The 112,872-nt window shown below is 70.9% G+C and carries 99 protein-coding genes, 1 tRNA gene and 5 pseudogenes (2 of these 105 running past the window's edge); 69 read left to right on the plus strand and 36 right to left on the minus strand.

Annotation, left to right across the window (positions count from 1 at the left end; translation table 11 throughout):
- On the minus strand, positions 1-2,680 hold the 5' portion of the coding sequence (locus ACFY30_RS16270; RefSeq protein WP_390845844.1) for an ATP-binding protein. It extends 464 nt beyond the left edge of the window; the window shows 2,680 of its 3,144 coding nt (coding positions 1-2,680); its start codon is at positions 2,678-2,680; its stop codon lies beyond the left edge, outside the window.
- Positions 2,681-2,900: 220 nt separating this feature from the next.
- Between ACFY30_RS16270 and ACFY30_RS16275 the strand changes: the two genes are divergently transcribed.
- The 3 genes from ACFY30_RS16275 to ACFY30_RS16285 all read left to right on the plus strand — a co-directional run bounded on the left by ACFY30_RS16275 (position 2,901) and on the right by ACFY30_RS16285 (position 6,196).
- Entirely contained in the window at positions 2,901-4,250 is a 1,350-nt protein-coding gene (locus ACFY30_RS16275) for a hypothetical protein (protein ID WP_390845845.1), read from the plus strand.
- 123 nt (positions 4,251-4,373) lie between these two features.
- Positions 4,374-5,090 (plus strand): RNA polymerase sigma factor, encoded by a 717-nt coding sequence (locus ACFY30_RS16280; RefSeq protein ID WP_390845846.1) that lies wholly within the window; start codon positions 4,374-4,376, stop codon positions 5,088-5,090.
- Positions 5,087-6,196 (plus strand): CU044_5270 family protein, encoded by a 1,110-nt coding sequence (locus ACFY30_RS16285; protein ID WP_390845847.1) that lies wholly within the window; start codon positions 5,087-5,089, stop codon positions 6,194-6,196. Before ACFY30_RS16280 ends, ACFY30_RS16285 begins: the two co-directional genes overlap by 4 nt.
- Positions 6,197-6,285: 89 nt before the next feature.
- Here ACFY30_RS16285 and ACFY30_RS16290 read toward each other — a convergent pair whose 3' ends face one another.
- The gene (locus tag ACFY30_RS16290) at positions 6,286-7,617 is read right to left on the minus strand and encodes a helix-turn-helix domain-containing protein (protein WP_390845848.1); all 1,332 of its coding nucleotides are present in this window, start codon (positions 7,615-7,617) and stop codon (positions 6,286-6,288) included.
- A 212-nt stretch (positions 7,618-7,829) separates the two neighbouring features.
- Between ACFY30_RS16290 and ACFY30_RS16295 the strand changes: the two genes are divergently transcribed.
- The gene (locus ACFY30_RS16295) at positions 7,830-8,564 is read left to right on the plus strand and encodes a DUF4232 domain-containing protein (RefSeq protein ID WP_390845849.1); all 735 of its coding nucleotides are present in this window, start codon (positions 7,830-7,832) and stop codon (positions 8,562-8,564) included.
- A gap of 49 nt (positions 8,565-8,613) precedes the next feature.
- On the opposite strand, the gene ACFY30_RS16300 is transcribed toward ACFY30_RS16295, so the two are convergent.
- The 5 genes from ACFY30_RS16300 to ACFY30_RS16320 all read right to left on the minus strand — a co-directional run bounded on the left by ACFY30_RS16300 (position 8,614) and on the right by ACFY30_RS16320 (position 15,265).
- Positions 8,614-9,906: an MFS transporter gene (locus ACFY30_RS16300; protein ID WP_390845850.1), complete on the minus strand. Its 1,293-nt coding sequence runs from the start codon at positions 9,904-9,906 to the stop codon at positions 8,614-8,616.
- 122 nt (positions 9,907-10,028) lie between these two features.
- Entirely contained in the window at positions 10,029-11,234 is a 1,206-nt protein-coding gene (locus ACFY30_RS16305) for an acyltransferase family protein (RefSeq protein ID WP_390845851.1), read from the minus strand.
- Between the two features lie 217 nt (positions 11,235-11,451).
- Positions 11,452-13,161, minus strand: a complete 1,710-nt coding sequence (locus tag ACFY30_RS16310; RefSeq protein ID WP_390845852.1) for an FAD-binding oxidoreductase — start codon at positions 13,159-13,161, stop codon at positions 11,452-11,454.
- A gap of 104 nt (positions 13,162-13,265) precedes the next feature.
- Complete coding sequence (locus tag ACFY30_RS16315) at positions 13,266-14,021, minus strand: hypothetical protein (RefSeq protein ID WP_390845853.1); 756 nt, start codon at positions 14,019-14,021, stop codon at positions 13,266-13,268.
- A 176-nt stretch (positions 14,022-14,197) separates the two neighbouring features.
- Positions 14,198-15,265, minus strand: a complete 1,068-nt coding sequence (locus tag ACFY30_RS16320) for a VOC family protein (protein ID WP_390845854.1) — start codon at positions 15,263-15,265, stop codon at positions 14,198-14,200.
- A gap of 424 nt (positions 15,266-15,689) precedes the next feature.
- Between ACFY30_RS16320 and ACFY30_RS16325 the strand changes: the two genes are divergently transcribed.
- The 6 genes from ACFY30_RS16325 (at position 15,690) to ACFY30_RS16350 (ending at position 20,560) form a co-directional block, all read left to right on the plus strand.
- Positions 15,690-16,133 (plus strand): MarR family winged helix-turn-helix transcriptional regulator, encoded by a 444-nt coding sequence (locus tag ACFY30_RS16325; protein WP_390659537.1) that lies wholly within the window; start codon positions 15,690-15,692, stop codon positions 16,131-16,133.
- Positions 16,134-16,570: 437 nt separating this feature from the next.
- On the plus strand, positions 16,571-17,827 hold the full coding sequence (locus ACFY30_RS16330) for a sedoheptulose 7-phosphate cyclase (RefSeq protein WP_390845855.1): 1,257 nt from the start codon (positions 16,571-16,573) through the stop codon (positions 17,825-17,827).
- A complete protein-coding gene (locus tag ACFY30_RS16335) occupies positions 17,824-18,618 on the plus strand; it encodes a cupin domain-containing protein (protein WP_390845856.1) in 795 nt (264 codons plus the stop codon). Before ACFY30_RS16330 ends, ACFY30_RS16335 begins: the two co-directional genes overlap by 4 nt.
- On the plus strand, positions 18,615-19,013 hold the full coding sequence (locus ACFY30_RS16340) for a cupin domain-containing protein (protein ID WP_390845857.1): 399 nt from the start codon (positions 18,615-18,617) through the stop codon (positions 19,011-19,013). Before ACFY30_RS16335 ends, ACFY30_RS16340 begins: the two co-directional genes overlap by 4 nt.
- 92 nt (positions 19,014-19,105) lie before the next feature.
- Positions 19,106-20,017 carry an NADP-dependent oxidoreductase gene (locus tag ACFY30_RS16345; RefSeq protein WP_390845858.1) on the plus strand — a complete coding sequence of 304 codons (912 nt, stop codon included), beginning with the start codon at positions 19,106-19,108 and terminating at the stop codon, positions 20,015-20,017.
- Between the two features lie 66 nt (positions 20,018-20,083).
- Positions 20,084-20,560 (plus strand): MarR family winged helix-turn-helix transcriptional regulator, encoded by a 477-nt coding sequence (locus tag ACFY30_RS16350; RefSeq protein WP_390845859.1) that lies wholly within the window; start codon positions 20,084-20,086, stop codon positions 20,558-20,560.
- Positions 20,561-20,979: 419 nt separating this feature from the next.
- On the opposite strand, the gene ACFY30_RS16355 is transcribed toward ACFY30_RS16350, so the two are convergent.
- On the minus strand, positions 20,980-21,588 hold the full coding sequence (locus tag ACFY30_RS16355; protein ID WP_390845860.1) for a TetR/AcrR family transcriptional regulator: 609 nt from the start codon (positions 21,586-21,588) through the stop codon (positions 20,980-20,982).
- An 86-nt stretch (positions 21,589-21,674) separates the two neighbouring features.
- On the opposite strand from ACFY30_RS16355, the gene ACFY30_RS16360 reads away from it, so the two are divergent.
- The gene (locus ACFY30_RS16360) at positions 21,675-22,442 is read left to right on the plus strand and encodes an SDR family oxidoreductase (protein ID WP_390845861.1); all 768 of its coding nucleotides are present in this window, start codon (positions 21,675-21,677) and stop codon (positions 22,440-22,442) included.
- A 96-nt stretch (positions 22,443-22,538) separates the two neighbouring features.
- Positions 22,539-22,889: a hypothetical protein gene (locus tag ACFY30_RS16365; RefSeq protein ID WP_390845862.1), complete on the plus strand. Its 351-nt coding sequence runs from the start codon at positions 22,539-22,541 to the stop codon at positions 22,887-22,889.
- Between the two features lie 124 nt (positions 22,890-23,013).
- Here ACFY30_RS16365 and ACFY30_RS16370 read toward each other — a convergent pair whose 3' ends face one another.
- The 3 genes from ACFY30_RS16370 to ACFY30_RS16380 form a co-directional block, all read right to left on the minus strand.
- The gene (locus tag ACFY30_RS16370) at positions 23,014-23,139 is read right to left on the minus strand and encodes a hypothetical protein (protein ID WP_390845863.1); all 126 of its coding nucleotides are present in this window, start codon (positions 23,137-23,139) and stop codon (positions 23,014-23,016) included.
- Between the two features lie 161 nt (positions 23,140-23,300).
- Positions 23,301-23,846, minus strand: a complete 546-nt coding sequence (locus ACFY30_RS16375) for a hypothetical protein (protein WP_390845864.1) — start codon at positions 23,844-23,846, stop codon at positions 23,301-23,303.
- Between the two features lie 397 nt (positions 23,847-24,243).
- Positions 24,244-25,569, minus strand: coding sequence for a helix-turn-helix domain-containing protein (locus ACFY30_RS16380; RefSeq protein ID WP_390845865.1), 1,326 nt, complete (start codon positions 25,567-25,569; stop codon positions 24,244-24,246).
- Positions 25,570-25,861: 292 nt separating this feature from the next.
- On the opposite strand from ACFY30_RS16380, the gene ACFY30_RS16385 reads away from it, so the two are divergent.
- Positions 25,862-26,239 carry a hypothetical protein gene (locus tag ACFY30_RS16385; protein WP_390845866.1) on the plus strand — a complete coding sequence of 126 codons (378 nt, stop codon included), beginning with the start codon at positions 25,862-25,864 and terminating at the stop codon, positions 26,237-26,239.
- 332 nt (positions 26,240-26,571) lie between these two features.
- Positions 26,572-27,096: a hypothetical protein gene (locus ACFY30_RS16390; RefSeq protein WP_390845867.1), complete on the plus strand. Its 525-nt coding sequence runs from the start codon at positions 26,572-26,574 to the stop codon at positions 27,094-27,096.
- A 635-nt stretch (positions 27,097-27,731) separates the two neighbouring features.
- Here ACFY30_RS16390 and ACFY30_RS16395 read toward each other — a convergent pair.
- Positions 27,732-27,805 (minus strand) — tRNA-Gly (locus ACFY30_RS16395).
- 505 nt (positions 27,806-28,310) lie between these two features.
- On the opposite strand from ACFY30_RS16395, the gene dcd reads away from it, so the two are divergent.
- The 4 genes and pseudogenes from dcd to ACFY30_RS16415 all read left to right on the plus strand — a co-directional run bounded on the left by dcd (position 28,311) and on the right by ACFY30_RS16415 (position 31,781).
- Positions 28,311-28,886 (plus strand): dCTP deaminase, encoded by a 576-nt coding sequence (gene dcd / locus ACFY30_RS16400; RefSeq protein WP_390845868.1) that lies wholly within the window; start codon positions 28,311-28,313, stop codon positions 28,884-28,886.
- A 10-nt stretch (positions 28,887-28,896) separates the two neighbouring features.
- A pseudogene (locus ACFY30_RS16405) lies at positions 28,897-29,094 on the plus strand (phosphoribosyltransferase); the annotation flags it as partial.
- A gap of 305 nt (positions 29,095-29,399) precedes the next feature.
- The gene (locus tag ACFY30_RS16410; RefSeq protein ID WP_390845869.1) at positions 29,400-30,287 is read left to right on the plus strand and encodes a hypothetical protein; all 888 of its coding nucleotides are present in this window, start codon (positions 29,400-29,402) and stop codon (positions 30,285-30,287) included.
- 186 nt (positions 30,288-30,473) lie between these two features.
- On the plus strand, positions 30,474-31,781 hold the full coding sequence (locus tag ACFY30_RS16415; protein ID WP_390845870.1) for a helix-turn-helix domain-containing protein: 1,308 nt from the start codon (positions 30,474-30,476) through the stop codon (positions 31,779-31,781).
- A 62-nt stretch (positions 31,782-31,843) separates the two neighbouring features.
- Here ACFY30_RS16415 and ACFY30_RS16420 read toward each other — a convergent pair whose 3' ends face one another.
- Positions 31,844-35,167 carry an AAA family ATPase gene (locus tag ACFY30_RS16420; RefSeq protein ID WP_390845871.1) on the minus strand — a complete coding sequence of 1,108 codons (3,324 nt, stop codon included), beginning with the start codon at positions 35,165-35,167 and terminating at the stop codon, positions 31,844-31,846.
- A 167-nt stretch (positions 35,168-35,334) separates the two neighbouring features.
- Positions 35,335-36,174 (minus strand): hypothetical protein, encoded by an 840-nt coding sequence (locus tag ACFY30_RS16425; protein ID WP_390845872.1) that lies wholly within the window; start codon positions 36,172-36,174, stop codon positions 35,335-35,337.
- Between the two features lie 224 nt (positions 36,175-36,398).
- Here ACFY30_RS16425 and ACFY30_RS16430 point away from each other — a divergent pair, with 224 nt between their 5' ends.
- Entirely contained in the window at positions 36,399-37,313 is a 915-nt protein-coding gene (locus tag ACFY30_RS16430; RefSeq protein WP_390845873.1) for an aminoglycoside phosphotransferase family protein, read from the plus strand.
- Between the two features lie 3 nt (positions 37,314-37,316).
- Here ACFY30_RS16430 and ACFY30_RS16435 read toward each other — a convergent pair whose 3' ends face one another.
- Complete coding sequence (locus ACFY30_RS16435) at positions 37,317-38,690, minus strand: sporulation protein (RefSeq protein ID WP_390845874.1); 1,374 nt, start codon at positions 38,688-38,690, stop codon at positions 37,317-37,319.
- 211 nt (positions 38,691-38,901) lie between these two features.
- Between ACFY30_RS16435 and ACFY30_RS16440 the strand changes: the two genes are divergently transcribed.
- Positions 38,902-39,462 (plus strand): ATP-binding protein, encoded by a 561-nt coding sequence (locus ACFY30_RS16440; RefSeq protein WP_390845875.1) that lies wholly within the window; start codon positions 38,902-38,904, stop codon positions 39,460-39,462.
- Between the two features lie 306 nt (positions 39,463-39,768).
- Complete coding sequence (locus tag ACFY30_RS16445; protein WP_390845876.1) at positions 39,769-40,074, plus strand: hypothetical protein; 306 nt, start codon at positions 39,769-39,771, stop codon at positions 40,072-40,074.
- A 410-nt stretch (positions 40,075-40,484) separates the two neighbouring features.
- Here ACFY30_RS16445 and ACFY30_RS16450 read toward each other — a convergent pair whose 3' ends face one another.
- Positions 40,485-41,264 (minus strand): GntR family transcriptional regulator, encoded by a 780-nt coding sequence (locus ACFY30_RS16450; RefSeq protein WP_390845877.1) that lies wholly within the window; start codon positions 41,262-41,264, stop codon positions 40,485-40,487.
- Between the two features lie 166 nt (positions 41,265-41,430).
- Here ACFY30_RS16450 and ACFY30_RS16455 point away from each other — a divergent pair, with 166 nt between their 5' ends.
- From ACFY30_RS16455 to ACFY30_RS16480, 6 genes are all read left to right on the plus strand, one after another.
- A complete protein-coding gene (locus tag ACFY30_RS16455) occupies positions 41,431-41,781 on the plus strand; it encodes a hypothetical protein (RefSeq protein WP_390845878.1) in 351 nt (116 codons plus the stop codon).
- On the plus strand, positions 41,781-43,082 hold the full coding sequence (locus ACFY30_RS16460) for an FtsK/SpoIIIE domain-containing protein (protein WP_390845879.1): 1,302 nt from the start codon (positions 41,781-41,783) through the stop codon (positions 43,080-43,082). The genes ACFY30_RS16455 and ACFY30_RS16460 overlap by 1 nt, the downstream gene beginning before the upstream one ends.
- A complete protein-coding gene (locus tag ACFY30_RS16465; protein ID WP_340377378.1) occupies positions 43,079-43,276 on the plus strand; it encodes a hypothetical protein in 198 nt (65 codons plus the stop codon). Before ACFY30_RS16460 ends, ACFY30_RS16465 begins: the two co-directional genes overlap by 4 nt.
- Positions 43,277-43,568: 292 nt before the next feature.
- Positions 43,569-44,924 carry a replication initiator gene (locus tag ACFY30_RS16470; protein WP_390846121.1) on the plus strand — a complete coding sequence of 452 codons (1,356 nt, stop codon included), beginning with the start codon at positions 43,569-43,571 and terminating at the stop codon, positions 44,922-44,924.
- Entirely contained in the window at positions 44,921-45,103 is a 183-nt protein-coding gene (locus ACFY30_RS16475) for a helix-turn-helix domain-containing protein (RefSeq protein ID WP_390845880.1), read from the plus strand. Before ACFY30_RS16470 ends, ACFY30_RS16475 begins: the two co-directional genes overlap by 4 nt.
- A 50-nt stretch (positions 45,104-45,153) precedes the next feature.
- Positions 45,154-46,371, plus strand: coding sequence for a tyrosine-type recombinase/integrase (locus tag ACFY30_RS16480; RefSeq protein WP_390845881.1), 1,218 nt, complete (start codon positions 45,154-45,156; stop codon positions 46,369-46,371).
- A gap of 309 nt (positions 46,372-46,680) precedes the next feature.
- Here the strand turns inward: ACFY30_RS16480 and ACFY30_RS16485 are convergent, their stop codons facing one another.
- Entirely contained in the window at positions 46,681-46,806 is a 126-nt protein-coding gene (locus ACFY30_RS16485) for a hypothetical protein (protein ID WP_390845882.1), read from the minus strand.
- A 129-nt stretch (positions 46,807-46,935) separates the two neighbouring features.
- Here ACFY30_RS16485 and ACFY30_RS16490 point away from each other — a divergent pair.
- From ACFY30_RS16490 to ACFY30_RS16505, 4 genes and pseudogenes are all read left to right on the plus strand, one after another.
- A pseudogene (locus ACFY30_RS16490) lies at positions 46,936-47,417 on the plus strand (hypothetical protein); the annotation flags it as partial.
- A gap of 131 nt (positions 47,418-47,548) precedes the next feature.
- Positions 47,549-47,878 (plus strand): annotated as a pseudogene (locus tag ACFY30_RS16495) (phosphoribosyltransferase); the annotation flags it as partial.
- Between the two features lie 332 nt (positions 47,879-48,210).
- Positions 48,211-48,390 (plus strand): hypothetical protein, encoded by a 180-nt coding sequence (locus tag ACFY30_RS16500; protein WP_390659224.1) that lies wholly within the window; start codon positions 48,211-48,213, stop codon positions 48,388-48,390.
- A gap of 14 nt (positions 48,391-48,404) precedes the next feature.
- Positions 48,405-49,259, plus strand: coding sequence for a DUF2637 domain-containing protein (locus ACFY30_RS16505; RefSeq protein WP_390845883.1), 855 nt, complete (start codon positions 48,405-48,407; stop codon positions 49,257-49,259).
- Positions 49,260-49,354: 95 nt separating this feature from the next.
- Here ACFY30_RS16505 and ACFY30_RS16510 read toward each other — a convergent pair whose 3' ends face one another.
- Together ACFY30_RS16510 and ACFY30_RS16515 are read right to left on the minus strand one after the other, a co-directional pair.
- Entirely contained in the window at positions 49,355-50,425 is a 1,071-nt protein-coding gene (locus tag ACFY30_RS16510; RefSeq protein ID WP_390845884.1) for a Yip1 family protein, read from the minus strand.
- 174 nt (positions 50,426-50,599) lie between these two features.
- A complete protein-coding gene (locus ACFY30_RS16515) occupies positions 50,600-52,879 on the minus strand; it encodes a (Fe-S)-binding protein (RefSeq protein WP_390845885.1) in 2,280 nt (759 codons plus the stop codon).
- A 219-nt stretch (positions 52,880-53,098) separates the two neighbouring features.
- On the opposite strand from ACFY30_RS16515, the gene ACFY30_RS16520 reads away from it, so the two are divergent.
- From ACFY30_RS16520 to ACFY30_RS16540, 5 genes are all read left to right on the plus strand, one after another.
- The gene (locus ACFY30_RS16520) at positions 53,099-54,316 is read left to right on the plus strand and encodes an MraY family glycosyltransferase (RefSeq protein ID WP_390845886.1); all 1,218 of its coding nucleotides are present in this window, start codon (positions 53,099-53,101) and stop codon (positions 54,314-54,316) included.
- Positions 54,317-54,411: 95 nt separating this feature from the next.
- Positions 54,412-56,250, plus strand: coding sequence for a molecular chaperone DnaK (dnaK, locus tag ACFY30_RS16525; protein ID WP_390845887.1), 1,839 nt, complete (start codon positions 54,412-54,414; stop codon positions 56,248-56,250).
- The gene (gene grpE, locus ACFY30_RS16530; RefSeq protein ID WP_390845888.1) at positions 56,247-56,915 is read left to right on the plus strand and encodes a nucleotide exchange factor GrpE; all 669 of its coding nucleotides are present in this window, start codon (positions 56,247-56,249) and stop codon (positions 56,913-56,915) included. The genes dnaK and grpE overlap by 4 nt, the downstream gene beginning before the upstream one ends.
- A 33-nt stretch (positions 56,916-56,948) precedes the next feature.
- A complete protein-coding gene (gene dnaJ / locus ACFY30_RS16535; protein WP_390659232.1) occupies positions 56,949-58,121 on the plus strand; it encodes a molecular chaperone DnaJ in 1,173 nt (390 codons plus the stop codon).
- Between the two features lie 5 nt (positions 58,122-58,126).
- On the plus strand, positions 58,127-58,588 hold the full coding sequence (locus ACFY30_RS16540) for a heat shock protein transcriptional repressor HspR (protein WP_390845889.1): 462 nt from the start codon (positions 58,127-58,129) through the stop codon (positions 58,586-58,588).
- A gap of 62 nt (positions 58,589-58,650) precedes the next feature.
- Here ACFY30_RS16540 and ACFY30_RS16545 read toward each other — a convergent pair whose 3' ends face one another.
- Positions 58,651-59,085 carry a hypothetical protein gene (locus ACFY30_RS16545; RefSeq protein ID WP_390845890.1) on the minus strand — a complete coding sequence of 145 codons (435 nt, stop codon included), beginning with the start codon at positions 59,083-59,085 and terminating at the stop codon, positions 58,651-58,653.
- A gap of 63 nt (positions 59,086-59,148) precedes the next feature.
- The gene (locus tag ACFY30_RS16550) at positions 59,149-60,852 is read right to left on the minus strand and encodes a fibronectin type III domain-containing protein (protein ID WP_390845891.1); all 1,704 of its coding nucleotides are present in this window, start codon (positions 60,850-60,852) and stop codon (positions 59,149-59,151) included.
- 319 nt (positions 60,853-61,171) lie between these two features.
- Between ACFY30_RS16550 and ACFY30_RS16555 the strand changes: the two genes are divergently transcribed.
- Complete coding sequence (locus ACFY30_RS16555; protein ID WP_390846122.1) at positions 61,172-62,281, plus strand: sugar ABC transporter substrate-binding protein; 1,110 nt, start codon at positions 61,172-61,174, stop codon at positions 62,279-62,281.
- Between the two features lie 4 nt (positions 62,282-62,285).
- Here ACFY30_RS16555 and ACFY30_RS16560 read toward each other — a convergent pair.
- Positions 62,286-62,475: pseudogene (locus ACFY30_RS16560) on the minus strand (transglutaminase family protein); the annotation flags it as partial.
- A gap of 389 nt (positions 62,476-62,864) precedes the next feature.
- Between ACFY30_RS16560 and ACFY30_RS16565 the strand changes: the two are divergent.
- Positions 62,865-63,980, plus strand: coding sequence for a LuxR C-terminal-related transcriptional regulator (locus ACFY30_RS16565; RefSeq protein ID WP_390845892.1), 1,116 nt, complete (start codon positions 62,865-62,867; stop codon positions 63,978-63,980).
- On the opposite strand, the pseudogene ACFY30_RS16570 reads toward ACFY30_RS16565, so the two are convergent.
- The 3 genes and pseudogenes from ACFY30_RS16570 to ACFY30_RS16580 all read right to left on the minus strand — a co-directional run.
- Positions 63,946-64,932: pseudogene (locus ACFY30_RS16570) on the minus strand (LuxR C-terminal-related transcriptional regulator); the annotation flags it as partial. The gene ACFY30_RS16565 and the pseudogene ACFY30_RS16570 sit on opposite strands and share 35 nt — an antisense overlap.
- Positions 64,929-65,960: a LuxR C-terminal-related transcriptional regulator gene (locus tag ACFY30_RS16575; protein WP_390845893.1), complete on the minus strand. Its 1,032-nt coding sequence runs from the start codon at positions 65,958-65,960 to the stop codon at positions 64,929-64,931. The pseudogene ACFY30_RS16570 and the gene ACFY30_RS16575, both read right to left, overlap by 4 nt.
- A 27-nt stretch (positions 65,961-65,987) precedes the next feature.
- The gene (locus ACFY30_RS16580) at positions 65,988-66,971 is read right to left on the minus strand and encodes a helix-turn-helix transcriptional regulator (protein ID WP_390845894.1); all 984 of its coding nucleotides are present in this window, start codon (positions 66,969-66,971) and stop codon (positions 65,988-65,990) included.
- Between the two features lie 113 nt (positions 66,972-67,084).
- On the opposite strand from ACFY30_RS16580, the gene ACFY30_RS16585 reads away from it, so the two are divergent.
- Positions 67,085-67,291: a hypothetical protein gene (locus tag ACFY30_RS16585; protein ID WP_390659512.1), complete on the plus strand. Its 207-nt coding sequence runs from the start codon at positions 67,085-67,087 to the stop codon at positions 67,289-67,291.
- Positions 67,292-67,293: 2 nt separating this feature from the next.
- Complete coding sequence (locus tag ACFY30_RS16590) at positions 67,294-67,632, plus strand: hypothetical protein (protein ID WP_352345525.1); 339 nt, start codon at positions 67,294-67,296, stop codon at positions 67,630-67,632.
- Between the two features lie 179 nt (positions 67,633-67,811).
- Here the strand turns inward: ACFY30_RS16590 and ACFY30_RS16595 are convergent, their stop codons facing one another.
- Positions 67,812-68,216 carry a pyridoxamine 5'-phosphate oxidase family protein gene (locus ACFY30_RS16595; RefSeq protein WP_390845895.1) on the minus strand — a complete coding sequence of 135 codons (405 nt, stop codon included), beginning with the start codon at positions 68,214-68,216 and terminating at the stop codon, positions 67,812-67,814.
- Positions 68,217-68,362: 146 nt separating this feature from the next.
- Between ACFY30_RS16595 and clpB the strand changes: the two genes are divergently transcribed.
- Positions 68,363-70,960, plus strand: coding sequence for an ATP-dependent chaperone ClpB (gene clpB / locus ACFY30_RS16600; protein WP_390845896.1), 2,598 nt, complete (start codon positions 68,363-68,365; stop codon positions 70,958-70,960).
- Between the two features lie 139 nt (positions 70,961-71,099).
- Positions 71,100-71,633, plus strand: a complete 534-nt coding sequence (locus ACFY30_RS16605) for a YbjN domain-containing protein (protein ID WP_390659243.1) — start codon at positions 71,100-71,102, stop codon at positions 71,631-71,633.
- Positions 71,634-71,722: 89 nt separating this feature from the next.
- Here ACFY30_RS16605 and ACFY30_RS16610 read toward each other — a convergent pair whose 3' ends face one another.
- Positions 71,723-72,919 carry a pyridoxal phosphate-dependent aminotransferase gene (locus ACFY30_RS16610; protein ID WP_390845897.1) on the minus strand — a complete coding sequence of 399 codons (1,197 nt, stop codon included), beginning with the start codon at positions 72,917-72,919 and terminating at the stop codon, positions 71,723-71,725.
- A 140-nt stretch (positions 72,920-73,059) separates the two neighbouring features.
- Between ACFY30_RS16610 and ACFY30_RS16615 the strand changes: the two genes are divergently transcribed.
- From ACFY30_RS16615 to ACFY30_RS16710, 20 genes are all read left to right on the plus strand, one after another.
- Positions 73,060-73,479 (plus strand): hypothetical protein, encoded by a 420-nt coding sequence (locus ACFY30_RS16615; RefSeq protein WP_390845898.1) that lies wholly within the window; start codon positions 73,060-73,062, stop codon positions 73,477-73,479.
- Positions 73,480-73,937: 458 nt separating this feature from the next.
- Positions 73,938-74,465, plus strand: coding sequence for a DUF2617 family protein (locus tag ACFY30_RS16620; protein ID WP_390659246.1), 528 nt, complete (start codon positions 73,938-73,940; stop codon positions 74,463-74,465).
- A gap of 91 nt (positions 74,466-74,556) precedes the next feature.
- Entirely contained in the window at positions 74,557-76,182 is a 1,626-nt protein-coding gene (locus ACFY30_RS16625) for a polyamine aminopropyltransferase (RefSeq protein ID WP_390845899.1), read from the plus strand.
- 94 nt (positions 76,183-76,276) lie between these two features.
- Positions 76,277-77,344, plus strand: coding sequence for an SRPBCC domain-containing protein (locus ACFY30_RS16630; RefSeq protein WP_390845900.1), 1,068 nt, complete (start codon positions 76,277-76,279; stop codon positions 77,342-77,344).
- Positions 77,345-77,401: 57 nt separating this feature from the next.
- A complete protein-coding gene (locus tag ACFY30_RS16635; protein WP_390845901.1) occupies positions 77,402-78,190 on the plus strand; it encodes an aldose 1-epimerase in 789 nt (262 codons plus the stop codon).
- Between the two features lie 10 nt (positions 78,191-78,200).
- The gene (gene pyrE / locus ACFY30_RS16640) at positions 78,201-78,755 is read left to right on the plus strand and encodes an orotate phosphoribosyltransferase (protein ID WP_390845902.1); all 555 of its coding nucleotides are present in this window, start codon (positions 78,201-78,203) and stop codon (positions 78,753-78,755) included.
- A 169-nt stretch (positions 78,756-78,924) separates the two neighbouring features.
- Complete coding sequence (fbaA, locus tag ACFY30_RS16645) at positions 78,925-79,956, plus strand: class II fructose-bisphosphate aldolase (RefSeq protein ID WP_390659251.1); 1,032 nt, start codon at positions 78,925-78,927, stop codon at positions 79,954-79,956.
- A gap of 59 nt (positions 79,957-80,015) precedes the next feature.
- Complete coding sequence (locus ACFY30_RS16650; protein WP_390845903.1) at positions 80,016-81,485, plus strand: MFS transporter; 1,470 nt, start codon at positions 80,016-80,018, stop codon at positions 81,483-81,485.
- A 323-nt stretch (positions 81,486-81,808) separates the two neighbouring features.
- Positions 81,809-82,222, plus strand: coding sequence for a DUF3151 domain-containing protein (locus ACFY30_RS16655; RefSeq protein ID WP_390845905.1), 414 nt, complete (start codon positions 81,809-81,811; stop codon positions 82,220-82,222).
- Between the two features lie 148 nt (positions 82,223-82,370).
- Positions 82,371-83,210 carry a tryptophan 2,3-dioxygenase family protein gene (locus ACFY30_RS16660; RefSeq protein ID WP_390659254.1) on the plus strand — a complete coding sequence of 280 codons (840 nt, stop codon included), beginning with the start codon at positions 82,371-82,373 and terminating at the stop codon, positions 83,208-83,210.
- On the plus strand, positions 83,203-84,387 hold the full coding sequence (gene kynU / locus ACFY30_RS16665; RefSeq protein WP_390845906.1) for a kynureninase: 1,185 nt from the start codon (positions 83,203-83,205) through the stop codon (positions 84,385-84,387). The genes ACFY30_RS16660 and kynU overlap by 8 nt, the downstream gene beginning before the upstream one ends.
- Before the next feature lie 234 nt (positions 84,388-84,621).
- The gene (locus ACFY30_RS16670; RefSeq protein ID WP_390845907.1) at positions 84,622-85,500 is read left to right on the plus strand and encodes an alpha/beta hydrolase; all 879 of its coding nucleotides are present in this window, start codon (positions 84,622-84,624) and stop codon (positions 85,498-85,500) included.
- Positions 85,501-85,779: 279 nt separating this feature from the next.
- Positions 85,780-86,814, plus strand: coding sequence for an alpha/beta hydrolase (locus ACFY30_RS16675; protein ID WP_390845908.1), 1,035 nt, complete (start codon positions 85,780-85,782; stop codon positions 86,812-86,814).
- Positions 86,807-88,066 (plus strand): acyltransferase, encoded by a 1,260-nt coding sequence (locus tag ACFY30_RS16680; protein ID WP_390845909.1) that lies wholly within the window; start codon positions 86,807-86,809, stop codon positions 88,064-88,066. The genes ACFY30_RS16675 and ACFY30_RS16680 overlap by 8 nt, the downstream gene beginning before the upstream one ends.
- 10 nt (positions 88,067-88,076) lie before the next feature.
- A complete protein-coding gene (locus ACFY30_RS16685; protein ID WP_390845910.1) occupies positions 88,077-89,531 on the plus strand; it encodes a sensor histidine kinase in 1,455 nt (484 codons plus the stop codon).
- The gene (locus ACFY30_RS16690; RefSeq protein ID WP_390845911.1) at positions 89,528-90,205 is read left to right on the plus strand and encodes a response regulator; all 678 of its coding nucleotides are present in this window, start codon (positions 89,528-89,530) and stop codon (positions 90,203-90,205) included. The genes ACFY30_RS16685 and ACFY30_RS16690 overlap by 4 nt, the downstream gene beginning before the upstream one ends.
- A 126-nt stretch (positions 90,206-90,331) precedes the next feature.
- Entirely contained in the window at positions 90,332-91,681 is a 1,350-nt protein-coding gene (locus tag ACFY30_RS16695; RefSeq protein WP_390845912.1) for a sensor histidine kinase, read from the plus strand.
- A complete protein-coding gene (locus ACFY30_RS16700) occupies positions 91,678-92,343 on the plus strand; it encodes a response regulator (RefSeq protein WP_390845913.1) in 666 nt (221 codons plus the stop codon). The genes ACFY30_RS16695 and ACFY30_RS16700 overlap by 4 nt, the downstream gene beginning before the upstream one ends.
- A 114-nt stretch (positions 92,344-92,457) precedes the next feature.
- The gene (locus ACFY30_RS16705; protein WP_390845914.1) at positions 92,458-93,666 is read left to right on the plus strand and encodes a S8 family serine peptidase; all 1,209 of its coding nucleotides are present in this window, start codon (positions 92,458-92,460) and stop codon (positions 93,664-93,666) included.
- Positions 93,667-93,733: 67 nt separating this feature from the next.
- Complete coding sequence (locus tag ACFY30_RS16710; RefSeq protein WP_390845915.1) at positions 93,734-94,951, plus strand: cytochrome P450; 1,218 nt, start codon at positions 93,734-93,736, stop codon at positions 94,949-94,951.
- A gap of 445 nt (positions 94,952-95,396) precedes the next feature.
- On the opposite strand, the gene ACFY30_RS16715 is transcribed toward ACFY30_RS16710, so the two are convergent.
- Together ACFY30_RS16715 and ACFY30_RS16720 are read right to left on the minus strand one after the other, a co-directional pair.
- Positions 95,397-96,965: an ABC transporter permease gene (locus ACFY30_RS16715; RefSeq protein WP_390845916.1), complete on the minus strand. Its 1,569-nt coding sequence runs from the start codon at positions 96,963-96,965 to the stop codon at positions 95,397-95,399.
- Positions 96,962-97,879: an ATP-binding cassette domain-containing protein gene (locus tag ACFY30_RS16720; RefSeq protein ID WP_390845917.1), complete on the minus strand. Its 918-nt coding sequence runs from the start codon at positions 97,877-97,879 to the stop codon at positions 96,962-96,964. Before ACFY30_RS16720 ends, ACFY30_RS16715 begins: the two co-directional genes overlap by 4 nt.
- A 73-nt stretch (positions 97,880-97,952) precedes the next feature.
- Here ACFY30_RS16720 and ACFY30_RS16725 point away from each other — a divergent pair, with 73 nt between their 5' ends.
- Complete coding sequence (locus tag ACFY30_RS16725; RefSeq protein WP_390845918.1) at positions 97,953-98,441, plus strand: GbsR/MarR family transcriptional regulator; 489 nt, start codon at positions 97,953-97,955, stop codon at positions 98,439-98,441.
- Here ACFY30_RS16725 and ACFY30_RS16730 read toward each other — a convergent pair.
- On the minus strand, positions 98,438-99,946 hold the full coding sequence (locus ACFY30_RS16730; RefSeq protein WP_390845919.1) for an APC family permease: 1,509 nt from the start codon (positions 99,944-99,946) through the stop codon (positions 98,438-98,440). The two genes, ACFY30_RS16725 and ACFY30_RS16730, sit on opposite strands and share 4 nt — an antisense overlap.
- A 149-nt stretch (positions 99,947-100,095) precedes the next feature.
- On the opposite strand from ACFY30_RS16730, the gene ACFY30_RS16735 reads away from it, so the two are divergent.
- Positions 100,096-101,490 (plus strand): ethanolamine ammonia-lyase subunit EutB, encoded by a 1,395-nt coding sequence (locus ACFY30_RS16735; protein WP_390845920.1) that lies wholly within the window; start codon positions 100,096-100,098, stop codon positions 101,488-101,490.
- Positions 101,487-102,248 carry an ethanolamine ammonia-lyase subunit EutC gene (eutC, locus tag ACFY30_RS16740; protein ID WP_390845921.1) on the plus strand — a complete coding sequence of 254 codons (762 nt, stop codon included), beginning with the start codon at positions 101,487-101,489 and terminating at the stop codon, positions 102,246-102,248. The genes ACFY30_RS16735 and eutC overlap by 4 nt, the downstream gene beginning before the upstream one ends.
- A gap of 259 nt (positions 102,249-102,507) precedes the next feature.
- Here the strand turns inward: eutC and ACFY30_RS16745 are convergent, their stop codons facing one another.
- Positions 102,508-103,353 carry a diacylglycerol kinase family protein gene (locus ACFY30_RS16745; protein ID WP_390845922.1) on the minus strand — a complete coding sequence of 282 codons (846 nt, stop codon included), beginning with the start codon at positions 103,351-103,353 and terminating at the stop codon, positions 102,508-102,510.
- A gap of 242 nt (positions 103,354-103,595) precedes the next feature.
- Here ACFY30_RS16745 and ACFY30_RS16750 point away from each other — a divergent pair, with 242 nt between their 5' ends.
- Positions 103,596-104,879 carry an adenylosuccinate synthase gene (locus ACFY30_RS16750; protein WP_390845923.1) on the plus strand — a complete coding sequence of 428 codons (1,284 nt, stop codon included), beginning with the start codon at positions 103,596-103,598 and terminating at the stop codon, positions 104,877-104,879.
- An 86-nt stretch (positions 104,880-104,965) separates the two neighbouring features.
- On the opposite strand, the gene ACFY30_RS16755 is transcribed toward ACFY30_RS16750, so the two are convergent.
- Positions 104,966-105,997 (minus strand): medium chain dehydrogenase/reductase family protein, encoded by a 1,032-nt coding sequence (locus ACFY30_RS16755; RefSeq protein ID WP_390845924.1) that lies wholly within the window; start codon positions 105,995-105,997, stop codon positions 104,966-104,968.
- Between the two features lie 99 nt (positions 105,998-106,096).
- Between ACFY30_RS16755 and ACFY30_RS16760 the strand changes: the two genes are divergently transcribed.
- Together ACFY30_RS16760 and ACFY30_RS16765 are read left to right on the plus strand one after the other, a co-directional pair.
- Positions 106,097-106,747, plus strand: coding sequence for a TetR/AcrR family transcriptional regulator (locus tag ACFY30_RS16760; protein WP_390845925.1), 651 nt, complete (start codon positions 106,097-106,099; stop codon positions 106,745-106,747).
- A 110-nt stretch (positions 106,748-106,857) separates the two neighbouring features.
- Positions 106,858-107,151, plus strand: a complete 294-nt coding sequence (locus tag ACFY30_RS16765) for a hypothetical protein (protein ID WP_390846123.1) — start codon at positions 106,858-106,860, stop codon at positions 107,149-107,151.
- 3 nt (positions 107,152-107,154) lie between these two features.
- On the opposite strand, the gene ACFY30_RS16770 is transcribed toward ACFY30_RS16765, so the two are convergent.
- From ACFY30_RS16770 to ACFY30_RS16785, 4 genes are all read right to left on the minus strand, one after another.
- On the minus strand, positions 107,155-107,805 hold the full coding sequence (locus ACFY30_RS16770; protein WP_390845926.1) for a hypothetical protein: 651 nt from the start codon (positions 107,803-107,805) through the stop codon (positions 107,155-107,157).
- Positions 107,806-107,865: 60 nt separating this feature from the next.
- Entirely contained in the window at positions 107,866-110,325 is a 2,460-nt protein-coding gene (locus ACFY30_RS16775; RefSeq protein WP_390845927.1) for a glycosyltransferase, read from the minus strand.
- On the minus strand, positions 110,322-111,023 hold the full coding sequence (locus ACFY30_RS16780) for a GntR family transcriptional regulator (protein WP_390845928.1): 702 nt from the start codon (positions 111,021-111,023) through the stop codon (positions 110,322-110,324). Before ACFY30_RS16780 ends, ACFY30_RS16775 begins: the two co-directional genes overlap by 4 nt.
- 147 nt (positions 111,024-111,170) lie before the next feature.
- A complete protein-coding gene (locus tag ACFY30_RS16785; protein WP_390845929.1) occupies positions 111,171-112,526 on the minus strand; it encodes an aspartate aminotransferase family protein in 1,356 nt (451 codons plus the stop codon).
- A 201-nt stretch (positions 112,527-112,727) separates the two neighbouring features.
- Here ACFY30_RS16785 and ACFY30_RS16790 point away from each other — a divergent pair, with 201 nt between their 5' ends.
- Positions 112,728-112,872: the start of a type 1 glutamine amidotransferase family protein gene (locus ACFY30_RS16790; RefSeq protein WP_390845930.1), read on the plus strand. Its footprint extends 464 nt past the window's final position; 145 of the gene's 609 nt are visible here — the first part of the coding sequence; it begins with the start codon at positions 112,728-112,730; the stop codon falls past the right edge of the window.

Consider the following 112,872-nt stretch of genomic DNA (forward strand, 5'->3'; position numbering starts at 1 on the left):
CCACCGCCTGGCGCCACAGCCCGAGCCCGACCTCGGTCAGCCCGCGGGCCAGGGCGATCTCCGCACGGGCCGGCAGATCGGTGCCGAAGGTCTCGGCGGACTCCGACTGCTCCAGGGCCGCCAGCCCCAGCCAGTACTCCGCCTCGTCGACCTCCCCGCGCTGCAGACAGGCGAGCACCAGCCCCCCGCGGACGCCGATCGTGTCCGACCAGTCGCCGACCTCGTCGAGCGCGCTCAGCGCGGCCCGCAGATGGTCGTACGCCTCCGCGCCGTGCCCGGACTTCAGACACAGCTCGCTGATCCGCCCATGCCCGATCAGCCGCATGGCCGGATTCTCGAGCGGCCCCAGCACGTCGAGCATCCGGCGGGCGCACTCCAGCGCGCCCTCCGTGTCGTGCTCGGCCTCCCACACGTAACTGGCGACGCCCGCCGCCATGCCCGCCAGCATGGGCGCGCCGGCCTCGCAGAGTTCCCGCAGCCGCGTGTACCGCGGCGGGTGGATCTCCGGGAAGGCGCACAGCACGACGGCCAGCGCCCGCGTCAGCGTGTCCGGCGGTGCGGCCGGCAGCCGGCGCAGCGTGACGAGATGGCGTACGGCGTAGGGGCCGCGGCCCATGAAGAGGCTCGCCGTGCACACCGTCGCCGCGCTGCGGGCCGTCTCGACGTCCTCGGGGTCTTCGGGGCCGGGACGGAAGTGGGACAGCGGCCCGGCGGTCTCCTCGGCGAGGGCCGCGAGCCGGGCGTAGGTGGAGCCGGTGGCCCAGAGCGAGCCCAGCGCGGCGGTGAGCGCCGCGGTGGTGGGCCCGTCGGCGCGGGCCAGCGCATGGCGCAGGGCCAGGACGAGGTTGTCCTGCTCGGCGCGGATGCGGATCCACGGGCGCTCGGGACCGCCGCTGAACAGCACGTCGTGGTGCGCCCGCCCGAAGTCCCGGGCCCAGCGCAGGAACCGGCCGGTCACCGCGTCGTCCTCGCCGGCCTCGGAGCGCCGGGCGGCACTGAACTCCCGCAGCGTCTCCAGCATGTGGAAGCGCACTCCGGAAGGGCCGTCACCCACCTTGATCAGAGACTGACCGGCCAGCTGTTCCAGCAGGGTCAGCGCGTCCGCGCCCTCGCCGAGCACGTACTGCGCGGCGTCCTCGGTGAACCCGCCGGGGAACACCGACAGCGCGCGCATCGCGGCCCGGCCGTCGGCCTCCAGGAGATTCCAGCTCCACTCGACCACGGCCTGCAGCGTGCGATGCCGCTCGGGCGCGTCGCGGGCCCCGCCGCGCAGCAGCGTGAAGCGGTCCCGGAGCCGGCGCGAGATGTCGGCCACGGAGAGCACCCGCACCCGGGCCGCGGCGAGTTCGACGGCCAGCGGCAGCCCGTCCAGGTGGCGGCAGATCTCGGCCACCTTGTCGGCGGGCAGCTCCACGCCCGGCCTGGCGGCCCGCGCCCGCTGCTCGAAGAGTGCGACCGACGTCGCCGTCGACAGCTCCGGCAGGGCGTACACCGACTCCGACGTCAGCCCCAGCGGGGCCCGGCTGGTGGCCAGGATCCGCAGCTCCTTCGACCGCGACACCAGTGCCTGTACGAGATCGGCCGCGCCCGGGATCACATGCTCGCAGTTGTCCAGCACCAGCAGCGCGGGCCCGGCGCCCAGCGCGGCGGCGATGCCGCTCACCCCGTCCCCGCCCCCGGTGAGCTGCCGGCCCTCCCCGGCACCGACGGCGGAGGCCACCTCGCCGGCGACATCGGCGTCGGCGAGGACACCGGCGAGGGTGACGAAATGCACCACGGGCTGCTCGGCCGCCCGGCTCACCGCGTGGGAGAGACGCGTCTTGCCCAGCCCGCCGGGCCCGACCACCGTGACCACCCGCGCCTCGCGCAGCAGCCTGCCCACGGCGGCGACGTCGGCGTCCCGTCCCAGCAGCGGGTTCGGCTCGTGCGGCACCCCGTGACGGACCGCCGGCGCCTCCGCCCGCACCAACTCCTGGTGCACGGCCCTGAGTCCGGGCCCCGGATCGGTCCCCAGCTCGTCCCGCAGCCCGCGGCGGTAGGCGTCGTACCGGGTCAGCGCGGCGGCCCGCCCGGCGGTCGCGGCCTCGCAGCGCAGCAGCTCGGCCAGCACCTCCTCGTCCCGGGGCAGCTCCCGGGCCAGCCCGGCCAGCGGTGCCGCGGCCTCCTCCCGCCGCCCGAGCCGGGCGAGCGCGAGCGCCCTGGAGCGGACCAGCGACCGGACGGCCCTGACCCGCTCGGCGCGCAGCGCCACCACCGGATCGTGCAGGTCCTCTCCCGCCCCGGCGCCCGCGTTCCCGTCCCACAGCGCCAAGCCGGCCTCGGCCTGCGCCAGGACACCTTCGTGGTCCCCGGCCCGCGCCCGCTCGGCACTGCCCGCCTCGTACAGCAGCAGCGCGGAACTGTCGACCTGTGACTCCTCCAGCGCCAGCCGGTACCCCGTCGGCGTGCTCACGATCAGCTCGGCCCCCAGCTGCGCCCTGAGCCTCGACACCAGGACCTGCACCGCCTTGCCCGGCCGCTCCGGCAACTCGTCCGGCCACAGCCCCTCCACCAGCCGGCCGGTGCTGCAGCCGGTGCGCAGATCCCCGGCGAGCAACGCCAACAGCCCGCGCAGCCGGGGCGCGGTGACCTCCCGCCCGCGATAGGCGACTCGCGGCAGCAGCGCCAACTCGGTTGTCATGCCTGAAGATTAGCCAGGACACCACCGAAGGCACCCCACGCACCGGAGGGGGCGCCGAGGCCCGGTCCCCCTCCCCGCCCCACCCGGGTGATCAAGAAGACGGTAGGAACCCCGCATCCCGCGCCCCTCACCTACAACCTTCCGTTTCGGCAGGCCGTCCAACTCGCGCCCGGTGCCGGTCCCTGTGCCGGGATCTCTTCTGTCCCATCTGGGGGATGTCATGAGTTCTGTCTCCGTCGGGCGTGTGCTGCGTCGCGGGGCGTGTGCCGGGGCCGTGGGGGCGTTGGCCGTCGCCGGGCTCGGCAGCGGGGTCGCCTTCGCCGACGGCGAGGCGCCGAGCGATCAGCTGTGGATCCAGGCGCCGTACGAGCAGGCGGTCACCGTCGCCCCCGACACCGGTACGGGGCAGTACCGGTCGCTGGCGCTCGGCCTGTACCACGACAACGCCGACTTCACCGTCACCGAGGGACGGCTGACCGTCGACGTCTCCGGGCTCGCCGGGATCGCCGAGGTGGCCTGGCCCGACAACTGCGCGCCGGACGACGCCGGCACCGTCGCCGTGTGCGACACCGGGACCGTGCCGACCCGCTACAGCGCGCAGGTGCAGCTGGAGGTGCGGGCCGCCGCCGGCGCCGCCGTGGGAGCGCAGGGTGCGATCGAGTACTCCGCCGGGGCCACCGGCGGACCTGACGGCACGCTCACCGCCCCGGAGGGCTCGGCTGAGACCTTCGTCACCGTCGGCTCCGGCCCGGACCTCGGTATCGGTGCCCCGCAGGACGTCTCCGGCGTCGCGCCCGGCACCGGCCTCACCGTGCCGTTCTCCGTCACCAACACCGGCAACGAGACCGCCCACGGCTTCAGCGTGCGGATGTGGGCGACGTACGGCCTCGACGTCGTCACCCGCTACCCGCAGTGCGCCTACACCGGCCCGGACGACGGCGGCGAGTACACGCCGATGACGTACGTGACCTGCTCCTTCGACACCGAGGTCGCGCCCGGCGCCACCGTGGAGCTGCCGGAGCCCCTGCGGCTCGCCGTCACCGACCACGCGCTGTACGAGCGGTTCGACTACGAGGTCCAGCCCGGCGGCGACACCACCGACCTCGACGGCTCGGACAACGGCCGCTCCTGGCACGTCGACGCCGACAACACGGCCGACTTCGCGGTGCGCGGCACCGAGGTGAGCGGCGCGGCCGGCGACACCGTCACCGCCGGTTTCCGCTTCGTCAACCGCGGCCCGGCCTGGGTCGGCAACGTCGCCTTAGGCGACCCGGTCGCCGTGATCGACTACTACCTCCCGGAGGGCACCACCGCCACCTCGGTGCCCGACACCTGCCACACCGCCTGGACGTCCGGCGACGACCCGGCCGTGGGCCACTACGCCTGCACCCTGCCGATGTGGGCCAAGCCGGACCTGAAGGTCGGCTTCCCGTTCCAGCTGCGCATCGACCGGGTCGTCCCCGACGCGACGGGCCGCGTCGTCGTCCATCCGCACGCCGACGGGTCCCGCACCTTCGACCCGAACAGCAGGAACAACACGGCCAAGGTGGTCGTCAACCCGTCCGCTTGACAGCAGTGGGGCCCGCGGGCCGGACCGCGCACGGTCCGACCCGCGGCACACCCACTCCAGTGTGACGCAGGTCACGGGAAGTCGGTGCGGGGTGCCGGACAGCTCATCGAGGTGAGCACTCATATGCGTACCCGGGTACGGGCCGGGGATCCGAGCGCGTTCGCCGAGCTCTTCGACACCTACGCCCGCGCGGTCTACAACCATGCCTTCCGGCTGACCGCCGACTGGTCGACGGCCGAGGACGTCATGGCCGCGACCTTCATGGAGGCGTGGCGGCTGCGCGACAAGGTCGACCCGGAGGGCGGTTCCCTGCGGCCCTGGCTGCTGGGCATCGCCACCAACACCGCGCGCAACCAGTACCGGAGCAACCGGCGGTACCGGGCGGCGGCACAGGCCGCCGCGGCGGCCGAACTCTCGGTCCCCGACCACGCCGAGGAAGTGGCGGACCGGCTCGACGGCCGGCAGCGCCTCGCCACGGCACTCACCGCCCTCGCCTCGCTGCGCCGCCCGGAGCGCGAGGTCATCGCGCTCTGCCTGGGGGAGGGCCTGGACTACCAGGCCGCCGCGGAGGCGCTCGGCATTCCGGCCGGCACGGTCGCCTCCCGCCTCTCCCGCGCCCGCAAGAAGCTCCGCAAACTCGCCGGGACCGACCCGGACGGCAGCCAACCAACCCTTCCTGCAAGGCAGTTGAGAGGACGAGCGGCGGCCCGTGCGACGGAGGCGGTTCCCCCAGGGAATCTCGAAGAAAGTCTCGTGAAACGGGAAGCCGGCCGGCCCGGCCGACAGACAAGAGGCGATCACGCACACGCGATCCGGCCCGCACAGGAAGGAAACCGATGAACGCGAACCCGTCCCGGCACCACGCTGCCGAGTGGGAAGAGGGCGCCCAGCTCTTCGACCGGACGACGCGCGACCTGCCGCCGGGCCGTCACCAGTTCCACAAGGAGCGCATGATGGCCCAGATTCACGAGACGCAGCAGGCCGAGCACACCGGCACGGGGACGCGGCCGGCGGCCCGGGCGACGACGCGCCGGCTCCGGCTGCCGCGTCCGGCGATCGCCCTGCCCGCGCTGGCCGCCGCCGTCGCCGCGGCGATCGTCGGCGTGGTGTCGTCCGGCGGCGGCGGGGGAGTCAGGGACGGCGGCGTCGCCACCGGACCGGCCCTGACCACGACCGTCGGCGCCGCGACCGCCAAGGGCGCACCGCAGCTGCTCGACCGGATCGCGCTGACGGCGGCCGAGGTGGAGCAGTCGGCCGTCGGGCCCGGCCAGTACATCTACATCGAGTCCAAGATGGCCGAGAGCTTCGTGAAGACCGTCAACGGCAAGAGCAGCCTGGCCAGTCACGAGCTGCACACCCGTCAGGTGTGGGAGTCCCCGGACGGCACCAAGGGCTGGCTGATCGACCCGGCCGTGAACGACAGCCCCGAGGGCGAGACCCTGAGCCTTCCCGACGAGCAGGGCAACACCCCGAAGGCATACCTGAACGCCCCGTCGTACGACTATCTGGCCAAGCTGACCACCGACCCCGACGCGCTGCTGGCCAAGATCTACAAGGAGACGGAGGGCCACGGCAACAGCCCCGACCAGGAGGCGTTCACCACCATCGGCGACCTGCTCGGCGAGAGCTACCCCCCGGCGGAGCTGTACCCGGCCCTGTTCAAGGCCGCCGCGAAGATCCCGGGTGTCGTCGTGGTCGACGACGCGGTGGACGCGGCGGGCCGGCACGGTGTGGCGGTGGCCCGCCTCGACGAGAACAGCGGCCAGCGAGAGGAGTGGATCTTCGACAGGAAGACCCACGTCTTCCTGGGCGAGCGCACGGTCCAGGTGAACGGGACGAGCGGCGAGAAGGGCCTGATCAAGCCCGGCACGGTGATCTTCACCAGCGCCGTCATGAACCGCGCCGTCGTCGACGGCATCAAGCAGACCCCGTCCCAGACCGGCTGACACATCCGCCTGCCGGTTCACCCGACGCCTCCACGAAGAGCGCCCGGTGCCTTCCGCGAACACACGGGAGGCACCGGGGCGTCGGCGTGTCAGCCGGGAACATAGGGGTCCGTCTCGTCGCGGCCCCATTCCGAGGAACCGAGCGGGTAGGTGTACGCGGGCCGGCCCACGTTCCCGCTCGTCCGGAAGGGGTTGCCGTGGTCGTCGATGCGCAGGGTGCCCTGCCGGTCGCCGCTGGACCACTCCAGTTCCAGGTACCAGCTAACGTTGTGCGCCCGCGCGTCCGCGAAGACGTAGAAGACCTCGGGGTCGGACTCGCTCACCTTGTACGGGAAGTCGCGCTGACCGGCCTCGGGGGAGAGCGCGGGCCGCCCGGCGTCGAGGTTCACCCCGAATGCCGCCGTCTCCACGCCGCCACCGCACCCGACGCCCATCGCGAAGTCGTTCCAGGCGAGCGGCGCGCTCTTCTCCACCACCCGCACATGGAGTTCCTTCAGGACCACGGTGGCCTTCCCGGTGCCCTGCACGGTCAGCGCGAGCATCTGCTGCCCGGCGGCGACCCCGCCGAGCGCGTTGACCCACCCGCGCGCGTCCGGCTCACCAGGCGGTGGAGGTACCTGCTCGGGCTTCCGGTCGACCAGGAAGTGCGGGCCGCACGGGCTTTCCCACTTGTACGGATTGACGGCGACGGCCGGCGCGGTCGCCCCCTCAGCCTCGCCGTCGCCCTGGGCCGCCCCGGCCCCACCGCTCCGTGCGGCGGAGGCGGGCCCGGAGCCGGAGGCCGTGGGACTGCCGCTGCGGGAGGCGGACGGCGAGGCCGGCCCGCCCGTCGTCCCGGCCGGCTCGGAGGCGCCGGGAGTCCCGTCGGCGGACGGGGAGGCAGCCGCCCCCACGGACCGCTTCCCGCCTCGGTCGTCCTCGCCCTCGCCGGACACGAGATGCACCACGAGGGCCGCCGACACGAGGGCGGCGGCCACGGCGGTCCCCGCGAGGACGGCGGTACGCCGCCGCGTCACGGGAGCCTCAGCCGAGGGCCGCCGCCCGTCCTCGGGAGCAACCCCGGCGGCTGCTTCGGAACCTGCCGTCCCGGCCTCCGCCGACCGGGCCTCGGCCGGCGGGGCCTCCGCCGCTCCTGTCCCGGTCCCTGTCCCGTTCCCGGTTGCCGCCCCGGCCGCCTTCTGCCCCCTCCGGGCGTCCGCGAGAACCCACCGCCGATGGAGTTCCACCAGTTCCTCGGGCGTCGCCCTGCAGACCCGCGCGAACCGTTCCACGGGCGCGTAGTCGGTCGGTACGGCGTCCCCGTTGACGTACCGGTGAAGCGTGGACGCACTCGTGTGCAGCCGCTTCCCGAGCACTCCGTAACTGAGCCCGGACCGATCCTTCAACCGGCCCAACAGCTCCGAGAATTCGTCTCCCGCCACCGTTCCGCTCTCTCCCCACGTCCCGGAACCGCATTCCAGGCAACGGTCATTCCCCCAGGTCAGACCTGTCGCAAGCGTTCCAGCGTCCCGGATGTCCCGGCAGTCGTGGCGGCCGGGACGGATCGCCGCACAGGCTTGGGCCATCCAAGCACGCCGCTCCCGGCAGCCGGTCGAGCGGCCTGGCCAACACCCGTACGCACAAGGGGGATCCCATGTCCACACGCACCCGCCGCGCCCGCCGTACCCGTGTCTTCGTCGCCGCCACGCTCGCGGCCGCCGCGCTGACGCTGACGGCGTGCAGGAGCGGAGACGGCGTCCTCGACGAGGGGGCCCCGGCAGGCTCCGCGTCCACGTCGACGCCCACGGCCTCCACCACGTCCCCGTCCAGGACGAGCGGGGGAGGCACCGCCGGGGCGGGACACAGCGACCCGGCGGGCTCGGCCGCCGCAGGCGCGACCGGCGGCGCGGCCGGTTCCGGCAGCACCTCGGGTTCAACGGGCTCGTCGGGTTCCACGGGCGCCAAGGACTCGGGGCCCACCAGGACCCCCTGCTCCAGCACCTCCACCCGGATGAGCGCCACGGAGGTCTCCCGGCCCCTGAACCACCTTCTCCTCACCGTCACCAACACCGGCTCGAAGAACTGCGACCTCGTCGGCCATCCGGCGGTCCGGTTCGGCGAGGCCCAGTCCGTCCCGCCGGCCTTCGAGGACTCCAAGCCGCAGGCGGTGGTCACGCTGGCCCCCGGCGAGTCGGGCTATGCGAGCGTCCTTCTCTCGGCCGCGGACGGCAGCGGCTCGAACGGCTACACGGCCAAGTCGCTCGAGGTCTTCCTCGACGACGGCGCGAGCGCCGCCCACCCGTCGCTCCCCGCGAAGGGGGTGTACGTCGACGACTCGATCGCCGTCTCGTACTGGCAGTCCACCATGGCCGACGCCCTCGCCTGGTGAGGCCCGGGCCCCGCCCACGCCGGAGGCCGGGCCGACGGCGCCGAGCGCACTAGGGGCGGGGCCCGGCCGTCGGTCCGGGAGCCGGGACCGGAGACGGGGTGTGCTGGGGCGGCCGTACGTCCGGGTGGGCCTCGGGACCGGAGCCGGTGGTCCGCGTGGGCGCGGGCGCCGGCTTCCGGCCCCCGCCACCACGGCCCGGGCACGCCAGGGCGAGCAGCAGGGCCGCGGCCGTCAGCGCCGCGCCCGCCGCCGCCACGGACGGCAGCGTGTGACCGCGGGCCAGCAGGAAGCCGCCGAGCCAGCTGCCGAGCGCGATCCCCACGCAGAAGGCGGAGTTGTTGATGGTCAGGGCCATCGTGGGCGACGAGGGCCCCGCGGCGGTCACGATCTGGGTGTTGAGCGCCGGGATGGTCGCGAAGTAGGCGGCTCCCAGCAGGCAGAACAGGCCGGCCACCGCCCACCGGCTGCCGGGCAGCAGGGCGAGGAGCAGCAGGGCCGCCGCGGCCGTGCCCAGCGTGGCGAGTACGGCCGCGTAGGGGGAGCGGTCGGCCGCCCGGCCGCCGGCCGTGTTGCCGACGATGCCGCCGACGCCGTAGAGCAGAAGCAGCACGGTGACGCTCCGCGGGCCGAACCCCACGGCCTGCGTGAGGTAGGGCGAGGCGTAGGTGTAGAGCGCGAACACCCCGCCCGTGCCGAGCACGATCACCAGGGCGACGAGCAGCATCGGCGCCGGGAGGGCGGACTTCCGCAGGCCGGTGCCCGCCGCCGTGCGTCGGCGCGTGGCCGCCACCGGCGGGGCCTCGGGCACCGCGCACCGCAGGAGCAGCAGGGTCGCGGCCAGGCTCAGCGCGGCGAGCGCCCAGAAGGTGGCGCGCCACCCGAAGGCGTCCCCGATGAGGGTGCCGACCGGGACGCCGGCGACGCTGGACAGCCCGATGCCGAGGGTGACCTTGGCCCCCCACGCGGCCCGGCGGTCCGCGGGAGCCATGTCCCGTGCCGTCGCCACGAAGGCGGCGATGAGCGTGGAGTGGGCCAGCGCGCTCACCACCCGGCCGGCGACCAGCCAGCCGAAGCCGGGGGCGAGCGCGGCCAGCACGTTGCCGAGGATGAACACGCCCATCATGCTCGGCATGAGGACGGTCCGGCGGAGCCCGGTCGTGGCCGCGGTGAGACACGGACCCAGGAGGACGACCGCGACGGCGTACACGGTGATCAGCATGCCGACGGCGGTGAGCGAGACGCCGATGTCCCGCGCGATGGCCGGAAGGATGCCCGCGATGACGCTCTCGGCGGTGCCGATGCAGAAGGTGCAGATCATCATCGCGAAGACGGGGAGCGGCATGGGTGGTGGTCTCCTTGGTGGTCGTCACCGCCGGGCACGGGCAGGGCAACCGTCGTAGGGGCCGCCCTGCCCGTGCCCGCGCGGCGAGCCGTGCCGCGGCGGCGGGCGGTCGGAGCGGGGGCTCAGGGAGTGCCCACGGTGACGGGCCGGTTGCTGTCGTCCCGCGGCGGACGGACGGCGTCCTGCGTCCCGGCCGTCCGCGCCGCCCGGGCCCGGCGTGCCCAGGCCCGTACGACGGGCCGCTCGACCCCGATGTACAGCAGCCACGCCAGCAGCAGGCTCACCGCGGCGACGAGCGCCGCCACGCCGACCGCCGCCGCGGGCGAGTCCGCCTCCTTGAAGCCGAGCCGTTCCTGGGTGAAGGACAGCAGGATCTGGTGGACCAGGTAGAAGGCGAAGGACACCTCGCCCAGCCACACCCACACGCGTCCGCCGACCGCGGTGCCCAGCCCCCGCGCGTCACGTGCCGCGGTGGCGGCGATGAGCAGGGCGAACGGCACCACGACGACGGCGTTCAGGGAGAAGAGGAAGGGAACCGTGAGGCTCACCGCGTAGGCCCCCACCGTGAGCGCCAGCGCCGGCAGCACTCCGAGGCCGATCCACCTGCCGGACAGCACGATCCGGGCCGCCAGGATGCCGAGCAGGAAGTCGAGGACCCGGGCCGGCGGGAAGATGTACACCAGCCACATCTGAGTGATCGAGTGGCCGTACAGCGGTGAGTTGGCGTGGTTCGGCCCGAACGTCTCGCCCGCCGGCAGCAGTTGGACCGCCAGCGGCAGCAGCACGATCACCGCTGCGGTCGCGGCCGCCCACCCCCACAGCCGCTCGGCCCGGATGCGCAGCGTCCAGCGGTGCAGGACCGGGAACAGCAGGTAGAAGACCAGCTCGCAGGAGAGCGACCAGCTCGGGTTGTTGATGCTGAAGAACACGTCGTCGCGGGGCACCCAGGCCTGCAGCAGCAGGAAGTTCGGTATGCCCCGTCCCCAGGTCGCCGACGCGTAGGCGTACATGACCAGGGCGAGGAAGAAGGTGACGACGTGGTTGGGGTAGATCTTCGCCAGGCGGCGGCCCCAGAAGGCGCGGGTGGTGTCGTCGTCCCGCGCGGACCAGGCGAGGACGAATCCGCTGAGGATGAAGAAGAAGGTGACGCCCGCCCAGCCGCCGTTCTTCAGGACGGAGGCGAACGGGCCGTGGCCCTCGCCGGGGGTGGAGTAGGCGTCGAGCAACGACAGATGGAACAGGAAGACCAGGAAGGCGGCGAAGAACCGCATCCCGGTCAGTGAGGGGAGCCGGGACGAGCGCCCCGGCGCGGTGGAGTCGACGGACACGAGGATCACCTGGATGTGGGAGAGCGGACAGGAACAGCCCCGTCGGGTGGCGTCGGCGGGGACGCGGTGCGGCCGCGACGGCGGACGGGTCAGGCGGGCCTGATCGACGGTCAGGAGGGCCGGAGCAGCGATCAGGCGGGGCTGATCGACGGTCAGGACGGCCGGATCGGCGATTCGGGTGGGCCTGATGGGCGGTCGGGGCGGGCCGGTTGGAGGATCAGGCGGGCCGGATCGACTGGGCGTGCCGGAAGAAGCCGGTGGGGTCCCAGGCGGCCTTGACCTTCTGCAGCCGCCGGTAGCCGTTCTTGTAGTACAGGTCGTGCCACGGCACACCGGAGGTGTTCCAGCGGGGGTCGGCCAGATCGACGTCGGCGTAGTTCACGAAGCAGCCGTCGTTGGTCTCGTTGGGCACCGGCACACCGCCGGTGGCGGCGAACATGTCGCGGTAGCACTCCCGCACCCAGGCGATGTTGGCCTCGTCGTCCGCGGCGTCGTTCCACAGCGAGACGACCTGGTACTTGAGCACGGAGTCCCGCTGGGGCACCGCGGTGTCGCCGGGCGCGACGCGGTTCACGGCCCCTCCGTAGGACGCGATCATGAGCAGCGCGCTCGGGTTGTGGAAGTCGTCGCGGGTCAGATGCCGGTAGGCGGCGGCGATCTGGGCGTCGGTGTAGTTGCGCCGGGCGTAGACCGACTTGCCCTTGAACCTGATCGTGGGGTCCGGGCCGGTGAAGCCGGGCCACTGGGTGGCGTGCAGCCACGGGACCCGCCGGTACTGGCGCACCTGGGGCTGGACGCCGACCCCCGCGCCGACCTCGGACACGTAACTCTGCAGCAGGCGCTCGGCACCGGGGGCCCCGGCGTCGACCAGCGAGTCGAGCACCACCGCTCCGGCCGACTTGTGGAACGGCTTGAGCTGACTGAACAGCTTCGTGTACGGGGAGTCGGGGCCGCTGTTGCGTGCGTGCCAGTCGCCGTGGTTCCACATCAGGCGGGTGAAACGGGCCTCGGTCAGCTGCTCCCAGGGCCAGGCCACCTCGCTCAGCCACACCTCGCGCGGGGGAGTGGGCAACTGCGCCGCCGGATCACTTCCCTCGGCATCGGGCGAGCGCAGCCAGTAGCGGGTCACCACGCCGAAGTTGCCGCCGCCGCCTCCCGTGTGCGCCCACCACAGGTCCCGGTGCGGGTCGTCGGGCTCGCGGGTAGCGGTGACCGCGCGGGCGGTGCCGTCCGCCTGGACGACCACGATCTCGATGCCGTACAGATGGTCGACCGCGAGTCCGTCGCGCCGGCTCATCGACCCGTAGCCACCGCCCTGGATGTGGCCGCCGGCGGCGACGGTGGGGCAGTTGCCGGCCGGGAGGTAGACGCCCCAGCCCTTGTACAGGCGGTCGTAGACCCGGCCGAGGGCGGCGCCGGGCTGGACGGAGAAGGCCCGGCGGCGCTCGTCGTAGGAGATGTCGTCCATGCGCGACAGGTCGAGGACGACCGTGATCTCACGGCTGGTGGTGAAGTCCTCGTAGCAGTGACCGCCGCTGCGCACGGCAAGGCGCGCACCGGAGTCGACCGCCTGCTGCACGGCCCGGACGACGTCGCCGGTCGACGTGGCCAGGACGATCTGCTCGGGGCTGCCGACCCAGCGCTGGTTGGTGCCGCGCCGCAGGTCCGCGTAGCGCCGGTCCGCCGGGCGTACCGTGATCGGCGCCGTGTCCGAGGCAGCGCGTCCGCGGTCCGTCGCGGCTGCGGCGGCGGGGCTCAGCCCGGTGGCGGTGACGGCGAGGGCGCCGCCCGCGGCGGCCGTGCCGGACAGGAAGGTCCGGCGGTGCACCCGCTGACGTGCCGTGACCCGCGTCCGGGCGGGTGGGGACGGGACGGCAGAAGCCGGGGCGGCGGAGAAGTCCGGGGGCACGGGGGCAGACGAAGGCATCGGTGAGTCCTTGGAGTGGTGGGACGGAGGTGAAACGGAGGGCGTGCCCGGCGGCTGCCGCGCGGGTGCGCCGAACGGGGCTCGGCCGGGACCGGCCGGCGGGGTCAGCAGGGCGTCGTGCCCTGCGCGACGGGGCCGTCGAGGGCGTCGAGACGGATGCCGAACCAGTCGAGGATCCCGACGACGCGGCGGGCCTCCTTGAGGTCGACGGCGGTGGGTCCGGTGACGACGGCGTGCCGCGAGAACGTCCGCAGGGCGTCGGGCGAGAGCGCCACGGCCGTCCCGGGGAACAGGCACTTCTCGGCGTACTCGGCGCCCTGGTCGGGGCCGGCGCAGGGCTCGGTGGTCCACAGCAGGTACGGCGCCGGTACGTCGCGGGCCACCGCCCGGACCCAGCCCGGGGAACGCAGATCGCGTCGCAGCGCGTCGTACAGCAGGTGGGCTCCGGCGATCCCGGCGCGGAACCGCATGGCCTTGGCCTCGCAGCTCCCGATCAGGTCGAGCCGGGCGTTGACCAGGGCGTCGACGGCCGGAAGGGGGTACTCGACGGCGACGGGGCGCGCCACCGGTCCGGAGCCTGGTGAGGCCGCGGTCCCGGACAGCAGCCTCCGCATCAGCCGCCGGTATCCGGCGAGTCCGTGGACGGGACCGGCGACGACCGTGCCGTCCGCGGACAGACGTTCGGGCACATGGCCCTGGGGGAGGGGCGGCAGCATGTCGTGGGCGGTGTGCGCCAGGTCGGCGCGGGCCTGTCGCGCCCTCTCCGGGGACGTGCGCCGGCAGTCGAGCCAGAGCGTCACATCCGCCGCTCTGCGCAGCGGCCCGGCCGGACGGGGCCGTAACGGGGCGAGCGTGTTCATGAGAATTCCCCCGGATGGTGAAGGTCATCGAGCGGGCGGAAGCGTTCCCGCAGGCCGTGCCGTGCCGGGCCGGGCCGTGCCGGGCCGGACCCGGCACGGGCGGAAGCGGCCGTGACGGTCGCAGTGACCTGAAGGAACGATTCGCTGAAGCGTCCCGGACCGTGGAGTCCCCCCGGTCAGGGGCGGTCGTGCCACCGCAGGTCCCCGGGCGTGGCGCGTCGGGCCGGGGTCTGCGTCTCGTACGGCAGTGATCCGTCCGGCATGTTGATGATCTCCATCTGGATGCCGATCGGTGTGCTGAAGTAGAGCCAGCGGTCGCCGGCGATCGGGCCCTGGGTGATCGTCTCCGGCTCGCCCATCAGCACCACGCCCTCGCACTCGCGCAGATAGGCGGCGGCCGCGTCCACGTCGTCGACGTAGAAGGCCAGGTGGTGGCCGCCGACGTCGCTGTTGCGCGGGGGCAGGGAGCGCAGGGCGCCCGTTCCGCTCTGCGTCAGTTCGCAGTTGGCGGTCGGGCCGGTGCGCAGCAGCGTCCGCCGTGACTGCTCGGCGCCGGGCGGCCAGTGCCCGTCCGGCCGGTCCGCGGCGCCCTGTGAACTCTCCACCGGCTCCGCGCCCAGCACTTCGGTGAAGAAGGCGGTGGCGGCGTCGAGATCCGCGACGGTGTAGCTCACGTGCTCGACGCCCAGCAGCCCGAGCGAGCGCTGGACGGCGTTGGCGTACGGAGCGGGCGCGGGAACGAAGCACCGGCCGTCTCGTCGCCCGGGGCCGCGCAGCGAGAGCAGCATGCCCCACGGGGTCAGAAACCAGCGGCGGGCCGCTCCGGGGGTTTCCGGTGGTCCGAGACGGACGGTGGCCGCGCGGCGCAGATGCTGCTCGGCCGTGTCCAGGTCCGCGACCAGCAGAGCGAGGTGGTGGCCGCCGACGTCGCTCGGGCCGGGCGGCGAGGCGAGCTGGTCCGGGGCGGTGTACTCGAAGAGCTCCAGGTTGGTGTACGGGCCGAGCCTGACCAGGGCGACCTGGGCCCGGGCCCGCGGATGAACGCCCAGTTTCCGGGTCATCCAGTCGCCGGAGGGATCCTCGACCGGCCCCTCCCGGTAGCAGAGTTCACCCCCCAGCACGCCGGTGAAGAAGGCGATGGCCTCGTCGAGGCGCGGCACCGTGAAGGCGTAGTGGTCCACGGCCCGTGCGGTGGGAAGGCCACGGAGCGCTGTGGACGACGACGCCGTGACGGCGTTGAGCATGGTTCCCCCTCGGAATGGCGCCGGGTGCTGGGCACACGCGGCACACGAATGCTCGGACTCCGGCCGCCTGCTCGCGACCAGGGGCCGACCGGTGGCGACAGTAGGGCAATGTCGTTGCGTGCGCAAGGAATACCCTCGGAGGTGCCGATGGGGTGCAGCGCCGTACGGCCTACTTGACCTGCGGTTATCTGCATCGGAAGCGATCTGTCGAACAGTCGCCATGTCAAGGACTTGTGGATCTCTTTGTGCGGGCATGTAAAAGCCGGGATGTCGGAGGGTTTCCCTGGTTGCCGCCGCCTCGTACTCTGGGTAGGGCCTGGCCGTCCTGGCTGTCGCGGGACCGAGCCGGCCTCCCCCTCAATGTGCCCGGACAGTCCCCTCGGCGGGCGGCGGAACCTTCGGGCAACCTGAAGAAGGCGACATCATGCGAGCGCGCAAGGAAGACAGCGTCGAGCTGTGGAGTCAGTTGTCGGTTCTCGTCGCGGAGGTCGGGACCGCGCTGGACCGAAGACTGTCCGAGGACTTCGAGCTGGGCCTCACGGACTTCCTCACCCTGCGGGCGCTGAGCAACGGCGATCCGGCGGGCATGCGCATGAACGAACTCGCCCAGCTCCTCGGCCTCAACCAGTCCTCGGCCACCCGCGCCGTTCAGCGGCTGGAGGCGCGGGACCTGGCCGAGAAGGCGGCGCACGCGACGGACCGCAGGGGCGTGGTGGTGCGGGTCACGGACGCCGGCCGGTCCATCGTCGCGGACATAGGCAATCTCTTCCGCCGTGAAGTCGGCATGGCGCTGGAAGTCGCGTCCATGGACAGCAGAACCAGTTCGGTCGTCGCCAGGCTGCGGTACGCCCCGACCCTCGACCGCTGAGCCGTGCGGTCCCCGCCGAGCCCCCCGTCGCACGGACGGGGGGCTCTTTCGCGTCCCGGGCGGCCGGGCCGGCGGTGCCGTGGCCGGGCCGGTGGTGCCATGGACGGCCCGTTCCTTGCAAAAGCATGCATCCTTCGAGCACTTCCAGCCATCCCGAGGCGTTTCTTTCGTGAAAAACCACAGGTAGATCCGCATTCCCGTTCGCCTTACGGCCCCTTTCCGGCCTGCGTCCGCCCCGACTGCTCCGGCATGTCCTTGCGTGCGCAATGAAACATGTGTCAGGGTCGGTGTCGGCGACGGGGGGCAGGCCACGGTGAGGTGGCCAGATCCTGCGCATGCGACCCCAAGGGCTTCGCGGCGCGGACACGCAAGGGAACTGCCCCGACCGGATTCGCAACGGACCCGAACCGAGACTCTTCGTCGGAGGCGGAAGCCTGATGCAGCAAGAAACCCGGACCACGCGACACAACGACGGTCTCTTCGCCGTGGGCAGCCCGGTCACCCACTGGTCGGTTCAGACCAGCAACCCGGTCCAGTACGAGATACGGGCCTGCGAGAACCTGCTCGACCCCGGGAACAGCACCATCCTGGAGGACGCCTCGGGCCGCGGCGGACAGCGTCGCTTCATCGTCACCGACCGTGTGGTCGACTCCCTCTACGGCGACCGCATCCGCGCCTACTTCGCCCATCACGGTGTCGACCATCGCGTGCTGGTCCTCGACGACGGGGAGACGCACAAGTCGGTGAACGCGGTGCTGCAGGTCACCGAAGCCCTCGACGCCTTCGGTGTCGATCGCCGACGCGAACCCGTGATCGCCATCGGCGGCGGCGTCCTCATGGACATCGTCGGCTTCGCCGCCAGCCTCTACCGCCGCTCCACGCCCTTCATCCGCATCCCCACCACCCTGATCGGCCTGGTGGACGCGGGAGTCGGCGCCAAGACCGGGGTGAACCACAATGGACACAAGAACCGGCTCGGCACCTACTTCCCGGCGGACCGCACCCTGCTGGACCGGTCGTTCCTGGCCACGCTCGACGAACGGCACATCAGCAACGGACTGGCCGAGATCCTCAAGATCGCTCTGATCAAGGACGCCCGCCTGTTCGACCTGCTGGAGCAGCACGGCGCCGACCTCCTGCACAGCAAGCTCCAGAGCCCGCCGGCCATGGGCCCCACCCCGGCCGACGTCCCGGTGGACCAGCGTCTCGCGGCCCGCGGACTGCACCTCGATCCCGCGACCGAGGTGGTGGAACGGGCCATCCAGGGCATGCTCGAGGAACTCCAGCCCAACCTCTGGGAGAAGGTGCTGGAACGGGTCGTCGACTACGGCCACACCTTCAGCCCGACCATCGAGATGCACGCCCTTCCCGCGCTGCTGCACGGTGAGGCCGTGGCCGTCGACATGGCGCTCACCACCGTCATGGCCGAACACCGCGGACTGGTCAGCGGCTACCAGCGCGACCGCATCCTCAGCGTGATGGAACGGCTCGGACTGCCCACCTGGCACCCGCTGTGCACACCGGAACTGCTCGGGGAGGCCCTGCGCGACACGGTGCGGCACCGCAACGGCAAGCAGCGTCTCCCTCTCCCGGTCGGCATCGGCAGCGCGGTCTTCGTCAACGACGTCACGGAGGCCGAACTCGGCGCGGCAGCCGAGGCGCTGGGCACCCTCGCCTCGGGAGTCTCCCGGTGACCACCGCAGCCACCACGCACCACGGGGCGCCCGACGCCCCGGCGGCGGGCGGGCGTTCCCGCGCCCTGCGCTCGGCCGGGACCGTGGCGGGTGCCGCGACGGTCCACGGAGTCCACGGAGCCGCCGGGCGCACCCGCTGGAAGTGCTTCGCGGGTCGCCGCCAGCTCGACTCCGCCACCGAGGCCGTCGAATGGGCCTCCATCCCACCGGGCGGACTCAGCGGAGAGCACCGTCACACCCGTACCGAGGAGATCTACCTCATCCTGCGCGGACACGGGGAGTTCCTCTTCAACGGCCACCCCCACCACGTCGGGCCGGGATCGCTCGCCCTGACGGCCCCCGGAAATGTGCACGGGCTGCGCAACACCGGGGAGGCCGACCTCGACTGGTGGGTCATCGAAACCCTCGCACCCGGCACGGACGCCGTCCTGTCCGGAGCCGGTCTCAGCCACCCGGGAGTTCCCCCTATGAGCGACGCGGTCATCCACGACCTCTTCAAGGAGAGGACCGTCTCCACCGACGGCGTCTTCACCGGCCCCCTGCGCACGGTGGAGGCCGTCGACCTCGACGCGGGCCGGCGCACCCTCCTGGGCTCGCCCGACGCGGAACTCGCCGTGTTCGTGCACAGCGGTGAAGGCCGGGCCACCGCCGACGACACCACCACGGGCCTGTCGCCGGACACCTGCGTCACCCTCGGCGCGGGCACGTCGACCAGGATCGAGGCGGTCACGCCGATGCGGCTGCTGATCGTGACCCTGGCTCTTCCCGCGCACGCCGCGGAGGCACAGTGATCATCTCGACCACGGCCGAGGCCGTGCGCACCACCGTCGCCACCGGCTCGGGCACCGACGCGGCGGCCGCATGGACGTGCCTGGTGCGCCGGGGCATGCTGCACAGCGAGTGCGAAGCCGTGGAGCACTGGCTGCTCCCCCACGGCGCCGTGCTGACGGCGACCCCGCGGCACGGGGTCGAGGAAGCGCTGCTCGTTCTCGACGGCCGGCTGCTGGTCACCACGGCCTCCGGCGAACGTGCCGTCCGGGCGGGGCAGCTGGCCCTGATTCCGCACGGCTGCCAGGCGCGGCTCGTGGCGGACAGCGACGCGGTGCGGCTGATCACCGTCCGTACGCTCGCCACCTCCGTCACCGACCGACTGCCGCCCCGCATCCCCGAGTTGGTCTCGGCCTGACCGGCCGACCGACGCACCGCGGCCCGGCGGATCCCCCCCGGTCCGGCCGGGCCGCGCACGTACAGGAACACGTACAGGAAGGCGAGCAGACCATGCGTGCTGTAGTCCTGACGACCTACGGAGGCCCGGAGCGGTTGTCGGTCTCCGAGGTCCCGGAACCGGCCGTCCCGGACCCGGACGGCCTCCTCATCCGCACCGCCGCGGCCGCCGTCAACCCCGTCGACCTCCAGACCCGGGCCGGTCTGCACGCCGGGCACAGCGCTGTCCGGCCGCCGATGATCCTCGGCTGGGACGTGGCGGGCACGGTCACGGCGGTGGGCGAGGACGTCACCGGGTTCCGCGTCGGCGACCAGGTCGTGGCGATGTCCGCTCAGATGGCCACCGGCCAGGGAACGTACGCCGAGACCGTCGCACTGCCGGCGGACATCGTCGCTCCCGCCCCCGCCTCGGTCTCACTGACCGGCGCGGCAGGGCTGCCCCTGGCCGGCCTGACCGCCTGGCAGGCGCTCGACGCCCTCGCCCTGCCCGAGGGAGCCACCGTGCTGGTCACCGGTGCCGTCGGTGCGGTCGGCGGCCTCGCGGTGCAACTCGCCCGGCTGCGCGGCCTGACCGTGGTGGCGCAGGTTCGCTCCGCTCGGGACGAGGACGAGGTGCGCGCGCTGGGCGCGGACCGGGTGGTGGTGGACGAGGCGCACTTCCCGGCGGCGTGCGTCGACGGCCTGCTGGAGACAGCGGGCCTGCCCCAGGCGATCGGCGCCGTACGGGACGACGGTCGCGCGGTCTCCGTCGTGCCCACCCGCGTGCCGGCGGCGGAACGCGGCATCCACGTGGCCGTCTCCTATGTGGAGCAGGACGGCCCGGGGCTCTCCGCGCTCTGCTCGCTGGTGGACGACGGGAGCCTGCGGCTGCGCACCGCGAAGGAGCTCGGGTTCGAGGACGCGCCCCGGGCCCACCGACTCCTGGCGGCCGGCGGCGTGCGGGGCAAACTCCTGCTGCTGCCCTGACCATCCGCCCGGCGCCCATGGGGCGCTCCGACGCAACGGAATCCGACGACCAAGGACAGCGACTCTGTGGCCGAGCCGCGCGACAGTGACAACCGCGATGCCGACATCGACGACCTCTCCCGGATCTGGGAGCGGGTCGTGCCCATGTTCTCCCTGATGGAAGGGCAGCTGGACCGCACGCTGACGCGCCGTCACGGCGTCGGCCTGGCGCCGCTGATGGCGCTGGGCGTGCTGGTGGGCGAGCATCCGGGATCCGTGGCCGTGGGCGGTGTCGCCCGGCGGTTGGGCGTGAGCGTCTCGGCGGCGAGCCGGGTGCTCACTCACCTGGAAAGCGCGGGCTGGACGGTCAGGGTGGCCTGGCCTTGCGACCGTCGGGCCAGCCGTGTCGCGGCCACGGGGGCCGGCCTGGCTCTCTGGGCGCGAGCCAGCCGGACCCTCGACCGTGAACTGGACACCGCGTTCCGGACGTTGAGCTTCGACGAGCGGTACGCCCACGTCGTGGCACGCCTGTGCCGGGCGGGCGAGGAGCCTCCCGCTCACTGAGGGGCGGGGGCCCGCGAGGACCCGCGGCCCTGCGTCCGACGGCAGACGGCGGTGCCGTCCCTGCGCGGCGATGCGGGAGGTGGCGAGGCCGTCCCTTCGCGGTGATCCGGCAGGGGCGGCGCGGAGCTGTGTCGATGGGGAGCGGCCGGCCGCCGCTGGTCAGCGCGCCCCAGGGCGTCCCGTGTAGCGGTCCGGCAGTCGGCGCGGGGCTGTCTGGCGTGGTGATCGGGCAGGCGGTGCGGGGCTGTCCTGCGGGGTGATCGGGCAGGCGGCGTGGGGCTGTCCGGCGTGGTGATGCGGCAGGCGGGGCGGGGCTGTTCTTCGCGGCGATCCGGGCAGGGCTGGTCCTTCGCGGTGGTCCGGCAGGCGGCCGCACCGCTCTTCGCGGTGGTCCGGCGGACGGCGGGTCCGCCGGTGCCTCAGGAGGCCGGTTCGGGCCAGGCCGCCATGGCGTACTCGGCCACCCGCCGCAGTTCCGCCGTGGTCGCCCCGTCCCGCGCCTGCTGCGACATGCCCTGGACGACCGCGGCGAAGTAGACGGCCAGGGCCCGGGTGTCGGCCCCCTCGGGGAGCGACCCCCGGGCCTCGGCGTCCTTCAGCCTCTCCTCGAAGGACCGGATGTTGGCCACTCTGCGCGCGCGCAGGTCCTGCTCGATGTCGGCCGTCTGCGGGGAGTAGTTGGTCGCCGCCGTGATGACCAGGCAGCCTGCCGGGTGTTCCGGATCGGTGTACGACACCGCCGCCTCGTCCAGCATCCGCGCGAAGCCCGTGCGGGTGTCGCTCTCCTGGGCGAGCGCGTTCTCCATGAAGGCGCCGAAGGTGCTGCCGTAGCGGTCGACGACCTCGGTGAAGAGGGTGCGCTTGTCGCCGAAGGCCGCGTACAGGCTCGGCGGTGAGATCCCCATCGCGGCGGTCAGGTCGGAGATCGAGGTGCCCTCGTAGCCGTGCTGCCAGAACAGGAGTGTGGCCCGCACGAGTGCCGCCTCGCGGTCGAAACTCCGCGGCCTGCCGCGCTTGGTCGTCGTCATGCCCAGATTTTACAGCGATCGCTATGTAATTCGTGTAGGGTTATTGCGTAGTCATCGCTACAGAATTTCGATGCGAGAGGGAGATCATGGGTACGCTCACGGGCAGGACGGCGCTGGTGACGGGCGGCAGCCGCGGGATCGGACGCGCGATCGCCGAGCGGCTCGGAGGCGACGGGGCGCTGGTGGCCGTGCACTACGGGCGCAACGGCGCGGCGGCCGAGGAGGTCGTCGGTGCCATCAGGGCGAAGGGCGGTGCCGCGTTCGCCGTCCACGCCGAACTGGGCCGGCCCGGAGACGTCGAGACCCTGTGGGAGGGCTACGACCGCCAGGTCCTGGAGCACTCCGACGGCACCGGACTCGACATCCTCGTCAACAACGCCGGCATCACCCCGCGCGGGGAGATCGAGGAGACCACGGCCGAAGCGTTCGACGAGGCCGTCGCCCTCAACATGCGCGCCCCGTTCTTCCTCGCGCAGCAGGGACTCAAGCGGCTGCGGGACGGCGGGCGGATCATCAACATCTCCTCCGGAGCGACCCGGATCGCGCTCACCGACATCATCGCGTACGCCATGACCAAGGGCGCCGTCGACGCCTTCACCCTCACCCTGGCCAAGGCGCTCGGCGGCCGGGGCATCACGGTCAACTCCGTGGCCCCCGGCATCATCGACACCGACATGAACGCCTCCTGGCTGCGCGGCAACGAGGCCGCGGAGCGGTCCGCGGCCGAACTCTCCGCTCTCGGCCGGGTGGGCCGCCCCGAGGACGTCGCCGACATCGTCGCCTTCCTCGCCTCCGACGACGCCCGATGGGTGACCGGGCAGGTCATCGACGCCACCGGCGGCTCCCAGCTCTGACCCGGCCGCCGGCCGCGCGGGACCGGAGCCACGCACGGGTGTCAACGGGGACACCGCGACAACACGCACGACAGACACTCTGCAGCTGGAGGCCCCATGCACGTCGTCATCGCCTGGTGGGACAAGCGACGCACCGCCGCGGTCGGCACCGCCCGCCCACACCAGCCCGGACAGGCCGCCTTCCGCCCCGAGGGCCCCACCTCGTTCACCCATGAGTTCCCTGGCCTGCGGACCGGCCGGTGGATCACCGATCCCGCGGCGGACCTTCAGGGCCTCGCCCTGATCTGGGACTCGGCGGCCAGCGCCGAACTCTCCCTTCCGGCCGTCTCCGAGCGGACGTTCGGCTGCGCCCCCTCCCATCGGTGGGCCTTCGAACTCCGCGGCGCGCCGTCCCCGCACGGAGACGCCCCGGGCCTGCCGGCCGAACTGGAGCTCCTGCTCGCCTGAACGCCGCACCCCGGCCCCTCCACTGGCGACGCGCACGGGAGGGACGGTCCCGGAACCGACTCCCGGGGGACATGAGGGCGGGGCCGCGGGCCGACGTGCCTGCGGCCCCGCTCGGGTGTCGGGGTCAGGACGGGTCGCCGTACCGGAGGCCGCGTCCGTTGGTGCCACAGAAGCGCCCGAAGGTGTCGGGGTCGCCGGTGACGACGCCGACGCCGCCGATGCTGCCCCACTGGTGGGCGTCGTCGTTCACGCGGAGCCAGGGGGCGCCCTTGTCGGTCGAGTGGCGGCGCCTCTCACCTCGCGGCGCGGCAGCCGCTGATCAGCGGCCGGGCGACGGCGAGGGACCGTCTGCCGAGGCTTCCTGCCATGCCGCTCACGCAAGGGGCCGGCAGCCGACTTCGTGCCGTCCTCTCAGAGGTCCGGGCCGTCGGTGGCCGGCAGGAGGGCGGCCAATTCGGCGGAGTCCGGGCGGTGGACCGCCTCGGCCGCCTTGCGCAGAACGGCGCGGTCGACCTTGTCCGTGTCAGCGATGAGATGAATCACCACGCCGCCGTCGGGGACCGCGTACTCGTGGCTGTCACCCGCCTTGCGGTACCAGGCGTCGCCGTCGTGCACACAGGTGACCTGCTTGTCCCTCACCTCGCCCAGCGGCTGCTTGGGGCAGCTCTCCGCTGTCAGCGTGCCGCGACCTGCGAAGAGGCCGAACCTGGTGCCACCTTCCTCGGACAGATACGCGGCGACGAATTCGTCGCCGTACGAGCCCACCGACTGCTGGATCACGGTGTAGCCGGAGACCTTGGTGACATGGACGAGCTCCGGCGCGACGCCCCAGACGCGCGCCGCGGCGTCGAGGTCGGCGCTGCCGGCGGCCGTCCCGCCGCTCTCGTCCGCGTCGCATCCCGTCAGGAGGACTGGCAACAGGAGAAGGGGGAGCAGCGCATGCGCGGGTCGCATCATGCGCACATCCTTTCGCACAACGAGCGCCGATGGACCGGCTGACCGCCGAAATGCGTGCTCACACGCTCGCGGAGGTCAGGCGTGCACCGGCGCTGACGCAGCGCCAAGTGGCCCATTCGATGGGGCATTCAGCACCTCGGGTCTCCGCGATCGAGCACGGTGAGAGCCGGATCGCGCGGAGGCCGCGACCCTCCGGGCCTACGGGGAAGCGCTCTGCGGTCCACTGCGCGTAGGCGCCGACTTCGGGGACGCGGAGTGCACCGTCGCTCGAGGCACGCGCTCGTTCGCCGGCGTACGTCAGCGGCGTCGGGCGGCTGGACACTCAGTCGGCGCGGCTTCTGCTGCCTCGCGGCTCCGAAGCGGACAGTGCCCAAGAACCCCGCGATCGGATACCCGTCTAGCTGTCGAACGGGACCCAGGCACGTCCGCCTGCGTCGTTCGTCCCGTACCAGTAGTGCGTCATTCCCTTGATGCCGGTGGTGTGGAACGGGCGGCCGTGGTCGTCGATGCGGATCGTGCCGGTGCGGCCCTGCGAGGACCAGTCGAGTTCGAGGTACCAGCGGGCGTCGTAGGTCTGTGTCGTCGCGTCGACCAGCAGCACCTCCGGGTCCTCGGCGGAGACGCGGTAGGGGAAGTGCACAGCCGGGATGGTGCGTTCGATGTCTGCGCCGTCCTTCGGGCTGGTGACGGGGCGGTCGGCGTCGAGGTTCACGGTGAAGCGGCGCGGCGTGAGGTCGCTGCCGCAGCCCTGCCCCATGGCGTATGCGCTCCCGGCAACCGGGTTGCCGCGGCTGACGATGCGGACGTGGAGCGCTTTCAGGACCACGGCCGTCGAGGACCGCCCCTGCACGGAGATCTGCACCCTCGTATGCCGCCCGTCCACCGCGCCCTGCGTCGGCGCCCACGCCCCGGCGTCCTGCTCCACCGGCGGCGGAGGCACCTGCGCGGGTGGCTTGCCGATGACGTAGTCGTGGTCGCAGCCCTTGTCCCAGACCAGGGAGTCGGCACTCCAGGCAAGGGGCAGGCCGGTGGCCGGCTTTGCGGCCGAGGTGGGACCGCCGCCGGTGGCGGACCCGGCGGGGCTCTTCTGCCGGCCGGGTGACGCGGAGCTCCGGGAAGGAGAGGAGGAAACGGTGGCCGACGGGTTCGCCGAACCGCGGGGTGCGCCGGGAGCGGTCGTCCGCAGACCCGCGGGATGGGCGGCGTCCGCCTCGGAAGAGTGGTCGTCCCACAGGGCGGACGTGATGCCCAGAGTGGCGAGCAGCACACAGGCGACGGCGCTGGACGTCAGAACCCGTCGGCGGCGATACCAGGCGCGGGGAGCGAGGGCGGGGGCGAGGGAGGGGGAGGGGGAGGGGGAGGGGGCCGGCTCGTCCGGGTCGGGATCGTCCCCGGGCTGCTCCGCGGAGCTGCTCTCCTCGACGAGTGCGCCGTCCGGTTGCGGAACCGCCGCCGCCGAACCGGCCGTACGCACCCGCTGCCGGGCCGCCACCGCCGACAACCACAGCCGGTGCAGTTCGAGCCGCTCCTCCGGTGTCGCCTCGCAGAAGGCCGCGAGCCGCTCCACGGGCGCGAATTCCTGCGGCACCGCCTCGCCCGCGCAGTACCGGTGCAGCGTGGAGGTGTTCATGTTGAGGCGGCGGGCCAGGGAGCCGTAGCTCCGGTCCGTGCGGTCCTTCAGCCGGCGCAGCAGCGCCGCGAACTCCTCGACATCATCCCGCATCGACACCGCTCCTCCGTCGTCCGTCCGCTGTCCCGGCATCCCAGGCACTCATATCCCTGCACGTCAGATGGGCTGGGACGGTTCCAGCCCCGCCAAAGGGGCGGCAGTCGTTGCGCCGGACTCCGGTGACCGCTGATGCTCTTGGTGTCGCACCGAGCACGGCTACAGGGACCGACCGGCGTCGGGCGTTCCTCGCAGCGTCGGCCTTGCCCCTGCCGGCCAACGGCATTCGCAACTGATCATGATCCATGACTGCCCTGCCGAACGAAACCATTCAATTCTTGGAGGTCTGATGAAATCCGTCATCCGAAAGGCGGCAGGCATCGCGGGCGCGAGCGTGGCCGTCGCTGCCATGTCCCTGGCCGGCGCACCGGCAGCTCATGCCGAGGACCCTACCCAAGGCTGCCCGTACCCCTACGTCTGCTTCTACGTGGACGACGACGCCTATATCGCGGGCCGGCCGATCGCGAAGTACCGCGATGTCACCAGTTCTTACCAGACCGTCAGGTCCCGCCCGCACTACTACGTTCTGAACACCCGCAACGACGACGTGGCGTATCTGCGGCTCCAGGACGGGACCTCGATCTGCCTGAGGCCGAATTCCTCGACCATGTTCACGAACGCCTACAGCGTCACCGGGATCAGGATCTCCAGCAGTTCCACCTGCTGAATCCGCCCGGCCGGCGGACGCTCCCGTGGTTCAGCAGGGACGGGCCGGTTCCACCGTGCCGGTGGGGCGGAAGCCCGTTTCGTGACGACGCCCCGGAACGAAGGCACCGGGCGACGCCCCGGGGTGAAGACACCGGGCGACGACCCGGGGCGAAGGCACCGGGCCCACTCCCGTCCGATCGGGCCGTCTGGCCCTCCTGTCCTCGAAGGGGACGCGGGCGACGTGGACGGCAAGTCAGCACGCGCCCTCGGCCCGAACGCCGGAACCGGCCGGCGAGAGCAGCCGCATACGGACCGGAAACGGAAGACGTACATGAACAGAAGGAAGAGCACATGAACAGGAAGTCCCTCGCACACCGCCGTCCGGGCCGCCGCGCGGCGTTCGCCGCCGGCCTCGCCCTGGCTGTCGGACTTGGTCTGTCGGCCCAGACGTCGGCACAGGCGTCCGTCCATGCCCCCGCGAAGACGTCCACCGCCACAGTACGGCCGGTCAGCGGCACGCCCGGCCAGGCTGTGACCCGGGTCGCCGACTTCTACGGCGCCTACATCGACGCGAAGGGCGACTACACGGACCCGGATGTCGCGCTGGCCAGGGCGCTCCGCAACCACTACCTCACGCCCGACTTCGCCAAGCGGCTGGCGACCTGGGAGAAGAAGAATGGAGCGGACGGTGTCCTACGTGCTCAGAACGTCCCGGCGCAGTGGAGGGTGACCGACAACGGGGCCGCAGGTCACTCCCATGAGGTCATCGTCACCCTGACCTTCGGCAGCGGGGAGACGACGCGGAAGACCAAGCTCTTCGTGGTGCTGGAGCGGTACAACCACATCTCCGACATCGGCACCAGGAGCACCCGCTGACGGCGGAGCCGCTCCACCCCGGCGCCCTGTCCCGGTCGCGGGACAGGGCGCCGGGGTGGAAAGCCGACGGATGCCCTTCAGGGGGCCTGCGGGACGCCAATTTCAGGGGAGGCGCCGGGGAGACAGCCTTTCGGGCTCGTCGCCATCCATGGTCGGCGAAGAGCCCCTCCCTGCGCTGCGTGCGATCTCTGCGCCGCGTTGCGGTGTCTTGCCGTTCCCGTGGGGGGGAGGTGTACCGGAAAAGCCTGCCCCCACCAGGGAGAACCCCTCGCTCGACTTGAGCAGGAGAATGCCCAGCGGTGGTACGCCGTCGACTCCCGCGCAACGGTCGACCAAGCCATCGGTGTCCTCATCGGGCACCGACGGATCACGCCGACCGCCGGGCGCGAGGCGCTGCGCGAGCACACCGACATCGAACTGCACACGGTCGCGCAGGCCGTCATCGCCTGGCTGCTGAGCCGGCCGCTGCCGGCGAGGGTGGGCCGGGAGCGGCACGGGTGGTGCAGAGACGTTCGCCTCACACGGCAGAGAGACACCGGACCCCACCGATCACGCTTCTGGCACGAATCCGGCACGCGACAACTGATCACCGCGCACAACGAAAAGGCCCGGGTCGATGACCTGGGCCTCAATCCTGGAGCGGGTGACGAGAATCGAACTCGCGCTCTCAGCTTGGGAAGCTGATGTTCTACCATTAAACTACACCCGCGTAAGACGCCGGTTCGGGCCGGTGTCCGATTGCCCCGTCACTGTACAACATCCTGGACCCCCGGCGCTGGAGCCGAGGGGTCCGTGTGCGTTTCAGGGGGTGGGATCCCGCTGCGGGCGGCTGGAGTTGGGGCGTACGGTGGGGGTACGGGAGAGGGGGCGGGCGGGGTCGGAGTGCCGCCTGGAGGGTCGTCCCGTTCGTCCCGTAATGTGGCTTTCGTTGTCCGGCGAGCAGCAGCCGGACGCGGCTCTTGGGGAAGGGACTCTAGGACTTGATGGAGCGCACCGTCGTCCGTTGTGCCGATGGGCACGTGTTCAGTACCGCGACGTTCCCGATGCAGCAGGCCGAGCGGCTCGGCCCCGGACGGCTCGTCCGGTGTCCGCGATGTGCCCGGCTCCGCAGCGCGGTGCCGGTGATCCTCGCGAAGCGGTAGGGACAGCAGCGGTCTGGCGCGCGGAGTCGTCCTGATTGCGGGGGCTCCGCGCGTCTTGCGTATCCTCGGGGCGTGCTTCTCTCAGACAAGGACATCCGGGCCGAGATCGACGCCGGGCGGGTACGGATCGATCCCTACGACGAATCCATGGTGCAGCCGTCGAGCATCGACGTGCGCCTCGACCGCTTCTTCCGGGTGTTCGAGAACCACCGCTACCCCCACATCGACCCCTCCGTGGAGCAGGCGGACCTGACCCGGCTCGTGGAGCCGGAGGGAGACGAACCGTTCATCCTGCACCCCGGTGAGTTCGTGCTCGCGTCGACGTACGAGGTCATCACCCTTCCCGACGATCTCGCCTCGCGGCTGGAGGGCAAGAGCTCGCTCGGCCGGCTCGGGCTCGTCACGCACTCCACGGCAGGCTTCATCGACCCCGGCTTCTCCGGGCACGTCACCCTGGAGCTGTCCAACCTCGCGACGCTCCCCATCAAGCTCTGGCCCGGTATGAAGATCGGCCAGCTGTGCATGTTCCGGCTCAGCTCGCCGGCCGAGCATCCCTACGGCAGTGAGCAGTACGGCTCCCGGTATCAGGGGCAGCGCGGGCCCACCGCCTCGCGGTCCTTCCTCAACTTCCATCGGTCCCGGGTGTGAGGGTGGCGGCGTGAGCGGAGCGGACGGGCGGGAGAATCTCTCCTACGAGCGGTTCGGCGTCGCCGTACGTGAGCTCGCGCAGGCCATCGCCGACGACGGGTACGAGCCCGATGTCGTGCTCAGCATCGCCCGCGGAGGCGTCTTCGTCGCCGGTGGGCTCGCTTATGCCCTCGACTGCAAGAACATCCACCTGGTCAACGTGGAGTACATTGGGCTGGCTGCATAGCACGCAGCGTCTGAGCTTGGCAAACGAGCAGATGAAAGTATCTTTGTGTCAACTTTGATCTTGGTGTTCGTGTGCGTTAATCGTCGCTGATCATGGCTCATGTGCTGACCTGGTGCTGAGTGCTCAGTGCCCACGCGTCCCGAACCAAGGGGTCTGGGTGCGCTCGTGGTCGGACCTCGCATGCCGGCTTCGTCACCTGTAGGCGTGCACTGAGCGGGCGCCGTCCGAAAAGTCGTGCGCACATAACGCTTGATGTCCGACAATCGCCTTCTGAACAGGGAGGCGCGATGGTTTCGGACATGAAGTTTGAGGACGGCACGCTGCTGCGGCTGAGGTCACCGGAGCCGGGAGGCGTGCCGCCCGTGTCCCTGATGCCGGGCCTTGGCGCACACCGCTTGGCAGTCCGCGTCGAGGTTGAACGGCTCGACGTCGCCGAAGCCGTCAACCAAGCCATGTTCTCAGGAGAGCTGCGGGCTGCGGGTGGCCTCGGCTGGATTGGGTCGTTCCTTACAACGTCAGTGCCGCTGCGGACCAAGGCCGGCCGAGTGTCCGTGGACCTGATCGTCCCGCTCATCTCCGAGCAGGTTCTGGAGCTGGAGAGGCACCGCAATGGCCAGGACATGGCAGTTCTGCTCGATGTGGAGGGTGCGTTGCCTCAGAGCTCCGGGCACCCGTTCGCCCATATCCAGGAGGAGCGGCGGATCCCGGCCAGTGTCTGGGAGAACCAGATCGAGCAGCTGGGCCTCGCCGTGTCCTTCACCGTCACCGTGCCACTGCCGATGAACGGTGGCCCGCTCGCCACCGCTGCGAAGCACTTGCGGACCGCGGACCGGCAGATTACGGCCGGCGAGTACCCAGACGCGATCCGGGAGACCCGGCTGGCCGTGGGCGCTATGCGCAAGCTGAACATCTGGCCGCAGAACGGCAGCAAGAAGCGTGACGACCAGGACCAGGACGACCGGTACGGCGTCATCCTCGACCGGCTCACAGACCAGGCGGACGCATACGCTGACCTGGTTCAGGCTGTCTTCACCCAGGGCAGTGGCCCGCAGCACAACGACGGCGCGATCGGCAGTGCCTCGTGGGTGCGATCGGACGCTATCGCGCTCAACGGCATGGCGGCTTCACTCCTGTACCGGCTTGCTGAGACGGTCCGGACCGGAGGCGTTCGGTAGCCCGATCGGCGTCGTCATCCATCGCCCATCAGCCTTGCAGGCACCATGCGGGGTCTCGATGAGCCCAGCTCCTGTCTGGCTGCCGTCAGGAAGGCCTGTACGGCAGACCACAGCGTCGGGCAGGGCGCCGGTCGGACGGATGGAAAAGCACCGGCCACCGGGCTCTTCGCCGAATAGGGTGCCAACATGGCACGTTCCTGGACTCGACTGCACGAGTACCTTGGTCACCCGCCGGGGCCTCTGACGTACGACATGGTCGTTGAGGCCGTACAGCGCAAGCTAGGGGAGAGCGACGACCTGGACTGGAAAGAGATGGTCCCAGAAGAGGCCAAGGTCAAGGGCGAGTGGAACGAGTTCGCAAAGGACGTCGCCGCCATGGCCAACACCCGAGGCGGCCTTCTCGTATACGGCGTGAGCGACGCCGTGGAGCTGGTCGGCGTCGACCTGGACCAGATCGACGACAAGAAGCTGGGCCAGTGGCTCCGCGTCCACCTGCAGCCCGTCGTGACAGGGGTGAGCTACCTGAAATTGCCAGCCACCGACGGAAGCGGCATCGACGTCTTCGTCGTCGACGTGCCTGCCAGTGAGACAGCGCCGCACTTCCTCTACGGGTGGCAGCAGAAAGACAAGGATAAAACCACGTTCAACGCGCCCTTCCGGCACCGCGACGATACCGCGTACATGCCCGAGCACCAGGTCGCTGCGGCCTACCGGGCCCGCTTCGCCCGCGAGCGTGCCGCCGAGGCCGCCTTGGATGAACACGTCCAGCACACCACTGACCTCATCTCAGGGGAGAACGACAACCCGGCGGCATGGCTAGTCGTCGTCGCACGACCCACCCGCCCACTGCCCCGTACCATCCCTGCCCCCACGCGGGCAGAAGTCAAATACGTCATAGCACAAAGCGTGAAGCGCGCAGAGAGGGCGCTCAGCCGTGCGGTCCCTCTGCGGCGGCTTCTGGGCCCGCAGCTCCTCCCCGACCTCCTCGACAACAACCCCGGTCGCGGTCTACGCCGCTGGGTGGAAACCAACATGCTCGTGCCAGCCCGCGCCACGAGCCGCCGAGGAGTACTCGTCGAACTGCACCATGACGGCAGCGTCGTCACCGCAGTCGACCTCTCCTACAAGGCCCCCCACGACGGCATGCCAGGGTCGAGCGTCCTGCCTGTCTCCTGCCCAGCGCTCATCAACGCGGTCTTCGAGAGCGTGGCCCTGGCTCACGAATACCGCTTGGCCTTGCGGGGAGACAACCCCATCGACCTCCGCGCAGTCCTCACGATGCTCCCCGAGGCCGATAAAACTGTTCGGCTGGCGCCCGTGGTGGTCGAGCTCGGCCGTCTGGCGATAGCTGAGGGGGGACGCCGGCCGAAGAAAGTTCAACCGGCTGACGGAGAGCTGGCGCCCTTCATCGACGATGAAGCGCTCGTCGCGGCGGCAACTGAACTCGCTGAGGGACTGCTGCATCAGTTCGGCATGAACATTCTCGGGGACTAGCCTCGGAGGATTGCGTACGTCCCCCGCGGCCGGCTTCTCAGGCAGTGGGAGGTGTTAAGTAACTAGACACCTCGTCCCAAGGAGAGGGCTGCAACTCCGGCAGCACCTGTTAGCAGGACCTGCGGTTTCCTGTCATTCCTCAGAGTGCACGGAACTAGCGACGTAACTGGTGCGACCGTGACCAGGTTTTCCATCTCATGCTCAGACCACAAATCGAAGAGCGAGACCAATGAGTTCGCCCCGGAAGTAATCAGAAACTCCCTACCAGTTCCTGAGGGTACCGTCGTCATGGCGCGAACCGTTCCGACATTGAGTTTTCGATAGCACTCCCCACTCTTCACATCGAAGATTTTAACCTCACTAGTCCCATAAGGGCTTTCTGTCGTGGCCAGCATTACTTGGCCGCCACCGTCACAGACACTCGTCATGGTCCCGACGGCGCCCGTGGGGAAGGAGTTGAGCACTCTAGCCTGACTCGGGCTCCAAATATGCACGCGCGCATTCTTGGAAGGGGGATCTGAGACAGCAATCAAAAACCCATCGCTTCCTACTTCACCGATTTCACAAAAGGATCCCACTGCCACACCATGGAGCCGATGCAGAAGCTGGCCAGATTCCGGGTTCCACACCGCGATTTCTTCGCCGAAACGCTCACAAATGGCGGCAATCTGGGGTTCGTCGGAGCTCAAAGACCGCAGCTGCCGGATCCTTCCACAATAGACGCTACTAGCTTTCATTCCCGTGACAGGGTCCCAGATTTCCACGCAGCGTTCTACTATGGTGCCCGGCATGTAAAGAGGATAAGTTGCGAGGTACTCCTTTCCCTTCGCGATGAAGGCGCACATACTCGCGATGGGTCCAGTCGAAACCCTTGAGCGAATCACTCCACTGGATGAGTCGCGTACTTCTACAGTCTCAGGCCAGGATTGGGAAGTGGCAAAGGCGTAACGTCCGATGGCTGCGACAATTGGCCATCCTTTGAAATCTTCCTTTTCTGCTTCTAGGGGCGCGGAAGGGTTCCAGTCCGCCCACTCTGGGGTAATCCAACCGGTTAGTGGGGGTGACGAGCCACCGAGAGCAGTAAGATGAAATGCATGGCTGCCTCGTTGTGATACCGTGTCAATTCCGTGAAGATGCTTTTCTAGCCGAGACCATGCGTACAGCGACCGGTTCTTTGGTTGCGGAGTCTGCGCCCCTAGATAGGAACCGACCAACCGGCTGGTCTCCCACTCAAGAAAAGCTATGGGAACGTGTGAGTCATCCAGCACCTTCCCGCGAGCCGCATGCTGAACGAGATATCTTCTTATGTAAGGGTGCGGGGCATAAGGGAGGTGTTTCCTTACCAGGTCACTAAGAGCTGTTGTGATAACTGCATGGATTGCTGTCGCTTTGTCTGTATCCGTTTCGTGGTCTCGTTCCGTGAGAAAGGATCGGAAAGTTCCCTGCTTGAGTTCTTCCGAGATCCTTTCGTGACCTGGGCGGTAGACTAGACGCTCATCTGACACGTATGTAGCCATGTAACCTGATAGGCGACTCGAGCGAAGCATCTTAAGCACTCGGTCGACATCATGAGTCCCGCCTGGATGAATCGCTCTATATACCGTCGGCCAAACATCGGACCAGGGAAGTCCATCGCCGCACGAAAAGGCTGTGGCCTGCAAGCCGGCAAGCAGATCCTTTGAAGGAATACCGGAGTTCTCCGCCACTTCCTCTACGTCTGAGTAGAGAAGAGACACTGTGCCATCTTGCAGCGTGGCGAGCCATCGCTTATCTTTTACATCCTGAATGTATGGAGCCCTACGAGCTTTGTCGGCAGCAAGTCGTGCGTTCAAAAACGAAGGTGCAACTTTTTGTGCAATTATTGCGGCCACCTCGCGAGCGGCAAGCTCCTTTCGCCTGTAGGGCGAACCTTCGTGTCGCCTGTCCATCAACAGGCGAAATGCATAATTCACGATCTCTGAGGTACTCTCATTTCCGTCAGTGCGAAGTACGAGGGTGGGTACCTCCTCCCAATCGCTTATGATGCCGAGTTCGGGCCCATCAAGTGACGCGTCTACGTCAAGCGCAGTGAGCGACCGCTTCGGCGGTTTATTAATGGCCAGTGCTATATCTTCGACAAGGCTCTTATGGTTTCCCTTCTCGCCCGGGGCACCCCTCGGCCTCGGGCTTCTTACCCCTAGAAGTGCGCGAACGAGCTGCCTTTCTCCGCTTTCGCGTCGCATCAGGGGAACCAATAGCTCGGTAATGACTCCTTCCGGGTCCATGGCCTCATCCACACCATCGATCACAATTGCTATTGGACGCTTCAGGATGTTCTGGGCGAACCCGATAATGTCCTCGAGTGCTGCGGGAATTGATTCGGATATTTCTCCGATAATTCCTCTTATGGCTTCACGGACCTCTGCCGTGATTGCAGCGGAGCTTTTGTTCCTAGCCAAGACTGCTACGTCGACTTCGGGGAAGTGCTTTGATTTCGACTCAAGCGGTATTTGACCGGCGACTGCCTGTCTTACTCGTTCATGACCATGAACCACGATTTGTGACAAGATAGCGGATTTCCCCGAGCCGGCTTCGCCGGTGATTACGCAAACGCCTTCACCTGTCTCAAGGAACTTACTAGCTGACTCAACAAGTCGTTGTCGTCCCGTGAAATACCAACTCGGGTCGTCGTCGTTGGCACTGCCAGATGCACGAGAGATCCAGTAGCTTGGAGCAGTAAGCTGCAAATCCTTCTCAGTGATTATCGATGGCTTCGACTCGCTGGAGGAATTTCGCCTTGCCCAGTATCCAGGATTGGGCAAGCAGGGGGTCGGCGTCTCATTTCGACTTCTCGGCCAAACCCAGTTAACGGAGATCAGATCACTGCGGTCGCGTGCGATGTCGCGCAGGATCTGTTCCCACTCTTGAAATGAGATGTTCGGGTTGGCAAAACCGCTTACCTCATCCGAGATGCGATCCAGAGCCAGCCGAATCACTTCGGTAAACTCACCTACCTTTGGCTTGTCGGTAAAGTCTCCGCTTGTTACGACGGCCAGAGTGTCCATCTTGTGACGGTCACCAGACAAATCTTGAAGATGCGAGGCTAGCTCTCTATCGAGAGTCCCTGCGTAGCAGGAATCGACCAGAATGAGGATGTGTTCGGCTTCGGAATCCAGGATTGCGCCTATAAGTTCGGCTGTAGGGAACGCTGTAGAAAGAGGCTTGGATTCTTCAGATTTGGGGAGGAGGAGGAAATGGCGACTGGCATTTCCGCGCATGCCGTGGCCGGTGATATAGACAACCAGTACATCCTCTGCCTGGCACTCATAGAGGCGGTTGGCCTCGGCAAATGTGCGTATATCTTGCTTATCCTGTAGCGCTTTTGGCTTCAGTACGTCGAATCGCACATCCGAGTCAATAGATTCATTTGCGAACCATGACTCGATTGTGGCGACTTGCTTGTCGATAGTTTCCTTGAACCATTGGGTTTCGTCAGGATATTCGCGTACTGCGATGCAGACTAGACGGCGGTGCGTAAAGTCTTCAGGAGAAAATGGTGACTCGGGCAGCAAGTCTAAATTCCAGCTTGTGTTGTCAACAGGGACCCCACTGCGGGCTGCCGTAGATACATGACGGCGGCATGTGGATCCCGCAGGCCGTTGCGCACTTTCACATTTTGCACTGATTCCCCCGTCAGTCCTTGGCCGCCAGTCACTGCATCAGCTGTGTCGTAGAGGTTGTGCCAAATGGCCTGCATATCGACGGCTGCTTGCCCATAACCCAACATTCTATGCACGGTGGGCCATGAAAGAGGTGAGCCAAATGTTATGATTTGCCGTCGACTTCCGTTGTCGAGCGATTCTGGAAATAGCTCGCCTCGCTGGGCCATATCGTAAGCCACTACGCTCCCGAGCGAGTGCGCGAAAACGATTTGCGTCTCGGGGGAAATTGTTGCGGCTACCACATTACGGATTTCCTCCGAGAGCTCGGCATTTGTGAGGTAGCGATACACTTGCCGGAGGATGTATAGCAGATACTTTCCGGTATTCCTGCCAAATTTCCGGTCGACTCGGACTAGCAAGCGCGCAACCTTGCCTGGGATGGCGGGAAGCCCTAGCTCTCTTGCTGAATTTTCATCTACGTCTATGCCTTGAAATATGCTAGAGCTCAAAACTTCCTCGATGAAGAGCTCTTCGTCAAGGGACAGGGCAGTTTCCTGGTTTGTAGGTCCGAGCCGGCCGTCAGGACGGTGGAACGAGCTTCCGTAGAACGCCATCTTGAGGCTCGGAACCCTTTGAGACCTGCCAGATCGCTCGACGCCGCGCAGCATGGCAAGGTGCCAGGCTTCTTCGAGTGCTGAAGATGTCGTCTTGTGCTGGCCGATTCCATGGATGCCAACTACAGCAGAGCACATGAGTACCCTTCCCTCCCGTTTGGGTAGATGATGCCGCACCCCGATTGCTCCTGTCTCGGACTCTGACCTTGCCTGTATGCCTCGCTGTAGCGAGGAGGCCGCACTGGGGTCGTGCTAGCCAGCCGAACCTCGATACCGTCGTAGTCGTGTCTGGCGTGCGTTGGGTTGGTCACCTGTAAGCGTGCGCTGGTTGATCGCGCGCGACTAGGGGAGCTGGTACGGGCATGGCGGTTGACGCTGCTAGCACGGATGAGGGGTTCACGTCGGCTAGGGCTGCGCGGGTGTTACGTGCCGCGTGCCGGACGGCGGGGCTCGATGACAGGGGTGCGGAGCTGATCCGCTTCGGGGAGAATGCGCTGTTCCGGCTGGCCTCGGTGCCGGTGGTTGTGCGTATCGCGCGGGGCGAGGAGTGGGTGTCTACGGCCCGCAAAGAGGTGGCTGTGGCCCGGTGGTTGGCGGCGGAGGGGTTCTCGGCTGCGCGCATTGTTGAGGATGTGGAACAGCCGCTCTTGACCGAGGGTCACCCGGTGACGTTCTGGCATCTGATCGTTGAGGGTGACCGTAAGGCGACGTACGGGGAGCTGGGCGGCATCCTGCGGGATCTGCACTCGCTGACCGTTCCTGCCGGCCTTGGTCTGCCGTCGTTCGATCCCTTCGGGAAGCAGGAACTGCGGATCGACAAGGCTGCGATCCCGGAGGATGACCGGGCCTTCCTGCGGAAGCGGTGGCGGGAGCTGCGGGACAAGTACGCGGAGCTGCGGTTTGAGTCGCCCAAAGGGCCGGTGCACGGGGATGCGCATGTGCAGAACCTCATGGTTGATGATCAGGGGCGCGTGGTCCTGATCGACTTCGAGGCGTTCTGCTTCGACCATCCTGAGTGGGATCTCATGGTGACTGCGGTGGAGCATCACAGCCTCGGCTGGCAGACCGACGCGCAGTACGCCGATTTCGTCGCGGCGTACGGGCGAGACCTATACGACTGGCAGGGGTACGAGACCCTGCGCGGGCTGCAAGAGTTCGGCATGACCACGTGGCTCATGCAGAACGTTCGGGAGAACGAGGAGACCGAGGCTGAGTACCGGCGGCGTATCGCCGGCCTCCGGGATGACCAGGCGCCTCGGGACTGGCGGCCCTGGTAGTCGTTACTCGTTGTCGTCCAGGCGGGCGAACGCGTCGCGTACCTTCTCGTTAAATGCGGCTACGGCAGGGCTCGTCGCGTGCACGCCGATCTCGTGCTGAAAGTCGGTGACGTAGCGCTGGAAGCGTGAGGACTGAAGGGAGTCGCCGCCCTCGACTGCGAGGCTCGCGGTGGTTAGGGCGGCTTCGACCTCGCCGTTGAGTAGCTGGCTCTGAGCCAGCACCATGCGGCAGAAACCGAGCGTTCGGGCGTACTTCGGGTCGGTGCTGTCCACGGCTCGCTGGGCCTGGTCGACGGCTTCGCGTCGCATCTTGAGGTCGCGGAAGCAGTGGCAGAGTTCGCCCATGAGTTCGGCTTCGTCGAAGTAGGCGAGCCATGCCGGGTCCTCGGCGGTGTCGGCCTGCTCGAAATGCCGGGCGGCTTCGTTCATGGCTCGGGTGGCTGCGATGCGGTCGCCAGCGTTCGAGAGGGCGCGGGCCTCCATGGCGGAGTAGTTCGCCATGGCGCGTGGGGTGGCTCGTCCTTTGGCGCCCTCGACGGCTGCACGGGCGAGCTGGGTGGCTTGGGCGTGGTGGCCCAGGTAGTTCGCCTGGTGGCTGAGATTGCCCAGGATCCGCGCGCCAAACATGCGATCGTCGATGACCTGGGACAGGCGCAGCGTGGACGTGAGATAGCGGTGGGCAAGTCGGTGGTTGCCGGTGTCGTACGCGGTCCAGGCAAGTAACTGGGAGACCTCGGCTGCGGCGCCGAACAGGGCCGTTCCCACCTTGGCGCTGTAGCTCACGCTCAGCAGCGGCAGGACCTCGTAGCGGAAGTAATGGCGTAACGCCCGGTGGCCGTGGCCTCCGCCGTACTTGAAGTCGAGCTGCATGAAGGTGGCGGCGGCGTCCCGGATGGCGCGGACGTCGCGCATACCGACGCGCTGTTGCGCCGGCCGGTCGGCCTCGATGCCGTCGGGACGGGCAATCATCCATGACAGGACTGCGGAGCTGAGGTCTGCGTCCGCGATGATCAGCCGGTCCGTCGTAGGCGCGTCCGCGCGCTCCTGGGCGAGGCCGTCAAGAACATCAAGGGCTTCCGGGAGCGTGCTGGGGTAGCCGGTCGGCTTCGGTGCGCTGGCCCTGGTGTGGTCGAAGAAGCCGAGATCGCCGGGAGAGACTCGTCGTCCGAGCTTGGCCGTGAGAACGTCCGCCATAACCGCTGCCGTCTCGGGCTTGATGCCTGAGCCGTCGCGCCATCGCTGCACGGCGATGTGTGTTGTCCCGAGACTGGTGCCGCGCTGGGCGGCGGCGTCCTGCATGCGCTTGGCCAGTCCCTTGTTCGAGACCTGGGCTTCGGCCATGACTGCGATCAGTTGCGCGTTCGGCTCCCGGCTCATGCTCCCCTGCCAACCCGAGAATGACGGCGAGTGTTCATCCTGTCACAGGAGTTTCGCCTAAGGGGGTTCATTGGTGAACCCCCTCTGTCTTTGCCGGTGTTCATGTGAACCCCCTGGTGAACGCTGCCGGTCGCGCCCGTCTGCCCGTGTACTGGCTTGCGTGATGCAAGCGGTGCCATGAGGGGTCGTACCGGGCCCGGAGAGGGACGTAATGGAGGCAAGAAGTACCGAACGCCTTGCGCGCGAAGTGGATGCGTTCGATCACTGGTTCGCGGCGCCGGATCCGTCCAACGGCGGGCACTTCCTGATGGCCTCGCTGTTCGCTGAGTCACCGAACACGGGCCGGGTCGCTCGTGACATGACAACTGTGTTCCTGACGGACGCGGGCGCGGGTGAGTTCGTGGATGACGCCCGGCTGGTCGTGTCCGAACTCGTCGGCAACGTGGTGAACCATGCCGTGCCGGAACGCGGCCTCGCTCGTCCTGGTGGTGCTCGGCGAATCGACCTGACGTTCAAGGTCTGGCCCAAGTGGGTGTTCGTCGGTATCGCGGATGAGGATTCCTCGCCCCCGCTTCTGCCGCTGGGAGACGCCTTCTCGCCCGGTCTGGCGGGTGAGCTGTCGGAAGCGGTCCTGCCGGACAACGGCCGTGGACTGTTCATCGTCCAGCGCCTGGCCTCGTCTGTCTGGTGGCGTCCTGGCGATCAGGGCGGCAAGACCATCTGGTGCCGCTTCGACCGTGACGGCGGTGCCACCAAGCGAAAACCCTGCTGACTCCGGGCCGTCACCCCTGCCACTCCCACGCGATCGGGAGAGGACGACGGCCCGGCCCCGGCTGGAGGTGACCACTCCGGCCAAGAGGTGCGGCCCCTCGCCGGGGCTCTCCCAATCCCCTGAGTGAGGGGTCGCACTTCACAACCCAATACCGAGACCGGGCCACCCCGTATGCCCTGGAAAGCGAAGGGTGGCCCGGCTGGGAACACGGCGGTTCCCGGTGCCTGATGGTACCGGGGCCGTCGTGCTGCGTTTCTGCCCCGGTCAAAGGAAGTTGACGATCCGTTATCTAGATCGGGGTCTGAAGTGAGCAAGGCAATCGGTACTGGCGAGAACGGGCCGGACGACGGGCCTGACGTGACAGGTGCGGATCTCGGCCTTTGGGTGCGTGGTGTGGACTACATGGCGGGCTGGCGTGTGGCGCGGGCGGCTGCCGATCAGGTGAACCTTGCGCTTCTCGCGGCGGAGTTCGAGCCGTCGCAGTTACGTGCGGTGGCTTCGACGGATGACGCGGGGCGCGGGGTGGTCCGTCTGGTGGGGGCGCCCGGTGCGGCCGTGCGACTCGCGGGGCTCCTGGCGGGGCTCGTCGACCGTGACGGCGGTGCGCTGTGAGGGGCGTTTCCGCTGGTGAATGGTGCACGTGGGCACGTCGCCGGCCGGAGAGATTTTGGGCGGGAGCTGCCATGGGGCGAGTGAACGGGGGGCCTTACGCTGCTCAGGCGAATCGGGCAGGTGGTGCACCTGCCCGGTGTTGTGCCCGATTGGCCCCCTGTTCTTCGAGGCTCGCCCCATGGTGGCTGCCTAAAATCTCTCCGGCCGGCGACCCCCGGCCCCGTGGACACCGGCCTCCGGCGGCCGCTCGTCGCTTCGGCTCCTCGGGCGTGCTGTGGTGTGGGGCGTCCGGCGCTCGGCCGGGACCGGCGGTCACGCCGCACGCCCGGCCGGAGCGGCCGGGCGTCCCGGCGCGCCGCAGGCGCGCCCTTGAGGAAGTGAAGGCTGTTTCGACCGATGCGGCTCGCCGCTCATGCCCTGGGGCGTCGTGTGAACTGCTTGTCGGTGGTGAGCCGGTAGGTGAGTTCGGCGCGGTCGGCTCCGATGCGGAGTTCTTCGAGGATCAGGGGCCGGTCGTCGGTGTCGTGGGTGACGCGGGAAAGGTGCAGGATCGGGGTCGCGTCGGGGAGCTGGAGCGTGGTGCGCTCGTCGGGCAGGGGCATGCGGGCGCGTACGGTCTCGGACCAGGTGAGCTTGTGTCCGTCCTCGGTGAGCTGGCGGTAGAACGCGGCCGGTCGCTTGCACGGCTCCTCGGCCAGCATCGGAACCGCTTCGGCGACGGCGAACGGGATCAGCGTGCGGTGCATCGCGCGGGTGCCCGTGCTGGGGTCGAACAGCAAGCGGTCGCAGCCGTACAGGGCTTCCTCCTCGCCGAGTTGGAGGAGTCGGCCGGTGGCCTTGGTGGTGTGCGTGCGGTAGGCGCTGGTTTCTTCGGTCTCCTGCCAGACGTCGCCGTTGGGCATGACGAACCGGCCGTCGGCGGTGCGGCTGATGCTGCGCTCGATCGTCAGCGATGGCTGGCCGTCGGAGCGCACGAAACTGCCCTTGCCGTGCCGGACATCGATCAGCCCTTCGGCGCGCAGTGCTGCGATGGCGTTGCGGACGGTCGGGCGGGAGACGGCGTAGCGGTTCATGAGCTGGGCTTCGGACGGCAGCAGGGAGTCGGGGGCGAACTCGCCCGACAGGATCGCTTCGCGGATGGCGGCGGCCACCTGCTGGTAGAGGGCTCCGGGGCGCTGGATCTCCGACATCTGGGCATCTCCGACGGGTCGGGGTCGTAGGCACGTCGCACGCGCGGCGTCACTCGTCAGCATAAGTAGTTGCGCTCTCGCCGTACAGCACTCCACACTCATCACTCGTAAGGACAAGTGACGTCAGGAGAAGTCTGGCGTTCTGACTGGCTATGGAGGCCACGAAATGCAGTCCATTCCCGTGGACACGGCGCGGCTCGGTGTACTGCGGTGCGCCATCGCTCCGGAAGTGAAGCTCAGCAACTCCGAGACACAGGAGGTGAAGAAGGACCGGGACGGCAACCCGGTCTACACGGTGGCGGTGACCGTGCGGCAGGACCGCCGGCGGATCTCCGTCATCGAGATCGCCGTGAGCGGCGAGCCGACCGGGATCGAGGAAGGGCAGATCGTCAAGGTCACCGGGCTGGTGGCGTTCATGTGGTCGATGGGCGACCGGCACGGAGTCAGCTTCCGCGCCGATGCGATCACGCCCGTGCACGCCACCGCGGCAGTGCAGCGCAAGGGTGGTGAGGCGTGATGGAGCCGTACATCATCGCCCTCGCCCTGGCCGTACTCGCCTGGATGCTCGTCGCCGGTGACCTCGTGCGCCGACACCGCCCGCTCTGGCACTGGTACCTCGTCGGCTACCCGCTGACCGCGTGGCGGGTGGCCTCCACCTGGCGGCGCGTCGCCGTGCTCAACGACCTCGCGGTGTCCCGGCTCCCGGCCCGGACCCTGGTCGGTCACCTGCTCGTCAAGGGCGACCCGGTGCGGCCGGTGGCTCCACGCTGCTCCTTCCCGCACATCACCCCCATGGGGCTGTCCGTGCTGGTGCGGCTGCACGCGGGCCAGACCCCGGCAACCTACCTGAAGGCGGCGGACGCCTTCGTCCACGCCTGGAAGGTCCACGCGGTACGGGTCACCTCACCGAAACGCGGCCTCGTGTTGCTGACCGCCATGGCCCATGACCCGCTGGAGCGGCCGGGCTTAGCCACGGCCCCCGCCGAACTCCTCTCCGCCCTGATCGGCGCGCTGGAGACGGGCGGGGCGTGGGTGATGAACCTGCGCCTGGTCCCGCACTGGCTGATCACCGGCGCCACCCGTTCCGGCAAGTCCACGCTGCTGGCCCGGCTCATCACCCAGCTCGCCACACAGCGTGTCGCCCTGGTCGGTATCGACTGCAAGGGCGGCATGGAACTCGGCCTGTTCACCGCACGGCTGACCGCGCTGGCCACCTGTCGCCGTGAGGCCGTGGCCGTGCTCTCCGCGTTGGTGGTCGACATGCAGGACCGGATGAGCGCGTGCCGGTCGGCCGGAGTCCGCTCCATTTGGGAGCTCCCGGGCAAGCTCCGCCCCGTGCCGGTCGTGGTCCTGGTCGACGAGATCGCGGAGCTCTACCTGTCCGACGGCACCCGCGAGAGCAAGGCGGAAGCCGAACAGTGCTCCACGCTCCTGCTGCGCCTCGCCCAGCTCGGGGCCGCCCTCGGTATCCACCTGGTCGTGGCCGGCCAACGCGTCGGCTCCGATCTCGGCCCCGGCGTCACCGCCCTGCGGGCGCAGCTCGGCGGCCGGATCTGCCACCGGGTCAACGATCCCGGCACGGCGGAAATGACCCTCGGCGACCTCAACAAGGACGCCGTGGCCGTCGCCCAAGCCATCACTGCGGAAGAGCGTGGCGTGGCCGTGTGCACTGACCCTGACGGCGGCTGGAGCCGCGCACGCTCCCACCTCACCCCCACTGATGAGGCCGTGGCCACGGCCCGAAAGTACTGCGCACTGACCCCGGAACTGTCCCTCGTCACCCGCGCCCTGGCGGCGCTGGAAGGAGAGCCGAAGTGATCAGCGAAGGTACGGCGTTCACGTTTGCGGTGATCTTCGGGATCATCACCGTCCTCCTCGTCCGCTCCCGTGACGTGCGGGCCTGGGAAGCGGTCTGCGTCGGCCTCTTCGGCGTCTACCTCGGCCAGACCCCGGTGATCTTCACGATCCACGGGCTCGTGACCTGGTTCATCAGCGGCTTCTCCCACACCTGAGCAGAGAGGACACCCCGACCATGCCCATGCCTCGCGTGAGGTGCCCCCACTGCAAGGGCGACGGCGCCCGCAAGACCTGGACCGGACGGATCCGGCGCTGCCGCGTCTGCCGGGGCACCGGCACCATCCGCTGAACCCCCCGCCACACCTGCAAGGGAGCGATCCCCATGACCGACGACGCGCCACCAACCCACATCAGTGCCGCTGCGGCGGCCCACCCCGGAAGGTCACCACCATCACCCCGCAGTACACCCCGGCTGACAGGCGCGCCGCCCTCGACCGCGCGGCGCGCCTGCGTCAGCTCCCCGAAACCGACCACGACGCAATCCGCCTCGCACAAGATCCCAAGTTCTCCCGCTGGCTGGACCAGGTTGCCGCGACGGGCGGATGTGCTCACCCTGTCCACCTCTCCGGCTCCACCACCACTCTGGACGGAGCGACCGGCGAGATCCTCCGCCACTACGACACCCGCGACGAACCCGGCGAACGCCTTCTCGTCCGCTGCCGCAACCGCCGCGCAACCGTCTGCGCCGCCTGCTCCCGTCTCCACGCCGGAGACACCTACCACCTCGTCCGCGCCGGACTCCTCGGCGGCAAGAACGTCCCCCCGGCCGTCCGCTACCGGCCTCGGCTGTTCGTCACCCTCACCGCCCCCTCCTTCGGCCCGGTCCACCGTGCCGGGGAGCAGTGCCGCCCCCGCCGAGACCGCCACACCTGCGAGCATGGACGCGCCCTCGGCTGCGGCACCGTCCACGCCCCGGATGCCCCGGCCATCGGCCAACCGCTCTGCCCCGACTGTTACGACTACACAGGACACGGGCTCTGGCACGCGCACGCATCCAAGCTGTGGGACCGGTTCGTCATCGACGTACGGCGACGCCTCGCCTCCTCCGCCGGCCTCGTACAGTCCCACTTCGCCGAACACGCCCGGCTCTCCTTCGCCCGCGTCGCCGAATACCAGAAGCGGGCGGCCGTCCACGTCCATGCCGTCGTCCGCCTCGACGGACCGAACGGATCCCACGACGAACCCCCGACCTGGGCCACCGTGCAACTCCTCATCGATGCCGTACGCAACTCCGCCCGGCGGGTCATGGTCCGCTCGTCCTACAGCCCGGCCGTGGGACAACTGCTCCTGCGCTGGGGTGAGCAGATCGACGCCCGGCCACTGCACACCGACGGCGACGGCCCTGATGACGACGCCGTAGCCGCGTACGTCGCCAAGTACGTGACCAAGGGAGCGAGCGAAACCGGCGCCGGCCTCGACCACCCCCTGACCACCTCTGCCGATATCGAGTCCGCACCCGTCAGCGCACACGTCCGCACCCTCATGCGCACCTGCTGGCGCCTCGGCGGCCTCCCCGAGTACGAACCTCTGCGCCTCCGCGCCTGGACTCACACCCTCGGATACCGCGGCCACATCCTCACCAAATCCCGCGCCTACTCCACCACCTACGCCGCACTGCGGGCCGAACGTGCCCACCACATGGGCCATGCCGACACCCCTGATGCGATCACCGAACACAACTGGCGCTACGTCGGCTCCGGCCACACCCCCGGCGCGGCCCTCATCGCGGCCGGAGTCGCCGAAGACCTCGCCCTCAACCGAGAAGCCGTCAGAGACGAGTGCAAGGGGGATGAGCGCGCATGAGAGGGGGCTCGAACCGCCTGCTGACGCCTGCTCAGACTGCCGAGTTCCTGGCCGTGTCCCTGCACACGCTCTACGGCAACTGGAAGGCGTGGGGACTGACCGGCTACCGAGTCGGCAAGCATCTCCGCTTCCGAGAAAGGGACTTGGAATCTTGGTTAAGCAGACATGTCGTCAACTAACGCGTATAGAATATTGGTGCTGAGTAGGTCGAGCGAAGGGGGACCCAGTCATGGGTTCGATCATCAAGCGGTGTGACTGTCCCGTCACGGCATGGGACCGGTGCCCGCATCCCTGGGTGACCCGCTGGCGTGAGCCTGGCGGCCGTTCGGGGCGGCAGCGAGAGAAGTCGTTCGAGTCGGGCGCGACCGGCAAGAAGTTAGCTGCCAAGTGGGAGCGCAAGGTCGAACGGGACAAGGACACAGGGTCGTACATCGACCCTGAGCAGTCCAAGCGGACGTTCGCTGACGTCTGGGATGAGTGGCTGAACGCGGGCTCGGACGAAGATCAGTTGGCGGTGTCCTCGCGCGCGCAGTACGTGAGCATCTACAAGAACCACTACGCCGAGTTCTTCGGTCCGCGCCCCATCGCCTCCATCACCGCCAGTGACATCACCAAGTGGGAGACGCTCCAGAAAGAGAAGGGGTACAAGCCGTACGGCATCCACACCCGCAAGGTCGTCCTTGCCTCGCTGTTCAAGTACGCCTGGACGGCCGAGATCATCCCGCGCAATCCGTGCAAGAAAGCGGAAGCGCGCAAGCGCAAGGGGCCGGCCTACCGCCCGATTGATCCGGCCGAAGTGCCGACGACCGGTGAGGTTGAGGCGATCTTCGAGGAGATCAAGCCGTATTACCGCTCCGTGGTCTGGAGCATGGCGGGGTGCGGCCTACGTGTCGGCGAGGCGCTGGCGCTGTGTGAGCAGAAGTGGGAACAGAGCACCGGGTTCGTGAAGGTCAACGCCCAGCTCTCCACCTTCGGCGCGAACGAGGGTGCGGGCCGTGGCACGGCGATCCGGGAAGAGGTGAAGTGGTCCAGGACGGGCCGGAGGGTCCCGGTCCCCGAGATCGCTGACGAGGCGTGGCGTGCCCACATCGCCACGTATGGCACCTGGGGCGACGAAGGGTGGTTCTACGAGTCCGAGACGTATGCGAACCGCTTCCCGTCGCGGACGACGTTCGCCGCCCGGTGGAACAAGGCGATCGAGGATGCGGGACTGGGGCACAGAGGTCTCACCCCCAAGGCCCTCCGGCACTACTTCGCCTCGGTGGCAATCGCGGCAGGCGTCCCGCTGCCGGAGTTGGCCGTGTGGATGGGGCACGCCAGCAGCAAGACCACTGAGACGGTGTACATCCATCTTCTCCCCGGCGCTGAGGAGCGGATCAAGGGTGCCGTGGCGCGCGCTGTCGCCCGTGATCTCTCGGAGTCGCTCAGCCGGATTCGCTCCGCGTAGGGTGCTGCCCCAGAGCTGCTCTTCTGAACCTTGACGGTGATCAGGCTCTCTCTTCGCCAGCGTCCGCCAGCTGAAACCCTGGTCGCGCTAGTGCGTCGTCCTTCGGGGACACTCGATAATTGGCATGCGAAAGACTCCTCTGGTTCTGCCAGAGGCCGCACGTGATTGCGGCCGGGGTCCTGGGTGCCACCAGAACCCCGGCCGGGCGTGTGGGCGTTGAGGTGGGGCCGGCCGATCATGTGCCGGTCGGACCCGCTTCACGCAGGTCGCGACTGTGCCGTCCGGTGCCCCTACCTGTCTGTGCCCGCTCTACCGTGCTAACTGCGCGACGCATCCTGCCACCGCGCTCACCACGCCGAGAACGGCAATGATCACCTGCGCGCGCATGGCCGGATCGAGCTGCTTACGGCGACTGTCCCGTTTGACCTGCTTCATGTTTACCTCCCTTCCGCCAAGTGAGCCTTTCATCGCGGACTGCAGGCGCACCATCTACCGCACCCCGGCGAACCCTGGCGAATAGTCGCTCGGCCACTGTCAACTCAGCCGAGGACCTGGGGGGCTTACGTGAGCGGACAACCCAACACCCGACTTGTGGACGTTCGGCCTGACCGGCTGGCCCAAGGGCACACTTGCGATGCTGGTCAGCAGGCAGGCGTCGGCTATGGGCCCACCAGAGCGACAGGGGCTGAAACCGCGCTGTCCTGTGCGCGGGTGCCGGGGCTCTGTTCACCGAGCGTCTCGACTGCGTCATGACCATCGAGGGACTCGGTCTGGTCCAGGACGGCGTACAGGGAAACGGCCTGGCGGCGGGGGTGTAAAACATCCGGACAGTGTGCCGCGGGCGCCGAACGAACGCGGTCCCCACCGAATTCACGGGAATGGACCTCATGCTCAACCGGCGCAGCTTGGTGGGCGAGGGTGCCGCGCTTGCCGGGTTGCACCGCAAGGCTGTGGTGGGACAGCTCAACGTGGTGGGGGGCATGCTCTCCTACCGCCACCCCGAACACGTCCAGCGGCACCCGTGGGGCGTCGCCGTCGACCTCGCCCGCTGAATCCCGCGCCTGGCAGATCCAGAAGGCGGGCTGAGCAACAGGAACTCGGCAGCCTGTGCTGAGCAGGTGCTGAGTTGAGGTGCAAACTCCAGGAATTTTCCCTGGTGATTGCACCTCTTGACTTTAACGTGGAGTTCTACACCGGCGTGGGCCAGACGCTGGAAATGCCGGTGATGCTGGCCCCCGTTCCGAACGTGATCGATTTCACCGACAAGAAGGTGCTGATCGCGGACGACGTGGCCGACACCGGCAAGACGCTGAAACTCGTGCACGACTTCTGTCTCGACCACGTCGCCGAGGTGCGTTCCGCGGTGATCTACGAGAAGTCGCAGTCGCTGGTGAAGTGCGAGTACGTCTGGCGCCGCACCGACGACTGGATCAACTTCCCGTGGAGCGTCCTGCCCGTCGTACGCAAGTCGGGGGAGTCGGTCACCCCGTCCAGGGAAGCGCTCTGATCCGGCGGTGAGCGCGGGCGGAGCCCGGCGGCGCCGGTCCCCCGGCCCGCTGCTCCTCGTCCCCCCTGCGCTGCTGAAGAAGATTTCAGTAGACAAACCACTCGACTAATAAAGTGCCGGACGGTACTTCGGGGAAATATTTAAAAACACCCTCGTGGCTGTTTTTCCTACGGCAGGGTCACTCATTTGCCGCGCATCTGGGGGAGGGCGGACAGCGTTAGCGGAGCATGAAGAAAGAAAGGTCCCTGGGCCTGCCTCACCGCAGCGCAAGGAAGGATAATCTGCCTGCGGCCCGTCATGTGACAGCGGGTAAACACACTTACACACCCGGTGTGGCGTACTCGGCGCTCGGGGGTCACAGCACCCTGCGCGGCGACGGTGCACGGGGCGAGCCCCTGGCCACCGAGCCCCTGCTCCGGGAGTTCCTGTCGCTGCTGGAGGCGATCCAGGAGGAACTCAATCAGCGGTGGAACGGCCAGGGAGAACTCGGCTGTCACGCAGACCGCGTGTGACGAGGGCGGATTCCATGAATCACGACTATGCGGAACCCTCCTTTGCGTGGCGTGAATGGTATTCCGACACGTACCCCTACGGGTCCGGTTCCGGCTGGCACAGTGGCCCGGTCGACGACCTGCACGCGGGGTCCTCCCTCGGGTCCCCCCTGAGCTCTCCCCTGGGTTCCTCCCTGGGGTCCCCCCTCGGCTCGCCCCTCGGGTCCCCCCTGGGGTCCCCTCTGAGCTCCCCCGAGCCGGGCTGGGACCCCGTCGAGGAACTCGCCTACCTCCTGCAGGAGGCGGGGCAGACGGAGCAGGCGGCCACCCTCCAGCCGCCGCGCAACGAGCCGTCACCCGGCGTCGACTTCACCGACCCGATGGAGAACCTGGCGCAGATCACCGCTCAGCTGCCGCCCATCCGGCACCCCTCCGCGGGGCATCGCAAGGCGCCGGTGCGGAAAATGCGCCTCGCGTGGCTGCAGACGGGCAGCTTCGCGATCATCGCGGTCGTCGCCGTGATCGTGGCCATGGTCAGTGTCTTCGGCGGCATGGTGGCCTACGCGCCGCTGCAGAACATCCCGGCCGGCGCGGAGAACGAGGTCGTTCCCTGGTGGCCTCTGCTCGTGTACGGCCCCTGGATGGTGGCCTCTCTCTCCATCCTGCGCACCGCCCTGCACCAGCGCCGCGCCCTGCACTCGTGGTTGATCGTCGTGCTGTTCTCCTCCGTCGCGATGATGCTGTGCGTGGCTCAGGCGGAGAAGACGTTCACCGGTGTCGCCGGAGCCGTCCTGCCGGCCCTGGCGTCCCTGGCCTGCTTCCAGCAGCTCGTCCGGCAGATCACCCTGACCCTGCCCCCGCGACAGCCCACGCGCCGCCACCGGCAGTAGCGCCCGGTCCGCCCGGGCGGCCGAGGTGTGGTCCGGCGCGGCGAAGAGGGGCTCCCGTCCAGGACGGGAGCCCCTCACGCGTGTCGGCGGACGGGTCAGAAGGTGCCCAGCTTCACGATCGACAGCAGCGCGATCAGCTGGATCGCCGAGGCGCCCAGCGCCTTCGGCCAGGGCAGGTCGTGGGAGCGGCTGACCATCAGGGTCAGCAGGGCCCCGGCCGCCACCCAGGTGGCCCAGCCCAGCAGCTGCACGAAGGAGGCGTCGCCGCCGAAGAACATCGCCACGACGAGGCGCGGCGCGTCCGTCAGCGACATGATCAGCATGGAGAGGCCGACCGTGGGCTGCCAGGCGCCGTCGCCGCCGAGCTGGCGGGCCAGGGTGTGCGTGACCACGCCGAGGACGAAGGAGCTCAGCACCATCGCGACGGCCGTCATCAGGACGATCGGGATCGCGTTGGAGAGGGTGGCGCTGATCGCCTCCTCACGGGCGCCGTCGAAGCCGAAGACCGCGAGCAGGCCGTAGAGGAAGGTCACGGCGAGGGCGGGACCCCACATCGTGTAGTCCCGCATCTGGAGGAAGGTCTGGTTGGGGGACAGGACGATCCCCCGCAGCAGGTCCTTCCAGTGCAGACGCGGGCCGATCGGGCCCGAGGGGGCGGTGGAGCCGGCGTGGTAGGTCTCGCCGCCCGAGTAGCCCTGGGCGCCCTGACCGCCGTACGGCGCGTGGTCGTCGACCGAGAACGCCTGCGTGTGCCCCGGGTTGTTCGCGGCGTACGGGTCGGCGCCGCCGGCGGGGCCGGACGGGTAGCCGCCGTCGCCGAAGTACTCCGGTTCGCCGCCGCCCTGACCGCCGTTCCCCTGGGGCCATCCGCCGCCGCCCGAGCCGCCGTACGGCTGCTGCTGCCCGCCGCGGTACTGCGGTCGCGTCTGCGGGTGGGGCTGCTGCGCCGGCGGGTAGCCGTACGACGGCCCCGAGGGCCGCGCCGACTGCCCCTGGGGCGCCTGCTGCCCGTAGGGAGGGTGTTGCGGTCGCGCTTGCGGGGCGCGGTTGTCCCGGCCGCCGCGTCCGATCCTGAATCCAGCCACGTCTTCGAACGTACCTGGTCTCGGCGGATGACGTGCCGGGCCGCGGCTCCAGGGCCCGGCTTTGCGGCCGACCTGTGACATCCCCTAAGGGATGTCATGGGGTCGTGTCAGTGATGCGTCAGGGTGTCGGTCTGAGGGGTCCTCAGGAAACGGTGCCGGCCAGGCCGTGGCCGCCGGTGGTCTCGGGCGGGGACGACGGCGCCCCCGGGCCCGAGTGGACCTGGGGGCGCCGAACGGCGTTGCACGCGGCCGGGGTTACTTCACCGGCGCGGGCTCCGGCTCGCTCTCCGTCTCCGCCGCGCCCGCGGGGGGCTCGTCGTCGGTGACCGGCGTCTTGACCGACTCCAGCAGCAGCTGGGCGACGTCCACGACCTGGATGGACTCCTTGGCCTTGCCGTCGTTCTTCTTGCCGTTGACCGAGTCGGTCAGCATGACGAGGCAGAAGGGGCAGGCCGTCGACACGATGTCGGGGTTGAGCGAAAGGGCTTCGTCGACACGCTCGTTGTTGATCCGCTTGCCGATCCGCTCCTCCATCCACATCCGCGCGCCGCCGGCGCCGCAGCAGAAGCCGCGCTCCTTGTGGCGGTGCATCTCCTCGTTCCGCAGGCCGGGGACGTTGGCGATGATCTCGCGCGGGGGCGTGTAGATCTTGTTGTGGCGGCCCAGGTAGCAGGGGTCGTGGTACGTGATGATGCCCTCGACCGGGGTCACCGGGATCAGCTTGCCCTCGTCCACCAGGTGCTGCAGCAGCTGGGTGTGGTGGATGACCTCGTAGTCGCCGCCGAGCTGCGGGTACTCGTTGCCGAGGGTGTTGAGGCAGTGCGGGCAGGTGGCGACGATCTTCTTGGCCGACTTCGGCTTCTTCGTCGACTCGTCCTCGTCATCCTCGCCGAACGCCATGTTCAGCGCGGCCACGTTCTCCATGCCGAGCTCCTGGAACAGGGGCTCGTTGCCGAGGCGGCGGGCGGAGTCACCGGTGCACTTCTCGTCGCCTCCCATGATCGCGAACTTGACGCCCGCCATGTGGAGGAGTTCCGCGAACGCCTTCGTGGTCTTCTTGGCGCGGTCCTCCAGGGCGCCGGCGCAGCCGACCCAGTACAGGTACTCGACCTCGGAGAGGTCCTCGATGTCCTTGCCGACGACCGGCACCTCGAAGTCGACTTCCTTCGTCCACTCCAGGCGCTGCTTCTTGGCCAGGCCCCAGGGGTTGCCCTTCTTCTCCAGGTTCTTGAGCATCGTGCCCGCCTCGGAGGGGAAGCTGGACTCGATCATGACCTGGTAGCGGCGCATGTCGACGATGTGGTCGACGTGCTCGATGTCCACCGGGCACTGCTCGACGCAGGCGCCGCAGGTGGTGCAGGACCACAGGACGTCCGGGTCGATGACGCCGTTCTCCTCGGCGGTGCCGATCAGCGGCCGCTCGGCCTCGGCCAGCGCCGCCGCCGGGACGTCCTTGAGCTGTTCCTCGGACGCCTTCTCCTCGCCCTCCATGGTCTTGCCGCCGCCCGCGAGCAGGTAGGGCGCCTTGGCGTGGGCGTGGTCCCGCAGGGACATGATCAGCAGCTTGGGGGAGAGCGGCTTGCCGGTGTTCCAGGCGGGGCACTGCGACTGGCAGCGGCCGCACTCGGTGCAGGTGGAGAAGTCCAGCAGGCCCTTCCAGGAGAACTGCTCGACCTGGGAGACGCCGAAGACGTCGTCGTCACCGGGGTCGGTGAAGTCGATCGGCTTGCCGCCGGAGGTCATCGGCTGCAGGGCGCCGAGGGCGGTGGCGCCGTCCGCGTTGCGCTTGAACCAGATGTTCGGGAACGCCAGGAAGCGGTGCCAGGCGACGCCCATGTTGGTGTTGAGCGAGACCACGATCATCCAGATGAACGAGGTGCTGATCTTCACCATCGCGGTCAGGTAGATCAGGTTCTGCAGCGTGGTGACGCCGAGGCCCTTGAACGCCAGGACCAGCGGGTACGAGGCGAAGTACGCGGCCTCGTAGTGCTCCACGTGGTGGATCGCGCCCTCGAGGCCGCGCAGCACGTAGATCGCGAGGCCGATGGTGAGGATGACGTACTCGACGAAGTACGCCTGGCCCGCCTTGGAGCCGGCGAAGCGGGACTTGCGGCCCGCGCGCGACGGCAGGCTCAGCAGGCGGATCACGATGAGCACGGCGATGCCGAGGACCGTCATCACGCCGATGAACTCGATGTACATCTCGAACGGCAGGAACCCGCCGATGACCGGCAGCGTCCAGTCGGCCTCGAAGAGCTGGCCGAAGGCCTGCGCCAGGGTCGGCGGCAGGGTGAGGAAGCCGACGGCGACGAACCAGTGGGCGAAGCCCACGATGCCCCAGCGGTTCATCCGCGTGTGGCCGAGGAACTCCCGTACCAGGGTCACGCTGCGCGCGTAGGGGTTGTCCGTCCGGGCGCCGGCCGGGACCGGCTGGCCCAGTTTGAAGTAGCGGACGAACTGACCGATGGCGCGTGCGAGCAGCGCGACGCCGACCACGGTCAGGACCAGCGACACGATGATCGCGGCGAGTTGCATGAGGGGGCTCCTCGGGCCTGCGAGGGGTCTTCGGGAAACGACTTCGGGAAACGGCTTCCCGAGATTACTAAGCGGTAACTTATGCAGTCCGTCTGAGACTACCCCTATCCTGCGCCGCACTGTAGCGGGCGGCGGGGTGATCTGGATCGCTGAGGGTCACCTCAGAGTCTGACCGTGTTATTCGTACCAAATTGGTACATTTGTGACTAATTTATATCCGTGCTCTACGGGATCGCCTCCGCCGCCACCGCCCTTCTCCTCGCCGCCGTTCTCGCCGCCCTGCTGCGGGTGCCCGCCCTGCGTCTGGGGTTCGTCGAACGGCGGCAGCGACAGCGGCGGGTGCCGCTGTCCGGAGGGCTCGCCGTCGTCCTCGCCACCTGCCTCGTCGCGGTCGCCGGGGACTGGTGGGGCATCGCCCCGCTCGGCGAGGACGCCGGCGCGCTGCTCGTCGCGGCGGGCGCCGTCGCGGGGCTCGGACTGGTCGCGGACCTGTGGCGGCTCACGTCCCGGCTCCTTGTCCTCGGTACGGCGGTGGCGGCCGCCTTCGTCGTGCCGTACGGGGAGACCGGAGCGGTGGCCGGGGTGGCCGCCGTCGGGTGGATCACCTTCGTGGCGCTGGCCTTCCGGTCCCTCGACCACGCGGACGGGGTGGCCGGCACGGTCGGTGTCGTCACGGCGTTCGGGGCGGCCGGGTGCGCCGCCGTGGAGGTGATGGACGGGCCGGCCGTGCTGCTGAGCGTCCTCGCCGCCGCGCTGACCGGCTTCCTGATGCACAACTGGCCCCCCGCGCGCGTGGCGCTCGGCGCGTGCGGCTCGCTCTTCGCCGGTTTCCTGCTGGCCGCCGTCGCGGTCACCGTGCGCGCGGGCAGCGACGCGGCCGAGGGGGCGGGCGTCCTGTTCGCCCTCACGGCGGTCGCGGTCGCCGACGCCGTCCTCGTCGCCGTGGCGCGGCGGCTGGCCGGGCGGCCCCTGCTGCGGGGGGGCCCCGACCATCTCGCGCACCGGCTGCGGCGGCTCGGGCTCACCCCGCAGGGGGTGACGGTGCTGGCCGGTGTGGCGGCCTTCTCCGGGGTACTCGTCGGGACGCTCGCCCAGGCCGGCTGGGTGGGCGCGCAGGCGGGGTGGTGGGTGGCGGGCGCGGTGCTGGTCGTCGTCCTCGGGCTGCTGCGGGTGCCGGTGTACGGCCCGCCACGCGCGCGTGGTGCGTACGGTGCCGCACCCGCGCGTGCCGGCCGCCGCGACGCCCGTCCCGATGCCCGCCCGGACGCCCGCCCCGGTCGTCGGCAGGGTGTCCGTCAGGCCGCTCGGGGGGCGGCGGTGTACGGCCCCCGGCGTCAACCCGAGTCCGAGGACGGGCCCCCTGAATCGGGTGATCGTCCGGTCGACCGGGATGCGTCTTCCCAGGTCAACGGCTCCTTGCGTGTAAGGAACGGATAAGAGTTGAGTCCCCCTGGCTCAGGTCTGTTGACCCAGCGGCGGGGCTCGTGCACACTTGAGTCCGTTCCACTCAAGTCAGCTGGAGGAAGATCACCATGGCACGTGCGGTCGGCATCGACCTGGGCACGACTAACTCCGTCGTCAGCGTTCTGGAGGGCGGCGAGCCCACCGTCATCACCAACGCCGAGGGTGCCAGGACCACGCCGTCCGTCGTCGCCTTCGCCAAGAACGGCGAGGTGCTGGTCGGCGAGGTCGCCAAGCGCCAGGCGGTCACGAACGTGGACCGGACCATCCGCTCGGTGAAGCGCCACATGGGCACCGACTGGAAGATCGGGCTGGACGGGAAGGACTTCAACCCGCAGCAGATCTCCGCGTTCATCCTGCAGAAGCTGAAGCGGGACGCCGAGGCCTACCTGGGCGAGAAGGTGACCGACGCGGTCATCACCGTCCCCGCCTACTTCAACGACTCCGAGCGTCAGGCGACGAAGGAGGCCGGCGAGATCGCCGGTCTGAACGTCCTTCGCATCGTCAACGAGCCCACCGCGGCCGCGCTCGCCTACGGCCTCGACAAGGACGACCAGACGATCCTCGTCTTCGACCTCGGTGGCGGCACCTTCGACGTGTCCCTCCTGGAGATCGGTGACGGCGTCGTCGAGGTGAAGGCCACCAACGGCGACAACCACCTCGGTGGTGACGACTGGGACCAGCGCGTCGTCGACTACCTGGTGCAGCAGTTCAAGGCCGGCCACGGCGTGGACCTCGCCAAGGACAAGATGGCCCTGCAGCGTCTGCGCGAGGCCGCCGAGAAGGCGAAGATCGAGCTGTCCTCGTCCACCGAGACCTCGATCAACCTGCCGTACATCACCGCGTCCGCCGAGGGCCCGCTGCACCTGGACGAGAAGCTCACCCGCGCCCAGTTCCAGCAGCTGACGGCCGACCTTCTGGAGCGCTGCAAGACGCCGTTCCACAACGTCATCAAGGACGCCGGCATCAACCTCTCCGAGATCGACCACGTCGTTCTCGTCGGCGGTTCGACCCGTATGCCCGCCGTCGCCGAGCTCGTCAAGGAGCTGACCGGTGGCAAGGACGCCAACAAGGGTGTGAACCCGGACGAGGTCGTCGCCATCGGCGCCTCGCTCCAGGCCGGTGTCCTCAAGGGTGAGGTCAAGGACGTCCTGCTCCTCGACGTGACCCCGCTGTCCCTCGGCATCGAGACCAAGGGCGGCATCATGACCAAGCTCATCGAGCGCAACACCACGATCCCGACCAAGCGGTCCGAGATCTTCACGACGGCCGAGGACAACCAGCCGTCGGTGCAGATCCAGGTCTACCAGGGCGAGCGCGAGATCGCGGCGTACAACAAGAAGCTCGGCATGTTCGAGCTGACCGGTCTGCCGCCGGCCCCGCGTGGCGTCCCGCAGATCGAGGTCTCCTTCGACATCGACGCCAACGGCATCATGCACGTGACCGCGAAGGACCTCGGCACGGGCAAGGAGCAGAAGATGACCGTCACCGGCGGCTCCTCGCTGCCGAAGGACGAGGTCGACCGCATGCGCCAGGAGGCCGAGCAGTACGCGGACGAGGACCACCGCCGCCGCGAGGCCGCCGAGGCCCGCAACCAGGGCGAGCAGCTCGTCTACCAGACCGAGAAGTTCCTCAAGGACAACGAGGACAAGGTCCCCGGCGAGATCAAGACCGAGGTCGAGTCCGCCGTCGCCGAGCTGAAGGAGAAGCTCAAGGGCGAGGACACCGCCGAGATCCGTACCGCCACCGAGAAGGTCGCGGCCGTCTCGCAGAAGCTCGGCCAGGCCATGTACGCCGACGCCCAGTCCGCGCAGGCCACCGCCGGCGGCGCGGGTGACGCCCCGAAGGCCGACGACGACGTCGTGGACGCCGAGATCGTGGACGACGAGCGCAAGGACGGTGCCGCGTGACGGAGGAGACTCCGGGCTTCGAGGAGAAGCCCGACGTCCCCTCCGGCGCCACCCCTGACGACGCCGAGCCGAAGGCCGCCTCCCCCTCCTCGGGGGAGGGGGCGGCCCCGGCCGGGGACGCGAACCAGACAGCGGGTCTGGTGGCCCAGCTGGACCAGGTGCGCACCGCCCTCGGCGAGCGCACCGCGGATCTCCAGCGCCTCCAGGCCGAGTACCAGAACTACCGCCGCCGGGTCGAGCGCGACCGGATCGCGGTCAAGGAGATCGCCATCGCGAACCTCCTGACCGAGCTCCTGCCCGTGCTCGACGACATCGGCCGCGCCCGCGAGCACGGCGAGCTCGTCGGCGGCTTCAAGTCCGTCGCCGAGTCGCTGGAGACCGTGGCGGCCAAGATGGGTCTGCAGCAGTTCGGCAAGGAGGGCGAGCCCTTCGACCCGACGATCCACGAGGCCCTGATGCACTCGTACGCGCCCGACGTCACCGAGACGACGTGCGTGGCGATTCTGCAGCCCGGGTATCGGATCGGCGAGCGCACCATCCGCCCCGCACGGGTGGCCGTCGCCGAGCCCCAGCCCGGGGCCCAGACGGTGAAGGCCGAGTCCTCGGACGCGGCCCCGGCCGAGGCGGCGGACGACAAGGAGAGCGGTGGCCCGGACGAGGGCTGAGCTTGAACCGATGAGAGAGGAGGGACGTCGAGGATGAGCACCAAGGACTTCATCGAGAAGGACTTCTACAAGGTCCTCGGCGTCCCCAAGGACGCCACCGAGGCCGAGATCAAGAAGGCGTACCGGAAGCTCGCCCGCGAGTTCCACCCGGACGCCAACAAGGGCAACGCCAAGGCGGAGGAGCGCTTCAAGGAGATCTCCGAGGCGAACGACGTCCTCGGCGACCCCAAGAAGCGCAAGGAGTACGACGAAGCACGCGCCCTCTTCGGCAACGGCGGCTTCCGCCCCGGACCGGGCGCCGGCGGCTCCTTCAACTTCGACCTGGGCGACCTCTTCGGCGGCGGCGCCCAGGGCGGGAGCCCGGGCGGCTTCGGCGGCGGCATCGGGGACGTCTTCGGGGGCCTGTTCAACCGCGGCGGCACGGGTACCTCCCGTACCCAGCCCCGGCGCGGCCAGGACATCGACACCGAGGTGACCCTGACCTTCACGGAGGCGATCGAGGGCGCGACGGTCCCGCTGCGCATGTCCTCGCAGTCCCCGTGCAAGGCGTGCTCCGGCACCGGCGACAAGAACGGCACACCGCGCGTGTGCCCGACCTGCGTCGGCACCGGCCAGGTCGCGCGGGGTTCGGGCGGCGGCTTCTCCCTCACCGACCCCTGCCCGGACTGCAAGGGACGCGGTCTGATCGCCGAGCACCCCTGTCTGGAGTGCAAGGGCAGCGGCCGCGCCAAGTCGTCCAGGACCATGCAGGTCCGTATCCCGGCCGGGGTCACGGACGGGCAGCGCATCCGGCTGCGCGGCAAGGGCGCCCCGGGCGAGCGCGGCGGCCCCGCGGGCGACCTCTACGTCGTCGTCCACGTCGGCAGCCACCCGGTCTTCGGCCGCAAGGACGACAACCTGACGGTGACGGTGCCGGTGACGTTCGCCGAGGCGGCCCTGGGCGGCGAGATCAGGGTCCCCACCCTCGGGGGCCCTTCCCTGACCCTGAAGCTGCCGCCCGGCACCCCCAACGGCCGCACCATGCGGGCGCGGGGCAAGGGCGCGGTCCGCAAGGACGGCACCCGCGGCGACCTGCTGGTCACCGTCGAGGTGAGTGTCCCGAAGGACGTGACGGGGAAGGCTCGTGACGCGCTCGAGGCGTATCGCGAGGCGACCGCGGGCGAGGACCCGCGGGCTGAGCTGTTCGAGGCCGCGAAGGGAGCTTGAGAGTGATGGACGGCCGTCGGCGCGGTGACAGTTTTCGTGGGCCGTATGAGCTGACCGAGGAGACCCCGGTCTACGTCATCTCGGTGGCGGCCCAGCTCTCCGGCCTGCATCCGCAGACGCTGCGCCAGTACGACCGCCTGGGCCTGGTCTCCCCCGACCGCACCGCCGGCCGGGGCCGCCGCTACTCGGCCCGCGACATCGAACTGCTGCGCACCGTCCAGCAGTTGTCGCAGGACGAGGGCATCAACCTGGCCGGCATCAAGCGCATCATCGAACTGGAGAACCAGGTCGCCGCTCTCCAGTCCAGGGTCGCGGAACTCCAGGACGCCCTGGAGGGCGCGGCGGCGGCGATGCAGCAGCGCGAGGCCGCGGTCCACGCCTCCTACCGCCGGGACCTGGTCCCGTACCAGGAGGTCCAGCAGACCAGCGCGCTGGTGGTGTGGCGGCCGAAGAAGCCGAAGGACTGACCGACGGCACACGCGCGAGGGGCCCGGAGGATCACCTGATCCTCCGGGCCCTCGTCATACCGTCAGGAGGACGGCGGTACGGCCACGCTCACCAGGACCGGCAGGGAGGTCGTGCCGTCCGCGCGCACCCCGACGACCTGGTACCACAGGGATGTTCCGGTGGGGACGTTCTCGTCGTGGAGCGGCTCGTAGTCCGAGTCCGGAAGGAGGTCGAAGGCGGCGGTCTGCGGGTTCCAGCGGGCGGCCCGGAACCGCTCGTACTCCTCCGTGCCCGCCGGCGACCAGCCGCTCACCCGCACACTGCCGGAGCTGGAGAACGACGCGGAGGCGGCGTGCGTGGCCCCGGCGGGGGTCTCCACGGTGGGCCGCAGATCGTGCTCGGTGACGTCGGCCGTGGTGCCGGCGCCGACGTTCTCGGCGAAGTCGACCGGCCGGACGACGTAGCAGAGGTTCTCCCCGTCCGCGACGTGGGCGTCCTGGTACGTGGTCGTGGTCACGGCCGTGTGGCCGAGCTTCTCGGGGCCGGCCGGGGCGGGGGCTGACGGGCCCGCCGCCGTCCGCTACGGCGCGGTCACCGTCCAGTCGCCCGCCGGCAGGGACTCGGAACCGTCCTCGGCCACCGCCGTGACCCAGTAGAAGGAGGTGGTCCCGCGCGGCACGCCGGTGTCGAAGTACTCCGGGGCACCGCTGGGGAGCTCGGCGATCGTCTCGTAGGCGGAGGTCTGCGGGTTCCAGCGGTGGACGCGGTAGCCGCCGGCCTGTTCCGGAGCGGAGTCGGCGAGCCCCTGCCAGGTGAGCCGGTTGCCCTCGTCGCCCTCGGCCGCCTCGGCCGTGAGCGTCAGCGGCGACCCCTCGGGCGTGGCCACGCCCGGCGTCATGTCGAGCTCGGTGGCGACCACGGTCTGTGCCTCGCCGGTCGATGCGAACGACGAGTTCGTGGCGTCGTCGAGGGCGTCGACGATGAAGCAGGACTCCTCGCCGTCGGGGAGGGTGGTGTACGCGTAGGAGGTGGTCCCGGCGGGCACGGAGTAGCCGGGGTACAGGGAGCACACCTGTTCGTCCCCCTCGTCGCCCCAGAGCTCACCGCGGCGGACGGTGTAACTCGCCAGGTCCGCGGTCGGGTTGGCGTCCCAGTGCACCTCGAAGCCGTACGCGGTGGGAGTGACCGTCACCCCGGTGACGGCGGACGGCGGGGTGACGTCCCGCAGCGTGCCGACCACGGCGCCGGACTGCGCGGACTCGTTGCCCGCCGCGTCCAGTGCGGTGACGCGGTAGTAGTGGCTGCTGCCCTCCACGGCGGTGGAGTCCAGGTACGAGGTCTGGTCGGTGGTGCCGATCCGGGTGTAGGCGCCGCTCGGGCTCGCCGCCCGGTACACGCGGTACGACGCGGCCCCCGTGACCCCGCCCCAGGCGACCCGGAGCCCCTCCGGTTCGCTCGCGGTGGGACGCAGGGCGGGCGCGGCGGGGGCGGTCCGGTCGACCGTGGTGACGGTCCTGGCGGCGGTGCCCGCCGACTCGTTCCCCGCCGTGTCGTAGGCCCGCAGCTCGTAGAGGTAGGCCGCGCCGGTCACCGGGAGCGTGGTGTCGGTGTACGCGGTGAAGGCGGTGGAGACCAGCCGCGTCCAGGTGGAGCCGTCGGCGGGGCGCCGGTAGACCCGGTAGCCGGTGAGGTCCATCTCCTTGTTCTTCGTCCAGGTGAGCTTCGTCTGGGCGGTCGCGGTGTCGTAGGCGACCGCGAGGCCGGTCGGCGTGAGCGGCCCGGTCTTGTCGACCGTCGCCGAGGTGCGGGGCGTGTAGGCGAACTTGACGTCGGCGCCGCCGGTCCAGTTCACGTAGTCCACGCGGAGGGTGTGACTGCCCTGGGGGATCGTGAGGTTGAGGGTCCTGGAGACGGTCGAGGAGACGTTCTTCCAGACGTCGATCCTGCGGACGTTGTCGAGGTAGACGCGGACGCCGTCCTGGGCCGCGACCGCGAAGGTGAAGGGGCCGCCGGAGCCGAAGTCCCGTGTCACCGTCCAGCGGACGCCGAAGTTGTTCGTGGGCAGACCGGAGGCGGGGGCCTTCGTGCCCCAGCTCTCGCTGATCGTCGCGTCGCAGTCCGTCTTCTTCGGGGTGCCCGAAAAGGTGGTGTTCGCGAAGAACTGACGCTTGTACACCGGAGAGGTGCAGCTCGTCACGGCCGAGGCGGGCGCGGCGATGGCGGCGGTGAGGAGACCGCCGGTCGTGGCGAGCACGACGACCGTCGCGAGTCTGGCTGGCTTCATTCGATCCTCTGGTCGGGAAGGGCGGGCGTGTACGAGGAAAGCCCGTCATGATCACGACTCGCGAGGGCCGGCGTTGGTTGTAGGGCCCTTCGCCCGTTCCCGAAGCCGGCTTTGAGGAGAGCCCGTAAAGCGTGTTCCATACCCTCTTCGCTCGGTCTCCATGCGTCTTCACCCGCCGAGCGGAGGGTGATGTTGCTACTTCGTTAAGTAGTTCCGCTTGACTGCGGTGGCCGCCGCCGCGTTGTCTTTTCAGACACCTGGGTCAGCATGCAGCACCCATGTCCGGATCGCACCGAACGCACCTGAAGTGAGCACCCCCATGCGTCGTATCGCCATAGCCGTGGTCGCCTCCACGATGTCCCTCTCGCTCGCGGGCTGCGGGATGCTGGGGGCCTCGGAGGGCAGCAGCGACGCGACACCGACCCGGACCGACGACATCACCATCGGTGTGCTGATGCCGGAGGCGACGAACACCCGGTACGCGGAGTTCGACTACCCGATCATCAAGGCGAAGGTCGCCTCCCTGACGAACAACAAGGGCAAGACCGAGTACGCCAACGCCGAGAACAGCGTGGCGCAGCAGAACTCCCAGATGCAGAAGATGATCGACCAGAAGGTCGACTGCATCCTGCTCGACGCGGTGGACTCCCACAAGATCGCGTCCATGGTGAAGAAGGCCAAGGAGGCGGGCATCCCGGTCATCGCCTACGACCGTCTCGCCGAGGGGCCGATCGACGCCTACGTCTCCTTCGACAACGAGCTCGTCGGCGAGGTGCAGGGCCGTTCCATCACCGAGGCGCTCGGCACGGCCGACACCGCCGACGAGATCGTCATGATCAACGGCTCGCCCACCGACCCGAACGCCGCCCAGTTCAAGCAGGGGGCGATGAACGAGCTCAGCGGCCGGGTGACGATCGCCGCGACCTACGACACCGACGGCTGGAAGCCGGAGATCGCCCAGGCCCACATGACCCAGGCGATCCAGAAGATCGGCAAGAGCAACATCGCCGCCGTGTACTCCGCCAACGACGCCATGGCCGGCGGCATCATCAAGGCCTTCGAGGCCGCGGGCGTCAGCGACAGCGACCTGCCCCCCATCACCGGCCAGGACGCCGAACTGGCGGCCGTGCAGCGGATCGTCAGCGGCGAGCAGTACATGACCGTCTACAAGCCGTACGCGGGCGAGGCCGAGGCCGCCGCGGAGGCCGCCGTCGCCAAGGTCCAGGGCCGTGAGCTGCAGTTCGAGGCCCTCACCCGCGACAAGATCGACAGCCCCACGAACAAGGACATCCCGGCCAAGCTGGTGACCGTGGTCGCGCTGACCCGGAGCAACATCAAGAAGACCGTCGTCGCGGACGGCATCTACAAGGTGTCCGACATCTGCACCGCCGCCTACAAGCAGGCCTGCAACACCATCGGCCTGAAGTAGTCCCTCACGCCACCCGGGTGAACCCGACCGTCACCCCGGGCGGGCCGCCGGCCACGCTCCGGTGGACGCCCTTGTGCGGGGGTGACGTCGTCGTGGTCGTGGTCGCGGCCGACCACGACATGGGACTCGTCGGCACGGGTCCGGCCGGCCGGGTCGTAGCCGTGCCGGTCGCCGGCCCCGTACTCGATCCAGGCCCGCGGGGCCATCCTCGCGCGTCGAACGTGTCCGCCGGGGCCTGACGTCACGTGCGGGACGTGGCACGACGATCACCGGCGGCTTCCGGGAGCGCACACGCCTCCCGGGGGAGTTCCCGGGTCCGGCCGAACTCCCCCGTCGCCCGGCCGGACCGTCCCGGGTGCGGAGCACCCGGGGGGAAGTGGAATCAACCATGCCTGCCTCTTCGAGCGCGCACCACCATCAGCTTGTTGCAGTGCGGGGGGCGGAGGCCGGGAGAAACCCGGGTATATGAGTGGTTTTCCGCTGCCCTGGCCGGGGGAGCCGTGTTGCGGAGCCGGTCCGACCCGCGCATAGTTGCGCTGCGGAGCGGCGACAAGAGGGGCGTCAAGCGGGGGTGGGATGGGCGATGGCCGGGCACGGGACGGAGGAGCATCCTCACGGTGCCGACCGACTGTGCGAGGCCGGGGATCGCGTGTATTCCCGGGCCGTACGGCGGGGGCGTGTGCCGCGCCGTGACGCCGAACCGGTTCCGTGCCTGCTGGAGCTGGCCCTGCTGCACCCCGACCCCGACGACATGGACTGGCTGGTCCCGACCTCCCCGCAGGAGGTCATGACCCGGCTGCTGCGCGGACTCCACGACGAGGTGAGCGCGAGCGAGCGGCGGGTGGGCTCGGCGGTCGCCGCCTTCGAGTGGTACGCCGGGCTGGGCGGACCCGCACCGGGCGGGCCGGCCGGGGAGGGCGCGGCGATCCGGGTCCTGGACGGCGCCTCCCGCATCCAGGCGGCCCTGGACCAGGCGACCGAGGCGTGCACGACCGAGGTCCTGACGGTGCAGCCGGGCGGCATCCGGCGCGAGCACGAACTGTCGGAGGGCCTGCACCGGGCGCTGGAGCTGCGCGGCCGGGGCGTGCGGATGCGCGACCTGTACAACCATGTGGCGCGGCACGGCCAGGGCCTGCTGAACTACCTGGAGCTGATGGGCGACGCGGTGGAGGCGCGCACCCTGGACGAGGTCATCGACCGGCTGATCCTCTTCGACCGCACGGTGGCCTTCATCCCGGCGAACACCGACCGCACGATGGCGCTGGAGCTGCGCCACCCCGCCCTGATCGCCTACCTGGTCACGGTCTTCGAGCGGCTGTGGCGGCTCGGCATCCCGCTCACCGCCCCGCTCCCCGACCCGCGCATCGAGGGCATCTCCCACCGTGAACAGTCCATCGCCGCGCTGCTGGCGGAGGGCCACCAGGACGCGGTGATCGCCGAGCGCCTCGGCATCAGCGTCCGCACCTGCCGCGCCCACATCGCCCGGCTGTCGGAGACTCTGGGCGCGGCGAGCCGGACCCAGTTGGGGGTGCGGATCGCCCAGGTGGGGCTGGACGGGCCGGTGGACGCGAGCGAGCTCAGCGTGCCGGTGCCGGGCGCGGTGCCGGATCCTGCTCCGGGGCCGGTTCCCGGTGCCGCTGTGCCGGGTGCGGCGGTTCCGGGTGCTCTTCCTGGTCGAGGATCCCCGACCGGCCGATGAGGTAGCCGAGCTGGGCGCGGCTCTCGCTGCCGAGGGTGGCGGCGAGTTTGGCGATGTGGACGCGGGCGGTGCGGATGTTCATGCCGAGCCGCGCGGCGATCACGGCGTCGGTGTGGCCCTCGACGAGGAGGGTGGCGATGGCCCGCTGGCGGGGGGTGACGCCGTTGAGGGAGGGCCGCTGGACGGCCTCGGGGTACATGGGGGTGGCCAGCCGCCAGAAGCGGTCGAAGGCGGTGGCCAGATAGGTGACCAGGGCGGGGTGGCGGACTTCGAGGGCGAGGGAGCCGTTGTCGTCGGCGGGGAGGAAGGCGACCGTGCGGTCGACGATGATGAGGCGGTCGGTGACCTCGTCCAGGCCGCGGGCCTCGGCGTCGCCGTTCAGCAGTTCGTAGTGGCCGATGATGCTCTGGATGTGCCGGGTGGTGTGCTGGTAGAGCGTGCGGATACGGCAGCCCCGGTCGAGCACGGCCTGGTCGCGCTGGAGGGCGATCGCCTCCGCGGTGGCGGCCCGTTCGCCGTCGAGGCCGGTCCGGGGCTGGATGCACAGCAGTTCCCGGCGCATCTCGTCCATGGCTTCGGTGATGGCCTGGTTGATCCGTTCGTTGCCGCTGAGGACGCGCAGGGCGGCGGACTCCCTGGGGGCGGTGCGGCTGCCGGTGAGGCGCATGAGGGGTTCGAAGAGCGCGGTCAGCCGCTCCTCGCGGCGCCGTTCGTCGGCGATCCGGGCCGCGGTGGTGTTCAGCTGGCGGTGCAGGGCGACCGCGGGGGCCACGGGCTCGAGCCGGTCCAGGTCGTCGACGGCCGGGTGGAGGAGGCCGAGTTCGAGCAGACAGGGGGCGGGACCGGCGTCGGCGGCCGCGAGGTGGCCCTCGCGCAGGGCACGTTCGTAGAGCAGCGTGCCCTCGGCGCAGAGTTCTGCCACCCCGTGGTGGGGGTGCGGCGGCGCGTTCACGTCGGGTCCCTTTCCTGGTCGAGGATTCCTGAGCGTGCGATGAGGTAGCCGAGCTGGGCGCGGCTCTCGCTGCCGAGGGTGGCGGCGAGTTTGGCGATGTGGACGCGGGCGGTGCGCACGTTCATGCCGAGCCGGTCGGCGATCACGGCGTCGGTGAGGCCCTCCACGAGGAGGGTGGCGATGGCCCGTTGACGGGGTGTCACGCCGTTCAGGGTGGGCTGGCGGACGGCCTCGGGGTGCATGGGGGTGGCGAGGTGCCAGAGGCGTTCGAAGGTGGTGGCGAAGTACTCGATCAGCGCGGGGTGGCGCACCTCCAGGGCGAGGGTGCGCTCCTTGTTGGCGGGGAGGAAGGCGACCGTGCGGTCGATGACGATGAGACGGTCGGTGACCTCGTCGAGGGTGCGGGCCTGGGCGTCGCCGCGGAGCTGCTCGTAACGGGCCAGGACGCTGGGGTCGTGGCGGGTGGTGTGGTGGTAGAGGGTGCGGATGCGGCCGCCGCGGTCCAGGAAGGCCTGGTCACGGGCCATGGCCTGGTCGTGGGAGCTGGGCCGGCCGCCGCGCTGTTCGCGGCGCGGCTGGATGGCGAGGAGTTCCTCGCGGGCTTCCGCGATCGCCTGGGTGAGGGCTAGGTTGATCGGGCCCTGTCCGTCGAGGAGGCTGATGGCCGGGGTGTGCGCGAACCCGGGTGCCGGATCGCCGAGGCGCAGGAAGGCGTCGAAGGTGTCCACCAGCCGGGCCTCGCGCCGCCGTTCGCGCGCGATGCGCTCCTGTGTCGTCACCAGATGGCGGTGGAGGGCGACGGTGGGGGCGACCGGTTCGAGGAGCCCGGGGTCCTCCAGGGCGGGGTGCAGCAGGCCGAACTCGAGGAGGCAGCGGGCCTGTTCGGCCTCGCGGGCGGTGACGCGTCCCTGTGCCAGGGCGAGTCCGTACAGCCGCGCGCCCTCGGGGCACAGCTCCTCCACGCCGTGCCGCACATGGGGGGCGGGGGGCGGTTCCGCGTCGTCGTGTCCGTGCGCCTCGCTCGTCACCGGCGTCCTCTTCGGTCGCTCGTCACCTCACTGGTCCCGGTCCAGGATTCCGGACTGGGCTATGAGGTAGCCGAGTTGGGCCCGGCTGCCGCTGCCGAGGGCGGTGGCCAGCTTGGCGATGTGGGCCCGGCAGGTGCGCACGTTCATGCCCAGGCGGCGGGCGATGGCCTCGTCGACATGGCCCTCGACGAGGAGTTTGGCGATGGAGTGCTGGATGTCGGTGATGCCGTCCGGGTCGGTCTCGTAGGGGACGCCGGCGCGCAGCGGCACCGCGCGGCCCCACATGAACTCGAACACCTTGATGAGGTAGCCGACGAGGCCCGGGTGGCGCAGTTCCAGGGCGACCTGCCGGTCGTCGCGGATGGGGATGAACGCGACCGCCTCGTCGCAGATGATGAGCCGCTCCACCAGCTCGTCGATGGTCCGGTATTCGACCTTGCCGTCGGCGAACTGGTCGACATAGGCGAGTTTTTCGGGGCTGTACCGGGCCGTGTGCTGGTACAGCGTACGGATTCTGACGCCGCGTTCGATCAGCGGCCGGTCCCGTTCCAGACCCTCGATGAGTCTGCGTTCGGGGCGGTGGCCGCTCGGCTGGACCGTCAGCATCTCGTTCTGGCACTGGGACGTGGCCAGGTCCAGCGCCGCGTTGATCCGGTCGAGTCCCTCCAGCACGGTGATGGAGTGCGTGGACGCCGTGACCTGGGCGCTGAGCGCCATGAACGGCTCGAAGGCGTCGGCCAGTTCGATGGAGGCGCGGCGGCGCTCGGTGATCTCGCGCTCGAGCGGGTTGAGGCGCTGCGCCAGGGCGACCGCGGGGGGAACCGGGCGCAGCCAGTTCGCGTCGTCCGGATCGGGGTGCAGCAGGGCGAACTCCATCAGGCAGGGGGCGGCCTCCACGTCCGCACGAGCTATACGTCCCGTCCGCAGAGCATCCACATACAGACGGCTACCCTCCTCGCACAGGGCGGTCACGGCATGGGGATGTTTCGCTTTAGTCCGATTCGTTGCCAAATCTCCACCCCCCAGGGTCCTGAACGTGCAGGAACATGATGCACCGATCGTGTGGCCATGACGTGCCCGAATGAGCCATCGTCTTAGTCGACGGGGGAAGAGGGGACCTTCAAGTGAGGACGAAGCCGACTATGGGTAAGAGAATGCTTCGCTCGGTGCTTGTCGCCGCCTTCTCCGCCGTTGTGGCCTTCGGATCGCTGAGTGGCCTCTCGGACGCGAAGGGTGACCTGCGGGCGGACAGTGTGTGGGCGATCACGCCGCCGTCCGTCGTTGCCGACGGCGACACTCCCGTCGGCACTGACGACAGTGTGTGGGCCTGACCATGACGACACCTCCCGACGACCGCTCCTTCCGCCGCGAGATGGCCACCGCCTACCGCTCCGGCTGGCACTTCATCGACCTGGTCACCGCCATCCCCCACAGCGGTGACTCGTTGATGGTGACCGTGTTCGGAGAACCGGTGGTCGTCACCCGGGACGAGGAGGACGACGTGCGGGCCTACCGGTGCCTGCGGCGGCCTCGTGGGGCGCCGCAGCCCGTACGGTGCGCGATCCGGTACGGAATGATCTTCGTGAACCTGGACCAGCGTGACCATCAGTTGGCGGAGCCGGCACCCCAGGCCGCCCCGCGAACCATCTCAGCCACCCCCCGCAGTGCCTGACGCGATTCCCCCGTCGTAACAGATCGCCTCAGGTGCTTCCCCCCGCAGCGGCGTCACCGTGACCTGAACACGGTGACGCCGCTGCAGTTTCTGGGGACATTTCCCGGTATCGGAGCGCTTGCGCGGTGGCTGGAAAACGCCGGAGAAGCGGGGTGGGCGGGCGCGCCCGCGTTTTCCGGTCAGCCGCGGCCCATCGTCCGCCCGACCTCGATCTCGACCACCACCCGCGTCGGGTTCACCCGCGGGGTCCTGCCGTACCGCTGCGCGTAGCGCCGTTCCGCCTCCGCGACCCGCTCCGGTTCCGTGCTGACGTGCGCCCGGCCCTCCAGTGTGGCCCAGCGGCGGCCGTCCACCTGGCAGACCGCGACCCGGGCGCCCTCCGGGCCCGCCGCCAGGATGTTGCGCACCTTCGTGCTCGCCTTGTCCGCGATGACCCGAGCGAGCCGCCGCTCCGGGTCGTATGTCACTCCGACGGGCACGACGTGCGGGCTGCCGTCCGGGCGGGGTGTCGTGAGCGTGCACAGGTGGCGTTCGCGCCAGAAGGCGAGGTACTCGGGGTCGAGTTCCTGGGGGTTGGTGGTCATAGGTCCGGAATCTAGCGGCTTCCGGCCTCCCCTCGGACACCGCCTCCCGGCTTCCGTCGCGCACCTTGAGCGGAATAGACTCAACTTTGTGTACGCTGACTGAGTCAGACACGGGAGACGGCTGACGCAAGGAGGAGACAGCGAACGTGGACGCCGAGCTGACCAACCGGAGCCGGGACGCGATCAACGCGGCCAGTAACCGGGCCGTGGCCGCAGGCCACCCCGACCTCACCCCTGCCCACCTGCTGCTCGCGCTGCTCCAGGGCCAGGAGAACGAGAACATCGTCGACCTGCTCGCGGCCGTCGACGCCGACCAGGCCGCCGTGCGCGCGGGCGCCGAGAAGGTGCTGGCGGGCCTGCCCAGCGTGACCGGATCCACGGTCGCGCCCCCGCAGCCCAACCGCGAGCTGCTCACCGTCATCGCCGACGCGCAGGAACGCGCGCGGGACCTCGGCGACGAGTACCTCTCCACCGAACACCTCCTCATCGGCGTCGCCGCCAAGGGCGGAGCGGCCGGCGAGGTGCTCGCCGGACAGGGGGCCACCGCGAAGAAGCTGCAGGACGCCTTCCAGAAGGCCCGCGGCGGACGCCGGGTGACCACCGCCGACCCCGAGGGGCAGTACAAGGCCCTGGAGAAGTTCGGCACCGACTTCACCGCCGCCGCGCGCGAGGGCAAGCTCGACCCGGTCATCGGGCGCGACACCGAGATCCGCCGCGTCGTGCAGGTCCTGTCCCGCCGTACGAAGAACAACCCCGTCCTCATCGGTGAGCCCGGCGTCGGCAAGACCGCCGTCGTCGAGGGGCTCGCCCAGCGGATCGTGAAGGGCGACGTGCCCGAGTCGCTCAAGGACAAGCGGCTCGTCGCGCTCGACCTGGGCGCGATGGTCGCCGGCGCCAAGTACCGCGGCGAGTTCGAGGAGCGGCTGAAGACCGTCCTCGCCGAGATCAAGGACTCCGACGGGCAGATCATCACCTTCATCGACGAGCTGCACACGGTCGTCGGCGCGGGCGCCGGCGGCGACTCCGCCATGGACGCCGGCAACATGCTCAAGCCCATGCTGGCCCGCGGTGAGCTGCGCATGGTCGGCGCGACCACGCTCGACGAGTACCGGGAGCGGATCGAGAAGGACCCGGCCCTGGAGCGCCGCTTCCAGCAGGTGCTGGTGGCGGAGCCGACCGTCGAGGACACCATCGCGATCCTGCGCGGTCTCAAGGGCCGCTACGAGGCCCACCACAAGGTCCAGATCGCCGACAGCGCGCTGGTGGCCGCCGCGACCCTGTCCGACCGGTACATCACCTCCCGCTTCCTCCCGGACAAGGCCATCGACCTCGTCGACGAGGCCGCCTCCCGGCTCCGTATGGAGATCGACTCCTCGCCCGTGGAGATCGACGAGCTCCAGCGGTCCGTGGACCGGCTGAAGATGGAGGAGCTGGCCCTCAGCAAGGAGACGGACGCCGCCTCGCGCGACCGCCTGGAGAAGCTGCGCCGCGACCTCGCCGACCGGGAGGAGGAGCTGCGCGGTCTCACCGCCCGCTGGGAGAAGGAGAAGCAGTCCCTCAACCGGGTCGGCGAGCTGAAGGAGAAGCTCGACGACCTGCGCGGCCAGGCCGAGCGCGCCCAGCGCGACGGCGACTTCGACACCGCCAGCAAGCTGCTGTACGGCGAGATCCCGTCCCTGGAGCGCGACCTGGAGGCCGCCTCCGAGGCCGAGGAGGAGGTCGCCAAGGGCACCATGGTCAAGGAGGAGGTCGGCTCGGACGACATCGCCGACGTCGTCGCCTCCTGGACCGGCATCCCGGCCGGCCGCCTCCTGGAGGGCGAGACGCAGAAGCTGCTGCGGATGGAGGAGGAGCTCGGGCGCCGCCTCATCGGCCAGGCCGAGGCGGTGCAGGCCGTCTCCGACGCCGTACGGCGCTCCCGTGCGGGCATCGCCGACCCCGACCGCCCGACCGGCTCCTTCCTCTTCCTCGGCCCGACCGGTGTCGGCAAGACCGAGCTGGCCAAGGCCCTCGCCGACTTCCTCTTCGACGACGAGCGGGCGATGGTCCGCATCGACATGTCGGAGTACGGCGAGAAGCACAGCGTGGCCCGGCTCGTCGGCGCTCCCCCCGGCTACGTCGGCTACGAGGAGGGCGGCCAGCTCACCGAGGCGGTCCGCAGGCGCCCGTACAGCGTCGTCCTGCTCGACGAGGTCGAGAAGGCGCACCCCGAGGTCTTCGACGTCCTCCTCCAGGTCCTGGACGACGGACGGCTCACCGACGGCCAGGGCCGCACGGTCGACTTCCGCAACACGATCCTGGTCCTGACGTCGAACCTGGGCAGCCAGTTCCTGGTCGACCCGGTCGCCACCGAGGCGGAGAAGAAGGAGCAGGTCCTGGAGGTGGTCCGGGCGTCCTTCAAGCCGGAGTTCCTCAACCGGCTCGACGACCTGGTCGTCTTCTCGGCGCTCAGCAAGGACGAGCTCGGCCGGATCGCCCGGCTCCAGATCGACCGGCTCGCACGGCGCCTGGCCGACCGCCGCCTCAGCCTGGAGGTCACCGACGCGGCCCTGGCCTGGCTCGCCCACGAGGGCAACGACCCGGCGTACGGCGCCCGCCCGCTGCGCCGCCTGGTCCAGACGGCCATCGGCGACCGTCTCGCCAAGGAGATCCTGGCCGGCGAGGTCAAGGACGGGGACACGGTCCGTGTGGACGCCTTCGGCGACGGCCTGATCGTGGGCCCCGCCACCGGCAAGACGCTGTAGCCGCGGGGCGGGCGGCCGGGGCGGCCGCTCGCCCTGAGCGGAATTACGCCAACCGGAGGTGAACCCTGGAGGGCGGGGCTTGCCACCCCCCTCCCCGCATGGGGGAGGATGGCGGGATCCGTACGAAGGGAAAATCACGGTGAGCATCGACCCGTCCTCGATTCCGAACTTCGGGGGTCAGCCCGAGCCGCAGCCCCAGGGACCGGCCGGCCCCGTCGTTCCGGATCAGGATCTGGTGAAGCAGCTCCTCGACCAGATGGAGCTGAAGTACGTCGTCGACGACGAGGGTGACCTCGCGGCGCCGTGGGAGGAATTCCGTACGTACTTCATGTTCCGCGGCGAGGCGGACCAGGCGGTCTACTCGGTGCGGACGTTCTACGACCGGCCCCACAAGATCGACGACAAGCAGCAGCTGCTGGAGGCGATCGACGACTGGAACCGGCGCACCCTGTGGCCCAAGGTCTACACGCACACCCACGACGACGGCACCGTCCGCCTCATCGGCGAGGCGCAGCTGCTGATCGGCGCCGGGGTGAACATCGAGCTGTTCGTCTCCTCGACGGTGAGCTGGGTGCGCGCGGCCATCGAGTTCGACAAGTGGCTGGTGGAGCAGCTGGGCCTCGAGCAGGAGGTCAACGAAGCGGAGGACAAGCCCGAGGAGGGCGACGAGTAGGTCGTACGACCGGCCTGTTCGTCAGCGGGGCGCCCGTCCACACCCTGTGGACGGGCGCCCCGCTGTTCGGCGGGACCCGGGGCGCCGGTTCAGCCCGCCAGCGCCTTCAGCCGCGTCACCGCCTCCTCCAGCACGCCCGCCCGCTTGCAGAACGCGAACCGCACGAACGGCGCGCCCGCCTCGCGGTGGTCGTAGAAGACGGCGTTGGGGATGGCGACCACGCCCGCGCGCTCGGGCAGGGAGCGGCAGAAGGCGAAGCCGTCGCTCTCGCCGAGGGGCCGGATGTCGGTGGTGACGAAGTAGGTGCCGGCCGGACGGAAGACGGCGAAGCCCGCCTCCGCGAGGCCCGCCGCCAGCAGGTCCCGCTTGGCCAGCATGTCCGCGCGGAAGGCGTCGAAATAGGTGTCGGGGAGGGAGAGCGCCTCCGCGACCGCGTACTGGAACGGCCCCGACGACACGTACGTCAGGTACTGCTTCGCCGAGCGCACCGCCGTGACCAGGCCGGGCGCGGCCGTGACCCAGCCGACCTTCCAGCCGGTGAACGAGAACGTCTTGCCCGCCGAGCCGATCGTCACCGTGCGCTCCCGCATTCCCGGCAGGGTCGCCAGCGGCACGTGCTCGGCCTCGTCGAACACCAGGTGCTCGTACACCTCGTCCGTCACCACCAGCAGGTCCCGTTCCACGGCCAGCGCGGCGATCGCGGTCAGCTCCTCGCGGGTGAGGACGGTGCCGGTCGGGTTGTGCGGGGTGTTGACCAGCAGCAGACGGGTCCGGTCGGTCACCGCGGCGCGCAGTTCGTCCAGGTCGAGGCGGAAACGGGCCTGCTCCGGGTCCGGGCGCAGGGTCACCGGCACGCGCGTGGCGCCCGCCATGGCGATACAGGCGGCGTAGGAGTCGTAGTACGGCTCCAGGGCCACCACCTCGTCGCCGGGCTCCAGCAGGGCCAGCAGGGCGGCCGCGATGGCCTCCGTGGCGCCGGCGGTGACCAGCACCTCGGTGTCGGGGTCGAAGGCCAGGCCGTAGCGGCGGGCCTGGTGCGCGGCGATCGCCGCGCGCAGCTCGGGGACACCCGGGCCCGGCGGGTACTGGTTCCCGCGGCCGTCCCGCAGCGCGCGCACGGCCGCCTCGCGGATCTCCTCCGGGCCGTCCGTGTCCGGGAAGCCCTGCCCGAGATTGATGGCCCCGGTCCGCACCGCCAGGGCGGACATCTCGGCGAAGATCGTCGTCCCGAACTCGGCGAGACGACGGTTCAGGAACGGGCGCGCACTGGAGGTCATGCCGGTCATCCTGCGCCGAAGCTCTGGAGTTCCTCAAGTGTGCTTTGGCCGGTGAGGCAGGCGGGCATCCCCCGTTCACGCAACGCCCACGCACCACGCGAGGCGCCCACGGGGGGCCGCTTCGGGGGATTCGGAAGGAGGGTGGGGCCATGGTTCTCGGCATCATCCTGACGGGGGTCGCAGTGCTGTTCGTGGCGGTTCTCGCCACCAGGGCCCGGAGGAGGAGCCGGCGGCACGTGTACGGCGCTCCGGTGCGGTCGTACGGCGGCGGGTCCGCGGGCGGCCGGTCGGGCGGCCACGGGAACAGCCGCACCCATGCGAGCAGCGGCAGCTCCAGCGGCACGGCCGACGCGGCGGCGGCGAGCTGGTGGGTCTTCGGCGGGGACGGCGGATCGTCCTCAGGCCAGTCCGGCCACTCCGGTCACTCCGGCCACCACTCGGGTGACTCCGGCGGCCACTCGGGTGGTCACTCCTGCGGCAGCTCCTCGTCGTCCTGCGGCAGCTCGTCGTCCTGCGGTGGCGGCTCGTCCTGCGGGGGAGGAGGCGGCGGATGCGGCGGAGGCAGCTGACACGGGGCAGCTGAGCTCACCGAGGGGGAGCCGCATCCGGACCGCGGGGCCCGCCCCTGACCAGGGCGCCCCGCGGTCGCACCATGTGACCGGCGGCCATGCCCGCGCGGCGGGCGGCGTACCGCGCCGGTGCGGCCGCCTCGTTTACCCGCGTTCGCGTCTTTCATGTGGGGCGCGTTGGCGCACGATCAGGTCGTTTGACGCGCGTCCGGTTGAACAGTTGATCTGTGGAGCCCCCCGAGGGATGGAAACCCCACGAAGTTGGGTAAAAACGCTGTGGCGTCGCCGCAGTTCATGATTCCCTCTAGAGCACCAACGCAGCCCCTCGGACCCCTACGGACGTCCCGCGCGGACGCCCCTTCCGGACCGGGCCGGCCGGGGCCGATCTCCCGGTGTCTACCGGGTCCACCGGGGTGCGCCATTTTCCCTCCCTCCTTGCGTCTCCGCGGAGCCGATCCATGCTCACGACCCTGAACACCTCCTACACCGACACGCGTGCCGCCGACCTCGCCTGGGCCCTGGGGCGGGAACCGCTGCCCGCCCTCGCCACCCTCGACCTCGAACTGTCCGGCGCGAAGCTCCAGTTGCGACTGCTGGGCGCCTCGCACCAGGTGTTGCTGGAGGGGGAGCAGGGCCGTTGTTCGGAGACGGTGGCGTGTCTCCCCGGCAGCAGCACCCCGTTGCCGCTGGGCGTCGCCAAGCGGGTGGGTGAATGGGAGTACGAGTTCGCGGCGCGCGTCGAGGTGCTGACGCCGGGTCAGTTCGCGGGCCGTGCCCAGGAGCTGCTCGCCCTCGTCACCGACCATCCGCACGGCCTCGCCGGCGTCTTCCCGGGCAGCCCGCACGCGTTCACCGCGCTCCTCGCCCAGCGCCACGAGGACCACGTCCACTGGCGCACCTGGCACGCCTACCCGCAGGACGGGCAGTTGGTGGCGACACGGACGAGGGTGGCGGTCCGTGCGCGCGCGAACAGGCCCGGCGCGTGAGGGGTTTGGCGGGGAGGCGCCGTGTTTGAGGGCCATCTTCCACACGTGTGGGTGACGAAGCGTCCCGGACCCGTGACGTAACGTCGCAGTCGTGATCGAACCGCACGCCCCGGCCCCGCCCGGTGCCCCACCACCCCGGCGCGGCCCCACGCGGCTCCCCGTCCGGCCGGACGTCGGGCGGTTCCTGGTCCTCACCTGCGTCTTCGTCTGCGCGGCCTGCGGACTCGTCTACGAACTCGAACTCGTCGCCCTCGCCTCCTACCTGATGGGCGACTCCGTCACCCAGGCCTCCGTCGTGCTGTCCGTCATGGTCTTCGCGATGGGCATCGGCTCCCTCGCGGCCAAACGGCTGCGCCGGTTCGCCGCGGCCGGCTTCGGTGCCCTGGAGGCGGTCCTCGCCCTGGTCGGCGGCTGCAGCGCGATGGCGCTGTACGCGGTGTTCGCCTGGACGGGCGGCTGGGGCGGTCTGTGGGCCGACGGCCCACGCGTCCTCCTCGTCGCCTTCTCCCTCGCCATCGGCCTGCTCATCGGCGCCGAGGTCCCCCTCCTCATGGAGCTCATCCAGCGCGTCCGCCGCCAGGACGCGGGCGGCGCGGTCGCCGACCTGTTCGCCGCGGACTACGTCGGCGCGCTCGTCGGCGGCCTGGCGTTCCCCTTCCTGCTGCTGCCCTTCTTCGGCCAGCTGACCAGCTCCCTGCTGACCGGCTCGGTCAACGTCGTCGCCGGGGGCGCCCTGGTCCTCGGCCTGTTCCGCCGCGACCTCAGCCGCCGCGCCCGCGGGGCCCTGCTGGTCGCCGGCGTCGTCGTCATCGGCGTCCTCGCCTCCGCCGCGGTCCTCGTCGACGACTTCGAGCGGGCCGCACGCCAGGCGGTCTACGGCGACGACGTGCGCGTCGCCCTGCGGACCGGCGTCCAGGAGGTCGTCCTCACCGGCGGCACCCGGGGCCGTCCCCTCGCCCTCTACCTGGAGGGCCGGCTGCGTGTCGGCGGCGACGAACGCCGCTACCACGAGGCCCTCGTCCTCCCCGCGATGAACGGCCCCCACGCGCGCGTGCTCGTCCTCGGCGGCGGCGACGGCCTGGCCGCCCGCGAGGCCCTCGCCCTCCCCGGCGTGCGCCGCGTCGACATCGTCGAACTCGACCCGGGCCTGGTCCGGCTGGCCCGCACCGACCCCGCCCTCGCCCGCCTCAACGCCCGCGCCTACGACGATCCCCGCGTCCACGTCACCACGGCCGACGCCTTCCACTGGCTGCGCGGGGCGCCCCCGGCGGCGTACGACGTCGTGATCGCGGACCTGCCCGACCCCGGCATCACCGCCAGCACCAAGCTCTACTCCCTGGAGTTCTACGGCCTCGCCCGGCGGGCCCTCGCCCCCGGCGGGCGGCTCGCCGTGCACGCCGGGCCGGTGACCGGCCGGCCGCGGGTCTTCTGGACGGTGGAGGCGACCGTGCGGGCGGCGGGCCTGCGCACCGTCCCCTACCGCGTGGACGCCCACGACCCCGGCCTCCCCGGCGGCCCCGACCGCGGCACCTCCCGCGCCCCCCGCGACTGGGGCTTCGTCCTCGCCGCCGCCACCCGGCCGCCCCTGCGCCTCGCTCCCGCCGGTGACCACCCGCGCGCCCTGACCCAGCGGGATCTGACGGCGGACGCGCGCGCGGTCCGGGGGACACGGGTGGCGGGCGTACGGGCCTCGACCCTGGTGCATCCGCGGTACTGAGACGACCGACGGGTACCACCGCGTGCCGTCCCCGGGAGCCGAATCCCGGTTTTGCCGGGTGCTTTCGGCGGGCGGCTGGGTAGGCTCCGCCACTATGGAGCATGAGGTGTTCGTTCCGGTTCCGGCCGAGCGGCTGAGGGCGGTCCTCGCCGACCCCGCGCAGGTGGCCCGTGCCGTGCCCGGCCTCCAGCAGGACGCCGGAACCGAACCCGTCGCCGGGCGGCTGAAGGTCCGTGTCGGCGGCCACACCATCACCTACCGGGGTTCCGTACGGGTCTCCGCGCGGGAGGACGGCGCGTACGCCCTGGCGGGTGACGCCACCGAGGCCCGGGGCAGCGGTTCCGTGAAGCTCGCGCTCCTGGCGCGGCTGCGGGACACCGACGCCGGCACGACCCTCCACTTCGAGGCCACGGCCGCGGCGGACGGCCGGGTCGCCGAACTGCCCGAGGAGCAGGTGGCGGCGGCGATCGCACGGTTGCTGAACCGCTTCGCGGAGAACCTGGGGACGGCGGCGACGGCCGAGGGCGGCGTCCCGGGTGCACCGGCCGAGAGCGGCGCCCCGGGGGAACCGGCTGGGGAGGCCGCGTCGGGGGAGTCTGCCGAGGCTGCCGCCTCGGGGGAACCGGTCGAGGGTGCCGCCTCGGGGGAGCCGGTCGAGGGTGCCGCCTCGGGGGAGCCGGCCGGCGAGGAGGCCGCCGAGAGCGCCGTACCGCAGGAGCCCGCCGAGGGTGCACCGCCCGTCGAGCCCGCCGAGGGCGTCGCGTCCGGGGAGCCGGTCGAGGGCGCCGTCTCGGGGGAGCCGGCCGGCGAGGCCGTGTCCGAGGAAGCCGCCGAGGGTGCCACGTCCGGGGAGCCCGGCGAGGGTGCCGTATCGGACGAGGGGACCGAGGTTCCGCCATCCGGGCTCGACGCGGAGGCCGACGACCTCACCGCGCCCGGTGAGCCCGGTGAGCCGCCCGCCGAGGCCGCGCACGCGCGCCGCACGATGATCGGGCGCAGCGCGGAGGAGGTGGACCACGCCCCGCCGCGCGGGCGGTACGCCCCGGTCCCGGCGCCGCAGACCATCGCGCCGAACAGTACGCTGCGCTGGGCCGCGCCCGCCGCCGCGCTGGTCGTGGCGTCGGCCATCGTGGTGGGCCGGGCGCTGCGCCGCCGCAGGTAGCCGTGCGCCGGGGCGGCTCGCGGGCGGCCCTCTTGATCGGGCCAGTAGGGTCGACCCGTGACTGACGAAGACATCACGCTGACCGCGGGCGACGCGGAGGTGACCGTGCGGCCGGGCAACGGCGGCCGGGTCGGTGGGCTGCGCGTCGGCGGACTGGAACTGCTGCGGCAGGGCGAGCGGTTCGGCTGCTTCCCGATGGTCCCCTGGTGCGGCCGGATCCGGGACGGCCGGTTCCGCGACGGTGCGACCGTCCACCAGATGCCGCTGAACGCCGCGCCCCACGCCATCCACGGCACCGCCCGCGACGGCGCCTGGAAGGTCGCGCGCGTCACGGCCGGCGAGGCCGTCCTGACCTACGACCTGGTGGCGCCCTGGCCGTACCCCGGCCGGGTCACCCAGGTGGTCGCCCTGACCGAGGACGCGCTCACCCTCACCATGGGCGTGGAGACGTACGGCTCGTCCTTCCCGGCACAGATCGGCTGGCACCCCTGGTTCAACCGGAACCTGGGCGGCGAGGACGTACGGGTCGCCTTCGACGCCGCCTGGCAGGAGGAACGCGGCGAGGACCATCTGCCGACCGGGAACCGCGTCGAGCCGAAGCCGGGGCCGTGGGACGACTGCTTCGGCATGCCGGGCGGCGTGTCCGTGGCCCTGACCTGGCCGGGACAGCTGCGGGTCGAGGTGACCAGCCCGCAGGAGTGGGTCGTGGTCTACGACGAGCAGGAGGCGGCCGTGTGCGTGGAGCCGCAGACCGGCCCGCCCGACGGGCTGAACACCCTCCCGCGCCAGGTCACCCCGCTGGAGCCGCTGGAGGCGACGACGACCTGGAGCTGGACCCGCCTCTAAGCTGTTCGGCATGACGGACGTGGATGTACGCGGCGCGCTGCTGCAGCAGATCAAGGACAAGGCCGTGGTGCACGGCAAGGTGACCCTGTCGTCGGGGCTGGAGGCGGACTACTACGTCGACCTCCGCCGCGTCACCCTCGACGGCGAGGCCGCCCCGCTGGTCGGGCAGGTGCTGCTCGACCTCACCGCCGGCCTGGAGTTCGACGCCGTCGGCGGACTGACCATGGGCGCCGACCCGGTCGCCGCCGCCATGCTGCACGCGGCCGCCGCCCGCGGCCGCAGGCTGGACGCCTTCGTCGTGCGCAAGGCGGCCAAGGCGCACGGACTGCAGCGGCGGGTCGAGGGCCCCGAGATCAAGGGCCGCCGGGTCCTGGTCGTCGAGGACACCTCCACCACCGGCGGCTCGCCGCTGACCGCCGTGGAGGCCGTGCGCGAGGCGGGCGCCGAGGTCGTCGCCGTCGCGACCATCGTGGACCGGGCGACCGGCGCCGACGAGAAGATCCGCGCGGGCGCGGGCGTCCCGTACCTGTTCGCCTTCTCGAAGGATGAACTGGGTCTGGACTGACCAGCCCTTCCGACCTGGAATGGACCGCTGTGCGGTCCGCCCGTGGACCGGCCATGGACCATCCGCACATCTCTGGAAAGATGGGGACGACGACGACGTCGAACCCCAAGGTCTAGGTCAGGGCCGTAAGCACGCAGTACGCCAACCCGCACACTCAAGGAGCGGACGAATGCCCATCGCAACCCCCGAGGTCTACAACGAGATGCTCGACCGGGCGAAGGCAGGCAAGTTCGCCTACCCGGCCATCAACGTCACCTCGACCCAGACCCTGCACGCGGCTCTGCGCGGCTTCGCGGAGGCGGAGAGCGACGGCATCATCCAGATCTCCACGGGTGGTGCCGAGTTCCTGGGCGGCCAGTACAGCAAGGACATGGTGACGGGCTCCGTGGCCCTGGCCGAGTTCGCGCACATCGTCGCCGAGAAGTACCCGGTCACCGTCGCCCTGCACACGGACCACTGCCCGAAGGACAAGCTCGACGGGTACGTACGTCCGCTGCTGGCCGTCTCCGAGGAGCGCGTGAAGGCCGGCCGCAACCCGCTCTTCCAGTCGCACATGTGGGACGGCTCCGCCGAGACCCTCGCCGACAACCTGGAGATCGCGCAGGAGCTGCTGGCCCGCGCCGCCGCCGCGAAGATCATCCTCGAGGTGGAGATCACCCCGACCGGCGGCGAGGAGGACGGTGTCTCGCACGAGATCAACGACTCCCTGTACACGACGGTCGAGGACGCCATCCGTACGGCCGAGGCGCTCGGCCTGGGCGAGAAGGGCCGCTACCTGCTGGCCGCGTCCTTCGGCAACGTCCACGGCGTCTACAAGCCGGGCAACGTGGTCCTGCGTCCCGACCTGCTCAAGGAGCTGAACGACGGCGTCGCCGCGAAGTACGGCAAGCCGGCCGGCTCGCAGCCCTTCGACTTCGTCTTCCACGGCGGCTCCGGCTCCACGGAGGAGGAGATCGCGACCGCGCTGGAGAACGGCGTGGTCAAGATGAACCTCGACACGGACACGCAGTACGCCTTCACGCGTCCCGTCGCCGACCACATGTTCAAGAACTACGACGGCGTCCTGAAGGTCGACGGCGAGGTCGGCTCCAAGAAGACCTACGACCCGCGGACCTGGGGCAAGCTGGCCGAGGCGAGCATGGCCGCGCGCGTCGTCGAGGCCACGCAGAACCTGCGTTCGGCGGGCCAGAAGATCAAGTAGACCCACGCGTCACAGCGAGCCCGGTGCCTCGGCGCCGGGCTCGCTGTATACCTGGGAGCATGCCCGACGTCCGGCTGGCCTCGCCCCGGGGCAAGTGGATCGTGTTCACCACGGTCCTCGGCTCCAGCATGGCCCTCCTGGACTCGACCGTCGTCAACGTCGCTCTGCCCCGCATCGGCGAGGACCTGGACGCGGACCTCGCGGCCCTGCAGTGGACGGTCAACGCCTACATGGTGACGCTGGCCGGGCTGATCCTGCTGGGCGGCTCCCTGGGGGACCGCTACGGGCGCCGCAAGGTCTTCGTGGTGGGCGTGGTGTGGTTCGCCGCGGCCTCGCTGCTGTGCGGGCTGGCGCCGAACGCGGGCGTGCTGGTCGCGGCCCGTGCCCTGCAGGGAGTCGGGGGCGCGCTCCTCACGCCCGGTTCGCTGGCGCTGATCCAGGCCTCCTTCCATTCCGACGACCGGGGGCGGGCCGTGGGCCTGTGGTCGGGGTTCGGGGGCATCGGCGCGGCCGTGGGGCCTTTCGTCGGCGGCTGGCTGGTGGACGGGCCGGGCTGGCGGTGGGTGTTCCTGCTGAACGTGCCGCTGGCGGTGGTGTGCGTGCCGGTGGCGCTGCGGCATGTGCCGGAGTCGGGGGACCAGCGCGCGCACGGCCGCTTCGACGTGCTGGGAGCGGTGCTGGGGGCGCTGGCGCTGGGGCTGGTGACGTACGCGCTGATCGAGGCGGGCGGGGAGCGGTCCGTGGCCGTCGCCCTCACCGCGGTGGGCGGGGTCGCCGCCGGGGCGGCCTTCCTGTCCGTCGAGCGGCGCCGGCCCGACCCGATGATGCCGCTCGACATCTTCGCGTCCCGCCAGTTCAGCGCCGTCAACGTGGTCACGCTGTGCGTGTACGCGGCCCTCGGCGGCTACTTCTTCCTCTCGGTGGTCCAGCTGCAGGTCGTCGCCGGGTACTCCGCGCTCGGCGCCGGTACGGCGCTGCTGCCCACCACCGTGCTGATGCTGCTGCTCTCCTCCCGTTCCGGTGAGCTGGGCGAGCGGATCGGGCCGCGCATCCCGCTCACGGTGGGCCCGCTGCTGTGCGCGGCGGGGATGCTGCTGATGCTCCGGGTCGGCGAGGACGCGTCGTACGCCGCCGACGTCCTGCCCGCCGTCCTGGTGCTCGGTCTCGGCCTGGTCACCCTGGTCGCCCCGCTGACCGCGACCGTGCTGGCCTCGGTGGACGTGACGCGGGCCGGGCTCGCCAGCGGCGTCAACAACGCGGCGGCCCGGGCGGCGGGCCTGGTCGCGGTGGCCGCGCTGCCCCTGCTGACCGGGATGGGACCGGAGGCGTACCGCTCGGCGGAGGCCTTCGAGGGGCCGTTCCGGCAGGCGATGGTGTGGTGCGCGGGGGTGCTCGTGGTGGGCTCGGCCGTGGCCTACGCGACGGTACGGCGGCCTCCGCCGGACTGCGGCCACCCGGAATGCAGAACCCACTGCTGCGTCTCGGCTCCCCCGCTGGAGGGACGACGGGGACGGGGAAGCGTGACCTAGAAACGACCGCGTGCCCCTGCGGGCCGGCGGGGGCTGATCGCGCGGTTCCCCGCGCCGGGCCAGGCGTGCGTGGCTGCGGGCCGGCGGGGGCTGATCGCGCGGTTCCCCGCGCCCCTTTCACCGCGCGGAGCTGCGGGCGGTCGTGCCGCTGGGGCGGCACGGGTGGGCGCAGCGGCACCCCGTGGGTGCCGGGCCGCGCGACCCACCTCCGCCCAGCTCCCCTCCGCCCAGCTCCCTCCGCCCAGCTCCCTCCGCCCAGCTCCCCCCGCCGGTGGGTGCCGGGTCGGCCCGCCCGACACCGCCGTATCCCCCACACTGGACCCATGTCCATTCACGAGAACCTCCTCGGGGGCCCGCCCCCGACCCGCCTCCCCGACGACCCGGAGCCCCGCGACCTCCTCGCGAGCGGCACCGCGCCCGCCGACGTCGCCGCGAAGTACCCGACGTCCTCGCTGGCCTGGGCCCAGCTGGCCGACGACGCGTTCGAGCGGGGCAGCGTGGTGGAGTCGTACGCGTACGCCCGCACCGGGTACCACCGCGGCCTGGACGCCCTGCGCCGGGGCGGCTGGAAGGGCCACGGCCCGGTGCCCTGGGAGCACGAGCCGAACCGCGGCTTCCTGCGCGCCCTGCACGCCCTCGCCCGCGCCGCGCAGGCGATCGGCGAGCAGGAGGAGTACGAGCGCTGCACGCAGTTCCTGAAAGACTCCTCCCCGACGGCGGCCCAGACCCTGGGCTAGCCGCCGCTCGTCCCCTGCGGGCCCGTCCGTGATCCGGGCGGGCCTTGCGGGATCCGGGTCTGATGCGGAAGATGCCGGTGGGGACCGGGGCCCCCGTGTCGGCATCGGCAGGGGCGGACCGCTACCCGGAGTACTACAGGAGACAGCGATGTCCCAAGAGGCTCACGCGACCCACGAGCCCGAGACCCCGCATCTCGACTTCGCCGGCACCACGCCGTACGAGGACTACGTCAAGGCAGACGTGCTCACCCATCTCCAGCACACCCTCTCCGACGACCCCGGAGAGATGGTCTTCCTGGTCACGACCCAGGTCATGGAGCTGTGGTTCACCGTCATCGTCCACGAGTGGGAGACCGCCGCGCAGGCGCTCCGCGAGGACCGGGTGCCGGTCGCGATCGACGCGCTGAAGCGTTCCGTACGGGAACTGGAGGCGCTGAACGCCTCCTGGCGGCCGCTCGCGCAGCTGACCCCGGCGCAGTTCAACGCGTACCGTGCCGCCCTCGGTGAGGGATCCGGCTTCCAGTCGGCGATGTACCGGCGGATGGAGTTCCTGCTCGGCGAGAAGTCCGCGTCCATGCTCGTGCCGCACCGGGGCGCGCCCCGCGTCCACGCCGAGCTGGAGAAGGCCCTGCACGAGCCGAGCCTGTACGACGAGGTGCTGCGGCTGCTGGCGCGGCGCGGGCACGCCGTCCCGGACGCCGTGCTGACGCGCGACGTGTCGCAGCGGTACGAGCCGTCGGCGGAGGTGGAGGCCGTCTGGACGGCCCTCTACTCCGGTGACGAGTCCGCCGAACTCGCCCGTCTCGGCGAGGCGTTGACCGATGTCGCCGAACTGGTGTGGCGCTGGCGCAACGACCATCTGGTCGCCACCCGCCGCGCGATGGGCGCCAAGACGGGCACGGGCGGCTCGGCCGGGGTGGCCTGGCTGGAGAAGCGCGCGCAGAAGAACGTCTTCCCCGAGCTGTGGACGGCGAGGTCGTATGTCTGACCTCGCCTTCAAGGCACGGGAGCTGGACAGTGGCGACCCGCTCGCGGACAAGCGCGCCGAGTTCGTGCTCGACGAGGCGGTCTACCTCGACGGCAACTCGCTGGGCGCGCTGCCCGCGTCCGTCCCCGGCCGGGTGGAGGACGTCGTCCGCCGCCAGTGGGGCGAGCTGCGGATCCGTTCCTGGGACGAGAGCGGCTGGTGGACGGCGCCCGAGCGGATCGGTGACCGGATCGCCCCGCTGGTGGGCGCCGGGGCCGGGCAGATCGTCGTCGGCGACTCCACCAGCGTCAACGTCTTCAAGGCGCTGGTGGGCGCGGTGCGGATCGCGGGCGACGACCGGAGTGAGATCCTCGTCGACGCCACGACCTTCCCGACCGACGGCTACATCGCCGGGTCGGCGGCCCGGATGACCGGCCGCACCCTGCGGCCGGTGACCCCGGCGGAGGTGCCGGGCGCGCTGTCGGACCGTACGGCCGCGGTGCTGCTGAACCACGTCGACTACCGCACCGGCCGCCTGCACGACCTGCCCGCGCTCACCGCGGCCGTGCACGCGGCGGGCGCCGTCGCCGTCTGGGACCTGTGCCACAGCGCGGGCGCGCTGCCCGTGGGCCTCGACGAGCACGGCGTGGACCTCGCGGTCGGCTGTACCTACAAGTACCTGAACGGCGGCCCTGGTTCACCGGCGTACCTGTACGTCCGCCGCGATCTCCAGGACCGCTTCGACTCCCCGCTGCCCGGCTGGAACTCGCACGCCGAGCCGTTCGGGATGCGGCCCGGCTACGAGCCGGCGGAGGGCGCGGTGCGCGGCCGGGTCGGCACCCCCGACATCCTGTCGATGCTGGCCCTGGAGGCGGCGCTCGAGGTCTGGGAGGGCGTCTCGGTGGAGACCGTCCGTGCCAAGTCCCTCGCCCTGACGGACTTCTTCCTGGAGTGCGTCGCCGCCTACGTCCGGGAAGGGCGCGTCGAGTCGCTGACTCCGGTGCGTCACGAGGAGCGGGGCAGCCAGGTGGCGCTGCGCTGCGAGGACGCCGGTGACGTGATGCGGCGGCTGGTCGAGCGCGGGGTCGTCGGGGACTTCAGGCGCCCTGACGTGCTGCGGTTCGGGTTCACCCCGCTGTATGTCGGGTTCGCGGACGTGGAGCGGGCGGCCCGGGTGCTGGGGGAGATCCTGGGCTGAGCGCGCGCCGGACCGACACCGACCACCGATGTTCTGAGTGACGTCGGTGGTCGGCTGCGTATGGGGGGTGGGGTCCGGGGACGGCGCGTACAGAACCGTTTACCCTCACCGAGCGTGACATCCGCGTGTCCGCGCACGTCACCGGCCTGATACCGTCCCCGCCAACGGCCGAATTCTCACCTGGTCCGCCACCCCGTACCGTCCAAAACCGTTTCGTCGCTGAGAGGTTGGAGCATGTCGGACGACGTCGTCGCTGCCCGGGCCGTTGCCGAGGAGAAGTCGGCCTTCTCCCACCCGCCCGTCGACCCCGACGCCACCGCCGCGTACGGAGACCACCCCGACCAGGTGATCGACTTCTACGCCCCGAAGCGCGACGCCGGTCCCGGCGGCGCCGCGCCCCTCGTCGTGGTGCTGCACGGAGGCGCCTGGCGGGCACCGTACGACCGGCGGCACATCACGCCGTTCGCCGACTACCTGGCGCGGCGCGGGTTCGCCGTGGCCAACGTGGAGTACCGGCGGGGCCCGGAGGGCGCCGACGGCACGCCTCCGGTCGCCGGGCGCTGGCCCGACACCTTCGACGACGTCGCCGCGGCCCTCGACGCGCTCCCCGCGCTCGTACGGCGGACGCTGCCGGGGGCCGACCCTCGCCGCACGGTGCTCACCGGTCACTCGGCGGGCGGTCACCTCGCGCTGTGGGCGGCGGCCCGCCACGTCCTGCCCGCCGACGCGCCCTGGCGCACCACCGGCGCCGCCCCGCTGCGGGGCGTGGTCGCCCTCGCCCCGATCGCGGACCTCGCGGTCGCGGAGAAGCTGGACGTGTGCGGGGGCGCCTCCCGTCAACTCCTGGGCGGCGACGAGCTGTTCGCCGAGCGTCAGCCGTACGCCGACCCCGCGCTGCTGTTGCCGACGGGCATCGCCACGACCCTGGTCCAGGGGCGGACGGACCTGGTCGTCCCGCAGGCGGTCGCCGAGGCGTACGCCGACGCGGCGGCCAAGTCGGGGGAGGTGGTGGGGGTGACGCTGCTCGAGGACGTGGGCCACTTCCCGCTGATCGATCCGGTGGCGGACGCCTGCGCGGTGGTGGCGGAGGAGATCGCCCAACTGGCCTGGTGACAGCCGCCGGTTCCGGTGCGGTGACCGCCTCCGTCCGGTGCGGTGACAGCCCTTGTCCGGTGTGGTGACAGTCCCCTGCCCGCTGCGGTGAAACTACCCCGCCCGGTGCGGTGACCGCCCCCGCCCGGTGCGGTGACAGCCCCTAGGTGTCGTACCCGTAGTACCTGAGAGCTACGTCGGAGGAGAGTCCCCCAGCGGGACGCGAACGACGAGCTCCGATCCGTAACTTCCAAGCCGGAAAGGCCCGATGGCGGGCGAACCGGCGGGGGAGGGGCGGGGATGAAGGGGTTCGACGGGGTCCGTCGCTGGATGCGGCCACAGCGCGATGGGCGTGACGTCCGGGACGGGGGGACGGCTCCCGGCCGGCGCCCGCTGCGCCTGCTTCTGGCCGTCCTGATCACCGCGGCCGTGGTCGTCCCCCTCACGGCGGCGGTCCGGCCCGACATCCCCGCGCCGTCCCCGGTCCGCCTCGCCCCGCTGACGGCGGCGACGCTCGACGAGGCGTACGCCGCGAACCGTGCCAACGCGGCCCTGGCGTCCCGGATGGCCGCGGCCCACGGCGATCACCACCGGGCGGCGGCCGACCGGGCGCTGGCGGCCCCCTCACGCAAGCTCCTCGCTTTCGACGGCCGGGGGGAGGGCCGTGCCACGGAGGTGTTCGGGGACCTCGGCCACGCCGACCGCGTCGCGGTCCTGATACCGGGCTCCGACACCTCGCTGGACACCTACGGCCGCTTCCGCGCCGGCGCGGCGGCCCTGCACGAGCGGCTCGCCCGCCAAACCGGCGCGGGCAGCCGTACGGCGGTGGTGGCCTGGCTCGGCTACACCACACCGGGCACGGTCAGCACGACGGTGCTCACGCCGACCCGCGCCGACGAGGCGGCACCGGAACTGCGCGACCTCGTCCGCACACTGCGCGCCGTCACCGGTTCGGGCACCCGCGTCGCCCTCCTGTGTCACTCCTACGGCTCGGTCGTGTGCGGCCGTGCCGCTCCCCGTCTGGACGTGGACGACATCGCCCTGATCGGCAGCCCGGGCACGGGCGTCGACGCGGCGGCAGGCCTGCACACCCGGGCGCGGGTCTGGGCGGCCCGGGGCGCCGACGACTGGGTGGCGGACGTTCCGCACGTCAGCGCCGGCCTGTTCGGGACGACGGTCGGCTTCGGCACCGATCCGGTCGCCCCGTCCTTCGGCGCCCGTGTCTTCGCCGCCGGTGCGGGCGGCCACAGCGACTACTTCTCCCCGGGCTCGGTCTCCCTGGCCAACCTCGCCCGGATCGTGCTCGGCGAGACGACGGAGGTGACCCGTGGGTGAGACACGGCAGGTGCGAGGGCTGTCCGGCACACGGCGGGCCGCGGCCCGTATCGAGGCCGCCACGCCCCCGCGGCGCGACCGGGCCGTCGACGCCCTGCGCGCCCTGGCCATCCTCGGAGTGGTCCTCGGCCACTGGCTGGTGACGGCCCTGGTGGCGGACGGCGGCACCCTGCGCGCGGCGAGCCCCCTCGGCCCGATGCCCTGGCTGGCCCCCGTCTCCTGGGTGTTCCAGACCCTCGCGGTGTTCTTCATGGTGGGCGGCCATGTGGCGACCCGCGGCCTGGCCTCGGCCCGGGCGCGCGCGGCGGCAGCCGGGCGGCACGGGCGCCACGGGGGCTACGGCGCGTGGCTGCGGGCGCGCCTGGCCCGGCTGTTCGGGCCGGTGACGGCCGTGCTGGCGGTGTGGACGGTGGCCGCGGTGGGCCTGCTGCTGGGCGGCGCGTCGTTCGTCACCGTGCACACCGTGGTCAAGCTGGCGCTGTCCCCGCTGTGGTTCCTGCTGGTGTTCGCCGCGCTGACGGCCGCGACCCCGCTGCTGGCCCGGCTGAACCCGCTGTGGCCGCTGGCGGTCGTCCTCCATGTGGACCTGGTGCGCTTCGGCCTCGGCGGCCCGTCCTGGCTCGGCTGGGTGAACCTCGTGGCCGGCTGGCTGGTGCCGTACACCCTGGGTGCGGCGTGGACCCGGGGCGAGCTGGAGCGCCCGCGCGCCGGCTGGACCCTGCTCGTCGGAGGTGCCGCGGCGACGGCGGTGCTGGTCGGCTGGGCGGGCTATCCGGCGTCGATGGTGGGCGTGCCCGGCGCGGCGGTCTCCAACCTCAACCCGCCGACGCTGGCCGCCGTCACCTTCGGCCTCGCCCAGTGCGGGGTGGCCCTGCTGCTGCGCGGCCGGCTGCGCCGCGCCATGACCCGGCCGTCGGCCTGGGCGGCTGTGGCCCTGGTGAACCTCTCCGCGATGACCGTGTTCCTCTGGCATCAGACGGCCATGATGGCGACCACGGCGACAGGCCTCCTGGCGGGCCGTCTGCCCGGACTGCACACGGCCCCGGCCGGTCTGGGCTGGGTCGCGGCCCGGCTGGGGTGGCTGCCGCTGTTCGCCCTGGTCCTGGGGGTGTGCTGGGCGGCGTTCCACGGGTTCGAGAGCGGCCGGCGGCGGCGCGTGCGCACGGCCCCGCGCCCGTCGCGGCTCGTGCGGGCCGGAGGGCGGTCGCACCCGGCGCAGGCGTCGAGGCTGCGGGATCCGCGGCAGGTCTAGGGTGAAGCGGATGGCGAACCGGGCGGAGAAGCAGCTGACCATGGCACGGGGGAGGGTGAAGTGGGTTCTTCGCGCTCTGCACGACGACCTGCTGACCGCCCGGCCGGCCCCGCTGCCTCCCTCGGTGTGGCTGCGCTGGCTTCCGCACGGCCTGGTCTGCCTGGTCGCGTTCGGCACGGCGATCGCCAATCTGGACCAGATGGCCGACCGCTACCAGCTCGGCGTTCAGTGGGGGGTGCCGTTGGCGCTGGCGCAGGGTGCGGCGGTGGTGCTGGCGCTGTGGCTGCCGGTGCCGGCGTGGTGGCTCTCGCTGGGGGTCACGCTGGCGGCCGCCGTCGGCGCCCGGGAGACGATGTTCGCCGGCCCCGGTTCCGGAGCGGCCGGCCTGCCGTGGAGCCCGCCCCGTCCGGAGGCGCTGGCGGCCCACCCGGGGTGGCCGTGGGGCCCGCCCGGGCTGGTCGCGCACTGCACGGTGCTGTTGCTGCTCGCCCTGAGAATGCCTGCGCGGGTGTCCGTCGGCGTCCTGGCGCTGACCGCGGTGGCCACCTTTGTCGTCCAAGGCGGGATCGGCGGAGCGACGTACGCGTCGACCGGTGTCCTGGCGCTGATCCTGTTCGCCGCCGTCGTCCTTCTCGGCACCGCGCTGCGCGGCCGCCGTGAGGCCCGCAACCAGCTCGTCGAGCAGGCCGGCATCACCGCCGAGGAGCGTGCCCGCCGCACCCTCCTGGAGGAGCGCAACCGCATCGCGCGCGAGCTGCACGACGTGGTCGCCCACCACATGTCGGTGATCTCCATCCAGGCCCAGGTGGCTCCCCATCTGGTGGAGAACCCGTCCGAGGAGCTGAGGGAGAACCTCGCCGGCATCCGGCAGAACGCCCTGGAGGCGCTCACCGAACTGCGCCGGGTGCTCGGCGTGCTGCGCTCGGAGAACCCCGAGGACCCCTACGGCCTCGGCGCGGCCGGCGACGGTTCCGCCCCCGACACCCCGCAGCCCACCCTCGACCGCCTCGACGCCCTGCTGGAGAACACCCGCGCGGCGGGGCTGGACGTCGTCGCCGCCGTCGAGGGCGAGCCGCCGGGGTATTCGCCGGGCGTGCAGCTGTCGGCGTACCGGATAGTCCAGGAGGCGCTGAGCAACGCCCTGCGGCACGCGCCGGGGTCCACGGTGCGCGTCCGGGTCACCCACCATGCCCAGGGCCTGAACCTGGACATCACGAACTCCCGTCCGAGCCGCCCGAGCCGGCCCTCGCCCGGCGCGGGGCACGGGCTGCTCGGCATGCGGGAGCGGGCGACGATGCTCGGCGGGCAGGTCGTGGCCCACCCGACGCTGCAGGGCGGGTTCTCGGTCGTGGCGTTCCTCCCGAGGGACGGCGTCGCGCTCCCGGAGAAGGATCCCGAAACCCCGGAGGACCTGGAACTCATCTTCCCGGACGACCCGCCCCCTACAGGAGACGAGAAGCGATGACGAGCGGCGCCACCATCCGCGTACTGATCGCCGACGACCAGCAGATGGTCCGGCAGGGCTTCACCGTCCTGCTCAACGCTCACCCCGGCATCGAGGTGACCGGACAGGCGGTGGACGGTCTGGACGCCGTGGCGCAGGTCGCCGAACTCGCCCCGGACGTCGTCCTGATGGACATCCGCATGCCCGAGCTCGGCGGCATCGAGGCCACCCGCCGCATCACCCTCGCGCACCCCGCCGTCAAGGTGCTGGTGCTCACCACCTTCGACCTCGACGAGTACGTGTACGAGGCGCTGCGCGCCGGGGCGTCCGGCTTCCTGCTGAAGGACGCCTCCGCGGACCAGCTCGCCGAGGCCGTCCGGGTCGTGGCGGCCGGTGACGCGCTGCTCGCCCCGGGGATCACCCGCAAGCTGATCTCCGAGTTCTCCCGGCTGAACGGCACGCCGAGACCGCCGCTGAGGGAGCGCGTCGGCGACCTCACCGAGCGGGAGACGGAGGTGCTCACCCTGATCGCGCAGGGACTGTCCAACGCGGAGATCGCCCGCCATCTCGTCGTCGCCGAGCAGACCGTGAAGACGCATGTGGGCCGCATCCTGGTGAAGCTGGGTCTGCGCGACCGCACCCAGGCGGCGGTGTTCGCGTACGAGTCGGGGCTGGTGAGACCGTCGGGGTACTGAGCGGTGCGCCGGGGCGGCCCGGCCCGTGGTGGGCGCCGGTCAGACCCGTAGTACTTGAGACGGACGTACCGGAACCCCCCTCACTGGTGACGACCGCGACCCCCGGTCCCGCCTACCGTTCTGAACGTGACGGAGACGACGCAGACGCACATGACGCCCCAGGACGACCCCCACGGCGCGTACCAGCCGAAGAGCCCGGAGGTCCGGGCGGCCATGGACGCCCTGCGCGGGATGCGGAAGGACCTGATCGACGACGCCCTGGTCTACCGCCCGCTCCCCCCGAGGGAGCCCACCGGCCGCATCACCGGCCGGCTGAAGGGCCGCAAGCGGGAGTACGCGACCTGGTCGCGGCACATCCTGGTCGCGGCGGCCGGCATGGTGGCGCTGCTGAGCGCCACGCTGCCCAACGGGAACGGCTCGACGGATCTTCTGATCGGCCTGTTCGTCCTGGCTCCCGTGCTGATGACGCTGGTCCGCCCGGCCGCCGCGTTCTGGCTGTCGCTCGTGTCGACCACGTTCGTCGCCGTCATGGGCAGCACGTACGGCAACTGGCCCTGGCTGCCGCCGAGTTTCATCTCCCACCTGGTGGTGCTGACCGTCGTCGCGATCCGTACCCGTCCGCGCACGGCGGCCTGGATGTGGCTGCTGACGGCGGCCTACGGCTTCGTCGCCGAGACCGCCTTCGGCTGGGGCCACTACGACACGAACGTGGCGCCCATGCTGGTCTTCTCCGCGATCGTGCTGCTCGCCGTCACCGTCCGGCACATACGCCGGGAGGCCGAGCAGGAGGTGACGGCCCAGCAGACGGTGACCGCGCACGAGCGCTCCCGGCGCACCCTCCTGGAGGAGCGCACCACGATCGCCCGCGAGCTGCACGACGTGGTCGCCCACCACATGTCGGTGGTCGCCATCCAGGCGGAGGCCGCCCCCTACCGGGTGGAGAACCCGCCGGAAGAGCTGGAGAAGGCCTTCGCGACGATCCGGGAGAACGCGGTCGCGGCCCTCACCGAGCTGCGCCGGGTACTGGGCGTGGTCCGCGCCGAGGACTACGAGGCGCCGGACGCCCCGCAGCCCACCCTCGCCGAACTGGACGCGCTGCTGGCGAACGTACGGGAGGCGGGGGTGGACGTGACCAGGACGATCACCGGCGCGGTCCGCGAACTCCCGCAGGGCGTCGAGCTGTCGGCGTACCGGATAGTCCAGGAGGCGCTGAGCAACACCCTGCGCCACGCCCCCGGTGCGAGCGCCCGGGTGGAGATCGGCTACGTGCTCGGCGGCCTCGGCCTGCGCATCGTCAACGACCCGCCGCCCAACCCCGCCCTCATCAAGCCCTCGCCGGGCGCGGGCCACGGCATCACGGGAATGCGTGAGCGGGTGACGATGCTGGACGGCGAGATGACGGCGGAGCCGACACCGGCGGGGGGCTACGAGGTGACGGTGTTCCTGCCGGTGGCCGCGACCGAGGGTGGAGCATGACGATCCGTGTACTGATAGCGGACGACCAGATGATGGTGCGCGAGGGCTTCTCTGTCCTGCTGAACGCGATGCCGGACATCGAGGTCGTCGGGGAGGCCGTCAACGGCCGCGAGGCGGTGGACCGGGTCCGTGAACTGTCCCCCGACGTGGTGCTGATGGACATCCGCATGCCGGAGCTGAACGGCATAGAGGCGACGCGGGAGATCGTGGCGGCGGACAGCACGGCGAAAGTCCTGGTGCTGACCACCTTCGACCTCGACGAGTACGTCTACCAGGCCCTGCGCGCGGGTGCCTCCGGCTTCCTGCTGAAGGACGCCTCGGCCCGACAACTGGCGGACGGGGTACGTGTGGTGGCGGCGGGCGAGGCCCTTCTCGCCCCCTCCGTCACCAGACGTCTGATCACCGAGTTCTCCAGACTCACGGACGCCCCCCGCCTGACCCGCACCGCCCAGGCGTCCTACGGCGAACTGACCGAACGGGAGACGGAGGTACTGGTCCTGATCGCCCAGGGCCTGTCGAACGTGGAGATCGCCGGCCGCCTGGTGGTCGCCGAGTCGACGATCAAGACCCATGTGAGCAGGATCCTGGTCAAGCTGGGCCTGCGGGACCGGACCCAGGCGGCGGTGTTCGCGTACGAGGCGAGGCTGGTGACGCCGGGCTAGCCGATGGCCGCGTGATCCCTCGGGCGGGCGGCCATCCGGTGCAATCGGTCACCCCGAAGGGCGAACAGCCTCCCGTGAGGGAAGCTTTCGACCCGCCCGAGGAAGTCCTTCCGCATGCGAAAAATCCTCACGGCCAGGCGCCGGGTCCTCGCGGCCGGCGCCGCGTTCGCCGCGGCTGCCGCGATGGGAAGCGGTGCCGTCCCGTCCGCCGAGGCGGCCCCGGCCGCCGGGCGGGTCCTGCACGAGAACTCCCCCTACGGTATCGACAACAGTTACCTCGTCGTGCTGAAGAAGTCCGCCCGGTTCAGAGCGGCCTCACCGGAGGGCACCAGGCTGGCGGCCAGGTACGGCGCCACCGTGGACAGGGCCTACCGCTCCGTGATGAACGGCTACGCCGTCAACGTCAGCGCGGCCGGGGCACGGAGTTTCGCGGGGGATCCGGCCGTCGCGTTCGTCGAGAAGAACCAGAAGGTCATCCTCGACGCGACCCAGATCAACCCGCCCTGGGGGCTGGACCGCGTCGACCAGGCCACACTGCCGCTCAGCAGGACGTACACCTACCCGGACACGGCCGGCCGGGGTGCCACGGTGTACGTCATCGACACCGGGGTGCGCATCACGCACCAGCAGATCGCCGGGCGCGCCACGTACGGGTACGACGCGATCGACGGGGACGCCGTCGCCGCCGACGGCAACGGCCACGGTACGCACGTCGCCACCACGATCGCCGGCACCACGTACGGGGTGGCGAAGGCGGCCAGGATCGTGGCGGTACGCGTGCTCGGCAACGACGGCTCGGGCACGACCTCGGGCGTGATCGCGGGCGTGGACTGGGTCACCTCGCACCGCGCCGGGCCCGCGGTCGCCAACATGTCGCTCGGCGGCGGCGCCAGCACCGCGCTGGACACCGCGGTGAGCAACTCCATCGCCGCGGGCGTCACCTACACCGTCGCCGCCGGCAACGCGAACGTGAACGCCGGCACCACCTCGCCCGCCCGCGTGGCCGCCGCGATCACCGTGGGGGCCACGACCAGTTCCGACTACCGGGCCGGCTACTCCAACTACGGCTCCGTCCTGGACCTGTTCGCCCCCGGCTCCTCGATCCTCGCCGGCTGGTACACCAGTGACACCGCCACGGCCACCCTGTCCGGCACCTCGATGGCCGCTCCCCATGCCGCGGGGGCCGCGGCCGTCTACCTCACGTCCCACCCCACCGCCGGCCCGGCGGCCGTGCAGAGCGCACTCGTCGGCGGCGCGACGGCCGGGGTGCTGCGCAGCATCGGCACCGGATCGCCCAACAGGCTGCTCAGAATCGTCCCCTGAGCCATGGACGCTTCCGGCTCGGCAAGACCCCCTGGTCAGCAGCCGGGCGAGCGGTTAGCGTCCGTCCATGGCAGCAGCTGACGACCTCCGCTTCGACCCCTGGGACCCGGCGTTCCTCGCCGATCCCTACCCCGCCTACGCCGAGCTCCGGGGGCGGGGCCGGGTGATCCGCTACGAGCCCACGCAGCAGTGGCTGGTCCCGCACCACGCGGATGTCTCGGCGCTGCTGCGGGACCGGCGGCTGGGGCGGACGTATCAGCACCGGTTCACGCACGAGGACTTCGGGCGGAGCGCGCCGCCGGCCGAGCACGAGCCGTTCCACACGCTCAACGATCACGGGATGCTGGATCTGGAACCGCCGGACCACACCCGGATCCGCCGGCTGGTGTCGAAGGCGTTCACACCGCGCACGGTGGAGCGGCTGAAGCCGTATGTGCGGCAGCTGGCGGGGGAACTGGTGGACCGGCTGGTGGAGGCGGGCGGCGGCGATCTGCTCAGGGACGTCGCCGAGCCGCTGCCCGTCGCCGTGATCGCCGAGATGCTCGGGATCCCGGAGGCGGACCGCGCGCCGCTCAGGCCCTGGTCCGCGGACATCTGCGGGATGTACGAGCTGAATCCCCCGGAGGAGACCGCCGCGAAGGCCGTGCGCGCCTCCGTCGAGTTCTCCGGTTATCTGCGGGAGCTCATCGCGGCTCGGCGCAAGGAGCCGGGGGAGGACCTCATCTCGGGCCTCATCGCCGCGCACGACGAGGGCGACCGGCTCACCGAGCAGGAGATGATCTCCACGGCCGTGCTGCTGCTGAACGCGGGACACGAGGCGACGGTCAACGCCACCGTCAACGGGTGGTGGGCCCTCTTCCGCAACCCCGCCCAGCTCGCCGCCCTCCGCGCCGACCACGCGCTCGTGCCCGCCGCCGTCGAGGAGCTGATGCGGTACGACACCCCGCTGCAGCTGTTCGAACGGTGGGTGCTGGACGAGATCGAGATCGACGGGACGACCATCCCCCGGGGCGCCGAGATCGCGATGCTCTTCGGCTCCGCCAACCACGACCCCGAGGTGTTCCGCAACCCCGAGAGCCTGGACCTCACCCGCGAGGAGAACCCGCACATCTCGTTCTCCGCCGGCATCCACTACTGCATCGGCGCTCCGCTCGCCCGTATCGAGCTCGCCGCCTCGATGACGGCCCTCCTGGAGAAGGCCCCGACGCTGACCCTGGCGGAGGAACCGCGCAGGAAGCCGAACTTCGTGATCCGGGGCCTGGAGGACCTCAACGTCACCATATGACCGGCCGCACCCCGTCTGACCGGCCGCACCCCCGGCTGACCTGGCCCGGCCCCGCCCCGCCCCGCCCCGCGGGTCGTGCCAGGCCCCGCCGACGGCCTGCGCACGGAGTCCCGCGACCGGGCCGCCGGGCCGGCCACGCCCCCCTCGACCAGCCCTGACGCCCCCCGCGGGGCAGCCCTGACGCCGCCCCCCGGGGGCAGCGGCGGCGCCACACTACGGGCGGGCGCCCGCCGACGACGGCCTGCGCACGGCGCCCCGTGAGCGGGTGGGGCGCGTGTGAGCGGAGGCCGTGGCCGAGGCCGGCGCCCTGGAGGCGCCAGGTGGTGCCGTGGCCCGCCGAGGCCGGTGGCCCCTGGGGCGCCAGGTGGTGTCGGGGGACTGGCCCCGCCGAGGCCGGCGTCCCCGACGCGCCGGGTGGTGGCGTCGCCGGGTTCGTTCGTCGGTCTCAGGTGGTCAGGTCGCGTCGGCGCAGTGCGGTCAGCCCCCCGGCCACCGCCACCGCCGCCAGTCCCAGCAGCACTCCCACCGGCCCCCAGCTCATCTCCGCGCCCGGCAGCTTCGGCAGGTGGGCGAAGGGGGACAGGTCCAGTACCGCCTGCGGGGCGTCCAGCGCCGGTCCGATCCAGCCGATGAGCAGGATCGCGACGGCCACGCCCCAGGCGGCGGGAGCCAGCCGGGGGGCCACGCCGTACAGCAGGACCGCCAGCCCGCCGACCACCCACACCGCCGGGAGCTGCACCAGGCAGGCGCCCAGGATGGCGCCCGCCTCCTTGCCGTAGCCCGCCACGAAGCCCAGCCCCGCCAGCAGCATGATCAGGGCCGAGCCGCCGAAGGCGATCAGCAGATGGCCGGCGGCCCAGCGCAGCCGGCCGACCGCGTTCGCCAGGACCGGTTCCGCCCGGCCCGAGGTCTCCTCGCCGTGCAGCCGCAGCACCGAGGCGACCACGTACAGGGACGCGATCAGGCCCAGCATGCCGACCATGGCCGCCAGGAAGGCGTCCGTCAGACCCGACTGACCGCCCATCCGCTCGAAGATCTCGCGGGCCCTGTCGTTGTCGCCGACGAGGTCGGCCGCGCCCTCCGTCAGGCCGCCGTAGACCACCCCGGCGAGGAAGAAGCCGATGCTCCAGCCCAGCACGCCGCCCCGTTGCAGCCGCCAGGCCAGCGCGCCCGCCGACGCCAGCCGCCCGGCCGCCGGTCCCGGCCGCGTGGGCAGGAAGCTCATGCCCACGTCCCGGCGGCCGGCGAGGCCGTACGCCAGCGCCGTCTGCGCCGCCACCGCCACGGCGAACAGCCCCAGCACCCACCACCGTTCGTCCGCGAACGCCCGCAGGTTCTCCAGCCAGCCCAGCGGCGACAGCCAGGTCCACACCGAGGAGCCGTCGTCCGTCGCCGAGTCGCCCGCCGCGCGCAGCACGAACGCCGCGCCCAGCACCGCCGCCGTCAGCCCGCGCGCGAGCCGCGCGCTCTCCGTGAGCTGCGCGACCACCGCCGCCGTGGTGGCGAACAGGGTGCCCACCCCGGCCAGCCCCAGGCCCAGGGCCACCGCCCCCGCCGCTCCCCGGCCGGCCAGGCCCGCCGTCACCAGCAGCCCCAGTACGGCGTTCGCGGCCCCCGCGGCCAGCAGGGCCGCCGTCAGCGAGGCGCGCCGGCCCACCGCACCGGACGCGATCATCTCCTGCCGGCCGCTCTCCTCCTCGTCCCGGGTGTGCCGTACGACGACCAGCAGGCTGGTCACCGCCGCGAGCACTCCCGCGTACACGCCGACCCGCCAGGCCGTGAGGGCGCCGACGGAGTCGTCGAAGACGGGGCCGATCAGCGCGCGCAGGGAGGCGTTGGTGTCCATCTGGCGGAGCAGGCCGGCCCGGTCGGCGGGGGTGCCGTACAGGTTCTCCAGGGTGTTCGGCATGGAGAGGACCATCAGGGTGTTCACGGCCACCCACACGGGGATGAGCAGCCGGTCGCGGCGCAGCGCGAAGCGCAGCAGGGTGCCGGTGCCCACGAGGGTGGTCATCGCGCCGCCACCTCGTCGTCCGTGGCGTCCGCGCCGTCCGTGTAGTGGCGCAGGAACAGTTCCTCCAGGGTCGGCGGCGTCGACCGCAGCGACCGCACGCCCGACTCCGTCAACGACCGCAGCACGGCGTCGAGTTTGTCCGTGTCGACCTGCAACCGGACGCGCTGTCCCCAGACGTCGAGGTCGTGGACGCCGGGCAGGAGGGACAGCCCGTTGGGCGGGCCGGCGAGTTCGGCCGTGACGCTCGTCCGTGTCAGATGGCGCAGATCGGCGAGCGAGCCGCTCTCCACCGTCCGGCCCTTGCGGATGATGCTGACCCGGTCGCAGAGCTCCTCGACCTCGCTCAGGATGTGGGAGGACAGCAGGACCGTGCGCCCCTTGTCCCGCTCCTCCTCCACACAGCGCCTGAAGACCTCCTCCATCAGCGGGTCCAGGCCGGACGTCGGCTCGTCCAGGATGAGCAGGTCGACGTCCGAGGCGAACGCCGCGACGAGGGCGACCTTCTGCCGGTTGCCCTTGGAGTACGTGCGGCCCTTCTTCGTCGGGTCCAGCTCGAACCGGTCGGTCAGCTCGGCGCGGCGGCGGGCGTCGAGGCCTCCCCGCAGCCTGCCGTACAGGTCGATGACCTCGCCGCCGGACAGGTTGCGCCACAGGGTCACGTCGCCGGGGACGTAGGCGATGCGGCGGTGTACCTCGACGGCGTCGGCCCACGGGTCGCGGCCGAGGACCCGCGCGGCGCCGGAGTCGGCTCGCAGCAGGCCGAGCAGGACGCGGATGGCGGTGGACTTTCCGGCGCCGTTGGGGCCGAGGAAGCCGTGCACCTCGCCGGTCTCGACCTCCAGGTCGAGGCCGTCCAGGGCGTGCGTACGGCCGAAGGACTTGTGCAGTCCCGAGACGGTGATGGCCTTCGTCATGCCCCTGAACGTACGCTTCTTTCAGAAATTTGTGAAGTTAAGGAAATGCGTGAAGCGCCGTTACGATGGCCGCATGAGCGAAACAGCCCGGGACGCGGAAGCCGTCTCCAGGTTCGTGGAGTCCTTCGCCGCACAGCTCGTCGAAGCCGGGATGCAGCGCATGGCGGCCCGGGTCTTCGCCGCGCTGCTCTCCTCCGACGAGGGCGCGATGAGCTCCGCCGAACTGGGCGAGCAACTGCGCATCAGCCCCGCGGCGGTCTCCGGGGCGGTGCGCTACCTGGCACAGACGCACATGGTGTCGCGCGAGCGGGAACCCGGCTCGCGCCGCGAGCGCTACCGGGTGCACGGCGACCAGTGGTACGAGGCCCTGACCAACCGTGAGGCCGTCATCAAGCGCTGGGAGGGCGCGTTGCGTGAGGGCGTGGAGAGCCTCGGCGCCGACACGCCCGCCGGACGCCGCATGGCCGAGACGCTCGCCTTCTTCGAGTTCGTCGAGGGCGAGATCGCGGCCATGATGGAGCGGTGGCGGGTCCACCGGGAGAAGGTGTTCGGAGACCGTTAGCGCTCCCTGGTCTCCTCCAGCACCGTCCGCCCCAGCCGCAGGTACTTCTCGGGCGAGCGCCGCTTGAGGTACTGCGCGTAGCCGAGGCCGGCCGCCGCGATCAGGGCGACGATCCACGGGGTCGCCTTCAGCACCAGCGAGCCCGACTCCGCACCGGCGGCGGCGCCCATGTTGGACACCAGCAGCGCCACCACCGCGAGCATCGCGACACCGCCGGCCAGCGGCGCGGCGAAGGTCCTGAACCAGTGCCGGCTCTCGGGGTGGTGGGAGCGGAAGTACACCAGCACCGCGAACGAGCACACCGCCTGGACCACCAGGATCGCCATGGTGCCGAGGATCGCGAGCAGGACGTACGTGCCGGTGTACGGGTCCTTGCCCGCCGCCCAGAACGCGCCGATGAGAACGGCCGAGACGACCGTCTGCACGACGCCCGCGATGTGCGGGGATCCGTGCCGGCCGTGGGTGCGGCCGACGGTGCGCTGGAGGGACGGCAGGACGCCCTCCCTGCCCAGGGCGTACATGTAGCGGGCGGCGCAGTTGTGGAAGGCCATGCCGCAGGCCAGCGAGCCGGTGATCATCAGCCACTGCATGACGACGACCGCCCAGTGGCCGACGTACTGCTCGGTGGGGTGGAAGAACAGCGCCAGCGGGTCGGCGGTGGCGACCTTCACGGCCTCCTGCTCACCCGTGCCGGTGATGGCCATCCAGGAGACGAAGACGTAGAAGACGCCGACGCCGAGCACCGAGATCATCGTCGCCTTGGGGATGATCTTCTTCGGGTTGCGGGACTCCTCGCCGTACATCGCCGTCGACTCGAAGCCGACCCACGACCAGAAGGCGAAGAACAGCCCGAGACCGGCGGAGGTGCCCTTGAAGGCGTTGACCGGGTTGACGGGGGCGATGCTGAAGCCGTCCGGGCCGCCGCCGTGGAAGGCCACCGAGACGGCCATCGCGGCGAGGATCGTCACCTCGGTGGCGAGGAGGACGACGAGCAGCTTCTCGGCCACGGAGACGCCGAACCAGGTGCCCGTCGCGTTGACGGCGAGCATCAGGAGCGCGAACGCCCACCACGGGATGTGCAGCCCCGTCTGGTCCTCGAGGGTGGTCGTGGCGAAGGTCGAGAAGATGCCGATCAGCGCCGGCTCGAACACGACGTACGCGAAGGTCGCGAGGAGCCCCGAGGCGAGGCCGACCGAGCGGCCGAGGCCGTACGAGATGAAGCCGTAGAAGGCGCCCGTGGACGTGATGTGCTTCGCCATCGACGTGAAGCCGACGGAAAAGATTGCCAGGACGACCATTGCGACGAGATAGCTCGCCGGTGCGCCGATGCCGTTGCCCGCCGACACCATGAAGGGCACGTTGCCCGTCATCGCGGTGATCGGCGCGGCGGTCGCGACGGCCATGAAGACCACGCCCAGCAGGCCCACGGCGTTGGGCTTGAGCCGGTGAACGACCCCTGCTCCCGTCGCGTCCGCCGCCTGGGCGACGCTCTCGTCCACTGCCATCGGGTGGCCCCTCTCCTTGCCCGTCCACTACGTGCTGGACCGGAACTCTGTAGCCCGAATGAGTCGAGCAAGGGTCTCGGGGAGTTAAATGCTTGTCAACCAGACCTTTAGAAATCTGGCGGCAACACACGGCTCGTACGGTCGCCGTCATGAGCGCCTACACCTCCACCCTCGGCGGCGAGCGGCACCGCTTCGGCTCCCTGGCCCGCCTCCTCGCCGCCGCGAGCCCCGAACGCTCCGGCGACCGCCTCGCCGGCCTCGCGGCCCGCACGGCCCGGGAGCGGGTCGCGGCGCGCTGGGCGCTCGCGGAGGTCCCGCTGACCGACTTCCTCACCGAGCCCCTGATCCCGTACGAGGACGACGACGTCACCCGGCTCATCCTCGACACGCACGACCGGGCCGCCTTCGCACCGGTCGCGTCGATGACCGTCGGGGAGCTGCGGGAGTGGCTGCTGTCGGACGCGGCGGACCCGGCGGCGCTGGCCGCGCTGGCGCCGGGGCTGACCCCGGAGATGGCCGCGGCGGTCTCGAAGCTGATGGGCAACGCGGACCTGGTGGCGGTGGCGCGCAAGGTGCGGGTGGTGACCGCCTTCCGCTCGACCATCGGCCTGCCGGGACGCCTGGCGACCCGCCTCCAGCCCAACCACCCGACGGACGACCCGGCGGGCGTGGCGGCGGCCCTCCTCGACGGCCTGCTGCTCGGCTCCGGCGACGCGGTGATCGGCGTCAACCCGGCGACCGACAGCCCGCGGGCCGTACGGGACCTGCTGGAGCTGCTGGACGGTGTGATCGGCCGCTACTCCATCCCGACCCAGTCCTGCGTCCTGTGCCACGTCACGACGAGCATCGGCCTCATGGACAGGGGCGCCCCGGTGGACCTGGTCTTCCAGTCCATCGCGGGCACCCAGGCCGCGAACGCCTCCTTCGGCGTGACCCTCGGCCTGCTCGACGAGGCGTACGAGGCGGCGCTGGCCCTGGACCGGGGGACCGTCGGCCGCAACGTCCTGTACTTCGAGACCGGCCAGGGCAGCGCGCTGTCGGCGGACGCCCACCACGGAGTGGACCAGCAGACGGTCGAGGCGCGGGCGTACGCGGTCGCGCGCCGCTACGACCCCCTGCTGGTGAACACCGTCGTCGGCTTCATCGGCCCGGAGTACCTCTACGACGGCCGGCAGATCCTGCGCGCCGCCCTGGAGGACCACTTCTGCGGCAAGCTGCTCGGCCTGCCCATGGGCCTCGACATCTGCTACACCAACCACGCCGACGCCGACGACGACGACATCGCCACCATGCTGACGATGCTCGGCGTGGCCGGGGCGTCCTTCGTGATCTGCACCCCAGGCGGCGACGACATCATGCTCAACTACCAGTCGGCCTCGTACCACGACGCGCTCTATCTGCGGCAGGTGCTGGGGCTCCGCCCGGCGCCGGAGTTCGAGGCCTGGCTGGACGCGATCGGGCTGCTGGACGAGCGGGGCGGCATCCGCGAGGTCTCCGGCACGGCCCATCCGCTGACGGCGATCGGACGGGAGCTCGCGGCATGACGGACGTCCCCGCGCACGGCGGTGACCTGTGGCCGGCCCTGCGCCGCCGCACCCAGGCCCGGATCGGCCTCGGCCGGGCCGGCACCGCACTGCCCACCCGGCACCGCCTGGAGCTCCAGGCCGCGCACGCCGCGGCCCGGGACGCCGTGCACTCGCCGTTCGCCCCGGAGCGGGTGGCGGCAGCGCTGCCCGGGACGGCGACGGTACGGGTCCGCAGCGCGGCCCCCGACCGGCCCACCTACCTCCAGCGCCCCGACCTGGGCCGGCGGCTGGACGCCACCGACCGGGCACATCTCCCGGCCGGCGAGTGGGACGTGGTCTTCGTCGTCGCCGACGGGCTCTCCAGCCGGGCGGTGCACGAGCACGCGGCGGCGGTGATCCGGGCGACCACGGCCCGCCTGGGCGACGACTGGCGCACCGCCCCGGTCGTCCTCGCGGAACAGGCCCGGGTGGCCCTCGGCGACGACGTCGCCGCGGCGATGGGCGCGACGACGGTCGTGGTCCTGGTCGGCGAACGCCCCGGCATGTCGGCGGCGGACTCCCTCGGCGCGTACCTGACGTACCGCCCGGTCCCCGGTGTGACGACCGACGCCGACCGCAACTGCCTGTCCAACATCCGCCCGCCCCTGGGCCTGACGTACGAGGCGGCGGCGGGGAAGCTGGCGGGGTTGATGGCGAGGGCGCGCGAACTGGGGGGTTCGGGGGTGGGGCTGAAGGACGAGAGCGGTCCACCTTGCGCGATCGCTCAGCCACTCTGAGTGCGGGTGGTCCGGTGGCGGAGGGAGGGCGCGTCCGGCTGGAGCCGCATCGTCCCGCGGGCCACATCATCGACCGGGCGCCGACCCCGTATGTCCTTCCCGGGGACGCGTGCGCGTACGGTCCGGACATCCACGCCGTCCTTGAACAGGCCCTTCGAGACCGAGCGCCTTCGGCGAGCGCTCCACATCCCCGACCCGTTCGGCTGCGTCCTCGACACGGCGGGGTTCCACCGGCCGACGCCCGGCGGCGGGGCCTGACTCACCCCGCCGTCGGCAGCACCAGCCCCAACGCCCCCTCCCGCACGGTCCACGTCCGCCTCCGCACCGGCCCCGCCACCCCCGCGTCCGCCCGGTAGCGGAAGTCGGCGCCGGTCACCGTCACCACCCGCCCCCGGGCCTCCAGCGGTGCTGCCTCCGCGCCCACCGACAGGGGGCGTACGACCACCTCGGCAGCCCCCGACGACCCCGGTGTCACCGACACCGTCTCCACCGGCTGGTCCAGGTCGACCAGGGTCACCCCGTCCACCTCGACCCGCAGCCGGGCCGGGCCGGGCGGGGGCGTGGACGGGGCGGGGCGGGGCGGACGCGAGGGCACCAGGGTGCGGACCAGGGACTGCAGCCAGGGCCGCCCGGACGCCTCCATGGCCGACGCCTCGGCCGGTACCGCCAGCGGCGGAATCCGCAGCGCGCCCAGCACCACCCCGTCGCTGTCGTCCACCAGGACGTCCAGCCGCCGTTCCGCGCCGTCGAGGACGGCCCGCGCCGCCGCGACGGCGCTCATGGGGACCCCCAGGGTGTGCGCCACCCCCAGCACGGTTCCCACCGGCACCATCGACAGCACACATCCGGCCAGCTCCCGCTGCCGGTGCAGCAGCGAGACCGTCCGCAGCAGCGCACGGTCGTCGCCGACCACCACCGGCCGCCGCGAGCCGCGCCGCGCCAGCACCCGGGCGAATTCCTCGGGCCCCTCCGGAAGACAGACCTTCGTACTCGCCGCACCCGCGCTGAGCACGTCTTTCGCGATCCGTACGGACTCCCCGTCCGTCCTCCGGGCGACCGGATCGATGATCACCAGCAGCTGGTCCGGCGTCGCGAAAGTCGCCACCTCGGTCCTGCCTCGCTTCCTCGGGTAGCATCTTTGTGCAAGAGCCCCTTGCGCTATTGCGCCAGGGGCTTCGTCTATTCCGGGGCATCCGGGTCCGACGGTGTGCGACCGGCTACGGTCGCGTGGCGGCCAGTGACGGTCGCGGTACTGCGGCCAACGACGGTCGTGGTGCACGCGGTGGTGCGAGCCTCCGCGTACGCCCCTGACCTTGGACATGCCCCACCCGGAAGGGGTGTACGCGCGTGCCCGCACTTGTGCTGCTCGGTGCTCAGTGGGGTGACGAAGGCAAGGGAAAGGCCACCGACCTGCTCGGCGGCTCGGTGGACTACGTAGTGCGCTACCAGGGCGGCAACAACGCCGGCCACACGGTCGTCGTGGGTGACCAGAAGTACGCACTTCACCTCCTCCCTTCCGGAATCCTGTCCCCCGGCTGCACGCCGGTCATCGGTAACGGTGTCGTCGTCGACCCGTCGGTCCTGCTCTCCGAGCTGAGCGGTCTGAACGAGCGCGGCGTCGACACGTCGAAGCTTCTGATCAGCGGCAACGCGCACATCATCACGCCCTACAACGTCACTGTCGACAAGGTGACGGAACGCTTCCTCGGAAAGCGCAAGATCGGCACCACCGGCCGCGGCATCGGTCCGACATATGCGGACAAGATCAACCGCGTGGGCATCCGTGTGCAGGACCTCTACGACGAGTCGATCCTCACCCAGAAGGTGGAGGCGGCGCTCGACGCCAAGAACCAGCTGCTGACCAAGCTGTACAACCGCCGTGCGATCGCCGTCGACCAGGTCGTCGAGGAACTGCTGGGCTACGCGGAGAAGCTCGCTCCGTACGTCACCGACACGGTCCTGGTCCTCAACCAGGCGCTGGAGCAGGACAAGGTCGTCCTCTTCGAGGGCGGTCAGGGCACGCTCCTCGACATCGACCACGGCACGTACCCCTTCGTCACCTCGTCCAACCCGACCGCGGGCGGCGCCTGCACCGGCGCCGGCGTGGGCCCGACGAAGATCAGCCGTGTCATCGGCATCCTGAAGGCGTACACGACCCGCGTCGGCGCGGGCCCGTTCCCGACGGAGCTCTTCGACGAGGACGGCGAGGCGCTGCGCCGCATCGGCGGCGAGCGGGGTGTGACGACCGGCCGTGACCGCCGCTGCGGCTGGTTCGACGCGGTCATCGCCCGCTACGCGACCCGGGTCAACGGCCTGACGGACTTCTTCCTGACGAAGCTCGACGTCCTCACCGGCTGGGAGCAGATCCCGGTCTGTGTGGCGTACGAGATCGACGGCAGGCGAGTCGAGGAACTTCCGTACTCGCAGAGCGACTTCCACCACGCGAAGCCGGTCTACGAGACCCTCCCGGGCTGGTCCGAGGACATCACCAAGGCGAAGTCGTTCTCCGACCTGCCGAAGAACGCCCAGAACTACGTCAAGGCGCTGGAGGAGATGTCCGGCGCCCCGATCTCCGCGATCGGCGTGGGCCCGGGCCGGGACGAGACGATCGAGATCAACTCGTTCCTCTGATCGTCCCTCCGCACGCGGCTGTGCCCCCGACCGGCGACATCGGTCGGGGGCACAGGCGTGTCGGGCACCGGGGAGGGTGAGGGACTTCAGGGCGTCAGCACGACCTTCCCGGCGACCGTGCCCGACTCGGCCAGCCGCAGGGCGTCGGCGGCCCGGGCGAGCGGCAGCCGGGCCGCGATCCGCGCCGTCACCTCGCCGCGCTGGAGCGCCCCGAAGACCTGGGTGAGGTCGGCGCGCAGCCGGGCCCGGAACCGGTTCCTGGACAGGGCCCGCCCGGCCCACACGTTGAAGAAGTAGGCCCGGCGCCGGTTGGGCAGCGCGTTCCACAGCCACACCCGGCCGAGCAGCTTGAGTACGGGTGCCTGCTTGGAGCCCTCGGCGTCCCGGGTGGAGGCGCTGCCGTACGAGACGAGCGTGCCGCCGCGGGCCAGCAGCCGCCAGGAGTCGACGATGCCCCGCCCGCCGACGTGGTCGAAGACGGCGTCCACGCCGCCGGGGGCGAGGGCGCGGATCCGTGCGGCGAGGTCCTCGGCGCGGTAGTCGACGGGCGTGACGCCCTGCTCGCGCAGGGCGTCGTGGTGGCGCACGGAGGCGGTGCCGATCACCCGCGCGCCGGCGGCCCGCGCGAGCTGGACCAGGACCGAGCCGACGCCGCCGTTGGCGCCGTACACGACGACGGTCTGGCCGGCGCGGACGCGCGCCTTGCGGTGCAGCATCTGCCAGGCGGTGACGCCGTTGACCACCAGGGTCTCGGCCTCGGCCGCGCCGACGCCCTCGGGCACCGCCACCACGTCCGCCGCGTCGAGGGTGACGTGGCTGGCCCAGCCGCCGACCTTGACCAGGGCGGCCACCCGGAGACCGGCCAGGCCCGGATCGACGCCCTCGCCGGTCGCCAGGACGGTGCCGACCAGGTCGTAGCCCGGCACGAACGGGAACGGCGGCTGGTCGTAGTACCGCCCGCGGCGCATCTGCTGCTCGGCGAAGGAGACGCCGGTGGCCTCCATCCGCACGAGGACCTGCCCGCGTCCCGGGGCGGGAACCGCTCCGTGCCGGATCCGGAGCCCCTCCGGCTCGACCTTGCCCGGCAGGACGACCTCGACGAGTCCTTCGGCGTTCATGACGGCCTCCACGGCGATTGTTACTGGCTTTCGTGTTCGTTAGAAGTTGTAACTCACAGCGCGCGCGAGTGTCAATAACTTCAGTGATAGCCTCTAACCATGGTGGAGACGGACAGTGCGAAGAGCCCGCGCGAGCGCTACCGCGCCCAGGTGCGCGCGGAGATCAAGCGACGCGCCCGGGAACAGATCGCCGTGGCGGGGGCGTCGGCGCTCTCCCTCAACGCGATCGCCAAGAAGATGGGCATGAGCGGGCCCGCGCTGTACCGCTACTTCGCCGGCCGCGACGAGCTGATCACCGAGCTCGTCAGGGACGCGTACCGCAGCCTGGCCGACACCTTCCGCGCGGCGGCCGGGCCCGGCCCCGACCCGGCCGCGCTCGCGCACGCCCTGCGCGGCTGGGCCCTGGAGGATCCCCAGCGGTACTTCCTCGTCTACGGCACTCCCGTCCCGGGCTACCACGCCCCCGACGACGTCACCGCGATCGCGTCCGAGATCATGGCGGTCCTGCTCGACGCCTGCGTCGCGGCGCCGTCTTCCGGCCCCGCGACGCCGCTCGACGAGCACCTCGCCTCCCACCGGGCCTGGGCGGCCGGCCACCCCGCCCCGCCCGCGGCGCTCCGCCGGGCGCTGGCCTTCTGGACCCGGCTGCACGGCGTGCTGTCACTCGAACTCGCGGGCCATTTCGCCGGCATGGGCTTCGACCCCGCGCTGCTCTTCGCCGCCGAACTGGAGGATCTTCTTCAGCGGTGACCGGGGCGCGGGTCCGGCGGGTGCGCGGCGCGCCCTCGGCAAGGTATCCCTCTTTGTCCGGGCATATCCTGACTACGTCCGTGCGTGTCGACCAGAAGAAGGTGACTGCGATGCGCATGCTGCTGAAGGCGTCCATGAACACGGAGAAGGCGAACGAGCTCATCAGGAACGGGACTCTCGGGAAGCTGATCGAGGAGTCCATGGAGCAGATCAAGCCCGAGGCCGCCTACTTCACCACCGAGGGCGGGTGCCGCACCGCCTTCCTGTTCTTCGATCTGAAGGACCCCTCCGACCTGCCGGTGATCAGCGAGCCGTTCTTCCTGGAACTGTGCGCCGACCTCACCTACACGCCGGCGATGAACCGGGAGGACGTCCAGAAGGGGCTCTCCCGCCTCGGCCGCTGACGCTCAGCTGAACACGATCATCGAACCCTGCGCCAGGCTCCGCGTCGCCGCGGCGTGCAGCCCCAGCCAGACGTGCCGTTCACGAGCGAAGGGGCTGGGGTCGTACGGTGCCGGCACGGCGGGCTCCTCCAACTCGGTGGGAGCGGCGGGGGGCCGGGGCGCGGCCGGTGGGTTCGCCGCGTCGATCCCGATCGACGGCGCGACGAACTCCAGCTCCCGCAGCAGGGATTGGGACGAGCCCAACGGGCCGCCCCCGGCAAGGAGTTCATCGTTGGACAGCGGGTGCGGGAAGTCGACCGGGACGTACGCGCCCGCGTGGTCGTAGTGCCAGACCAGGTGCGACTGCTGGGCCGTCGACTCGAACATCTCCAGCAACTGCTCGTAGTCGCCGCCCAGTTCGTCCACCGGGGTCACCGGCAGCCGGCACACCTGGAGCAGATAGGCGCGGCGCAGGAAGTGCAGCGCGTCGTAGTCGAAGCCCGCCACCGGGGCGACCTCGCCGGACAGGCCCGGCATGTACTGGTACACCGGCACCGGCGGCAGCCCCGCCTCGGCCAGCACCTTGTCGTACTGCGCGAGTTCCTCGGCGAACGGGTTGTCGGGGGTGTGGCACAACACGTCGACGAGCGGTACCAGCCACAGGTCACAGGCCAAAGAGAACTCCTCCAGTCGTGTGCGTCAGGGCAGGGTAATGGGTGCGCCCCTGCCGCGGCGTCAGCCGTGCGGCGACTTGTGCAGGTCCCATACCCACACTCCGTCCACCCGCCTCCCGTGCCGGCCCACCAGCTTGTCCACGGTCTCACGCAGGACGTCCGCGTGCGGCTGCGGGGCCAGCACGAGCGCGCCCGCCCGCCAGTACGCCAGGTCCCTGGCGGCCGCCTCGCGTGCGGCCGGGTCGATCACCGGCACCACGCCCGTGTACCGCGCGTCCCGCAGCAGGCTCGCCGTGAAGCGCAGCGGGACGCCGTACACGCCGGTGCGGTCGCCGTCGCCGTACGGGCCGTTGAAGTAGCCGCCGGGCATCCGGAAGCCGAGGCCGGCGGCCGTCTGCCAGTGCAGCGCCTCGGCGGCCTCGGGCTCTGCGAGCGGCACCGGGACCAGGGTCTCGCCGGCGCGGACGTACGACCGCCAGGTCCCGTCGGTGAAGAAGGCGGGCACCTCGGCGCGGGGCTCGGAGCGCAGCGGGGCGGGAACGAGAGGGAGCAGGGCGAGGCCCACGGCCGCCAGGCCCGCGTACCGCACCGCTCCCCTCACCCCGTGCTCCGTCAGCCGGCCGACGGCCGCCGCCAGCAGCATGCCCAGCGCAGGGGCGCAGACCAGGGCCACGCGGCTCTCGATCACCGACTCGAACAGGGGAAGGCCGTCCAGCAGGGCCCAGGGGCCGGGGACGCTCACCCCGGCGAGTTCCACACGGGGGCCGAGGGAGAGGAGCGCCGCGGCCGACGCCGTGACGGCCAGTGCCCGGACGGCCGGCCGGCGCCACAGCAGCACGGTGATCGCCAGGGCGAGCAGGACCAGGGGCCAGCCGTAGAACGCGTTCTGTTCGGTCGGGTTGAGGGAGAGGGCGTCCGCGGTCCCCGCCTCGCCCGCGAGGAGCGAGCGCTCGGCGAAGGCGAGCAGCGCGCGCACGGAGTTGGCGGTGCCGGGCGCGGTGCCGTGCTCGATGCCGTCGTAGCTCTGCGGTCCGGAGAACTGCCAGGCCAGCGGGTACACGACGAGCGGGAGACAGACGGCCGTGGCGACCGCCAGCCCGCGCATCAGGGGGCGTACGGCCCGGCGGGCCACGTCGGGGCGTGCGGCCGCGTGGGCGGCGGCGAACAGGAGCATGCCGAGGGCGGCCAGGAGCAGGGGTTCCTCGCCGAGGAAGAACTGGTAGGCAGCCATCAGGCCGAGCACGGTCGCGTCCCGGACGACCCGGTCGCCCGTGCACAGGCGCAGGGCACGGTCGACGATCAGCGGGATCATGAACAGGACGACGAAGTTGGGGTGTGCGTTGGCGTGACTGACCAGGGGCGGCGCGAACGCGGCGAGCGCGGCGCCGGTGAAGGCGGCGGCGCGGCCGTCCACCAGCCGCTTCCTGATCAGCCGGTACCAGGCGGCGGCGGTGGCGGCCAGGCCCAGCGTCATCACCAGGCTGAGCGTGACCGCCGGGCCGGCCAGCAGCGTCAGCGGGGTCAGGGGGACGGAGAGGCCCAGCATGGCCGTGTTGGCCATCAGGTTCACTCCGCCGGGGAAGCCCTGGAGGTCGGTGAAGAGGGGGTTGCGCAGGTGGGCCACGTTGTCCGCGGTCACCGCGAAGAACCACTCCCACTGGTTCTGGTCCTGGAGGGAGTCGGTGAGATAGCGGTGCGCGGGGTCGAAGAAGCGGCCCGCGTACAGGGCGACGGAGAGGACGAGGAAGAGGGCGGCGGCCAGCAGGTCGGCCCGGGCCGGCGTGCGCAGCCGGGCCAGGTCGCGCAGGAAGCGGAGGTAGTCCGGCGGACGGACCTTCGAGCCGGGCCGGTGCGACCAGTGCACGGGCACCTCGGCGACCGGCCACCCCGCCCGCTGGAAGTACCGCAGCACCTCCACGTCGATCGCCCAGCCGTCGACGCGGGAGGCGGCGAAGGCGGCCCGGGCCTTGTCGCCGTCGAACAGCTTGAACCCGCACTGGGTGTCGCGTATCCCGCGCACCGCGGTGGCGCGTATGAGCAGGTTGCCCGCCGTGCCGAGCAGTTCACGGACCCGGTGCTGACGGTCCCCGAAGGTCGCGCCCGGGACGGCACGCGAGCCGACGGCCGCCGCGTGCCCGTCGGCGAGGGCCTTCTCCAGGTGCTCCACCTCCGCCGGCGCGGTGGCGAGATCGGCGTCCGTGACAAGGACGCGGCGGCCCCGGCTGGCGGCGACCCCGAGGCGCAGGGCGTGGCCCTTGCCCCGGCCGGTTCCGGCCGCGGTGACGAGCCGGACGCGCGGATCGCGGCGGGCCGTGACCAGCTCGCCGGTGGCGTCGGTGGAACCGTCGTCGACGACCACGATCTCCCAGTCGTCGCCGCTCGCGGTGAGATGGCGGACGAGGGCCTCCAGGGTGGGTCCGAGCCGGCGTTCCTCGTCGCGGGCGGGGACGACGACGGAGAGGCCGACGGCGTTCCCGGTGTCCTGGACGGTCTCCTCCTCCAGCGACCCCTCCGCCGTCACTTGGCCGCCAGCCGCTCGACCAGTGCGACGGAGTCGGCGTTGTACGCGGCGAGCATCGAGCGGGCCGTGGTCATGTCGCGCCGGTACAGGGCGTCGACCAGGTCGGTGTGGCCGGACCACAGATGGCCGCGCAGATCGGTCAGCCGGCGCAGGTGCTGCACGGTGCACACCCAGGTCTGCACCCGCAGCCGGTGCAGGAAGTCGGTGAGGTAGGGGTTGCCGAACAGGGCGCTGAGCTCGCGCCAGAAGCGCAGGTCGTAGCCGATGAGCACGGTGAGGTCACCGGCGGCCGCGGCCCGCTGGGCCTCCTCGCCGCGCCGCCGCACCCCCGTGACGGCGGCGGCGATCTCCGGGTCCTCCGGGGTGCGGAAGTCCTCCCGGTCCCCGTCCAGGCGCAGGAACATGCCTTCGATGATCAGGGCGCGCGCCTGGATCATGCCCCGGTAGTCCTGCACGGAGTACGCGTGGACCCTGAAGCCCCGGTGCTGGTCCGCCTCCAGCAGTCCCTGCGCCGAGAGATCCACCAGGGCCTCGCGCACCGGGGTCGCGGAGACCCCGTACTGGTCGGCGATCTCCTTGACCGTGAACTCCTGCCCGGCCTGCAGCCGTCCCGCCAGCACCTCGTCGCGCAGCGCGTCGGCGATCTGCTGCCGCAGGGTGCTGCGCGTCACGGCGCCGATGCCGCTGCTGCCGGACATGGTCGGGGCGTCTCCTCGGGCGTACGGACGGAAGGAACGGGCGTGCTCGTCGTTATGTACGAGCACGCCACCTTACGCGTTCGAGGATTTCAAGGCCCTACACGCGTAGCGTGCGTGCCCTGTCCCGACGATGTCGGAAAACTGTCCTCACTCTGTGTACTCGTCGGCCACCGAGAGAGCCGTGTCCAGGGCCGCGAGACCCTCCTTCACCTCGGACTCCGAGACGTTGAGCGGCGGCACGAAATGGGTGCGGTTCATGTTGACGAACGGCCAGACGCCCGCCTTCCTGGCGGCCGCGCCGAAGGCGGCCATCGCCGCGTTGGCCTCGCCGGCCGCGTTGTAGGGGACGAGCGGTTCGCGGGTCTCGCGGTTCCTGACCAGCTCGACGGCCCAGAACATGCCGAGGCCGCGCACCTCGCCGACGCTCGGGTGCCGTTCGGCCAGCTCCCGCAGCCCGGGTCCGACGACCCGCTCGCCCAGGTTCCGCGCGTTCTCCACGACCCCTTCCTCCGCCATGACCTCGATCGTCGCGACGGCGGCGGCACAGGCCAGCGGATGTCCGGAGTACGTCAGACCGCCGGGGTAGGGCCGCCTGGCGAAGGTCTGCGCGATCGCCCCGGAGATGGCGACACCGCCGAGCGGCACGTATCCGCTGTTCACGCCCTTGGCGAAGGTCATCAGGTCGGGTACGACACCGAAGTGGTCGGCCGCGAACCACTCACCGGTGCGTCCGAACCCGGCCATCACCTCGTCCAGGACGAAGACGATGCCGTACTTGTCGCAGAGCGCGCGGACCCCGGCGAGGTAGCCGGGCGGCGGGACCATGATCCCGGCCGTGCCGGGAACGGTCTCCAGGATGATCGCGGCGATCGTCCCCGGCCCTTCGAAGGCGATCGTCGTCTCCAGGTGTTCGAGCGCCCGCGCGCACTCCTGCTCCTCGGTCTCGGCGTAGAAGCGGGAGCGGTACAGGAAGGGCGCCCAGAAGTGCACGACCCCGGCGGAGGCGCTGTCGGAGGCCCAGCGGCGCGGGTCGCCGGTGATGTTGACCGCCTGCTGGGTGCCGCCGTGGTAGGAGCGGTAGGCGGAGAGGACCTTGGTCCGGCCGGTGTGCAGGCGGGCCATGCGCACGGCGTGCTCGACGGCGTCCGCGCCGCCGTTGGTGAAGAAGATCTTGTCCAGGTCGCCGGGCGTGCGTTCGGCGATCAGCCGGGCCGCCTCCGAACGGGCCTCGATTGCGAAGGCGGGGGCGAAGGTGGTCAGGCGCGCGGCCTGCTCCTGTATCGCGGCGACGACCTTCGGGTGCTGGTAGCCGATGTTGGTGTAGACGAGCCCGCTGGTGAGGTCGAGGTACCGCTTGCCGTCGTAGTCCCAGAAGTACGACCCCTCCGCGCCGGCCACGGCGAGCGGGTCGATGAGTTCCTGCGCTGACCAGGAGTGGAAGACGTGCGCACGGTCCGCGGCCTTCACGGCGGCGCCGGCCTGGGGGTCGGTCTGAGGGGTCATGCGGGGAGCGTAGGAGCTCTTGAGGGGGAGGGGGTATCGGCGACCTGTGCCGTGGTCGGGCGGATTCCGCGACAGGTTGTCGGGAGTCGGGGGAGCGCGCCGAGCAATTGACAGTTTACTGTCCAAGTGACAGCCTGTTGTCATAGCCGGGGAAGGTCCTAGTCGACGTCCCGTCGGGAATCCCCGGAACGAGGAGGAGCCATGAGCCGCAAACCCGTGCATCTCGCCGTGTACGACACGCTCGCCGACTGGGAGACGGGGTTCGCCGCGGCGCACCTCGCCCGCGGCGGATACGAGGTCCGGACGGTCGGGGCGTCCGCCGACCGGCCCGTGACCAGCATCGGAG

This window comes from Streptomyces sp. NPDC000345, assembly GCF_042898825.1.
In the GTDB taxonomy this organism is placed as follows: Bacteria; Actinomycetota; Actinomycetes; order Streptomycetales; family Streptomycetaceae; genus Streptomyces.

What these genes read in the sequence shown, in the direction of transcription:
- ACFY30_RS16275 (WP_390845845.1), top strand. Translation starts at nt 2,901, where the DNA reads ATGAGTTCTGTCTCCGTCGGGCGTGTGCTGCGTCGCGGGGCGTGTGCC.
- ACFY30_RS16280 (WP_390845846.1), top strand. Translation starts at nt 4,374, where the DNA reads ATGCGTACCCGGGTACGGGCCGGGGATCCGAGCGCGTTCGCCGAGCTC.
- ACFY30_RS16285 (WP_390845847.1), top strand. Translation starts at nt 5,087, where the DNA reads ATGAACGCGAACCCGTCCCGGCACCACGCTGCCGAGTGGGAAGAGGGC.
- ACFY30_RS16295 (WP_390845849.1), top strand. Translation starts at nt 7,830, where the DNA reads ATGTCCACACGCACCCGCCGCGCCCGCCGTACCCGTGTCTTCGTCGCC.
- ACFY30_RS16300 (WP_390845850.1), bottom strand. Translation starts at nt 9,906, where the DNA reads ATGCCGCTCCCCGTCTTCGCGATGATGATCTGCACCTTCTGCATCGGC.
- ACFY30_RS16310 (WP_390845852.1), bottom strand. Translation starts at nt 13,161, where the DNA reads ATGCCTTCGTCTGCCCCCGTGCCCCCGGACTTCTCCGCCGCCCCGGCT.
- ACFY30_RS16315 (WP_390845853.1), bottom strand. Translation starts at nt 14,021, where the DNA reads ATGAACACGCTCGCCCCGTTACGGCCCCGTCCGGCCGGGCCGCTGCGC.
- ACFY30_RS16320 (WP_390845854.1), bottom strand. Translation starts at nt 15,265, where the DNA reads ATGCTCAACGCCGTCACGGCGTCGTCGTCCACAGCGCTCCGTGGCCTT.
- ACFY30_RS16325 (WP_390659537.1), top strand. Translation starts at nt 15,690, where the DNA reads ATGCGAGCGCGCAAGGAAGACAGCGTCGAGCTGTGGAGTCAGTTGTCG.
- ACFY30_RS16330 (WP_390845855.1), top strand. Translation starts at nt 16,571, where the DNA reads ATGCAGCAAGAAACCCGGACCACGCGACACAACGACGGTCTCTTCGCC.
- ACFY30_RS16345 (WP_390845858.1), top strand. Translation starts at nt 19,106, where the DNA reads ATGCGTGCTGTAGTCCTGACGACCTACGGAGGCCCGGAGCGGTTGTCG.
- ACFY30_RS16355 (WP_390845860.1), bottom strand. Translation starts at nt 21,588, where the DNA reads ATGACGACGACCAAGCGCGGCAGGCCGCGGAGTTTCGACCGCGAGGCG.
- ACFY30_RS16360 (WP_390845861.1), top strand. Translation starts at nt 21,675, where the DNA reads ATGGGTACGCTCACGGGCAGGACGGCGCTGGTGACGGGCGGCAGCCGC.
- ACFY30_RS16365 (WP_390845862.1), top strand. Translation starts at nt 22,539, where the DNA reads ATGCACGTCGTCATCGCCTGGTGGGACAAGCGACGCACCGCCGCGGTC.
- ACFY30_RS16375 (WP_390845864.1), bottom strand. Translation starts at nt 23,846, where the DNA reads ATGATGCGACCCGCGCATGCGCTGCTCCCCCTTCTCCTGTTGCCAGTC.
- ACFY30_RS16380 (WP_390845865.1), bottom strand. Translation starts at nt 25,569, where the DNA reads ATGCGGGATGATGTCGAGGAGTTCGCGGCGCTGCTGCGCCGGCTGAAG.
- ACFY30_RS16385 (WP_390845866.1), top strand. Translation starts at nt 25,862, where the DNA reads ATGAAATCCGTCATCCGAAAGGCGGCAGGCATCGCGGGCGCGAGCGTG.
- ACFY30_RS16390 (WP_390845867.1), top strand. Translation starts at nt 26,572, where the DNA reads ATGAACAGGAAGTCCCTCGCACACCGCCGTCCGGGCCGCCGCGCGGCG.
- ACFY30_RS16410 (WP_390845869.1), top strand. Translation starts at nt 29,400, where the DNA reads ATGGTTTCGGACATGAAGTTTGAGGACGGCACGCTGCTGCGGCTGAGG.
- ACFY30_RS16415 (WP_390845870.1), top strand. Translation starts at nt 30,474, where the DNA reads ATGGCACGTTCCTGGACTCGACTGCACGAGTACCTTGGTCACCCGCCG.
- ACFY30_RS16425 (WP_390845872.1), bottom strand. Translation starts at nt 36,174, where the DNA reads ATGTGCTCTGCTGTAGTTGGCATCCATGGAATCGGCCAGCACAAGACG.
- ACFY30_RS16430 (WP_390845873.1), top strand. Translation starts at nt 36,399, where the DNA reads ATGGCGGTTGACGCTGCTAGCACGGATGAGGGGTTCACGTCGGCTAGG.
- ACFY30_RS16435 (WP_390845874.1), bottom strand. Translation starts at nt 38,690, where the DNA reads ATGAGCCGGGAGCCGAACGCGCAACTGATCGCAGTCATGGCCGAAGCC.
- ACFY30_RS16440 (WP_390845875.1), top strand. Translation starts at nt 38,902, where the DNA reads ATGGAGGCAAGAAGTACCGAACGCCTTGCGCGCGAAGTGGATGCGTTC.
- ACFY30_RS16450 (WP_390845877.1), bottom strand. Translation starts at nt 41,264, where the DNA reads ATGTCGGAGATCCAGCGCCCCGGAGCCCTCTACCAGCAGGTGGCCGCC.
- ACFY30_RS16455 (WP_390845878.1), top strand. Translation starts at nt 41,431, where the DNA reads ATGCAGTCCATTCCCGTGGACACGGCGCGGCTCGGTGTACTGCGGTGC.
- ACFY30_RS16460 (WP_390845879.1), top strand. Translation starts at nt 41,781, where the DNA reads ATGGAGCCGTACATCATCGCCCTCGCCCTGGCCGTACTCGCCTGGATG.
- ACFY30_RS16475 (WP_390845880.1), top strand. Translation starts at nt 44,921, where the DNA reads ATGAGAGGGGGCTCGAACCGCCTGCTGACGCCTGCTCAGACTGCCGAG.
- ACFY30_RS16480 (WP_390845881.1), top strand. Translation starts at nt 45,154, where the DNA reads ATGGGTTCGATCATCAAGCGGTGTGACTGTCCCGTCACGGCATGGGAC.
- ACFY30_RS16485 (WP_390845882.1), bottom strand. Translation starts at nt 46,806, where the DNA reads ATGAAGCAGGTCAAACGGGACAGTCGCCGTAAGCAGCTCGATCCGGCC.
- ACFY30_RS16505 (WP_390845883.1), top strand. Translation starts at nt 48,405, where the DNA reads ATGAATCACGACTATGCGGAACCCTCCTTTGCGTGGCGTGAATGGTAT.
- ACFY30_RS16510 (WP_390845884.1), bottom strand. Translation starts at nt 50,425, where the DNA reads ATGTCACAGGTCGGCCGCAAAGCCGGGCCCTGGAGCCGCGGCCCGGCA.
- ACFY30_RS16515 (WP_390845885.1), bottom strand. Translation starts at nt 52,879, where the DNA reads ATGCAACTCGCCGCGATCATCGTGTCGCTGGTCCTGACCGTGGTCGGC.
- dnaK (WP_390845887.1), top strand. Translation starts at nt 54,412, where the DNA reads ATGGCACGTGCGGTCGGCATCGACCTGGGCACGACTAACTCCGTCGTC.
- dnaJ (WP_390659232.1), top strand. Translation starts at nt 56,949, where the DNA reads ATGAGCACCAAGGACTTCATCGAGAAGGACTTCTACAAGGTCCTCGGC.
- ACFY30_RS16540 (WP_390845889.1), top strand. Translation starts at nt 58,127, where the DNA reads ATGGACGGCCGTCGGCGCGGTGACAGTTTTCGTGGGCCGTATGAGCTG.
- ACFY30_RS16550 (WP_390845891.1), bottom strand. Translation starts at nt 60,852, where the DNA reads ATGAAGCCAGCCAGACTCGCGACGGTCGTCGTGCTCGCCACGACCGGC.
- ACFY30_RS16555 (WP_390846122.1), top strand. Translation starts at nt 61,172, where the DNA reads ATGCGTCGTATCGCCATAGCCGTGGTCGCCTCCACGATGTCCCTCTCG.
- ACFY30_RS16565 (WP_390845892.1), top strand. Translation starts at nt 62,865, where the DNA reads ATGGCCGGGCACGGGACGGAGGAGCATCCTCACGGTGCCGACCGACTG.
- ACFY30_RS16590 (WP_352345525.1), top strand. Translation starts at nt 67,294, where the DNA reads ATGACGACACCTCCCGACGACCGCTCCTTCCGCCGCGAGATGGCCACC.
- ACFY30_RS16595 (WP_390845895.1), bottom strand. Translation starts at nt 68,216, where the DNA reads ATGACCACCAACCCCCAGGAACTCGACCCCGAGTACCTCGCCTTCTGG.
- ACFY30_RS16610 (WP_390845897.1), bottom strand. Translation starts at nt 72,919, where the DNA reads ATGACCGGCATGACCTCCAGTGCGCGCCCGTTCCTGAACCGTCGTCTC.
- ACFY30_RS16615 (WP_390845898.1), top strand. Translation starts at nt 73,060, where the DNA reads ATGGTTCTCGGCATCATCCTGACGGGGGTCGCAGTGCTGTTCGTGGCG.
- ACFY30_RS16620 (WP_390659246.1), top strand. Translation starts at nt 73,938, where the DNA reads ATGCTCACGACCCTGAACACCTCCTACACCGACACGCGTGCCGCCGAC.
- ACFY30_RS16630 (WP_390845900.1), top strand. Translation starts at nt 76,277, where the DNA reads ATGGAGCATGAGGTGTTCGTTCCGGTTCCGGCCGAGCGGCTGAGGGCG.
- pyrE (WP_390845902.1), top strand. Translation starts at nt 78,201, where the DNA reads ATGACGGACGTGGATGTACGCGGCGCGCTGCTGCAGCAGATCAAGGAC.
- fbaA (WP_390659251.1), top strand. Translation starts at nt 78,925, where the DNA reads ATGCCCATCGCAACCCCCGAGGTCTACAACGAGATGCTCGACCGGGCG.
- ACFY30_RS16650 (WP_390845903.1), top strand. Translation starts at nt 80,016, where the DNA reads ATGCCCGACGTCCGGCTGGCCTCGCCCCGGGGCAAGTGGATCGTGTTC.
- ACFY30_RS16655 (WP_390845905.1), top strand. Translation starts at nt 81,809, where the DNA reads ATGTCCATTCACGAGAACCTCCTCGGGGGCCCGCCCCCGACCCGCCTC.
- ACFY30_RS16660 (WP_390659254.1), top strand. Translation starts at nt 82,371, where the DNA reads ATGTCCCAAGAGGCTCACGCGACCCACGAGCCCGAGACCCCGCATCTC.
- kynU (WP_390845906.1), top strand. Translation starts at nt 83,203, where the DNA reads ATGTCTGACCTCGCCTTCAAGGCACGGGAGCTGGACAGTGGCGACCCG.
- ACFY30_RS16670 (WP_390845907.1), top strand. Translation starts at nt 84,622, where the DNA reads ATGTCGGACGACGTCGTCGCTGCCCGGGCCGTTGCCGAGGAGAAGTCG.
- ACFY30_RS16675 (WP_390845908.1), top strand. Translation starts at nt 85,780, where the DNA reads ATGAAGGGGTTCGACGGGGTCCGTCGCTGGATGCGGCCACAGCGCGAT.
- ACFY30_RS16685 (WP_390845910.1), top strand. Translation starts at nt 88,077, where the DNA reads ATGGCGAACCGGGCGGAGAAGCAGCTGACCATGGCACGGGGGAGGGTG.
- ACFY30_RS16690 (WP_390845911.1), top strand. Translation starts at nt 89,528, where the DNA reads ATGACGAGCGGCGCCACCATCCGCGTACTGATCGCCGACGACCAGCAG.
- ACFY30_RS16700 (WP_390845913.1), top strand. Translation starts at nt 91,678, where the DNA reads ATGACGATCCGTGTACTGATAGCGGACGACCAGATGATGGTGCGCGAG.
- ACFY30_RS16705 (WP_390845914.1), top strand. Translation starts at nt 92,458, where the DNA reads ATGCGAAAAATCCTCACGGCCAGGCGCCGGGTCCTCGCGGCCGGCGCC.
- ACFY30_RS16710 (WP_390845915.1), top strand. Translation starts at nt 93,734, where the DNA reads ATGGCAGCAGCTGACGACCTCCGCTTCGACCCCTGGGACCCGGCGTTC.
- ACFY30_RS16715 (WP_390845916.1), bottom strand. Translation starts at nt 96,965, where the DNA reads ATGACCACCCTCGTGGGCACCGGCACCCTGCTGCGCTTCGCGCTGCGC.
- ACFY30_RS16720 (WP_390845917.1), bottom strand. Translation starts at nt 97,879, where the DNA reads ATGACGAAGGCCATCACCGTCTCGGGACTGCACAAGTCCTTCGGCCGT.
- ACFY30_RS16725 (WP_390845918.1), top strand. Translation starts at nt 97,953, where the DNA reads ATGAGCGAAACAGCCCGGGACGCGGAAGCCGTCTCCAGGTTCGTGGAG.
- ACFY30_RS16730 (WP_390845919.1), bottom strand. Translation starts at nt 99,946, where the DNA reads ATGGCAGTGGACGAGAGCGTCGCCCAGGCGGCGGACGCGACGGGAGCA.
- ACFY30_RS16735 (WP_390845920.1), top strand. Translation starts at nt 100,096, where the DNA reads ATGAGCGCCTACACCTCCACCCTCGGCGGCGAGCGGCACCGCTTCGGC.
- eutC (WP_390845921.1), top strand. Translation starts at nt 101,487, where the DNA reads ATGACGGACGTCCCCGCGCACGGCGGTGACCTGTGGCCGGCCCTGCGC.
- ACFY30_RS16755 (WP_390845924.1), bottom strand. Translation starts at nt 105,997, where the DNA reads ATGAACGCCGAAGGACTCGTCGAGGTCGTCCTGCCGGGCAAGGTCGAG.
- ACFY30_RS16760 (WP_390845925.1), top strand. Translation starts at nt 106,097, where the DNA reads ATGGTGGAGACGGACAGTGCGAAGAGCCCGCGCGAGCGCTACCGCGCC.
- ACFY30_RS16765 (WP_390846123.1), top strand. Translation starts at nt 106,858, where the DNA reads ATGCGCATGCTGCTGAAGGCGTCCATGAACACGGAGAAGGCGAACGAG.
- ACFY30_RS16780 (WP_390845928.1), bottom strand. Translation starts at nt 111,023, where the DNA reads ATGTCCGGCAGCAGCGGCATCGGCGCCGTGACGCGCAGCACCCTGCGG.
- ACFY30_RS16785 (WP_390845929.1), bottom strand. Translation starts at nt 112,526, where the DNA reads ATGACCCCTCAGACCGACCCCCAGGCCGGCGCCGCCGTGAAGGCCGCG.